105 protein-coding genes (2 of these 105 only partly in view) are annotated in these 112,847 nt (G+C 62.7%); 36 read left to right on the forward strand and 69 right to left on the reverse strand.

Annotated features, from left to right (window positions below; genetic code table 11):
- Positions 1-894: the 5' portion of an HlyD family secretion protein gene (locus tag NBH21_RS15765; protein WP_250915203.1), read on the reverse strand. Its footprint begins 180 nt before the window's first position; only the first 894 of its 1,074 coding nucleotides appear in the window; the start codon lies at positions 892-894; the stop codon falls past the left edge of the window.
- A gap of 139 nt (positions 895-1,033) precedes the next feature.
- The gene (locus tag NBH21_RS15770; RefSeq protein ID WP_250915204.1) at positions 1,034-1,810 is read right to left on the reverse strand and encodes a DeoR/GlpR family DNA-binding transcription regulator; all 777 of its coding nucleotides are present in this window, start codon (positions 1,808-1,810) and stop codon (positions 1,034-1,036) included.
- 301 nt (positions 1,811-2,111) lie between these two features.
- On the opposite strand from NBH21_RS15770, the gene NBH21_RS15775 reads away from it, so the two are divergent.
- A complete protein-coding gene (locus tag NBH21_RS15775) occupies positions 2,112-3,035 on the forward strand; it encodes a phosphotransferase family protein (protein WP_250915205.1) in 924 nt (307 codons plus the stop codon).
- Positions 3,032-5,473 (forward strand): GcvT family protein, encoded by a 2,442-nt coding sequence (locus tag NBH21_RS15780; protein WP_250915206.1) that lies wholly within the window; start codon positions 3,032-3,034, stop codon positions 5,471-5,473. The genes NBH21_RS15775 and NBH21_RS15780 overlap by 4 nt, the downstream gene beginning before the upstream one ends.
- A 258-nt stretch (positions 5,474-5,731) precedes the next feature.
- Here NBH21_RS15780 and NBH21_RS15785 read toward each other — a convergent pair whose 3' ends face one another.
- From NBH21_RS15785 to NBH21_RS15840, 12 genes are all read right to left on the reverse strand, one after another.
- On the reverse strand, positions 5,732-7,126 hold the full coding sequence (locus tag NBH21_RS15785) for an amidase (RefSeq protein ID WP_250915207.1): 1,395 nt from the start codon (positions 7,124-7,126) through the stop codon (positions 5,732-5,734).
- 41 nt (positions 7,127-7,167) lie between these two features.
- Positions 7,168-8,169, reverse strand: coding sequence for an ABC transporter ATP-binding protein (locus NBH21_RS15790; protein ID WP_250915208.1), 1,002 nt, complete (start codon positions 8,167-8,169; stop codon positions 7,168-7,170).
- Positions 8,166-9,149 (reverse strand): ABC transporter ATP-binding protein, encoded by a 984-nt coding sequence (locus NBH21_RS15795; RefSeq protein WP_250915209.1) that lies wholly within the window; start codon positions 9,147-9,149, stop codon positions 8,166-8,168. The genes NBH21_RS15790 and NBH21_RS15795 overlap by 4 nt, the downstream gene beginning before the upstream one ends.
- On the reverse strand, positions 9,146-10,006 hold the full coding sequence (locus tag NBH21_RS15800) for an ABC transporter permease (RefSeq protein WP_250915210.1): 861 nt from the start codon (positions 10,004-10,006) through the stop codon (positions 9,146-9,148). The genes NBH21_RS15795 and NBH21_RS15800 overlap by 4 nt, the downstream gene beginning before the upstream one ends.
- Complete coding sequence (locus NBH21_RS15805; protein WP_250915211.1) at positions 10,003-10,953, reverse strand: ABC transporter permease; 951 nt, start codon at positions 10,951-10,953, stop codon at positions 10,003-10,005. The genes NBH21_RS15800 and NBH21_RS15805 overlap by 4 nt, the downstream gene beginning before the upstream one ends.
- A 223-nt stretch (positions 10,954-11,176) precedes the next feature.
- Positions 11,177-12,712 carry an ABC transporter substrate-binding protein gene (locus NBH21_RS15810; RefSeq protein ID WP_250915212.1) on the reverse strand — a complete coding sequence of 512 codons (1,536 nt, stop codon included), beginning with the start codon at positions 12,710-12,712 and terminating at the stop codon, positions 11,177-11,179.
- A 128-nt stretch (positions 12,713-12,840) separates the two neighbouring features.
- Complete coding sequence (locus tag NBH21_RS15815) at positions 12,841-13,776, reverse strand: LysR family transcriptional regulator (RefSeq protein WP_250915213.1); 936 nt, start codon at positions 13,774-13,776, stop codon at positions 12,841-12,843.
- 118 nt (positions 13,777-13,894) lie between these two features.
- Complete coding sequence (locus NBH21_RS15820; RefSeq protein WP_250915214.1) at positions 13,895-14,191, reverse strand: DUF982 domain-containing protein; 297 nt, start codon at positions 14,189-14,191, stop codon at positions 13,895-13,897.
- An 81-nt stretch (positions 14,192-14,272) separates the two neighbouring features.
- Complete coding sequence (locus tag NBH21_RS15825) at positions 14,273-15,130, reverse strand: PfkB family carbohydrate kinase (RefSeq protein WP_250915215.1); 858 nt, start codon at positions 15,128-15,130, stop codon at positions 14,273-14,275.
- Between the two features lie 99 nt (positions 15,131-15,229).
- Positions 15,230-16,447: a TIGR03862 family flavoprotein gene (locus tag NBH21_RS15830; protein WP_250915216.1), complete on the reverse strand. Its 1,218-nt coding sequence runs from the start codon at positions 16,445-16,447 to the stop codon at positions 15,230-15,232.
- Positions 16,448-16,456: 9 nt separating this feature from the next.
- Complete coding sequence (locus NBH21_RS15835; protein ID WP_250915217.1) at positions 16,457-17,632, reverse strand: aminotransferase; 1,176 nt, start codon at positions 17,630-17,632, stop codon at positions 16,457-16,459.
- 37 nt (positions 17,633-17,669) lie between these two features.
- Positions 17,670-18,722, reverse strand: coding sequence for a LysR substrate-binding domain-containing protein (locus tag NBH21_RS15840; RefSeq protein ID WP_250915218.1), 1,053 nt, complete (start codon positions 18,720-18,722; stop codon positions 17,670-17,672).
- 178 nt (positions 18,723-18,900) lie between these two features.
- Between NBH21_RS15840 and speB the strand changes: the two genes are divergently transcribed.
- The 6 genes from speB to NBH21_RS15870 all read left to right on the forward strand — a co-directional run bounded on the left by speB (position 18,901) and on the right by NBH21_RS15870 (position 24,323).
- Positions 18,901-19,956 carry an agmatinase gene (speB, locus tag NBH21_RS15845; protein WP_250915219.1) on the forward strand — a complete coding sequence of 352 codons (1,056 nt, stop codon included), beginning with the start codon at positions 18,901-18,903 and terminating at the stop codon, positions 19,954-19,956.
- Between the two features lie 85 nt (positions 19,957-20,041).
- Positions 20,042-21,130 (forward strand): ABC transporter substrate-binding protein, encoded by a 1,089-nt coding sequence (locus NBH21_RS15850; RefSeq protein ID WP_250915220.1) that lies wholly within the window; start codon positions 20,042-20,044, stop codon positions 21,128-21,130.
- A 95-nt stretch (positions 21,131-21,225) separates the two neighbouring features.
- Complete coding sequence (locus NBH21_RS15855; RefSeq protein ID WP_250915221.1) at positions 21,226-22,257, forward strand: ABC transporter ATP-binding protein; 1,032 nt, start codon at positions 21,226-21,228, stop codon at positions 22,255-22,257.
- Positions 22,254-23,108, forward strand: a complete 855-nt coding sequence (locus NBH21_RS15860) for an ABC transporter permease (RefSeq protein ID WP_250915222.1) — start codon at positions 22,254-22,256, stop codon at positions 23,106-23,108. The genes NBH21_RS15855 and NBH21_RS15860 overlap by 4 nt, the downstream gene beginning before the upstream one ends.
- A complete protein-coding gene (locus NBH21_RS15865) occupies positions 23,105-23,905 on the forward strand; it encodes an ABC transporter permease (RefSeq protein ID WP_250915223.1) in 801 nt (266 codons plus the stop codon). Before NBH21_RS15860 ends, NBH21_RS15865 begins: the two co-directional genes overlap by 4 nt.
- Positions 23,906-23,942: 37 nt before the next feature.
- The gene (locus NBH21_RS15870) at positions 23,943-24,323 is read left to right on the forward strand and encodes a hypothetical protein (protein WP_250915224.1); all 381 of its coding nucleotides are present in this window, start codon (positions 23,943-23,945) and stop codon (positions 24,321-24,323) included.
- A 222-nt stretch (positions 24,324-24,545) separates the two neighbouring features.
- On the opposite strand, the gene mmsB is transcribed toward NBH21_RS15870, so the two are convergent.
- The 7 genes from mmsB to NBH21_RS15905 form a co-directional block, all read right to left on the reverse strand.
- Positions 24,546-25,421 carry a 3-hydroxyisobutyrate dehydrogenase gene (mmsB, locus tag NBH21_RS15875; RefSeq protein WP_250915225.1) on the reverse strand — a complete coding sequence of 292 codons (876 nt, stop codon included), beginning with the start codon at positions 25,419-25,421 and terminating at the stop codon, positions 24,546-24,548.
- Positions 25,422-25,445: 24 nt separating this feature from the next.
- Positions 25,446-27,041 (reverse strand): GMC family oxidoreductase, encoded by a 1,596-nt coding sequence (locus tag NBH21_RS15880; protein WP_250915226.1) that lies wholly within the window; start codon positions 27,039-27,041, stop codon positions 25,446-25,448.
- Positions 27,042-27,142: 101 nt separating this feature from the next.
- Positions 27,143-28,150: a branched-chain amino acid ABC transporter permease gene (locus tag NBH21_RS15885; RefSeq protein WP_250915227.1), complete on the reverse strand. Its 1,008-nt coding sequence runs from the start codon at positions 28,148-28,150 to the stop codon at positions 27,143-27,145.
- Position 28,151: 1 nt separating this feature from the next.
- Positions 28,152-29,039: a branched-chain amino acid ABC transporter permease gene (locus NBH21_RS15890; RefSeq protein WP_250915228.1), complete on the reverse strand. Its 888-nt coding sequence runs from the start codon at positions 29,037-29,039 to the stop codon at positions 28,152-28,154.
- A gap of 4 nt (positions 29,040-29,043) precedes the next feature.
- Positions 29,044-29,745 carry an ABC transporter ATP-binding protein gene (locus NBH21_RS15895; protein WP_250915229.1) on the reverse strand — a complete coding sequence of 234 codons (702 nt, stop codon included), beginning with the start codon at positions 29,743-29,745 and terminating at the stop codon, positions 29,044-29,046.
- Position 29,746: 1 nt separating this feature from the next.
- Entirely contained in the window at positions 29,747-30,529 is a 783-nt protein-coding gene (locus NBH21_RS15900) for an ABC transporter ATP-binding protein (RefSeq protein ID WP_250915230.1), read from the reverse strand.
- Positions 30,530-30,544: 15 nt separating this feature from the next.
- Entirely contained in the window at positions 30,545-31,747 is a 1,203-nt protein-coding gene (locus NBH21_RS15905) for an ABC transporter substrate-binding protein (RefSeq protein WP_250915231.1), read from the reverse strand.
- A gap of 169 nt (positions 31,748-31,916) precedes the next feature.
- On the opposite strand from NBH21_RS15905, the gene NBH21_RS15910 reads away from it, so the two are divergent.
- Positions 31,917-32,855, forward strand: coding sequence for a LysR family transcriptional regulator (locus NBH21_RS15910; protein WP_250915232.1), 939 nt, complete (start codon positions 31,917-31,919; stop codon positions 32,853-32,855).
- Between the two features lie 328 nt (positions 32,856-33,183).
- Here NBH21_RS15910 and scpA read toward each other — a convergent pair whose 3' ends face one another.
- The 4 genes from scpA to NBH21_RS15940 form a co-directional block, all read right to left on the reverse strand.
- The gene (gene scpA / locus NBH21_RS15915; RefSeq protein WP_250915233.1) at positions 33,184-35,325 is read right to left on the reverse strand and encodes a methylmalonyl-CoA mutase; all 2,142 of its coding nucleotides are present in this window, start codon (positions 35,323-35,325) and stop codon (positions 33,184-33,186) included.
- A 578-nt stretch (positions 35,326-35,903) separates the two neighbouring features.
- Positions 35,904-37,919 (reverse strand): acetyl-CoA carboxylase biotin carboxylase subunit, encoded by a 2,016-nt coding sequence (locus tag NBH21_RS15930; protein WP_342452014.1) that lies wholly within the window; start codon positions 37,917-37,919, stop codon positions 35,904-35,906.
- Complete coding sequence (locus NBH21_RS15935) at positions 37,916-38,293, reverse strand: hypothetical protein (protein WP_250915234.1); 378 nt, start codon at positions 38,291-38,293, stop codon at positions 37,916-37,918. Before NBH21_RS15935 ends, NBH21_RS15930 begins: the two co-directional genes overlap by 4 nt.
- An 11-nt stretch (positions 38,294-38,304) precedes the next feature.
- Entirely contained in the window at positions 38,305-39,837 is a 1,533-nt protein-coding gene (locus tag NBH21_RS15940) for an acyl-CoA carboxylase subunit beta (protein WP_250915235.1), read from the reverse strand.
- Positions 39,838-39,971: 134 nt separating this feature from the next.
- Between NBH21_RS15940 and NBH21_RS15945 the strand changes: the two genes are divergently transcribed.
- Positions 39,972-41,381: a helix-turn-helix domain-containing protein gene (locus NBH21_RS15945; RefSeq protein WP_250915236.1), complete on the forward strand. Its 1,410-nt coding sequence runs from the start codon at positions 39,972-39,974 to the stop codon at positions 41,379-41,381.
- A gap of 30 nt (positions 41,382-41,411) precedes the next feature.
- Here NBH21_RS15945 and NBH21_RS15950 read toward each other — a convergent pair whose 3' ends face one another.
- Positions 41,412-42,308, reverse strand: coding sequence for a LysR family transcriptional regulator (locus NBH21_RS15950; protein ID WP_250915237.1), 897 nt, complete (start codon positions 42,306-42,308; stop codon positions 41,412-41,414).
- 119 nt (positions 42,309-42,427) lie between these two features.
- Between NBH21_RS15950 and NBH21_RS15955 the strand changes: the two genes are divergently transcribed.
- A complete protein-coding gene (locus tag NBH21_RS15955; RefSeq protein WP_250915238.1) occupies positions 42,428-42,835 on the forward strand; it encodes a RidA family protein in 408 nt (135 codons plus the stop codon).
- 2 nt (positions 42,836-42,837) lie between these two features.
- Here the strand turns inward: NBH21_RS15955 and NBH21_RS15960 are convergent, their stop codons facing one another.
- From NBH21_RS15960 to NBH21_RS16030, 15 genes are all read right to left on the reverse strand, one after another.
- On the reverse strand, positions 42,838-43,911 hold the full coding sequence (locus tag NBH21_RS15960) for an enoyl-CoA hydratase/isomerase family protein (protein ID WP_250915239.1): 1,074 nt from the start codon (positions 43,909-43,911) through the stop codon (positions 42,838-42,840).
- A 29-nt stretch (positions 43,912-43,940) separates the two neighbouring features.
- Positions 43,941-45,080 carry an acyl-CoA dehydrogenase family protein gene (locus NBH21_RS15965; RefSeq protein ID WP_250915240.1) on the reverse strand — a complete coding sequence of 380 codons (1,140 nt, stop codon included), beginning with the start codon at positions 45,078-45,080 and terminating at the stop codon, positions 43,941-43,943.
- A gap of 106 nt (positions 45,081-45,186) precedes the next feature.
- The gene (locus NBH21_RS15970) at positions 45,187-46,701 is read right to left on the reverse strand and encodes an aldehyde dehydrogenase family protein (protein WP_250915241.1); all 1,515 of its coding nucleotides are present in this window, start codon (positions 46,699-46,701) and stop codon (positions 45,187-45,189) included.
- Position 46,702: 1 nt separating this feature from the next.
- Positions 46,703-47,194, reverse strand: coding sequence for a (2Fe-2S)-binding protein (locus NBH21_RS15975; RefSeq protein ID WP_250915242.1), 492 nt, complete (start codon positions 47,192-47,194; stop codon positions 46,703-46,705).
- Positions 47,191-50,337: a molybdopterin cofactor-binding domain-containing protein gene (locus NBH21_RS15980; RefSeq protein WP_250915243.1), complete on the reverse strand. Its 3,147-nt coding sequence runs from the start codon at positions 50,335-50,337 to the stop codon at positions 47,191-47,193. Before NBH21_RS15980 ends, NBH21_RS15975 begins: the two co-directional genes overlap by 4 nt.
- A gap of 349 nt (positions 50,338-50,686) precedes the next feature.
- Positions 50,687-51,553 (reverse strand): aromatic ring-hydroxylating oxygenase subunit alpha, encoded by an 867-nt coding sequence (locus tag NBH21_RS15985; protein ID WP_250915244.1) that lies wholly within the window; start codon positions 51,551-51,553, stop codon positions 50,687-50,689.
- Complete coding sequence (locus NBH21_RS15990; RefSeq protein ID WP_250915245.1) at positions 51,550-52,944, reverse strand: amidohydrolase family protein; 1,395 nt, start codon at positions 52,942-52,944, stop codon at positions 51,550-51,552. Before NBH21_RS15990 ends, NBH21_RS15985 begins: the two co-directional genes overlap by 4 nt.
- A gap of 45 nt (positions 52,945-52,989) precedes the next feature.
- A complete protein-coding gene (locus tag NBH21_RS15995; RefSeq protein WP_250915246.1) occupies positions 52,990-54,546 on the reverse strand; it encodes a GMC family oxidoreductase in 1,557 nt (518 codons plus the stop codon).
- Between the two features lie 169 nt (positions 54,547-54,715).
- The gene (locus tag NBH21_RS16000; RefSeq protein ID WP_250915247.1) at positions 54,716-55,324 is read right to left on the reverse strand and encodes a thiamine pyrophosphate-dependent enzyme; all 609 of its coding nucleotides are present in this window, start codon (positions 55,322-55,324) and stop codon (positions 54,716-54,718) included.
- Entirely contained in the window at positions 55,321-55,821 is a 501-nt protein-coding gene (locus NBH21_RS16005; RefSeq protein WP_250915248.1) for a thiamine pyrophosphate-binding protein, read from the reverse strand. The genes NBH21_RS16000 and NBH21_RS16005 overlap by 4 nt, the downstream gene beginning before the upstream one ends.
- A gap of 92 nt (positions 55,822-55,913) precedes the next feature.
- Entirely contained in the window at positions 55,914-56,858 is a 945-nt protein-coding gene (locus NBH21_RS16010) for a LysR family transcriptional regulator (protein ID WP_250915249.1), read from the reverse strand.
- Positions 56,859-56,863: 5 nt separating this feature from the next.
- Entirely contained in the window at positions 56,864-58,672 is a 1,809-nt protein-coding gene (locus tag NBH21_RS16015) for an adenine deaminase (protein ID WP_250915250.1), read from the reverse strand.
- 187 nt (positions 58,673-58,859) lie between these two features.
- Positions 58,860-59,492 (reverse strand): glutathione S-transferase family protein, encoded by a 633-nt coding sequence (locus NBH21_RS16020; RefSeq protein ID WP_250915251.1) that lies wholly within the window; start codon positions 59,490-59,492, stop codon positions 58,860-58,862.
- A complete protein-coding gene (locus NBH21_RS16025) occupies positions 59,492-60,217 on the reverse strand; it encodes a Rieske (2Fe-2S) protein (RefSeq protein WP_250915252.1) in 726 nt (241 codons plus the stop codon). The genes NBH21_RS16020 and NBH21_RS16025 overlap by 1 nt, the downstream gene beginning before the upstream one ends.
- Before the next feature lie 20 nt (positions 60,218-60,237).
- A complete protein-coding gene (locus NBH21_RS16030; RefSeq protein WP_250915253.1) occupies positions 60,238-60,498 on the reverse strand; it encodes a hypothetical protein in 261 nt (86 codons plus the stop codon).
- A gap of 538 nt (positions 60,499-61,036) precedes the next feature.
- On the opposite strand from NBH21_RS16030, the gene NBH21_RS16035 reads away from it, so the two are divergent.
- The 9 genes from NBH21_RS16035 (at position 61,037) to guaD (ending at position 72,178) form a co-directional block, all read left to right on the forward strand.
- On the forward strand, positions 61,037-62,152 hold the full coding sequence (locus tag NBH21_RS16035; protein WP_250915254.1) for a BMP family ABC transporter substrate-binding protein: 1,116 nt from the start codon (positions 61,037-61,039) through the stop codon (positions 62,150-62,152).
- Between the two features lie 318 nt (positions 62,153-62,470).
- Positions 62,471-64,054, forward strand: a complete 1,584-nt coding sequence (locus NBH21_RS16040; protein ID WP_250915255.1) for an ABC transporter ATP-binding protein — start codon at positions 62,471-62,473, stop codon at positions 64,052-64,054.
- Positions 64,047-65,093 carry an ABC transporter permease gene (locus NBH21_RS16045; RefSeq protein ID WP_250915256.1) on the forward strand — a complete coding sequence of 349 codons (1,047 nt, stop codon included), beginning with the start codon at positions 64,047-64,049 and terminating at the stop codon, positions 65,091-65,093. Before NBH21_RS16040 ends, NBH21_RS16045 begins: the two co-directional genes overlap by 8 nt.
- 20 nt (positions 65,094-65,113) lie before the next feature.
- Positions 65,114-66,049, forward strand: a complete 936-nt coding sequence (locus NBH21_RS16050) for an ABC transporter permease (RefSeq protein ID WP_099058993.1) — start codon at positions 65,114-65,116, stop codon at positions 66,047-66,049.
- A 48-nt stretch (positions 66,050-66,097) separates the two neighbouring features.
- The gene (locus NBH21_RS16055; RefSeq protein ID WP_250915257.1) at positions 66,098-67,078 is read left to right on the forward strand and encodes an isopenicillin N synthase family dioxygenase; all 981 of its coding nucleotides are present in this window, start codon (positions 66,098-66,100) and stop codon (positions 67,076-67,078) included.
- A 49-nt stretch (positions 67,079-67,127) separates the two neighbouring features.
- The gene (locus tag NBH21_RS16060) at positions 67,128-68,528 is read left to right on the forward strand and encodes an 8-oxoguanine deaminase (RefSeq protein WP_250915258.1); all 1,401 of its coding nucleotides are present in this window, start codon (positions 67,128-67,130) and stop codon (positions 68,526-68,528) included.
- Between the two features lie 14 nt (positions 68,529-68,542).
- Positions 68,543-69,397, forward strand: coding sequence for an aromatic ring-hydroxylating oxygenase subunit alpha (locus NBH21_RS16065; RefSeq protein WP_250915259.1), 855 nt, complete (start codon positions 68,543-68,545; stop codon positions 69,395-69,397).
- A 6-nt stretch (positions 69,398-69,403) separates the two neighbouring features.
- Entirely contained in the window at positions 69,404-70,753 is a 1,350-nt protein-coding gene (locus tag NBH21_RS16070) for an amidohydrolase family protein (protein WP_250915260.1), read from the forward strand.
- 54 nt (positions 70,754-70,807) lie between these two features.
- Complete coding sequence (gene guaD, locus NBH21_RS16075; RefSeq protein ID WP_250915261.1) at positions 70,808-72,178, forward strand: guanine deaminase; 1,371 nt, start codon at positions 70,808-70,810, stop codon at positions 72,176-72,178.
- A 111-nt stretch (positions 72,179-72,289) separates the two neighbouring features.
- Here guaD and NBH21_RS16080 read toward each other — a convergent pair whose 3' ends face one another.
- Complete coding sequence (locus NBH21_RS16080; RefSeq protein WP_099058990.1) at positions 72,290-72,487, reverse strand: CsbD family protein; 198 nt, start codon at positions 72,485-72,487, stop codon at positions 72,290-72,292.
- A gap of 240 nt (positions 72,488-72,727) precedes the next feature.
- Here NBH21_RS16080 and NBH21_RS16085 point away from each other — a divergent pair, with 240 nt between their 5' ends.
- Both NBH21_RS16085 and NBH21_RS16090 read left to right on the forward strand, forming a co-directional pair.
- Positions 72,728-73,090, forward strand: a complete 363-nt coding sequence (locus NBH21_RS16085; RefSeq protein WP_250915262.1) for an ElaB/YgaM/YqjD family protein — start codon at positions 72,728-72,730, stop codon at positions 73,088-73,090.
- Between the two features lie 2 nt (positions 73,091-73,092).
- Positions 73,093-73,542: a hypothetical protein gene (locus tag NBH21_RS16090; protein WP_250915263.1), complete on the forward strand. Its 450-nt coding sequence runs from the start codon at positions 73,093-73,095 to the stop codon at positions 73,540-73,542.
- A gap of 51 nt (positions 73,543-73,593) precedes the next feature.
- Here NBH21_RS16090 and NBH21_RS16095 read toward each other — a convergent pair whose 3' ends face one another.
- Positions 73,594-73,782 carry a NepR family anti-sigma factor gene (locus NBH21_RS16095; protein WP_250915264.1) on the reverse strand — a complete coding sequence of 63 codons (189 nt, stop codon included), beginning with the start codon at positions 73,780-73,782 and terminating at the stop codon, positions 73,594-73,596.
- Positions 73,783-73,935: 153 nt separating this feature from the next.
- Between NBH21_RS16095 and NBH21_RS16100 the strand changes: the two genes are divergently transcribed.
- The 4 genes from NBH21_RS16100 to NBH21_RS16115 all read left to right on the forward strand — a co-directional run bounded on the left by NBH21_RS16100 (position 73,936) and on the right by NBH21_RS16115 (position 77,446).
- Positions 73,936-74,730, forward strand: coding sequence for a response regulator (locus NBH21_RS16100; protein ID WP_250915265.1), 795 nt, complete (start codon positions 73,936-73,938; stop codon positions 74,728-74,730).
- A 101-nt stretch (positions 74,731-74,831) separates the two neighbouring features.
- A complete protein-coding gene (locus NBH21_RS16105) occupies positions 74,832-75,830 on the forward strand; it encodes a sensor histidine kinase (RefSeq protein ID WP_250915266.1) in 999 nt (332 codons plus the stop codon).
- 98 nt (positions 75,831-75,928) lie between these two features.
- A complete protein-coding gene (locus NBH21_RS16110; RefSeq protein WP_250915267.1) occupies positions 75,929-76,984 on the forward strand; it encodes a zinc-binding metallopeptidase family protein in 1,056 nt (351 codons plus the stop codon).
- Positions 76,985-77,101: 117 nt separating this feature from the next.
- Positions 77,102-77,446 carry a hypothetical protein gene (locus tag NBH21_RS16115; RefSeq protein WP_250915268.1) on the forward strand — a complete coding sequence of 115 codons (345 nt, stop codon included), beginning with the start codon at positions 77,102-77,104 and terminating at the stop codon, positions 77,444-77,446.
- A gap of 124 nt (positions 77,447-77,570) precedes the next feature.
- Here NBH21_RS16115 and NBH21_RS16120 read toward each other — a convergent pair whose 3' ends face one another.
- On the reverse strand, positions 77,571-77,735 hold the full coding sequence (locus tag NBH21_RS16120; RefSeq protein WP_250915269.1) for a DUF1328 domain-containing protein: 165 nt from the start codon (positions 77,733-77,735) through the stop codon (positions 77,571-77,573).
- A gap of 145 nt (positions 77,736-77,880) precedes the next feature.
- Between NBH21_RS16120 and NBH21_RS16125 the strand changes: the two genes are divergently transcribed.
- Positions 77,881-78,090 carry a NepR family anti-sigma factor gene (locus NBH21_RS16125; RefSeq protein ID WP_250915270.1) on the forward strand — a complete coding sequence of 70 codons (210 nt, stop codon included), beginning with the start codon at positions 77,881-77,883 and terminating at the stop codon, positions 78,088-78,090.
- Positions 78,087-78,653: an RNA polymerase sigma factor gene (locus NBH21_RS16130; protein ID WP_250915271.1), complete on the forward strand. Its 567-nt coding sequence runs from the start codon at positions 78,087-78,089 to the stop codon at positions 78,651-78,653. The genes NBH21_RS16125 and NBH21_RS16130 overlap by 4 nt, the downstream gene beginning before the upstream one ends.
- Before the next feature lie 8 nt (positions 78,654-78,661).
- On the opposite strand, the gene NBH21_RS16135 is transcribed toward NBH21_RS16130, so the two are convergent.
- On the reverse strand, positions 78,662-79,027 hold the full coding sequence (locus NBH21_RS16135; RefSeq protein WP_250915272.1) for a response regulator: 366 nt from the start codon (positions 79,025-79,027) through the stop codon (positions 78,662-78,664).
- Between the two features lie 143 nt (positions 79,028-79,170).
- On the opposite strand from NBH21_RS16135, the gene NBH21_RS16140 reads away from it, so the two are divergent.
- Positions 79,171-79,926, forward strand: coding sequence for a Crp/Fnr family transcriptional regulator (locus tag NBH21_RS16140; protein ID WP_250915273.1), 756 nt, complete (start codon positions 79,171-79,173; stop codon positions 79,924-79,926).
- A 93-nt stretch (positions 79,927-80,019) separates the two neighbouring features.
- Here the strand turns inward: NBH21_RS16140 and NBH21_RS16145 are convergent, their stop codons facing one another.
- A complete protein-coding gene (locus tag NBH21_RS16145; protein WP_099058977.1) occupies positions 80,020-80,184 on the reverse strand; it encodes a DUF1328 domain-containing protein in 165 nt (54 codons plus the stop codon).
- A gap of 248 nt (positions 80,185-80,432) precedes the next feature.
- On the opposite strand from NBH21_RS16145, the gene NBH21_RS16150 reads away from it, so the two are divergent.
- Together NBH21_RS16150 and NBH21_RS16155 are read left to right on the forward strand one after the other, a co-directional pair.
- On the forward strand, positions 80,433-82,007 hold the full coding sequence (locus NBH21_RS16150; RefSeq protein ID WP_250915500.1) for a Re/Si-specific NAD(P)(+) transhydrogenase subunit alpha: 1,575 nt from the start codon (positions 80,433-80,435) through the stop codon (positions 82,005-82,007).
- A 19-nt stretch (positions 82,008-82,026) separates the two neighbouring features.
- Positions 82,027-83,460, forward strand: a complete 1,434-nt coding sequence (locus tag NBH21_RS16155; RefSeq protein WP_250915274.1) for an NAD(P)(+) transhydrogenase (Re/Si-specific) subunit beta — start codon at positions 82,027-82,029, stop codon at positions 83,458-83,460.
- A 76-nt stretch (positions 83,461-83,536) separates the two neighbouring features.
- Here NBH21_RS16155 and NBH21_RS16160 read toward each other — a convergent pair whose 3' ends face one another.
- Complete coding sequence (locus tag NBH21_RS16160) at positions 83,537-84,388, reverse strand: LysR family transcriptional regulator (RefSeq protein WP_250915275.1); 852 nt, start codon at positions 84,386-84,388, stop codon at positions 83,537-83,539.
- A 105-nt stretch (positions 84,389-84,493) separates the two neighbouring features.
- Between NBH21_RS16160 and NBH21_RS16165 the strand changes: the two genes are divergently transcribed.
- Positions 84,494-85,483 carry a zinc-dependent alcohol dehydrogenase family protein gene (locus NBH21_RS16165; RefSeq protein ID WP_250915276.1) on the forward strand — a complete coding sequence of 330 codons (990 nt, stop codon included), beginning with the start codon at positions 84,494-84,496 and terminating at the stop codon, positions 85,481-85,483.
- Between the two features lie 63 nt (positions 85,484-85,546).
- Here NBH21_RS16165 and NBH21_RS16170 read toward each other — a convergent pair whose 3' ends face one another.
- From NBH21_RS16170 to NBH21_RS16220, 11 genes are all read right to left on the reverse strand, one after another.
- On the reverse strand, positions 85,547-86,824 hold the full coding sequence (locus NBH21_RS16170) for an L-fuconate dehydratase (RefSeq protein WP_250915277.1): 1,278 nt from the start codon (positions 86,822-86,824) through the stop codon (positions 85,547-85,549).
- A gap of 31 nt (positions 86,825-86,855) precedes the next feature.
- Positions 86,856-87,698: a fumarylacetoacetate hydrolase family protein gene (locus tag NBH21_RS16175; RefSeq protein ID WP_250915278.1), complete on the reverse strand. Its 843-nt coding sequence runs from the start codon at positions 87,696-87,698 to the stop codon at positions 86,856-86,858.
- Positions 87,699-87,721: 23 nt separating this feature from the next.
- Positions 87,722-88,456: an SDR family oxidoreductase gene (locus tag NBH21_RS16180; protein WP_250915501.1), complete on the reverse strand. Its 735-nt coding sequence runs from the start codon at positions 88,454-88,456 to the stop codon at positions 87,722-87,724.
- A 47-nt stretch (positions 88,457-88,503) separates the two neighbouring features.
- On the reverse strand, positions 88,504-88,956 hold the full coding sequence (locus tag NBH21_RS16185; protein WP_250915279.1) for a MaoC/PaaZ C-terminal domain-containing protein: 453 nt from the start codon (positions 88,954-88,956) through the stop codon (positions 88,504-88,506).
- 11 nt (positions 88,957-88,967) lie between these two features.
- Complete coding sequence (locus NBH21_RS16190; protein ID WP_250915280.1) at positions 88,968-90,038, reverse strand: Gfo/Idh/MocA family protein; 1,071 nt, start codon at positions 90,036-90,038, stop codon at positions 88,968-88,970.
- Between the two features lie 27 nt (positions 90,039-90,065).
- Positions 90,066-90,395, reverse strand: coding sequence for an L-rhamnose mutarotase (locus tag NBH21_RS16195; RefSeq protein WP_250915281.1), 330 nt, complete (start codon positions 90,393-90,395; stop codon positions 90,066-90,068).
- 13 nt (positions 90,396-90,408) lie between these two features.
- Complete coding sequence (locus NBH21_RS16200; RefSeq protein WP_250915282.1) at positions 90,409-91,518, reverse strand: mandelate racemase/muconate lactonizing enzyme family protein; 1,110 nt, start codon at positions 91,516-91,518, stop codon at positions 90,409-90,411.
- Between the two features lie 3 nt (positions 91,519-91,521).
- The gene (locus NBH21_RS16205; protein ID WP_250915283.1) at positions 91,522-92,619 is read right to left on the reverse strand and encodes an ABC transporter ATP-binding protein; all 1,098 of its coding nucleotides are present in this window, start codon (positions 92,617-92,619) and stop codon (positions 91,522-91,524) included.
- 3 nt (positions 92,620-92,622) lie between these two features.
- Positions 92,623-93,489: a carbohydrate ABC transporter permease gene (locus tag NBH21_RS16210; RefSeq protein WP_250915284.1), complete on the reverse strand. Its 867-nt coding sequence runs from the start codon at positions 93,487-93,489 to the stop codon at positions 92,623-92,625.
- A 1-nt stretch (position 93,490) separates the two neighbouring features.
- Positions 93,491-94,387: a carbohydrate ABC transporter permease gene (locus NBH21_RS16215; RefSeq protein WP_099058965.1), complete on the reverse strand. Its 897-nt coding sequence runs from the start codon at positions 94,385-94,387 to the stop codon at positions 93,491-93,493.
- Between the two features lie 280 nt (positions 94,388-94,667).
- Complete coding sequence (locus tag NBH21_RS16220) at positions 94,668-95,984, reverse strand: type 2 periplasmic-binding domain-containing protein (RefSeq protein ID WP_250915285.1); 1,317 nt, start codon at positions 95,982-95,984, stop codon at positions 94,668-94,670.
- 149 nt (positions 95,985-96,133) lie between these two features.
- Here NBH21_RS16220 and NBH21_RS16225 point away from each other — a divergent pair, with 149 nt between their 5' ends.
- Complete coding sequence (locus tag NBH21_RS16225) at positions 96,134-96,922, forward strand: IclR family transcriptional regulator (RefSeq protein WP_250915286.1); 789 nt, start codon at positions 96,134-96,136, stop codon at positions 96,920-96,922.
- 75 nt (positions 96,923-96,997) lie between these two features.
- Entirely contained in the window at positions 96,998-97,843 is an 846-nt protein-coding gene (locus NBH21_RS16230) for an amidohydrolase family protein (RefSeq protein WP_250915287.1), read from the forward strand.
- Positions 97,844-97,876: 33 nt separating this feature from the next.
- Here NBH21_RS16230 and NBH21_RS16235 read toward each other — a convergent pair whose 3' ends face one another.
- The 11 genes from NBH21_RS16235 to NBH21_RS16285 form a co-directional block, all read right to left on the reverse strand.
- Positions 97,877-98,215, reverse strand: a complete 339-nt coding sequence (locus tag NBH21_RS16235) for a YnfA family protein (RefSeq protein WP_250915288.1) — start codon at positions 98,213-98,215, stop codon at positions 97,877-97,879.
- Positions 98,216-98,286: 71 nt separating this feature from the next.
- Positions 98,287-99,423: an extracellular solute-binding protein gene (locus NBH21_RS16240; RefSeq protein WP_250915289.1), complete on the reverse strand. Its 1,137-nt coding sequence runs from the start codon at positions 99,421-99,423 to the stop codon at positions 98,287-98,289.
- Positions 99,423-100,580 (reverse strand): CaiB/BaiF CoA transferase family protein, encoded by a 1,158-nt coding sequence (locus NBH21_RS16245; protein ID WP_250915290.1) that lies wholly within the window; start codon positions 100,578-100,580, stop codon positions 99,423-99,425. The genes NBH21_RS16240 and NBH21_RS16245 overlap by 1 nt, the downstream gene beginning before the upstream one ends.
- Before the next feature lie 210 nt (positions 100,581-100,790).
- Positions 100,791-101,453, reverse strand: a complete 663-nt coding sequence (locus tag NBH21_RS16250) for a TetR/AcrR family transcriptional regulator (protein WP_250915291.1) — start codon at positions 101,451-101,453, stop codon at positions 100,791-100,793.
- 7 nt (positions 101,454-101,460) lie between these two features.
- Positions 101,461-103,134, reverse strand: coding sequence for an amidohydrolase (locus NBH21_RS16255; protein WP_250915292.1), 1,674 nt, complete (start codon positions 103,132-103,134; stop codon positions 101,461-101,463).
- 71 nt (positions 103,135-103,205) lie between these two features.
- A complete protein-coding gene (locus tag NBH21_RS16260) occupies positions 103,206-104,879 on the reverse strand; it encodes an amidohydrolase (protein WP_250915293.1) in 1,674 nt (557 codons plus the stop codon).
- A gap of 22 nt (positions 104,880-104,901) precedes the next feature.
- Entirely contained in the window at positions 104,902-106,083 is a 1,182-nt protein-coding gene (locus NBH21_RS16265) for a serine hydrolase domain-containing protein (protein WP_250915294.1), read from the reverse strand.
- Between the two features lie 73 nt (positions 106,084-106,156).
- Positions 106,157-107,191, reverse strand: a complete 1,035-nt coding sequence (locus tag NBH21_RS16270; RefSeq protein WP_250915295.1) for an extracellular solute-binding protein — start codon at positions 107,189-107,191, stop codon at positions 106,157-106,159.
- A gap of 17 nt (positions 107,192-107,208) precedes the next feature.
- Complete coding sequence (locus NBH21_RS16275; protein WP_250915296.1) at positions 107,209-108,018, reverse strand: ABC transporter permease; 810 nt, start codon at positions 108,016-108,018, stop codon at positions 107,209-107,211.
- Complete coding sequence (locus NBH21_RS16280; protein WP_250915297.1) at positions 108,011-108,931, reverse strand: ABC transporter permease; 921 nt, start codon at positions 108,929-108,931, stop codon at positions 108,011-108,013. Before NBH21_RS16280 ends, NBH21_RS16275 begins: the two co-directional genes overlap by 8 nt.
- 2 nt (positions 108,932-108,933) lie before the next feature.
- Positions 108,934-110,034 carry an ABC transporter ATP-binding protein gene (locus NBH21_RS16285; RefSeq protein ID WP_250915298.1) on the reverse strand — a complete coding sequence of 367 codons (1,101 nt, stop codon included), beginning with the start codon at positions 110,032-110,034 and terminating at the stop codon, positions 108,934-108,936.
- A gap of 421 nt (positions 110,035-110,455) precedes the next feature.
- On the opposite strand from NBH21_RS16285, the gene NBH21_RS16290 reads away from it, so the two are divergent.
- Together NBH21_RS16290 and NBH21_RS16295 are read left to right on the forward strand one after the other, a co-directional pair.
- Positions 110,456-111,880 carry an amidase gene (locus NBH21_RS16290; protein WP_250915299.1) on the forward strand — a complete coding sequence of 475 codons (1,425 nt, stop codon included), beginning with the start codon at positions 110,456-110,458 and terminating at the stop codon, positions 111,878-111,880.
- A 214-nt stretch (positions 111,881-112,094) separates the two neighbouring features.
- Positions 112,095-112,847, forward strand: the 5' portion of a protein-coding gene (locus tag NBH21_RS16295) for a dipeptidase (RefSeq protein ID WP_250915300.1). Its footprint extends 303 nt past the window's final position; only the first 753 of its 1,056 coding nucleotides appear in the window; it begins with the start codon at positions 112,095-112,097; the stop codon falls past the right edge of the window.

Here is a 112,847-nt window from a genome sequence, read left to right on the forward strand (position 1 = left end):
TTTCGGGGTGAACTGCGCGACGCTGGCGACATAGGAGACCGTGGCCGGGATCAGAGAGTCCGGCAAGGCGTCGAGTTTCAGGCGAACCTCGGAGCCGATGGCCAGCCGGCCGGCGGAATCCGTCGGCAGGAAGAAGCTCATGTAGACGTCGCCGAGATCGACGAGGTTGACCACGCGGCCGCCGCCGGCAACGATTTCGCCGGGCTGAGCGACGCGGAACTGCACGCGACCGTCGCGGGGAGCCGTCAACAGGCTGTCCTCGATCTGCGTCTTGATGGTGTCGATGGCGGCTTTCGCGGCATCGGCTGCGGCCCTGGCATCGACGACCTGCGCATTGGCCGAGCTGATGCCGGCATCGGCGGCAGCGGATTCCGCTTCGGCGGCGGCAACCGCGGCGCGGGCGCCTTCGACGGCAAAGCGTGCGTCTTCAAGCTGCTGCGTGGAAATGGTGCTCGACTTCGCCAGCTGTTCGGCGCGGGCCTGCTGGTTCATGGCGCTTTCGAGCTGGACCTTGCGCTGGGCGATCGCTGCTTCGGCGGCTCGCTTTTCCGCATTGCGCTGGACGACCTGTGCATTGGCGGTTTCGATGCTGATCTCGGCACGGCGTGACTGAGCCTCGGCCTGCTTGAGCTGGGTGTCGAGTTCGCGGGTGTCGATCTGGGCAATCCTGTCGCCGGTTTTGACGAAATCACCTTCGTCCACGAAGATCTCGCTGATACGGCCGGCGAACTTGGCAGCCACATCGACCTCGACGGCTTCGATGCGGCCATTGCCGCTTGCGATTCCTGCCGGGAGTTCGGAAGAAGCAATCGACTGCCACACGTAGTAGCCGCCGCCTGCGGCAGCCGCCACCACGATTGCCAGAATGATGCCGTTCAGTTTGGGAAGTTTCACCGGTAGCCCCCGTGTCGAAATGCGTTTTCCTCTTTCGCAAAGAGGTACGCGCCACGTCTAATCATTTGATTAAAACAACATGGATTTCGCAGATGCAATAGCGTCCGGGTGACAGTCTCCAAGAAACTGGAGACTTCGTCTAGGTTGAATTCGCCGTCCTGGCGAGAAAGAGGGAAACGCCTGCTGCGGAAAGCGCCTCACCAATATCGGGCGGCGGCGCCTTGTCTGTCGCGAGTTCGCCGATATCGGCAAAGTCGCAAACCTTGACCAGTCCCTGGCGGCCGAACTTGGTGTGATCCGTGACAACCAGCGTCCGTTTGCCGCGGGAAAGAACGGTCCGGGCAAACTCGGCCTCCTCGAGGTCGTAATCCATGATGCCGCTTGCCGCATCGACGGCCCCGGCAGAGATGACCGCGTGGGTGACGTTGAAACGGTTGACGAATTCGATCGCGGAAACGCCGAACGCGGCGGCATTATCGCTGCGCAGTTCGCCGCCGGCCATGTAGACCTTGTTGTCGTTGACTGTTGCCAGCGTGCGGGCAATATCCGAGGAATTCGTCACCACGGTCAGGCGTCGGTGGCCCAGCAGTTCGCGAGCAAGAAAACTCGTCGTCGTGCCGGTGTCGAGCATGATGGAATCGCCATCGCGGATCGTAATCGCGACCGTCTGGGCTATGGCCTTCTTTGCTGAAGCATTTTCCCTCATTCGCTTTTCGAAAGGTGCTTCCCCGACGGACGTCGGCAGAGCAATCGCCCCATGCATGCGCACGACCGCTCCGTTTTCGGCGAGTGGCTTTATGTCGCGCCGGATGGTCTCGAGAGAAACGCGCAGTCTTCGGGCGAGGTCGGAGATCGAGAGCGTTCCATCCTGTTGGAGGAACCGCAGGATCTCCCTGTGGCGTTTCGGTTCGTTCATGGCTCCATCCCATCGCCTTTCCTCATGACTAGCGATGCTTTGCCCATCTGAAAATGTAAAGACACAAAAACGGTCATAAAAACACAAAACGCCACATTGCCATCATTGACAGGCGGGCGATTCTTGGCAGAGATTGCCGTTGATGCCTGCTGCGCCTCACGACAAAAACAACGCGGGAACGGCGTGCAGGATCGGCCTGATAGATTTCATGCGTTCGACCGGGAGGAAACTGCATGCTTGTCCCTCTGCCCGTACCACTGCCTTCCCATGGCCCCTGCCTGTTTTCGGGCAGGGTGTTGCGATGAACGGGTCTGCGATATCTGAATTCGTCATCCCGAAAGCAACGGAAGAACGCATCCGGGCCTTGCCCTGCTGGAACGGCATTGTCGAGATTTCGCGGTTAAAGGGCGGTATCAGTAACGAGAGCTATGTTGTGCGGGATGTCCGTGGCCCGCACGTCGTGCGGTTCGGCAGCGACTACCCGTTTCATCACGTCTACAGGGATCGCGAACTCATGACTGCGCAAGCCGCGCAGGCCGCCGGCTTCGGTCCTGACATCCAATATGCCGAGCCGGGCGTGATGGTGACCGGGCTCATCCACGGCAAGACGTTTACCGCTGAAGACGTGATTGCCGAGCGGGAGCGCGTTGCCCGGATGCTCAGGGCCTTTCATGAGACCATGCCGCGCTTCGTGTGGGGAGCGGCCTTCCTGTTCTGGCCGTTCCACGTCATTCGCGATTACGCCTACACGCTGGAAAAGGGAAAAAGCCGCATGACGGCTGAACTGCCCGGCTATCTGTCGATTGCCGACGAACTCGAAAAAGCGCAATCGCCGCTGCCGATCGTCTTTGGTCACAACGATCTCCTGCCCGCCAACATCATGGATGACGGCGAGCGCCTGTGGCTGATCGATTACGAATATGCCGGCTTCTCGACGGCGATGTTCGATCTTGCCGGGGTGACCTCGAATGCGGGGTTTTCGGCCGAGCAGTCGGAAGAATTTCTCGCCGCCTATCTCGGGACAACACCCGACCCCGCAATCCGCCGTTCGCTCGCCGCCATGCAATGCGCATCGCTGCTGCGCGAGGCGATGTGGAGCATGGTGTCGGAACTGCATCTGACCGCGCCCGGCGCGGATTACGTTGCCTACACCACTGAAAATCTCGAGCGGCTTGCCGCTACCCTCGACCACTATCGTACCCTCTACGGAAAGACGTCTCCATGACCATGCTTCCTTCCCATGCCCAGATCGTCGTCATTGGCGGCGGCATCATCGGCTGTTCGACCGCCTATCATCTCGCCCGAGACCACAAGGCGGATGTGGTGCTTTTGGAGCAGGGCACGTTGACCTCCGGTTCCACCTGGCATGCGGCAGGCCTCGTCGGCCAGTTGCGTTCCTCGGCCTCCATCACCCGCGTGCTGAAATACTCGGTCGAGCTCTACAAGGGTCTGGAGGCCGAGACCGGGCTTGCGACCGGCTGGAAGATGACCGGCTGCCTGCGGCTTGCGACCAATCAGGACCGCTGGACGGAGTTCCGCCGTCTTGCCACGACCGCCGGCAGCTTCGGCATGGAGATGCATCTGGTCTCGCCGGAAGAGGTCAAGCGGATGTGGCCGCTGATGAATGTCGACGATCTCGTCGGCGCAAGCTGGCTACCGACGGACGGCCAGGCGAGCCCCTCCGACATTACCCAATCGCTCGCCAGGGGTGCGCGCATGCATGGCGCGAAGATCGTCGAGAACGTCCGGGTAACGGGCTTCGACATGAAGGACGGCCGCATTGTCGCGGTGAAGACGACGCTCGGCGACATCGCCTGCGAGAAGGTCGTGAACTGTGCCGGACAATGGGCGCGTCAGGTCGGCGCCATGGCCGGCATCAACGTGCCGCTACAGCCGGTCAAGCACCAGTATATCATCACCGAGAAGATCGACGGCCTTGCCACCGATGCGCCGACGATCCGCGATCCGGATCGCCGCACCTATTTCAAGGAGGAGGTCGGCGGACTGGTGATGGGCGGCTACGAGCCCAATCCGCAACCCTGGACGACCGGCGACGTGCCGGACGAATGGGCCTTCCGCCTGTTCGACGACGATTTCGATCATTTCGAGCAGCACATGGTGCAGGCCATCGAGCGCATCCCGGCGCTGGAAAAGGCCGGCGTCAAGCAGATGATTAACGGCCCCGAGAGCTTTACTCCCGATGGAAACTTCATTCTCGGCGTCGCGCCGGAATGCTCCAACATGTTTGTCGGCGCGGGCTTCAATGCCTTCGGCATCGCTTCCGGCGGCGGTGCGGGCTGGGTGCTTGCCCAGTGGGTCGTGGATGGCGAAGCGCCGCTCGATCTCTGGGTTGTCGATATCCGCCGCTTCTCCGGCATGCATCGTGACCGTCAATGGGTGCTTGACCGCACGCTCGAGGCCTATGGCAAGCACTACACCGTCGCCTTCCCGCATGAGGAATATGAAAGCGGCCGGCCGCGGCTGACCTCGCCCCTCTACGAGCGGCTGAAGGCCCATGGCGCGGTATTCGGCTCCAAGCTCGGCTGGGAACGGCCGAACTGGTTTGCCCCTCCGGGCACGGAGGGGCGGGACGTCTATTCGATGGGCCGGCAGAACTGGTTCGATGCGGTCGGTGTCGAGCACGCCCACGTGCGCGAGGCCGTCGGCATCTTCGACCAGTCCTCCTTCGCCAAATACGAAGTGTCCGGTCCCGATGCCTTGAAAGTCCTGGACCACATCTGCGCCAACGACGTCACAAAACCGGTCGGTCGCCTGACTTATACCCAGCTTCTCAACACGCGTGGTGGCATCGAGGCGGACCTGACGGTCGCCCGGTTCGGCGAAGACAGGTTCTATATCGTCACCGGAACCGGCTTCCGTACACACGATTTCGGCTGGATCGCCGACCATGTTCCGGCAGGCGCGAATCTGGATATGAGCGATGTCACCGAGGACTGGGGCACGCTGTCGCTGATGGGGCCGAGGGCGCGGGACGTGCTGGCCGCCGTGACGGACGCGGATGTTTCAAACGCGGCATTCCCCTTCGGCCATGCGCGGGAAATCGTCATTGCCGGAAGTACGGTGCGAGCCCTGCGCATCACCTATGTCGGCGAACTTGGCTGGGAGCTGCATGTGCCCATCGGTGCGATCGGCGAGGTCTTCGATGCCCTGATGGCGGCGGGACAGCCGTTCGGTGTCAAGCCGGTCGGCTATCGGGCACTGGAATCGCTTAGGCTGGAAAAGGGCTATCGCGCCTGGGGCTCCGACATCACGCCCAACGATACGCCACTCGAAGCCGGGCTCGGTTTTGCCGTGAAACTTAAGCGTAATGCCGATTTCCTCGGCCGCTCCGCGCTTGAGGCGGTTGCCGGCGAACCGTTGAAGAAGCGGTTGATGGGGTTCACTGCCGGCTCCGATGTCGTCCTGCTCGGTCGCGAGACGATCCTGCGCAACGGCGAGCCGGTCGGCTATCTCACCAGCGGCGGCTATGGCTACACGCTCGGCAAGGCAATCGGCTACGGCTATGTCCGCAATTCGGAAGGTGTCAGTGACGACTACCTGACGAGCGGTTCCTACGAACTCGTCGTTGCCATGGAAAAGGTCCCCGCCGAAATCCATCTCGGGCCGATGTTCGATCCCGGCATGGAGCGGATCAAGGCCTGAGCGGTCGAGGTAGACGAACCTTGTCCTCACGGATGTGTCGGCCGCGCTTGCCCCTCATCCGGCTGCCGCCACCTTCTCCCCGCAGGCTGGGTGAAGGGATGTGCCGTACCGTTCCGTTCACCTCTGCCGCTTTGCATAAGAGATACGCCTTATCGCGTGTCGTCATGACGCGAGGTATCCGGTTCGTTCCTTCTCCCCGTTTACGGGGAGAAGGTGCCGGCAGGCGGATGAGGGGCTGACAGCCCCGAATCCTCAGCCTCAAGCCACCGGCGGCTTCGGCCAGTTGGCAATACCGCCGGTCCAGGTTTCGAACAGTTTCGACAGCTTCAGCACGCGCATGTCGTCGAAGCGGGGACCGACGATCTGCAGGCCGATGGGCATGCCCGTTTTCGAAAAGCCGCAGTTGATCGAGGCCGCCGGCTGTTCGGACATGTTCCATGGAACGGTGAAGGCGATATGCTCGAAGGGCTTTTCCGGATCGTTGGTGGGAGAGGCCCAGTCCGCCGGATAGGAGACGATCGGATTGGTCGGCGAGAGCACCGCATCGACGGTGGTGAAGAGCCTGCCGCAGGTCTTGCGCATCTCGATGGTCTGACCGAAGCCCTGCACCGCCTCGACGCCGGAGACATCCGCCCCCTTTTCGGCCCACTGGTAGATATAGGGCAGGATCTTGGCTCGACGTTCGGCGCTGAGGTTGCGGATATCGCCCCAGAACTTGGCCCGCCAGAAATTGTCGAGACCGTCGAGCATCTGGCGCGTCAGGACCGGTTCGACCTCGAAGACGGTCGCGCCTGCGTCCTCGAAGCGCTTCGCCGCGGCGAGCACCGCGTCGCGGATTTCGATATCGACCGCAAGGCCGCAGCCGGCGTCCAGCATGACGCCGATCTTCATGCCGCGCACATCGATGTCGTGGTCCATCCAGTCGAAATCATTGGGCGGCAGGCTGGTGCCGTCGCGCCAGTCGGGGCGCGAAAGCGTCGCCATCGAGAAGGCTGCATCATCGACGCATCGTGTCATCGGGCCGGCGCAGCGGCCGACATAATAGGGATCGACCGGAATGCGCCCGTGGCTGGGCTTGAAGCCGAAGAGGCCGGTCCAGCCGGCGGGCAGCCGCACCGATCCGCCGATATCCGTGCCGATATGCAAGGGGCCGTAACCCGCAGCACCGGCAGAAGCCGCGCCCGCGCTCGATCCGCCGGGGTTCTGCGTCAGGTCCCAGGGGTTGCGCGAGAGCGGGTGAAAGCTCGACAGGCCGGAGGAGAGCATGCCGTAGTCGGGGCAGGTGGTCTTGGCGAAGATCACCGCGCCGTCTTCCTTCATGCGCGCGGCAATCGGCGCGTCTTCCTCGGCGGGGAGAAGCTCGACCGCGGCGGTGCCGAGCGGAACGGGCTGCCCCTTGGTGGCGATCAGTTCCTTCAGCGAGACCGGGATGCCGTCGAGGGGGCCGAGTGGCTCATCCCGCAGCCAGCGTTCGGTGGAGGCCTTGGCCTGTTCGCGCGCGCCCTGCGGGTCATAGGCGTAAAGCGCCGCCACATGCGGTTCGAAGGCCTCGATGCGGGCTTCGACCGCCAGCCAGTATTCATAGGGCGAAAGGGTTTTCGCGCGGTATCCGGCGACAAGGTCCTTGATGGTGAAATCGAGTAAGTCAGTCATTGCGGCTTATGCCTTCTGCTTCAAAAATTCGTTTTGTGGCGTCAGTTTCCGTTTCCGGCCATATCTTCCGCGCCCATGTCTTCCGCACGATGACAGGCGGCTTGCCGTCCCGGCGCGATCATGCGCAGTTCCGGCCGCTCTGCGGCGCATCGGGCTATGGCCAGCGGACAGCGGTTGCGAAAGGCGCAGCCGCCGGCATCGGCAGAAGAGGGCGGCGGGGGCGAACGCTCGGAGGCTGCCGGCCGGCCGAAACGCTCGATGCTCGGCTCGGCCTCGGCCAGGACCCTCGTATAGGGATGAAATGGCCGTTCGAAGACATGATGCGCCGGCCCTGTCTCCACCAGCCGGCCGCGATACATGACGCCGACCCGGTCGGCGATGCAGTCGACCACGGCGAGGTTGTGGGTGATGAACAGGAAGCTCACGCCGCGCTTCTCGCGCAGGTCCATCAGCAGGTTGAGCACCTGCGCCTGCACCGAGAGGTCGAGTGCCGAGACCGCCTCGTCGGCGATAACCAGCTTCGGCTCGGTGATAAGGGCACGGGCAATCGCGATGCGCTGGCGCTGGCCGCCGGAGAATTCGTGCGGATAACGCCCGGCATGGGCCGCCTGCAGCCCCACGCTTTCCAGCATGTCGGCGACCTTCTCGCGGATTTCCGCGCGGCTGGGCCGTCTCGCCAGGACATGCAGCGGTTCGGCGACGATGCGCTCGACCTTCTGGCGCGGATCGAGCGAGCCGAACGGGTCCTGAAACACCATCTGGAAATTCTCGCGCTTGCGCATGAGATCTTTCGGGCGAAGCGAGAACAGGTCGTCGCCATCGAAGAGCACATGGCCCGATGTCGGCCTGTCGAGCGCCGCCACCAGCCGGGCAAGCGTCGATTTCCCGCAACCGCTCTCGCCGACAATGCCGACGATCTCGCCGCCATCGACGGTGAGAGACACCTCGTCCAGCGCCCGTGTGCTGTGCGACGCGCCGACCAGCGAATGGCTGACATAGTCGCGGGAGAGAACGCGGATATCGAGGAGGGGAGACTTGCTCATCGGTTTCCTTCCTCCATCGCCCGGATGCAGCGGACGCCGCGGTTGTTATCGAAGTGGGTCCAGCCCGGTTCGGCAGTATGACAGGCGTCGATGCGCTCGGGACAGCGGTCGGAGAAGACGCAGCCGGCGGGCAGTCTGTTGAATCCGGGCACTGTGCCGCGAATGGTCTGGAGGCGACCGCCATCGGCCACTCTTTTCGGAATGGCCCGGATCAGTCCGCGGGTATAGGGATTGCGCGGCTCGGTCAGCACCTCGCGGGTGCCGCCTTCCTCCATCCGGCGGCCGGCATACATGACGATGGTGCGCCGGCACATGCGGGCGATGACGCCGAGGTCGTGGCTGACGAGGATCAGCGCCATGCCGTGTTCACGGGCGAGATCGTCGAGAATGTCGAGCACTTCCGCCTGCACGGTGACATCGAGAGCCGTGGTGGGTTCGTCGGCGATCATCAGCGCGGGTTTGAGCGCAAGCGCGATGGCGATGCCGACCCTCTGGCGCTGTCCGCCGGACATCTCGTGCGGATAGGTCTTTGCCCGCCGCGCCGCATCGGGTATGCGCACCTGGTCGAGCAGGTCGACGGCCTGTCTGCGGGCATCGCGCCACGACATGCCCCGGTGCCAGACAAGGCCCTCGGCGATCTGGTCGCCGATGGTCATGGCCGGGTTGAGCGCGGTCATCGGCTCCTGAAAGATCATGCCGATCCGGTTGCCCCTGATGTGGCAGAGGCGGTCTTCCGATGCCGTCAGCAGGTTTTCGCCCTCGAAGGCGATGGTCCCGGTCGCTTCCGCAACACCCGGCAGAAGGCCCATGATGGCGAGCGACAGGAGCGACTTGCCCGAGCCGCTTTCGCCGACCACGCCAAGGCTTTCGCCGGCCTCAAGGTCGAAGGCGATATCCGTCACGATGGGGGTCAGGCTGCCATCGGTCATGCGGATGGAAATGGCGAGATCCCGGACGGAAAGCAGTGGAGCCGTTGTCATGAACGCCCCTTTTCGCGAGGGTCGAGAAGATCCCGCAATCCGTCGCCCAGCATGTTGAAGCCGAAGACGGAGAGCGCGATCGCCAGGCCCGGCATGATGGCAAGCCAGGGAGCGGTGGCGAGATAGGTCTGGGCGTCCGCCAGCATGCGGCCCCAGGTCGGGGCCGGCGGCGGCATGCCGAGGCCGAGGAAGCTCAGGCCCGCTTCGGTCAGGATCGCAAGGCCGAGCTGGATCGTCACCTGCACGATGATCTGGTTGGCGATGTTGGGCAGAACATGCTCCACGGTGATGAGAAAGCCGCCCTTGCCGGCCCCGCGGGCGGCGAGCACATAGTCGCGCGACCAGATCTGCAGGGCGGCACCCGCGGTCACGCGGGCGAAGACCGGAACCATGAAGACGGCAATCGCGATGATGGCGGTAAACCGCCCGGTGCCGATCAGCGCGCCGAGCATCATGGCGGAGAGTATCGGCGGCACGGCGAAGATGACGTCGCTGACGCGCATCACGAAGGCTTCCGTCAAACCGCGCCGGGCGGCGGCGAAAACGCCGAGGAGGGTGCCGAACGAAGCGCCGATGGCGACGGCCGCGGCCGAGGTCGACAGAGAGTTCCACGCGCCGACCATCAGCATCGAGGCGATGTCGCGGCCGAACTGGTCGGTGCCGAGGAGGCCGTGAACGAGCGGGGCTTTCAGCTTGTGGACGATCTGCATCTTCGCCGGCGGCAGGGGCGTCCAGACCAGCGAGACGAGGGCGATGGCCACGAGAGACAAGATGATCGCGGCCCCGATCGCAAGGTTCGGGCGGCGAAAGGCGAGCCAGGGGCGGGTACGCCCGGTTGCAGGCGTGGCGGCGTTCATCGGCTGCGCCCCCTCAGTCTAGGGTCGAGCAGCAGGTAGGAAAGATCGACCAGGAAATTCATTGTGATGACCAGTGCCGCGAAGAACAGGACCACATCCTGCAACACGATGATGTCCTGCTGGGAGAGCGCCTGAAGCGCCAGCCGTCCGAGCCCCGGCAGGTTGAAGACATTCTCTATCAGCACGGCGCCGGCGATCAGGAAGGTGAATTGCAGGCCGAGAATGGTGGCGACCGGCACCAGCGCGTTGCGCACGGCATGGCGCCAGAGTGCGGCGCGGCGGGAGAGGCCCTTGGCGCGCGCCGTGCGGACGAAATCCTCGTTCAGCACTTCCAGCACCGAGGAGCGGGTGACGCGGGTCAGCACGCCCGCCTGTTGCAGCGCCAGCGCCACGGCCGGCAGGAGAAGCGCTTCGAGAGCGGCAATGATGCCCGCCTGCCAGCCGGGAAAACCGCCGGCCGGGAGCCAGCCGAGGCTCATCGAGAAGGCGAGGATTAGCAGCAGCGCCACCCAGAAACCCGGAACGGCGATGAAAAGCTGGGAAACGAAGCCGCCGGCGTAATCGACCGCGGAATTGCGCCGGCTGGCGGAAACCACGCCGAGCGGAATGGCGATCGCCATCGAAATCAGGATCGCCATCAGCGCTAGCGGCAGCGTCACGGCGAGCCTTTCCCCGATCAGGTCGGCGACAGGAACGCCATAGGTGTAGGATTTTCCCAGATCGCCTGTCGCCACGCCGGCCAGCCATTGCAGGTAGCGGATGACGAGCGGCTGGTCGAGGCCGAGTTCATGGCGCAGCGCTGCCAATGTGTCGGGACTTGCCGACATGCCCAGCATGATCGAGGCGGGATCTCCGGGCAGGATATCCATGACGACAAAGATCAGGGCCGAAACGGCAAGCAGCGTCAGGGCGAGACCGGCGATGCGTCGGGCGAGAAGTGTCAGCATGGGAGAGTGCTCCCGTCATACTGTCTTCCAATTTTTACGTCCCGCCTGTCTGGCCAACGACATGGCGACGCCGTCCGATCCGCCGCGGATCGATGTGCACGACGATCAACACGCGCGATCTCCCCCCTTGAGGGGGAGATGCCCGGCAGGGCAGAGGGGGGTAGCATACTCATGGCCTGTCTCGTCATAAGCCCGAGGATTGGAGAACGGTGAGCTTCATTACTCACTCTTCCCAATAAACCTCGGTCAGCACGTTGGACGGGATCGGTTCGTTTTCCCAGAGACCCTTCAGCTTCCTGTCCCATATGCCGAGCTTCGGCATGACGAAGAGGAAGAGCGCGGGAACATCGTCGGCAAGGATCTTCTGGGCTTCGCCGTAGAGCTTGTCCTGCTCGACGGTATCGGAGGTCGCCTCGACCTTCTTCAGGATGTCGTTGAAGGCCGGGTTCTTGTAGTTGAAGTAGTACGGATCGCGAGCATAGATATCGATGTCCATCGGCTCGGCATGGGCGACGATGGTCATGTCATAGTCGCGACCCTTCAGCACGTCCTGCACCCATTTGGCCGGGAATTCGGTCGGCTCGATGTTCATCGTCACGCCGATCTCGGCGAACATGGCCTGCATCACCTGGGCGCTGCGCGGGGCATAAGCCATCTGCGGCGTCTTGATGGTGAAGCTGAAGCCGTTCGGATAGCCGGCCTCGGCCAGCAGCGCCTTGGCCTTTTCCGGATCGTAAGGGTAGGTGCCGGTGAGATCCACATAGCCGCGGTCGTTCGGCGTGTAGTGGCTGCCGATCGGCGTGCCGTAGCCGGACCAGGCGCCCTCGACGATGACGGAACGGTCGAGCGCCATCATCAGCGCCTGACGCACGCGCTTGTCGTCGAACGGCTTGCGGGCGTTGTTCATGCCGGCCACGACCTTTAGTTCGGTGTTGCCGATCACGGTTGCAAGCTTTGCGTCGTCCTTGAAGGTCTCCACCAGTTCGGGGGCGCCGAATTCCGGGAAGGCATCGACATCGCCGGATTTCAGCGCGGCGGCCTGTGCCTGCGGATCGGAGATAAAGCGGAAGGTGACCTTGTCCAGCTTCACTGCGACGTCCTTGTTCCAGTAGTCCGGATTGGCCGCGAGTTCGACCTTGTCGCCCTTGGCCCAGTTGACGAACTTGAACGGGCCGGTGCCGATGGGCGTGGTCTTGTCGTCGGCGGCGCTCTTGGTGCCGACGATGGAAGACGACGGCCAGCCGAGCCAGTAGAGCAGGCTTCCGGCCGGCTCCTTTAGCTTCAGGACAAGCGTTGCGGCATCGGGGGTCTCGATGGTGTCGATGGCAGCGAAGAAACGCTTCTGCGGATTGACGCTGTCGGCGCCGCGGGCGCGTTCCAGCGAAGCCTTGGCGACGGAGGAATCGAAAGCTTCGCCGTCGTGGAACTTCACGCCTTCGGCAAGGTGAAAGGTGTAGGTCAGTCCGTCGGCGGAAATGTCCCAGCTGGTGGCGAGCTGCGGCTGCACCTTGCCGTCGCGGTCGATGGTAACGAGACCCTCGAAAATGTTCTGCCATGTCACCTGGCCGATGGCGACGGGGGCTGCGATCGTCGGGTCGAGGCCGGTCGGCTCGATGGTCATGCCGAGCGTCAGGTCCTTCTGTGCCGCAAAGGCGGAGCCGGAAAATACGATGGCCGCCGTGGCGGCAAGGCCGAGGGCGAAGCTACGGAGGGTTTTCCGTTTGTTGTCGACCCTCACGGCAAGCAAGGCATTGGTCATGAAATTCCCCTGTTCCTGGCGCTCGTTTTGTTTCGGCAGCTCAGCCGATGGCGCGGTGCAAAAAATACTGGCATCTCGTTGGCGCGCACACAATGCGGTTTTTTGTGTTCTCCGTGTATCGAAAATCGCTACACTCCCTCTTGTTTCGTAGAGGCGCCCGCCGCACGGGGCATGACCTCGCGCATGAAGCGGTCTATGGCGTCGAGCAGCTTGGTCGCGGCAAAGGAAAGCTGACGATCCGAGGCGATGCAAAGCTCGATCGGCGTCCGAATGCCCCTGTTGCCGGCGATCGGGATCGCCACAAGCTGTCCGGCACGGCATTCGCGCAGCACGGTCAGTGCCGGCAACAGGGTGACGGCAGCACCCCGCAGCACCAGCTCCTTCTGCATTTCCAGCGAACTGGTGACGAAGACCGGGTCGAGCGTGACGCCGGCCGATTTGAACAGCGCGTCGAAGGCGAGCCGCGCGCCGAAGGAGCGGTCCGGCACCGCGAGCGGATAGGCGGCGAGTTGCGGAACCGTCAGCTCGGCATGGCCTGCCGCCGGATGACCGGCGGCGGCGATGACATCGTAGACGATCTCGGCGCGCAGGCGCACCTTCGTCCCGGGTTCGGGTTCGGAAAATAGCGTGACGGCGATGTCGGCCTCGGCATTGGCGACCGCTTCGATGGCCGCGCGCGCGGAAGCGATGGTCACGGAGAAGCGGATTTTCGGGAATTTCAGGCTGAAATCGGCGAGCGCCGGTGCGAGCAGGTTGGCGACGGTGGCGCCGCTTGCGAAGATGTTGACGTGGCCGCGCTTCAGCCCCTCCAGATCGTCGATCAGCTGGCGGACGTGATCCAGTTCCCTCAGCGTCTTGCCGGCGCGGGCGGCCAGCAGTTCGCCGGCGGATGTCAGGCGTACCCCCCGGCTCGATCGCTCGATGAGCGGTGTGCCGAAATAATGTTCGAGATGGTCGATCTGGCGGGCAAGCGCCGTGGGCTGGATGTTGAGCTTGTCGGCGGCGGCGCGGATCGAGCGGGCGCGCACCAGTTCATCGAAATAGATCAGAGCCCGGATCTGCATGTCAGGATTTGTCGCCCTCGTTTCCACTGGCGGCTTGGTATTCGCCGCCAGTGGAATTGGTAGGGGCTCGTTCGCGTGGAGACAAGTCCCGGTTCCGGTCCCGATTACGGGCCGGGCGTCAGGCGTGCGGCTTCATGGGGCGATCGTTTCCGGTTTCCGGCAAGGCGCTTTCATCCAGCAGACCCGCCTTGCGGGCTGCTTCGATAAAGGTCTTGCGGGCAATGTCGGCCGCCTTGTCCGTTTCGAGCGCCATGCCGCACCAGCGTCTGGCGCGTTGATAGGCGGCTCCATGGCGGACAGGCCATTCCTCCTCCAGGAAATAGAGAGCGTCGCAGGCTTCCTTGAAGCTTCTCGTCAGGCCGCATTGCAGTTTCAGTTCGACGGGTTCGTTCCAGGTGGGCGTTGTGTAGGTCATCGCATACTCCATTGCGAAAGCCCGAACACCCGAGACCGGACAAGGTTCCATCGAAACGGAAAAATTTCTGAAGCCGTTTCCTCAGGGTGTGCTTTCGGTCTCGGCAGTCGCCACATCGCGGTTGCGCAGCCAGTCCGCGGTTCTTTCGCAGGCGGATGCGGCGGCATCGGTGATCGGCATGCCGTTCAGGAGTTCATGCAGGACCGCACCGCTGAAGCTGTCGCCCGCGCCGATGGTGTCGGCGGTCACGACTTTCTCATGCACGCCGATGCGGGTTTGGCTGCGACCGTCATAAACGCAGATTTCATTCGGGCCGTCGGTCAGCATCAGGTCTTTCAGCCGGCCGCCGGCGATTGCGCAGGCCTCCTGCCAGATGTCGGTAAGGCTTAGGCCCGGAAAATCGGCTCTGGAGCCGACCATGATATTGGCAGGCCGTGGCGTCGGGTTCCGCAGCGGAAATTGCGAAACGACCAGCGCTGCCTTGTCGAGCGAAGCGATGACGGTGTCCGCAAGCTGCATGCCGTTGACGTAGAAGGCTTTCGCCTGAAGCGGCCGGTCCAACGTGAAGTTGCGGGCGATGCGCTTGGTGCTGCCGAGGATAGTCCGCTCGCCGGCCGGATCGAGGAAGATCTCCGCGAATTCCGTCTCACCGTCGCGCATCGTGATATGACCGGTGCTGAAGCCCGCTTTCTGAAGCTCTTCGAGCGCCTTTCGACCATGCTCGTCATCGACAAGGGAGGAGACAAGCTCGACGTTGCGGCCAAGCGCAAGCAGCATGCTGCCGGTGTAATAACCGCCTCCGCCGAGCCGCACATTGCGGTCGATCCAGGCGATGCGGCCGCCGGGGCGGAGCGGTTCCTTCAGGCGCCAGACGCGGTCATGGTTGATGTGACCGATGACGACGACCGCATCATGGCCGACTGGTGTTTCTGGCTGCATGGTGAACGTGTTTCCCTGCCCGTTTCTGTCTTGATGGCGGTTTTTGTCCGTCAAGATGGCGGGAAGCCACTGCCTCTTCAAGAGCGGCTTTTGCGGAGATCAGCTTGCCGTTTCGTCAAGCCATTGCCTGATGCCGGATGCTGCGGCCTTGCCAGTGGCGAGGCAGGCGGTGAGCAGGTAGCCTCCCGTCGGGGCCTCCCAGTCGAGCATTTCGCCTGAAACGAAGCTTCCGGGCAGCGCCTTCAGCATGAAACGATCATCAATGCTGTTGAAGGCAATGCCGCCGGCCGACGAGATGGCTTCGGCGATGGGGCGCGGCGACGTGACGGGCAGGGGCAGCGCTTTTATGAGACCGGCAAGTGCTTCCGCATCGAGACGATTGGCGTCGGGTACGAGCTCCCGCAGCAGGGCGGCCTTGACGCCGTCGAGGCCGGTGGCCTTGCGCAGACGATTGGAAAAGCTCGCCTTGGCGTCCTGCCTTGCCAGATCGCGCGCCAGTCTTTCCGCGGTGCGGCCGGGGGCGAGATCGAGAACGAGGCTTGCCTTGCCGGTGGCGGCAAGCGCCTCGCGCAGCGCTGCGGCATGGGCATAGACGAGGCTGCCCTCGATGCCGTGACGGCTGATGACGAATTCGCCGGGTATGGTGCCGGCAGCACTCGTCGCGGTCACGGACTTCAACGGCTCGCCGGCGAAGCGTTCGAGGAAGGTTTGCGAGAATGTACAGTCGAAGCCGCAATTGGCTGGCTGGAAGTCATGGATGTCGACGTTCCTTTCGCGCAGCCACGCCGTCCAGATGGCATCGGAGCCAAGCTTTGGCCAGCTTGCGCCGCCGAGCGCCAAAAGCACGGCGTCGGCCTCGATCCGCTTTTCGCCGTTTGGCGTCTCGATGCGATAAGCATCGCCGTCGAAGCCCGTCCAGCGATGCCTCGTGAGGATCGTGACACCCTGCGCTTCCAGCCGTCTCAGCCAGGCGCGCAGCAGCGGGGAGGCTTTCATCGCCTTTGGAAAGACGCGGCCCGAGGTGCCGACGAAGGTTTCCGTGCCGAGTGCTGCCGCCCAGTCGCGGATGTCCTCCGGCGTGAAGGCGTCCAGCGCCGGCCGCAGCCGTTCGCCCGCCTTGCCGAAGCGGGTGACGAAGCGCTCGTAAGGCTCGGCATGGGTGATGTTGAGGCCGGATTTACCCGCGAGCAGGAACTTCCGGCCAACGGTCGGCATCGCCTCGTAGACGGTGACGGCATGGCCGGCGCGGGAAAGCTCTTCCGCCGCCATAAGCCCTGCTGGCCCGCCACCGATGATCGCGATGCGTTTCATGGCCATCTTTCTGCCTCAGCCGAGCGTGAAGCCGGAGAGGCGATCCGTCAGGGCTTCGATCGTTGCCGAGTCCGCATTGGCGAAGGCAAAGCGCAGATAGCCTTCCTGCGCCTCGCCAAAATAGGCTCCGGGAATGCAGACGACTCCGGCCTCGCGAGCGAGCTTCTCGGCCACCAGCGCGGAAGGCCTGCCTTCGAAGGGGTGGCGGATGAAGGCGAAATAGGCGCCGAGCGAATCCATCTTCCAGTCCGGCAGCTTCGCCATGACGGACTTAAGCGTATCCGCCCGTTTCAGGATTTCCTTGCGGTTGGCGTTGCGCCAGTCGCGCAGCGCCGGAATGGCGCGGGCGACGGCGGCCTGCGGCGCGCGCGGTGCGCAGATCTGCAGGTTGTCCATCACCTTGGCGATTTCCGCGACGGCCTTCGGGCCGGCGGTGACCGCTCCGAGACGATGACCCGGAATGCAGAAGGACTTGGAGAAGGAATAAAGCAGGATCAGGTTGTCTTCCCAGCCGGGAATGGACAGGAGTTCATGCGGCTTGTCGCCTTCCGGCAGGAAGTCCCGGTATGTCTCGTCGAGGATCAGCCAGACGCCGGCCTGACGGCAGGCCTCGAAGATTTTCCGCAGCAGGCCGGCCGGATAGATCGCGCCGGTTGGGTTGTTCGGCGAGACGAGCGCGATGGCCTTGATGCCCTTTGCCAGTGCCGCGCGCACCGCGTCAAGATCCGGTACGAAGCCCTTTGCCGGATCGAGCGGCACCAGCACACGCTCGATGTCCATCATGGCGAGCGTGGTTTCCTGGTTGAAGTAGAAGGGTTCGGTCAGCGCCACCTTGTCGCCCGGACCGGCAATCGCCATGGCAACGGCCATGAAAGCCTGATTGCAGCCGGAGGTGATGTGGATGTTCTGCGCTTCGATCGCTGCGCCATAGATTTCGGCGACGTCCGCCGCATAGACCTTGCGCAGGTCGGTTTCGCCCTCGATCGGGCCGTAGCCGGCAAATCCGCGCGAGGAGGCGGCTTCTCCGAGCCATGCAAGCAGGTCCGGATGCGGCGGATAGCCGGGGACTGCCTGCGACAGGTCGATCAGCGGACCGCGGCTGCCGTCATAGGCGCGCGCCCAGGCAAAGACGGAGGGCACCGGCGGAGGGGAAAGGCGGGAAACGAGAGAATTGAACGATGCGGATGGCATGATGATTTCGGCAGTCCTGATGCTTTGTTCGGTTGGTTCAAGCCTTGGTGGCGGTCTTTCGTGCAGAGGCGGATGTCGCCTTGCGTGTTCGTGACAAGGTGGTGGCGTTTTCCGGCTTTACCGAGCCTGTCGCCGTGCCTGTATTCGTGGTGCGAATGTTGCGCGCTCTGTGAGCGGGGCGGGGCAGGGGCAACGGCTGCGAACCCCGCTCGCTTTCAAGCGTGGCGAAGAGCCAGTCGATGAAGACGCGGGCGATCGGGGCGGCGCGCACCTCGTTTCGCGTGGCGACATAGAAGGCGTTGGTGCCGGGCACCGAGAGATCGAAGGGAATGATCAGCTCGCCCGATGCGATCAGGCTGGAAGCCGTGATGTTGTCGCCAAGCGCGATGCCCTGACCGTGGCGCGCGGCCTCGGTGGAAAGCCTCGCATCGCTCATGAAATGCTCCCGGTGGCGGGGCATGTCGAGCTGGTCGGCGGCGGCAAGCCAGGTATTCCATTCCTGCCCGTTGTCGCCATGCAGCAGCACGTGGTCGCGCAGGTCCCGCACGGAGCGCAGCGGTCGCGAGTTCAGCAGCGAGGGCGAGGCGACCGGGAAAAGGTCCAATGTGCTCCACAGCCGCGTCCAGCAGTCCCGCCAGCTTCCCGGTCCGTAGAGAATGGCGATGTCGATATCGGGCGAATGGATGAGGCTTGCGTCATTGCTGGAGGTCAGCGTCAGGCTGATATCTGGATACTGCTCGCTGAAACTGCCCATGCGCGGCACCAGCCAGAGGGAGAGCAGGGCGGGCACGCAGGAAATCCTGAGATTGCCGCTGGTGGTCGGCCGGTTCATCAGCGCGGTGGCGGCGGCGATGCCGTCGAAGGCCGTGGAAACCGCCGGCAGCAGCAGGGCTCCCTGCGACGTCAACTTCAGTCGCTTGCCGCCGCGCTCGAAGAGCTGCGTCTTCAGCGTTTCCTCAAGCGTCTTGATCTGGTGGCTGACCGCGCCATGGGTGACGTTCAGTTCGCGGGCTGCCGCCGAAATCGATCCGCGTCTGGCGGCTGCCTCGAAGGCGCGCAGCGGATTGAGCGGTGGCAGGCGATGGGACATGGTCTCGGTGCTTGTTAGTTTTTCTCACAGCGATTGCTATAACATCGTGAATTGCTTTTCTACCCCCATGCGGCTTAATGCTTACAATAGAGGCAGGTGCCGGAACTGCCGTTTAAACAGTCGTCCGCGACGGGAACTCCTGTTCCGCAGGGCGTCGGCAAGAAGGGTGAAAGACAAAATGACTTTCGACGAAAAGCGACTTCAGGAACTGCGCGCCAAATACGGTGACGACAAGGCAGGCGAAATCTTCGACGAGAAGTTTGCCAAGGTCGGCGAGAAGATCTTCTCGAACGGCACCCGCGCCGCGCCTTATGCCGGCATCCCGACCTTCCTGTCTGCGCCGCATCGCCCGATCGATCCGGCAGCGCCCGACTTCGGTGACCTGCAGGTGGGGATCGTCGGTGTGCCGATGGACCTCGGCGTGTCCAACCGTCCGGGTTCGCGTTTCGGACCCCGTGCGCTGCGCGCCATCGACCGCATCGGCCCGTACAACCACGTTCTGGAATGCGCGCCGATCTTCGATCTCAAGGTTGCCGATATCGGCGACGTGCCGTTCTCCAGCCGCTACCGGCTGGAACTCAGCCATGAGGACATCGAAAAGCATCACACCAAGATCGTCGAAGCCGGCTTGCTGCCGCTTTCCGTCGGTGGCGATCACTCGATCAGCCATCCGATCCTGAAGGCTGTTGCCAAAAAGCACGGCCCGGTCGGCTTGATCCATATCGATGCCCATTGCGATACCGGCGGCGCTTTCGACCAGACCAAGTTCCACCATGGCGGCCCGTTCCGTAATGCCGTGCTGGACGGCGTGCTGGACCCGACCCGCACCATCCAGATCGGCATTCGCGGCCCGGCCGAATATCTGTGGGAGTTCTCCTACGATTCCGGCATGACCGTCATCCATGCCGAGGAAGTGACCGGGCTTGGCATTCCGGCGATCATCGAGAAGGCCAAGCAGATCATCGGCGACGGTCCGACCTATCTCTCCTTCGACGTCGACAGCCTCGATCCGAGCATTGCGCCCGGCACCGGCACGCCGGAAGTCGGCGGCCTTTCGTCGCGTGAAGTGCTTGAACTCATCCGCGGTCTCAAGGGCATCAATCTGGTCGGCGGCGACGTCGTCGAGGTTGCTCCTCAGTATGATGCGACCAACAATACCGCCCATGCTGGCGCTCAGGTTCTCTTCGAAATCCTGAGCCTCATGGTCTATAGTCCGGCGATCAAGGGCCGTTGAGAAACTGGCATTTTGCCCGGGACGGCGCTATCAGGCGTCCCGGGCTCGACTTCACGATAACCAACGAAGACAAGGGAACAGGACCATGAAAAACATCCTCAACGCTTCCGTCAGCCGCCGCGGCGTACTGGCCGGCTCGCTTGCCGGCGCCGGCATGCTCGCCATGCCCTCGATCCTGCGCGCCCAGGACAAGTCGCTGAAGGTCGGCGTCTATGGTGGCTACTTCAAGGATTCCTTCGACAAGAACATCTTTGCCGAATTCACCAAGGCAACCGGCATCGCCATCGAATCCGTGGCCGAGCCGACCGGCGAAGCATGGCTGGTACAGCTCGAGCAGGCCGCCAAGGCCGGCCAGGCTCCCGCCGACGTCTCGATGATCTCGCAGGTTTCCATGCTCAAGGGCCAGTCCACCGAACTGTGGACGCCGCTCGACATGGACAAGATCAAGAACGCCTCCGGCCTGATCGACCGTTTCGTCAACAAGTATCCGGACGGCCGCGTTGCCGGTATCGGCGCCGTTGCATGGTACATCACGCTGGTCACCAACACGGATGTCTACAAGGAAGCCCCGACCTCCTGGTCCGCTCTGTGGGATCCGGCAAACGAGGACAAGCTCGGCCTCTTGGCGTTGGTCTCCAACTCCTTCCTGCTGGAAGTGACGGCCAAGACCCACTTCGGCGGCACCAATGCGCTCGACACCGAGGAAGGCATCCTGAAGGCCTTCGAAAAGCTCGCCGAGGTCAAGCCGAACGTTCGCCTGTGGTATCGTGACGAAGCCCAGTTCGAACAGGCGCTGAAGTCGGGCGAAATCCCGATGGGCCAGTACTACCACGACGTTACCGGCCTTGCTGCCGCTGACGGCAATCCGGTCCGCTCCACCTTCCCGAAGGAAGGCGGCATTCAGGATTCCGGTTGCTGGGCCCTGTCGCGCGCGTCGACCAAGAGCGAAGAAGCGCACATCTTCATCGACTACATGTGCCAGCCTTCGATCCAGGCAACGCTGTCGCGCAAGGTCGGTACGGCTCCGACCGTCAAGCGCGAACTGCTCGACCTGACGGCCGAAGAATTCGCAGCCGTGTCCTCCGACATCGAGCCGATCACCCCGCGCTACGACCTCTATCAGACCAAGTCCGACTGGTTGAACCAGAAGTGGACCGAACTGATCGTCGGTTGATCGACGTCTGAACGAAAAACCAATCCAGCACTTGAGGTGGGGTGAGGGTCATGCGACCTTCACCCCACTGTCATCGGAACTTTTGCGGAGACATGATGTCCGGACTGTCGCTCAACGATGTCACGAAACAATTCGGCCCCTTCACCGCGGTCGACAACGTGCAATTGAACGTACCGCACGGTACTTTTGTCTGCATGCTCGGCCCGTCCGGCTGTGGCAAGACCACGCTGCTCAGGATGATTGCCGGGCTCGACCTGCCGACCGGCGGATCGATCGTGCTGGATGGTGAGGACATCACGCAGGTCCCGACGCACAAGCGCAATCTCGGCATGGTCTTCCAGTCGCTGGCGCTGTTTCCGCACCTCACCGTCGGCGAGAACATCGCCTATCCCCTGCGTATCCGCGGCATCGGTCGCGAGGAGCAGGTGAAGCGCGTCGAGGAACTGCTCGCCATGATCCATCTGCCGGGTTATGCGGACCGTCCCGTGACCAAGCTTTCGGGCGGTCAGCGGCAGCGCGTGGCGATTGCCCGGGCGCTCGCCATCTCGCCCAAGCTCTTCCTGCTCGACGAGCCTCTCTCCGCTCTCGACGCCAAGCTTCGCGAGGCGATGCAGGTGGAATTGCGCAAGCTGCAGCAGCAGCTCGGCATCACCACCATCGTCGTGACCCATGACCAGCGCGAAGCCATGACCATGGCCGATACCGTCGTGGTGATGAACGGCGGCAAGATCCGTCAGGCGGCAAGCCCCATCGAGATCTACCGCAAGCCGGCGGACCGTTTCGTCGCGGATTTCATCGGCTCCACCAATCTTCTGCCGCTCACCGTCGAAAGCGGCCGCACACTCGTGCTCGGACAGCCGGTCGAAGGCATCGCGGCCAGTGGCCAGAGCGCCTGCAGCCTTTCGGTTCGTCCCGAAGACGTCCGTCTTTCCGCTCCGGGCGAGGGGCGTCTTTCCGGTCGCGTAACCTTCATCCGTGATCTCGGCGGCACCATCGAGACATTCATCGACGTTCGCGGTTCTGAAGTGATCGCTGTTTCCACGCCGCGCGAACGGCCGGTGGTCAGCGTCGGGCAGGAAGTCGGCGTGGTGATCGACCCGCAGACGGCCGTGGTGCTTCCGGCATGAGGCGCGAACCCCCTCAAAAAGCGCTCGACTATGCGCCGCTCGCCTTTCCGGCGGGCATGCTGATCCTGTTCTTCGTCGTGCCCTTCGGCACGATGATCGCCGTCAGCTTCTTCAAGCGTCAGCAGGGCGGCTTTTACGAGCCGGCCTTCGTGTTCGACAACTACGCCCGGTTCATCAGCCCGTTCTTTGCCGGCGTTCTCGGTTTCTCGCTGATGCTGGCGATCTCGGTCGCGGTGGTCTGCGTCGTGCTCGGCATACCCTTCACCTATCTGCTGACGCGCATGTCGCGAACGGCGCAGGTCGTGTGGCTGGTCGCGCTGCTGTCCATCCTGTCGCTCTCGGAAGTCATCATCGGCTTTGCATGGTCGACGCTGTTTTCGCGCACCGCCGGCATCACGAACCTGCTGGTCATGATCGGCCTCATGGAAAAGCCCATGGCGCTGATGCCGAATTTCGGCGCGGTGCTGACCGGCATGACCTATCAGGCGTTTCCCTATACGGTGCTGGTTCTCTATCCCGCGCTGGTGCGGCTCGATCCGACACTGACGGAAGCTGCACGGACGCTCGGTGCTTCGCCCATCAAGGCCTTCTTCACTGTCGTCGTGCCGGCGCTGCGCAACACCATCGTCGCAACGATGATCATGGTCTTCATCTTCGCGCTCGGCTCCTATCTTCTGCCGCAGATTCTCGGCCGGCCACAGCATTGGACGCTGTCGGTGCTGATTACCGATCAGGCGATCTACCAGTCCAACATGCCGTTTGCCGCTGCCATGGCGGTGTTCCTGGTGCTTGTCACGCTCGGCATGGTGGCGTTGACACTCTTCATCGGACGCAAGGGAGAGACGGCATGAACAAGATGCTGACGCGGATCTATTTCCTCCTGATCGCGATCTTCCTCGCCGCTCCGATCGTCGTCGTCGCCGGCGTCTCGGTCAACGAGAAGCAGAGCCTGACCTTCCCGCCGCAGGGCTTTTCGCTCGCATGGTACGGGGCAATCTTCGCCGATGCCGGCTGGCGTTCGGCCTTCTTCGCGTCTCTCGGGCTGGCGCTTGCCTCTGCCGCGCTTGCGGTCGTCATCGCGCTTCCGCTGGCATGGTTCCTGTGGCGCCGTCTCGCGCCCTGGGCAAACATCTTCCAGGTCCTAGGTATTGCGCCTTTCACCCTGCCGCCTGTCATCACGGCGCTCGGTCTTCTGACCTTCTGGGCGACGACGGGGTTCTACGGCCAGCCATGGACGGCGGTCATCGGTCACGCGATCTTCTTCGTGACGCTGCCGCTCGTGACGCTTTCGCTCGGCTTTTCGGCCATCGACCGCTCGCTGGTCGAGGCGGCCTCGACCATGGGCGCGGACGACAAGACGGTGTTCCGCACCGTCGTCCTGCCGCTGATCCGGCCCTATCTGGTTTCCGGCTATGCCTTCGCCTTCGTGCTGTCGCTCAACGAATACATCGTCGCCTACATGACGGTCGGCTTCACCATGGAGACCCTGCCGATCAAGATCTTCAACGCGCTGCGTTACGGTTACACGCCGACGATGGCTTCCGTGACGATCCTCTTCGTGGTGGTCGCGGCATTGATCTTCGGTCTCGTCGCGCGATTCGGCGATCTGCCGAAACTTCTGGGCGCGATGGCGGCGGACGACCGCTGATCGATGGTTTGTTTTCGACCGCCGGCGGTGCGAATTGTTGCCGGTGATCGTTTATCTTGCGGAAACCAAGAATTTTATCCGCATTTTATCAATTCATTCAGATTTGCGGCCTAACCCTTTTGTCGTTCCGGGACGGGACTCCGCGCATGAAGTTGCGGATGGTGACAAATGGGGAATTGGGCACATGACGTGCGCAGGACAAACCGCGTTCATCGCGGATGCAAGCGGATCCGTGGATCCGTGGCCGGATACCGGCCGAAAGTCCCTGCCGGGCAGGGATATGACAGTTTTCGCCATGCGCCGGGAGCGCAGGCCTTCTCAATTCCATATCGGACGGATCAACGGCCTTTCGGCGCAGCCTGACGCATGCGACGGACGCGGCTTGCGATCCAGCAGGCAGTTCATCGCCGCTTTGTGAGTTTTCGATAGACCCGATCGGTTCCCTGTTTTCAGGGAACTGGTACGGCATCTATCGATACCGTTTCGCACCGCATGGCGAACGGCCTCTGGCCACGGTAGATGCCGTGGGAGGAATCTGGCGTCCCCACCCCCCCTAGTCGGGTTCCTCCCATCCTTATTTCAATGCTACGGCCGGTATGAGAAGTCTCAGCCGGCCGTATTTGTTCCGTGACGTTGAGGGTCAGCCCCGCAGCATCTCGATGATGGCGGAGAAATCCCTGCCGCCATTTCCCTGCTTGGCGAAGAGATCGAACAGCTGCGCCGCTTCGGCCCCGAGCGGGGTGGCTGCGCCGCAGCCAAGCGCTGCTTCCTGCGCGAGCTTCAGGTCCTTCAGCATCAGGGCTGCCGCAAAGCCTGGCCTGTATTCGTTGTTGGCGGGAGAGGTCGGCACGGGGCCGGGGACCGGGCAATAGGTATTGATCGACCAGCACTGGCCCGACGATGTCGAGGCGACATCGAACAGCGCCTGGTGGGAGAGGCCGAGCTTTTCGCCGAGCGCGAAGGCCTCGCATACCCCGATCATCGAAATGCCGAGGATCATGTTGTTGCAGATCTTGGCTGCCTGTCCCGCGCCGCTTCCGCCGCAATGGACGATCTTCTTGCCCATGGCTTCGAGGAGGGGATGGGCATTGGCAAATGCGCCGTCGCTGCCGCCGGCCATGAAGGTGAGGGTGCCGGCCGCCGCTCCGCCGGTGCCGCCGGAGACCGGCGCATCGAGCGATATGCAGTCGGCTGCGGCCGCCAGTTCATGGGCGCGGCGGGCACTGTCCACGTCGATGGTCGAGCAGTCGATCAGCAGGGTGCCGGGCTTCACGGTCTTTACGAGATCGCCCCAGACCGAGAGGACGTGAACGCCCTTCGGCAGCATGGTGACGACGGCCTCGGCATCGGCGGTCGCCTCCTCGAGCGATGTTGCGGGTGCTATGCCGTGGCTCGCTGCCGCCAGAAGAATTTCCGACGACAGGTCGAAGCCCTTCACCTTGTGGCCTGCCTTGACCAGATTTGCGGCCATCGGGCCGCCCATGTTGCCGAGACCGATGAATGCGATGTTCGTCATTTCGTGTTTCCTTCCTTCGCGGGATCAGCGGTTGTCCGCCAGGATCATTTCGGCCGCCTTTTCGGCGATCATGATTGTCGGTGAGTTGGTGTTGCCGGAGGTGATGGTCGGCATGATCGAGGCATCCGCGATCCTGAGCCGCTTCAGCGTCCGCATCCTGAGGCGCGGGTCGACGACGCTCTGATCGTCGGAGCCCATGCGGCAGGTGCCGACCGGATGGAAGATGGTGGTGCCGATGTCGCCTGCGGCATGGGCCAGTTCCTCGTCGCTTGTGAAGCGCGGACCGGGCTTGAATTCTTCCGGGCGATAGCGGGCAAAGGACGGTTGTTCGGCAATCCGCCGCGTCAGCCTGATGGCCCTGACCGCGATGTCGCGGTCGGCGGGGGCGGAGAGATAATGCGGCGCGATCACCGGCTTGGCGGCGAAGTCGGGAGCGCTCAGATGCACCGAGCCGCGGCTTTCCGGACGAAGATTGCACACACTTGCGGTGATCGCCGGGAAGGGGTGGACGGGCTCGCCGAACTTTTCCAGCGTCACCGGCTGGACGTGATATTGCAGGTCCGGCGTTTCCTTGTCGGGACCGGAGCGGGTGAAGATGCCGAGCTGGCTCGGCGCCATGGCCATGGGGCCGGATCGTTTCAGCAGATATTCCAGCCCGATCGCGGCCTTGCCATAGAGGCTCGACGCCTTCTCGTTGAGCGTCGGAACACCGGTGACCTTGAAGGCCATGCGGAGCTGCAGGTGGTCCTGCAGGTTTTCACCGACGTCGCGAACCTCTTTCACCACATTGATCCCTGCCTGCTGCAGCACGTCGCCGCGACCGACGCCGGAGAGTTCGAGGATCTGCGGCGAGCCGATGGCGCCGGCGGAGAGCACGGTCTCGCGGCGGGCCGTAAAGCGTTTCGCCACACCGTCATGATGCACCTCGACGCCGGTGACCGCACCGTCCTCGATCAGGAGGCGCATGACATGGGCCTTGGTCAGCACCGTCAGGTTGCCGCGCTTGGCGGCGGGGCGCAGGAAGGCCTTGGCGGTGTTCCAGCGGATGCCGGAGCGCTGGTTGACGTCGAAATAGCCTGAACCCTCGTTGGTGCCGCGGTTGAAATCGGCAGTCTCGGGGATGCCGGCCTCCTTCGCCGCCTGCTGGAAGGCTTCGAGCACCGCCCAGCGGACGCGGGCCTTTTCGACGCGCCATTCGCCGCCGGCGCCATGCATCTCGTCGGCGCCCTTGTAGAAGTCCTCGGATTTGCGGAAGAGGGGCAACACGTCGTCCCAGCCCCAGCCTTCGCAGCCCATCTGCCGCCACTGGTCGTAGTCGCGGGCCTGGCCGCGCATGTAGATCATGCCGTTGATCGACGAGCAGCCACCAAGCACCTTGCCGCGCGGATAGCTGAGCGAACGGCCGTTCAGGCCCTCTTCCTTCGCCGTGGTGAAGCACCAGTCGGTTCGCGGATTGTTGATGCAATAGAGATATCCGACGGGAATATGGATCCAGTGGTAATTGTCGGAACCGCCGGCTTCCAGCAGCAGGACGCGGGTGTTCCGGTCGGCGGACAGCCGGTTGGCCAGGACGCATCCCGCCGAACCTGCTCCGATGACGATGTAGTCGTAACTCTCCATGTTTTACTCCGCAGGGTACCGTCGCGCGAACGGCTGTCCGCGCGGCTGCATTCCGATATGTTGTGTCAATGTGCCGGAGCCGGCGGGATGCCGGCCCAGGCTTAACGCCGGTATTCGAAGCCGAGCTTGCGGCCGATCCTCGAAGCGTAGAACTCGCCGACGATGCCGCGCCGGAAGAGCAGCACGCAGACCATGAAGACGATGCCGGTGATGATGGTCACCGGGAAGCCGGTGGTTGCGAGGTAGTTGCCGAGCGTCACCACGAGGCCGGCGCCGACCACCGGCCCGATCAGCGTGCCGATCCCGCCGAGCAATGTCATCAGGATCACCTCGCCCGACATCTGCCAGGTGACGTCGGTCAGCGTGGCGAACTGGAAGACCAGCGCCTTTACCGCGCCTGCAAGGCCGGCCAGCGCCGCGGACATCACGAAGGCGCCGAGCTTGTAGCGGGCGACGGAATAGCCGAGCGAGACGGCGCGCGCCTCGTTTTCGCGGATCGACTTCAGGATCATGCCGAAGGGCGAGTTGATGAAGCGCCAGATGACGAAGAGGCCGATGACGAAGATCGCCAGCACCAGATAGTACATGTTGAGCGGTTGCGAGAGATCGATGAAGCCGAAGAGATGGCCGCGCGGCACCGACTGGATGCCGTCCTCGCCATGGGTGAACTCGGCCTGCAGGCAGAAGAAGAAGAACATCTGCGAGAGGGCGAGCGTAATCATGGCGAAGTAGATGCCCTGCCGGCGGATGGCGAAGAAGCCCATGATGAGGCCGAGAACGGCAGCACCCAGCACGCCCGCGAGAATGCCGAGTTCCGGCGAGAAGCCCCATTCCTTCACTGCATGGGCGGTGAAATAGGCCGCGCCGCCGAAGAAGGTGGCATGGCCGAAGGAGAGCAGGCCGGTATAGCCGAGCAGCAGGTTGAACGCACAGGCAAACAGCGCGAAGCACAGGATCTTCATCAGGAAGACCGGATAGAGGAAGAAGGGCGCGACGATCAGCAGGATGAGGCCGATGGCAATGAGGACGGTGCGTGCGACCGCAGCCGTGCCGCTTGCCGGAACTGCTGAATGCGCCGGGGTGGTTGTCGTTGTTGTCGAATGAGCCATGTCACGCATCCCGACCGAAGAGGCCCGCGGGCCGGATGAGAAGAACGATCGCCATGATGACGAAGATCACGATATTGGAGGCTTCCGGATAGAATACCTTTGTCAGGCCTTCCGCGATACCCAGCATGTAGCCGGTGAGAATGGCGCCCATGATCGAGCCCATGCCGCCGACCACGACGACCGCGAAGACGACGATGATGATGTTGGAACCCATCAGCGGCGACACCTGGTAGACCGGAGCGGCCAGTACGCCGGCAAAGGCGGCGAGCGCCACGCCGAGACCGTAGGTGAAGGTCAGGAGCACCGGCACGTTGACGCCGAAGGCCTGCACCAGCGTCGAGTTTTCCGTCGCGGCGCGGAGATAGGCGCCGAGCTTGGTCTTCTCGATCAGCAGCCATGTGCCGATGCAGACGATGAGCGAGACGACGACGACCCAGCCGCGATAGATCGGCAGGAACATGAAGCCGAGATTGGTGCCGCCGGAAAGGGCAGGCGGTGTTGCATAGGGTTGTCCGGACGAGCCGTAGAGATAGCGGAAGGTGCCCTCGATGGTCAGCGCCAGACCGAAGGTGAAGAGCAGGCCGTAGAGCGGATCGAGATCGTAGAGCCGCCGCAGGAACAGCCGCTCGACGATCGCGCCGAGGATGCCGACGATCAGCGGCGCAAGGATCAGCGCCGGCCAGTAGCCGATGCCGAGAAAGGTCAGCAGCAGATAGGCCACGAAGGCGCCGAGCATGTATTGCGCGCCATGGGCGAAGTTGATCATCCGGAGCAGGCCGAAGATGATCGCCAGCCCGAGCGACAGCAGCGCATAGAAGGAACCGTTGATGAGGCCGATCAGCAATTGCCCGAGCAGGGCCTGGAGGGGAACGCCGAATATCATCGTCATGGCATCAGACCCCCAACACTTTATGGAGCATGTCCATGCGTTCGGGCAGCTCGCCCACCTTGAACTCGGCCACCATCTGGCCGTGCTCCATCAGGTAGAAGCGGTCGGCGACGCGGCTTGCGAAGCGGAAATTCTGTTCGACCAGAAGCACGGTCATGCCTCTCTGCTTGAGTGTCTTCAGCACCTCGCCAATGCGCTGCACGATGACGGGGGCAAGGCCTTCCGTCGGTTCGTCGAGTAGCAGCAGGCGGGTGCCGGTGCGCAGGATGCGGGCGATGGCGAGCATCTGCTGTTCGCCGCCGGAAAGGCGTGTGCCCGGGCTGTTCCTGCGTTCGTGGAGATTGGGGAAGAGCTCGAAGATCTCGTCCAGCGTCATGCCGCCCTTGGCGACTTCCGGCGGCAGCATCAGGTTCTCGAACACGGTGAGTGTCGAGAAGATGCCGCGTTCTTCCGGCACGAAGCCGATGCCGTGATGGGCGGTGCGGTGCAGCGGCACCTGCATCATGTCCTTGCCGGCGAAGCGGATTTCGCCCTTGCGAGCCCGGACGATGCCGGTGACGGTGCGTAGCGTCGTCGTCTTGCCGACGCCGTTGCGGCCGAGAATGGTGACGGTCTCGCCTTCGCCGACATTCATGTCGACGCCATGCAGGATATGGCTTTCGCCGTACCAGGAATTGAGGTTTCGGACTTCCAGAAGTGCCGTCATGTCAGGCCTCCTCCGTGCCCATATAGGCCACGCGGACGCGCGGATCGTTGCTGACCGTCTCGTAATTGCCTTCGGCGAGGATCTCGCCCCGCTGCAGCACGGTTACGTGATGGCAGATATTGGCGACGACCGAGAGATTGTGCTCGACCATCAGCACGGCGCGGGTTCTCGCGACTTCACGGATCAGGTCGGCGATGACGCTGACGTCTTCCTGGCCCATGCCGGCCATCGGCTCGTCCAGCAGCAGCACCTTCGGATCGAGCGCGAGCGTGGTCGCAATCTCCAGGACGCGCTTGCGACCGTAGGAGAGGTCCGCCGCGACGATGTCGCGCTCCTTCGAAAGACCGACGCTGGCCAGCAGCTGTTCGGCCCGCTCGTTCAGGGTGTCGAGTGCGGCAAGCGGCCGCCAGAACTGATGGGCAAGGCCATTCGGCCGCTGCAATGCCACGCGGACATTGTCGAGCACGGTAAGGTGTGGGAAGACCGCCGAAATCTGGAAGGAGCGGACAAGACCCATGCGCGCCACCTTGTCGGGCGGTGTCCGGGTGATGTCGGTGCCGAGCAGATTGATCGTTCCGGCCGAGGGCTGGAGGAACTTGGTCAGCAGGTTGAACACGGTCGTCTTGCCGGCCCCGTTCGGGCCGATCAGTGCGTGGACCCGCGCGTGATGGACGTCGAGATCGACATCGCGCACGGCGGTGAAGCCGCCGAAGTCGCGGCGGAGACCGCGGGCGGACAAGACCACCCGCGACTCCTCATTGATGTGTGCCGTAGCGTTCGTCATCGCGACCGGCCGGGCTTACTTGACCAGCTCGCAACCGCTCTTGGCGGGATCGATATAGGCCTCCTTGCCCGGGATGGTGGCAAGCACGTTGAAGTAATCCCAGGGCTCCTTGCTGTCGCCGGGCTTCTTCACTTCGAGCAGGTACATGTCGTGGAACATGCGGCCGTTCGGGCCGACGCTGCCGCCCTTGGCGAAGACGTCGTCCACCGGCAGTTCATGCAGCTGCTTGGCAACGGCTTCCGTCTCGTCGGTGCCGGCCTTGTCGATCGCCTTCAGATACTGCATCACGGCGGAATAGGTGCCGGTGTGGATCATGTTCGGCATCTTGCCGGTGCGTTCGAAGAAGCGTTTGCCGAACTTCTGGCTCTCCTCGTCGCGGTTCCAGTAGAAGCCTTCCGTCAGCGTCAGGCCCTGTGCCGCCTCGAGGCCGAGGCCATGGACTTCGGCGAGCGTGAAGAGAAGCGCTGCAAGACGCTGACCGCCCTGGGTGATGCCGAATTCGGCGGCCTGCTTGATGGCGTTCTGGGTATCGGCGCCGGCATTGGCGAGGCCGATCACCTTGGCGCCGGAGGACTGGGCCTGCAGCAGGAAGGACGAGAAGTCGGTGGTGGCGAGCGGGTGGCGAACCGATCCCACCACGTTACCACCTGATGATTTCACGAAGTCGCTGGTCTGTTGTTCGAGCGAGTAGCCGAAGGCGTAGTCGGCGGTCAGGAAGAACCAGCTGTCGCCGCCCTGTTTCACCAGCGCGCCGCCGGTGCCGACTGCAAGCGCATGGGTGTCATAGGCCCAGTGGAAGCCGTAGGGGCTGCACTGCTTGCCGGTGAGTTCGGTGGTGGCAGCGCCGGTGACGATGTCGATCTTCTTCTTTTCCTTGGCGATGGCCTGGACGGCGAGCGCAACGGAAGAAGTGGTCAGTTCCATGATCGCGTCGACCTGGTCGGTGTCGAACCACTGGCGGGCGATGTTGGAGGCGATGTCGGCCTTGTTCTGGTGGTCGGCATCAACGATCTCGACGGGAACGCCGAGCACCTTGCCGCCGAAATCCTCGACCGCCATCTTGGCTGCTTCGACGGAGGACTTGCCGCCGAAGTCGGCATAGACGCCGGACTGGTCGTTCAGGATGCCGATCTTCACTTTGCCATCGGAAGCATCGGCAAGGGCCGCCGTGCTGCTTGCCAAAAGAATAGCCATAGACGCGATAAGCTTGTTTCGCATTTGATCTCCTCCCAGAGTGCAGGTGCGAGCCTGTTCAAAATTGACCAGCCGCCCTCCTCAGAACGGCATGTCAGGAATGCATGATCCCGGAAAGTCCCGGTTGACGCAAGCGCATGGCTTAACTAATTGCAAACAGGGTCTGTTCGTTTTTGAACAGATGGGAGGGGCGATGAGCAACGGACATTTTACCTGGGACGACCTGCAATTCTTCCTCGCGGTTGCCCGGACCGGCCAGCTTTCGACAGCCGCCCGGCAGCTCAGGACCAGCCATGCGACGGTGTCGCGGCGGATCGACCGGCTGGAGTTCGCGCTGAAGGTGAAGCTCTTCGAGCGCAATCCGCGCGGCTATGTGCTGACCGGCATGGGCCAGCGCTTCGTCGAGACGGCCGAGAAGATCGAGCAGGAGACGGAGCGGCTGCAGGCCGAGCTTGAGGGCGGTGCAACCGCCCAGCGCGGCGTCGTCAGGCTTTCCGCGCCGGAGGGTTTTTCCAATTTCTTCTTCAGCCACACGCTGACTGATTTCTTCGTCCGCCAGCCGAACATCTCGCTGGAACTGGTGACGATCCAGCAGATCATGGCGCTGTCGCGCAAGGAGGCCGATCTCGCGGTCGTTCTCGATCCGCCGAAAGCTGGCCCCTATTTTTCCGAGAAGCTCACCGACTATCATCTGCAGATCTATGGGACGCGTGGCTATCTGGAGGCGCGAGGCGTGCCGAAGACCCGCGACGACCTGCTGGAGCACGCCTTCATCGGCTATGTGCAGGACATGATCTTTGCGCCGGGACTGGACTATCTCGGCGACATTCATCCGAAGATCCGGCCGAATTTCCAGAGTTCTAGCATCTTCTCGCAGCTGACCGCGACACGTAGCGGGCTTGGTCTTTGCGTGCTGCCGCTCTTCATCGCCCAGCAATATCCGGAACTGCAGGTGGTGCTGGAAGACGAGGTGGACCTGCTGCGTCACTACTGGATCGCCTGCCACCACGATCTGAGGCAGGTGGCGCGCATCCGCACCGTGATCGAATTCCTGCGGGAATCGGTTCAGGCGAATGTCGGCGGTTTCATCGGGAATTCGGGGGCGAAGGTCGGGCTGGTGTCACGGGGGTGAGGTTGCGCCTTGCGCGCCTGATGGCGTTGCGTTCCTTGGTACCCCCCTCTGCCTTGCCAGGCATCTCCCCTCAAGGGGGGAGATCGGCAGAACGGCTGGTCTTCGGCTTCCCAACCTCTGTTCGCCAAGATCCCAAGACACTTGTTTTGTGGGGATCGAGCGGTGTCGGCCATCCGATCTCCCCCCTTGAGGGGGAGATGGCCGGCAGGCCAGAGGGGGGTGAGCCACAGGCGTCAGGCTTATGTAAAGGCATCCCGAGTACAGCCGCCGAGGTTCCGTACCCTTCGTTTCCCGGAAGCGCCGGGAAGCGGTCCCAGAAATCGTATTTTCAGTCGTTGCGCAGGCGTCCCTCGACGAGGTCGAGGACGGAGCGGGCGGCGTCCATGACGTTGGTGCCGGGGCCGAAGACGGCGGAGACGCCGTGTTCCATGAGGTAGTCGTAGTCCTGCCGGGGAATGACACCGCCGACGACGACGATGACGTCTTGCGCGCCCCTGGCCTTCAGGGCTTCCACGAGCTGCGGCGCCAGCGTCTTGTGGCCGGCTGCGAGTGACGACATGCCGACGACGTGAACTTTTTCGGCAACCGCGAGGTCGGCTGCTTCGTCCGGCGTTTGGAAGAGCGGGCCGGCGACGACGTCGAAGCCGATGTCGCCGAAGGCGGATGCGATCACCTTGGCGCCGCGGTCATGGCCATCCTGGCCGAGCTTGGCGACGAGAATGCGGGGAGCCGCGCCCTTCGCCTTTCTGTAGCTGTCGAGGCGGTCGGAGAGGATCGAGAGTTCCGGATCGCCCTCATAGGCCTTGCCGTAGATGTTGCGCACGACCTTCGGGACTGCGGCATGGTCGCCGAAGACGGCGCGCATGGCATCCGAGATTTCGCCGACGGTGGCACGCTCGCGGGCGGCATCGACGGCTGCTTCGAGGATGTTGCCCTCGCCGGTGCGGGCGACCTCGGTGAGGCGGGCCAGCGCCTGCTCGACCTTTTTCGTGTCGCGGCGGCGCTTGGTTTCCTCGATACGCTTGATCTGTGAGGCGCGGACCGCGGAGTTGTCGATCTCCAGAATGTCGATCGGCTCCTCGTTCTCCAGGCGGAACTTGTTGACGCCGACGATGACTTCCTCGCCCTTGTCGACGGCGGCCTGGCGACGGGTCGCGGCTTCCTCGATCAGGCGCTTGGGCAGACCGTCATCGACGGCCTTGGTCATGCCGCCCAGGGCCTCGACTTCCTCGATCAGCGCCCAGGCCTTGGTCGCCAGTTCATCGGTCAGGCTCTCGACATAGTAGGAACCGGCAAGCGGATCGACGACCTTGGTGACGCCCGTCTCGTTCTGCAGGATGAGCTGGGTGTTGCGGGCGATGCGGGCCGAGAACTCGGTCGGCAGCGCGATAGCTTCATCCAGAGCATTGGTGTGCAGCGACTGGGTGCCGCCGAGCGCTGCGGACAGCGCCTCATAGGCTGTGCGGATGACGTTGTTGTAGGGGTCCTGTTCCTGCAGCGAGACGCCGGAGGTCTGACAATGGGTGCGCAACATCAGCGACGAAGCCTTCTTCGGCTCGAATTCCTGCATGATGCGGGTCCAGAGCAGACGGGCGGCGCGAAGCTTGGCTGCTTCCATGAAGAAGTTCATGCCGATGGCGAAGAAGAAGGACAGGCGACCGGCGAACTCGTCGACGTTGAGCCCCTTCTTCAGTGCGGCGCGAACGTATTCGCGGCCATCGGCCAGCGTGAAGGCCAGCTCCTGCACCAGCGTCGCGCCGGCTTCCTGCATGTGGTAGCCGGAAATCGAGATGGAGTTGAACTTCGGCATCTCCTTGGCTGTGTACTCGATGATGTCGGCAATGATGCGCATCGAGGGTTCCGGCGGGTAGATGTAGGTGTTGCGGACCATGAACTCCTTGAGAATGTCGTTCTGAATGGTGCCGGAAAGCTTGTCGCGAGAAACGCCCTGTTCCTCGCCGGTGACGATGAAGTTGGCGAGGATCGGGATGACCGCGCCGTTCATGGTCATGGAGACGGAAATGTTTTCGAGCGGAATGCCGTCGAACAGGATCTTCATGTCCTCGACGCTGTCGATCGCCACGCCGGCCTTGCCGACATCGCCTTCGACGCGCGGATGGTTCGAGTCGTAGCCGCGATGGGTGGCAAGGTCGAAGGCGACCGAAACGCCTTGCTGGCCGGCAGCGAGCGCCTTGCGATAGAAGGCGTTGGATGCTTCCGCGGTCGAGAAGCCGGCATACTGGCGGATCGTCCAGGGACGGCCGGCATACATGGTGGCGCGGGGACCACGAACGAAAGGCGCAAACCCCGGCAGGGACTTCAGGTGGTCGATGTCCTCAAGGTCTTCGGCCGTGTAGAGTGGCTTGACGTCGATGCCCTCTGGCGTGTGCCAGGTCAGTGTCTCGGCCGGACGCTTCAGCTCCTTCTCGGCCAGGGCTTCCCAGTCCTTGATGGTCTTCTCGCTCGACATCCATTTTCCTCCTGCGCCTTTAACCACGCGCGCGGGGCCGTGGCTTTGGAAACTTTGTCTTGTCGCATGTCGTTGCCGCAAAACCGCTCAACACTTTTGCGCGACATGCTTTGGATCGGACGGGGCGCCGGAGCTGCCTCGTTTAGTGTATAAAAGTGGCACCTTCCGGCACCCCGTTCAGCGGTTTTTGCCCGCGGTCCGGGTTCCTCGCACGAACAGAAATCGGCTCGTCCCGATTTCGCGTCCGGCAGTCAAGGCCACGGTTTGCAGCCTTCTTGCCGGGTTTCAAAGGGCGCCGGGGTTTCACCGGCTGCCGTCCGCCACTCTGCCGTCACGGCACGTCGCTTTTTCAGCGAGAGGACCCAATTCCACGAACCCCCGATACGGCTCTTGCGTCTCTTCCCCGCACCGGGCGCCGGTTGCTTCTCGCCGCGACGCCTCGCAGTGTATCCGATGAAGCAACGGCCCCATGATGACATGACGCAATCGGTCGGGGATGAACGGCGGGGAGGGAGGTTGAAAACAAAAGGGAAATCCATTTCGTCTTCCCCGTGTCTACCTCCTCCGAGCCGTATTCCTTATTCGAACTCCATGATCAGTTCGTCGACGGCGAGGCTCTGGCCGGCCTTGACGGCGACCTTCTTCACCACGCTGCGCTTTTCCGCCTTGAGGATGTTTTCCATCTTCATGGCTTCGACGGTCGCGAGCGCCTGACCGGCTTCCACCTGATCGCCCTCGTTGACGGCGACCGAGGTGATGACGCCGGGCATCGGGCAGAGCAGCATCCTCGACGTATCCGGGGGCAGCTTTTCCGGCATCAGCTTGGCAAGCGCGGCGACGCGCGGCGAGCGGACGCGTGCCATGACATCCATGCCGCGCCAGCGCAGGCGGATCGCAGCGCCTGCGAGGTTGATCTTCACGCCGACGGCTTCGCCATCGACATGGAAGACCGTGTGGCTCTGGCCGGGAAGCCAGCCGCCGGTGACCGAGCACTTGCCGTCATCGGCGAAGGCAATCGTGGTGCCGTCCGTGCCGGTCCCAACCGTCACCGGGAAGGAATGGCCGGCGAGCGCGACCACCCAGTCCCTGCCGACCTTGCGCGGATGATTGCCGATGGTGCCGGAAATCTGGACGGCGCGGTCCTGAAGCGTCTGGTTGATGACGGCGGCGATGGCCGCGAGCTTGCGGGCGGCCTTCTCGTCCGGGGCGACGCCGGTGAAGCCGTCCTTGAACTCCTCGGCGATATAGGCCGTGGTCAGCTTGCCGGAGCGGAAGCGCTCCTGCTGCATCACCGCGGAGAGGAAGGGCAGGTTGTGGCCGATGCCCTCGACCTCGAAATTGTCGAGCGCCTTCGACATGGCGTCGATCGCGGTCAGACGGTCGGGCGCCCAGGTGCAGAGCTTGGCGATCATCGGGTCGTAATACATCGAAATCTCGCCGCCTTCGTAGACGCCGGTATCATTGCGGACGACGGTGCCGTCATCCTCCTTGCCTTCGACCGGCGGGCGATAACGCGTCAGGCGGCCGATGGAGGGCAGGAAGTTGCGGTAGGGGTCTTCGGCATAAAGGCGGCTTTCGATCGCCCAGCCGTTGAGCTTGACGTCCGCCTGGCCGAAGGAAAGCTTTTCGCCGGAGGCGACGCGGATCATCTGCTCGACGAGGTCGAGGCCAGTGATGAGCTCGGTGACCGGGTGTTCCACCTGCAGGCGGGTGTTCATTTCTAGGAAGTAGAACTTGTTCTGCTTGCCGTCGACGATGAACTCGACCGTGCCGGCGGAGTGGTAACCCACGGCCTTGGCGAGCGCCACGGCCTGTTCGCCCATGGCCTTGCGGGTAGCTTCGTCGAGGAAGGGCGATGGGGCCTCCTCGATGACCTTCTGGTTACGGCGCTGGATCGAGCATTCGCGTTCGCCGAGATAGAGCACGGTGCCGTGCTTGTCGCCGAGCACCTGGATTTCGATGTGGCGCGGCTCAGTGACGAACTTCTCGATGAAGATGCGGTCGTCGCCGAAGGAGTTCTTCGCTTCGTTCCTCGATGACTGGAAGCCTTCGCGGGCTTCTTCGGCATTCCAGGCAATGCGCATGCCCTTGCCGCCGCCGCCCGCGGATGCCTTGATCATGACCGGGTAGCCGATCTGGTCGGAGATCTTCACGGCCTCGTCGGCATCCTCGATCAGGCCCATATGGCCCGGAACCGTGGAGACGCCGGCTTCGGCGGCGAGCTTCTTGGAGGTGATCTTGTCGCCCATGGCCTGGATCGCGCCGACCGGCGGGCCGACGAAGGTGATGCCTTCATTGGCGAGCGCATCGGCAAAGACGGCGTTTTCCGACAGGAAGCCATAGCCCGGGTGAACGGCATCGGCGCCGGTCTTGCGGATCGCCTCGAGGATCTTCTCGATGACGATATAGGACTGGTTGGACGGAGCCGGACCGATATGGACGGCCTCGTCAGCCATCTTCACATGCAGCGCGTCACGGTCGGCATCGGAATAGACGGCGACGGTCTGGATGCCCATCTTCTTCGCGGTCTTGATGACCCGGCAGGCGATTTCGCCACGGTTGGCAATGAGGATTTTCTTGATGGTCACCGTCACACCTCGAATACGTCGTCAAAAGATTCCGGGAAGTTCTGCCGGGCGAGTTTTTCGTTGATCACCAGCATGGACTCGTAGGAAAGCGGATCGAAATCCTTGTCCGCCGCGATGACTTCACGGCCGAAAAGAAGATTCAGTCGGGCGGCATCCAGGTTGCCGCGCTCGAAGGGCTCGTCGCCGAAGTGGTGCCAGAGGGCATGCAGGAAGGCCGCGTCGATGCGGTGTTCCTTGGTGCCCGGGCGGGCCTTGCGGGGCAGGGCCTTGAGCGGGGTCACGCCTTTCGGATTGGCGCGGCGGATCGTAAATTGCACACCGGTACCGGGCATCCCTGACGGGAAGCCCTTGTGCTTGGTCATGTCGGGAAGATCAGCCATCGGTCTTTCCCTTACAACGGGATCGTGTCGTGCTTCTTCCAGTGCGTGCCGAGCTGCTTGTTGCGCAGCGAGGCGAAGGCACGGGCGATGCGGCGGCGCGAGGAATGCGGCATGATGACTTCGTCGATGAAGCCGCGTTCGGCGGCGACGAAGGGGTTGGCGAAGCGTTCCTCGTATTCCTTCGTGCGGGCGGCGATCTTTTCGGGATCGTTGAGCTCGGAGCGATAGAGGATTTCGGTCGCGCCCTTGGCGCCCATGACGGCGATTTCGGCGGTCGGCCATGCATAGTTGATATCGGCGCCGATGTGCTTGGAGGCCATGACGTCGTAGGCGCCGCCATAGGCCTTGCGGGTGATCAGCGTCACCATCGGAACCGTGGCCTGGCTATAGGCGAAGAGCAGCTTCGCGCCATGCTTGATGACGCCGCCATATTCCTGGCTGGTTCCGGGAAGGAAGCCGGGAACGTCGACCAGCGTCAGGATCGGAATGTTGAAGGCGTCGCAGAAGCGGACGAAACGGGCGGCCTTGCGCGAGGAGTCGATATCGAGGCAGCCGGCGAGCACCATCGGCTGGTTGGCGACGACGCCGACCGTCTGGCCTTCCAGCCGGAGGAAGCCGGTGATGATGTTGCGGGCGAAGGCTTCCTGGATTTCGAAGAAATCGCCCTCGTCGGCCAGAGCGTAGATCAGCTCCTTCATGTCATAGGGCTTGTTGGAACTGTCCGGGATCAGGGTGTCGAGACGGTTCTCGATGCGGGCCGGGTCGTCGTGGAAGGGACGAAGCGGCGGCTTTTCGCGGTTGTTGAGCGGCAGGAAGTCGAACAGCACGCGAACCTGTTCCAGCGCCTCGATGTCGTTTTCATAGGCGCCATCGGCAACCGACGACTTCTTGGTGTGGGTCGATGCGCCGCCGAGTTCTTCGGCCGTGACGATTTCGTTCGTCACCGTCTTCACGACGTCGGGGCCGGTCACGAACATGTAGGAGCTGTCGCGCACCATGAAGATGAAGTCGGTCATGGCGGGCGAATAGACCGCGCCGCCGGCGCAGGGGCCCATGATGACCGAGATCTGCGGCACGACGCCAGAGGCATCGACATTGCGCTTGAACACGTCGGCATAACCGGCGAGCGAGGCGACTCCTTCCTGGATGCGGGCGCCGCCCGAATCGTTGAGGCCGATCACCGGGGCGCCGTTCTTCAGCGCCATATCCATGATCTTGCAGATCTTCTGGGCATGGGTTTCGGACAGCGAGCCGCCGAGGACGGTGAAATCCTGCGAGAAGACATAGACTTGACGACCGTTGATCGTGCCCCAGCCGGTAACGACGCCGTCGCCGGCGACCTTCTGGTTTTCCATGCCGAAATCGGTGCAGCGATGGGTGACATACATGTCGTATTCTTCGAAGGAGCCCTCATCGAGCAGAACCTCGATGCGCTCGCGCGCCGTCAGCTTGCCTTTGGCGTGCTGGGCGTCGATGCGCCGCTGGCCGCCGCCGAGATGCGCCTCGGCGCGACGCGCCTCGAGCTGTTCCAATACCGTTCGCATGCTGCCTCCCGACATATTCATGAAGCTTTTCAGGATGATTTGTGCCCTTAAACGTCTGGCGAGGCAAAGAAAATGATTGAACAGGTGCAATTGTGGATTTATAAATTTGCAAACTGAAAAATGCGAAATTGCAAATGGCGATCGGCAAGCTCTTTATCGGCCGCAAGGTCCGCGAAATCAGGCAGGCGAGTGCGGCCACGCAGGCCCAGTTCGCCGACATGATCGGTATCTCGACCAGCTATCTCAACCAGATCGAAAACAACCAGCGGCCGGTTTCTGCCTCGGTGCTTCTGGCGCTCGCTGAAAAATTCGGGATCGATATCACCGAACTTTCCTCCGGCCAGAACGACCGCCTGCTTTCGGCGCTGACGGAGGCGCTGTCGGATCCGCTGTTCGAAACCTATTCGCCGAGCCTGCAGGAACTGAAGCTCATCACCCAGAACGCGCCGGGCTTCGCCCATGCGCTGATCAACTGTCATCAGGCCTATCGGCGAAACGGCGAGCAGCTGGCAAGCTATGCCGACCGTGCGGGTGCCGCGACGGCTAACGAGACGACCTCCTACGAGGAGGTGCGCGATTTTTTCCACTTCGTCGACAACTATATTCACGACATCGACCAGATGGCCGAGGGGCTGGCGGCGGAACTCAAGCTCGGCGAGGGCGAGAATTACGCCGCGATGACCGGCTTCCTCGAAAGTCGCTACGGGGTTCGCGTGGTGCGCGGCGATGCCGGCGACGAGGCGATCCGCCGCTACGATCCGAAATCGCGCATCCTGACGCTGAGCCGCTATGCCTCGGTGCCGACACGGGACTTCCAGATCGCCACGCAGATCGCCCAGCTTCACGCGGAAACCAAGATCGATCAGGTGCTGAAGTCGGCGGGGTTCCGCACCGAGGAGGCGGTGGAGATCTGTCGCATCGGGCTGCACAACTATTTCGCCGGCGCGCTGATACTGCCCTATCGCAATTTCCTGCAGGCGGCGCGGGAACTGCGCCACGATATCGAATTGCTGGCGGCCCGTTTCGGAGCGTCGCTGGAGCAGGTCTGCCACAGGCTGTCCACTTTGCAGCGCCCGGGACAGAAGGGGGTGCCGATCTTCTTCGCTCGCATCGACCGGGCCGGCAACATCACCAAGCGGCACAGCGCCGCCCGCCTGCAGTTTGCCCGCTTCGGCGCCGCCTGTCCGCTGTGGAATGCGCATCAGGCCTTCGAGGCGCCGGGGCGGATCATTCGTCAGCTTGCGGAGACGCCTGACGGCGTGCGCTATCTCTGCATCGCCACGCAGGTGAACAAGGGCACGCTCGGCTTCCGGGCGGCACAGCCCCGCTATGCGCTGGCGCTCGGCTGCGAGATTTCCTATGCGGACCAGTTCGTCTATGCCGACGATCTCGATCTTTCCAACCGCGCGGCTTTCGATCCGATCGGCATTTCCTGCCGGATCTGCGAGCGGGTGAAATGCACCAGCCGCGCCGTGCCGCCGCTCAAGCACCGGCTGGTGGTGGATCACAAGGTCCGCAACGCCAACCCTTACGAGATCGAGTGAGCGCGGGAGCGCGCCGGCATCCTCTCGAAATCAGGGCCGGAGTTCTTCCGTCATCAGGTCGATGAAACGCCTGACCCGGGGTTCCAGCAGGCGCTTGTCGGGATAGAGCGCGACGATGTTGACATCGCCGGACTGAAGCTCTGGAAGCACCTGTCGCAGGCGACCTTCGGCGAGATCCCTTGCCACGAGGAAATCGGGAAGCAGGGCGATGCCAAGCCCTGCGATAGCGGCGTCCTTCAGCGCTTCCCCGCTGTCCAGCCGAAGGCGGCTGCGGCCCGGTGCCTTGATCCAGCCGCCATCCTTGCCGGGAAAGCGCCAAGCCTGCTTCTGGTTGCGGCTGGTAAAGATCAGGCAGTCATGGGCTGCGAGATCATCGACATCTTCAGGTTCGCCGCGCGCGGCCAGATAGGAGGGCGCGGCGCAGAGCATCGCCCTGAAACGGGCGATGACGCGGGACACCATGCGGGAATCGGACGTCGTAACGCCGATCCGGATGGCGAGGTCGAAGCCTTCCTCGACGATATCCTCGACACGATCGGTGAAACTCATCTCCACCTGCACCTCTGGCCAGTCCGCCAGATATCTGCGGATAATCGACAGTATGACCAGCCGCCCGAAGGCATCGGGCACTGTCAGCCGCAGCACTCCGCGCGGGGTGCCGGTGGTTCCGGCGACGCTTGCTTCGGCCTCGTCAACGGTGGCGAAGATCCTCAGGCCATGCTGGTAGAAGATCCGGCCTTCATCGGTCAGGCTGAGCGTGCGGGTGGTGCGGTTCAGGAGGCGCGTTCCGAGGCGCTCCTCAAGGCGGAGAACCGCCTTTCCCGCTGCCGAGCGCGACAGCCCCATGGCCTTGCCGCCGGCAACGAAGCTCCCGGCATCGACGACGGCCATGAAGACCTGGATATCGCTCAGATTGGCGCGCAGCATGAACACTCCGATGGTTCGCTTCTGTGTCGACGTCCGTTCGTCAATCGACCGGCTATAGCAATCCCGTCCGGCGCAGGCCGCGAGATGACCCGCCGATGACGACAGGAAGGAACGGAGACATGACACAAACCCTTGGCCGTTTGAACCCGCCGACGCTGCCCGATGCGGGTGCGCTGGGCTATTCGCAGATTACCACCGTGGAGCCGGGGCGGCTTGCCTTCATTTCGGGGCAGGTGGCGTGGCAGCCGGGCGGTGAGCGCGCGCCCGACGATCTTGCCGAACAGGCACGGCTGGTGGTCGCCAATGCTAGGTCGGCGCTCGATGCGGTTGGGGCGACGCCCGGCGACATCGCCATGGTGCGGCTCTATGTGACCGACCTCACCCCGGAACGGGTCGGGGAGGCGATGCCCGCCGTGCTTGCTTTTCTGGATGGCGCGAAGCCAAGCCTGACCGGCATAGGCGTTGCCGCGCTCGCCGGACCCGATCTCCAGATGGAAATGGAGATGGTGGTTCGCCTGCCGTCCTGAGTTCAGCCGAACAAGGGCTGCGGATGCGGCTTGAAGAACGGCTCGACGATGTCGGCGCCTATGGCGTCCAGGCTCGGCGGCGACCACTTCGGATTGCGGTCCTTGTCGATGATGGCGGCGCGGATGCCCTCGTAGAAATCCGGCGTGTGCACGATCTGGGCGGTCGCGGCAAACTCCCGTTCAAGGCAGGTCCTGAGGTCGGACGATTTGCGTGCGGCTTTCAGCAGCGCCAGCGTCACCTTCAGGCTGGTCGGCGATTTCGCCATCATGGCAGCGCGGACCCTGGCCGCAAACGGATCGGTTTCCGAGGCGAGAGCGGCTTCGATTTCCTCGACAGTGTCGAAGCCGAAGCACCGATCGATCAGCGTCCGGTTATCGGCGAACTCGCCTTTGGGCGGTGGGGTTGCGGCGGCGTCCACCAGTAGCGAGACATCCTTGGGCGTGGTGCCGGGCAGAAGGATCGTCAGCTTCTCGGCAAGATCGGCAAGGGCGGAGGCCGGCACGAACCAGTCGGCGAAGCAGGCTTCGATGGCATCGGCCGCACCGATCGTTTCGCCCGTCAGGCCCATCAGCGTGCCGAGTTCACCTGGCGCTTTCGCCAGGAGCCATGTGGCGCCGATATCGGGGAAGAAACCGATGCCGGTTTCCGGCATGGCGAGCTTCGTCGTATCGGTCACGATGCGGTGGCTTCCGTGGCTGGAAACGCCGACGCCTCCGCCCATGGTGATGCCTTCCATGAAGACCACATAGGGTTTCGAATAGGAGGCGATGCGGGCGTTCATGCGATATTCCGCCCGCAGGAAATCGGATGCACGTCCGTCGCCGGCCTTGCCGCTTTCATAGAAACTGCGGATGTCGCCGCCGGCGCAAAGGCCGCGTTCCCCTTCGCCGGTCATGAGTACAGAGGCGATTTCGGGGTCCTTTTCGAAACGGTCCAGCGCTTCCTCTATCGCCCTCACCATGTCGAGCGACAGGCTGTTCAGCACTCGCGGGCGATTGAGTAGGATCAGGCCGAGGCTGCCCTGTCGTCCCGTCAGCACATCCTCGCCCGTCATTTCCGCCGAAAGATAGCGCATATCCCGTCTCCCCCTGATTCTTCTGGTCTTTATTTTCCGAGGATGGAGCGGGCGACGATCACCCGCATGATCTCGTTGGTCCCCTCCAGGATCTGGTGCACGCGCAGATCCCTGACGATCTTTTCAATACCGTATTCAGCGAGATAGCCATAGCCGCCATGCAACTGCAAGGCCTGGTTGGCGACCGTGAAGCAGCGGTCGGTCACCAGCCGCTTGGCCATGGCGCAGAGAACAGTGGCGTCTGAAGCCTTGTCGTCCAAAGCGGTTGCTGCCCGCCAGAGGAAGGTCCGGGCCGCTTCGAGGTCGATGGCCATGTCGGCAAGGGTGAACTGCAGGGACTGGAAATCGGCAAGCGCGTGGCCGAAAGCCTTGCGTTCCTGAACATAGGTCGTCGCCTTCTTGAACGCTGCGCGCGCTCCGCCCAGCGAGGCGGCGGCAATGTTGAGGCGGCCGCCGTCCAGCCCGGACATGGCGATGCGGAAGCCAGCGCCCTCCGCGCCGAGCCGCTGGCTTGCGGGCACACGCACGCTATCCAGCATGACGGCGCGGGTGGGCTGGGCATTCCAGCCCATCTTCTTCTCATTGGCGCCGAAGGTAAGGCCTTCTGCATCGCTGGACACGAGGAAGGCGGAAATGCCCTTCGGTCCATCCTCGCCGGTGCGCGCCATGACGATGTAGAGGGTGCTGGCGCCAGCGCCGGAGATGAACTGCTTCTGGCCCGTCAGCACGTAGTCATCACCATCGCGCACCGCACGGGTCTTGAGTGCCGCTGCATCCGAGCCGCAGCCGGGCTCCGTCAGGCAGTAGCTCGCCAGCGCGTCCATGGTGGCAAGAGCGGGCAGATGTTCCTCGCGCTGCTCGGGCGTGCCGTAGCGGTCGATCATCGTCGCGCACATATTGTGGATGGAGATATAGGCGGCGACCGTCGGGCAGCCGGTGGCGAGCGCCTCGATGATGAGGGCGGTGTCGAGCCGTCCGAGGCCGGAGCCGCCGACATCGTCGGCGACGCAGATCGCGCCGAGGCCAAGGCCTCCTGCCTTCCTCAAGGTGTCGACCGGGAAGTGCTTCTTCTGGTCCCATTCCAGCGAGAAAGGCGCCAGTTCGTCGTCGGCGAATTCCGTCGCCATGTCGACGAAGGCCTGCTGCTGATCGCTCAGGTTGAAATCCATGCTGTTCCTCCGCATTCCGCCGTTTCTCCCGAACGGCATTCGCTCAAAGGCTTAGCATGGGTTTGCCGGGGCAATCACCCCGGTCGAAAGTCGGAGATGGAAACCGTCAGATCACCGCGCAGACGGTTTTCGTCTCCAGATAGTTTTCGAGGCCGGGGGCGCCGTTCTCATAGCCCCAGCCGGATTGCTTGTGGCCGCCCTTCGGCAGTTCGGGGGAGAAATAGGAATGGCAGTTGATCCAGATGGTGCCGGCCTTCACACGGGCGGCGAGCCGGTGGGCAGATGACAGGTCTTGTGTCCAAACGCTGCCGGCGAGGCCGTAGGGGCTGTCATTGGCATAGGCAATCGCCTCTTCCGGATCGTCGAAGGGGGTGACGGCGACGACGGGGCCGAAGATCTCTTCCCGCATCATGCGCATATCAGGGCGGACCGAGGTGACGACGGTCGGTTCGAAGAAGGTACCGAATTCGCCGGTCTGGTTGCCGCCGGAGGTAATCTCCGCGCCTTCCGACCGGCCTTCCGCAATAAAGCCCGCCACGCGGTCGGCCTGCTTGCGGTTGACCAGCGGGCCGAGATCGGTGCCGGCATCGAGGCCGTGGCCGAGAGTGAGGGCTGTGGCCGCCTTCGACAGGCCCTCGACGACCGCGTCATAGACGGCGCGGTGGGCATAGACGCGTGAGCCGGCGACGCAGACCTGTCCGGAATTGGAGAAGATGCCGCGGGCGATGCCGGGGATGGCGAGCGCCATGTCGGCATCCGGCATGACGATGGCGGGTGACTTGCCGCCGAGTTCGAGCGTCAGCTTCTTGAGGTTTCCCTCTGCGGCCGAGACGATCAGCTTGCCGACCTCGGTCGAGCCGGTAAAGGCGACCTTGTCGACATCGGGATGGGCGGTGAGGGCTGCGCCGACCACTTCGCCGAAACCGGTGACGAGGTTGACGACGCCCTTCGGGAGGCCCGCCTCCAGCATCAGTTCGACGAGGCGGATGGCGGTGAGCGAGGTTTCCTCCGCGGGCTTCAGCACCACGGTGCAGCCGGCGGCGAGCGCGGGCGCAAGCTTCATCGCCGCCATCAGCATGGGCGAGTTCCACGGCGTGATCGCGGCGACGACGCCGACCGGTTCCCGCGTGGTGTAGGCGAAGATCTGCTTGCCCTCCGGCTGGTAGGCGATCGAAGTCGGGATTGTCGTGCCGAGGATCTTGGTGCAGAAGCCGGCGAAATAGCGAAATTGTTCTGCCGATGCGGGGATTTCCCCGAAGCGGCCGGTTTTGAAGCTCTTGCCCTGATCGAGCGTTTCCAGTTCGGCCAGTTCCTCGACATGGGCGTCGATCAGCTCGGCGATCTTCCACAGAAGCTTGCCGCGTGCCGAAGGCGTCATGCCTTTCCATTCCTTCGAGGTCAGCGCGGCACGGGCGCTGGCGACGGCTTCATCGACATCCGATGCTGTGGCTTCGGCGAGTTCGGCGAGCAGCCTGCCGGATGCCGGATCGAAGGTTTCGAAGCGGTGGCCGATGCCGGCATCCCGCCACACGCCGTCGATGAGGATCTGTTTTTGCCGGCGGGCGAGGAAGGTCCTCGCGCCGTCGCTGCGGGGTTCGGGCGTCTTGATGGTGATGGTCATGTCAGTCTCCGATGGCGAGCGACTGCTCGCGGATGCGGCGGGCGGCATTGAGCGCGCCGCGAATGATCGAGTGATAGCCGGTGCAACGACAGATATTGCCTTCCAGTCCGGTCCGGATTTCCTCTTCGCCTGCATCGGGATTTTCCGTAAGCAGGGCGGTCAGCGCAATGGAGAAGCCCGGCGCGCAATAGCCGCACTGGAAGGCGTTTTCCTCCTCCAGTCCGGCGCGGATGGCGGGGCCGAGCGGATGGGCGTCGAGGCCTTCCACGGTGACGATATCGGCGCCCTCGATCTGCCAGGCCATGATGAGGCAGCCGTTCACGGCCTTGCCGCCGACGAGCACGGTGCAGGCGCCGCAGCGGCCGACGGAACAGGCGATCTTGGTGCCGGTCAGTGTCAGCCGGTCGCGCAGGATATCGGCGAGACGGGTTTCAGGCTGGCAATCGACGGTGACCGGTTTGCCGTTGAGGGTGAAGGTGGCGGTCATGGTCATGCGGGCAACTCCATGACCTCGAGGATGGAGGCGGGCGGAACGGGCGTGGTGACCGGCCAGTGGCCGACGGCGGCGGCGACCGCGTTGGCAATGGCCGGGGTGACCGCGCCGATGCCGAGTTCGCCGGAGCCGCGAGGGCCGAGATCATCGCCGGGGTCGAGGCCTTCCAACGCGAAGGCCCGCATGGTCTTCGGCGCATCCTGTATGCCGGGCAGCATGTAGGTATCGAGATTGGCGGCGAGGTAGGAACAGTCCCGCATCGGCGCATCCTCGGTGAGCGTGAAGCCGAGGCCTTGCACCGCGCCGCCTTCGAGCTGGCCGAGATAGGCGGCAAGGTCCATCACCGGACCGGCGGCGGAATGCTGATGCAGGTCGAGCACGCGGATTTCGCCGGTGACGCGGCTCACCGCCACGCGGGCGAGCGCTGCGCCGAAGGCGAAGATGTAGCGGGCATTGGCGGCGGAATAGTCGGTCTTCGGAAACTCGTAGGTGACGGTGACGCTCGGCAGGTCTGCTTCGGGAATGTTACCGGCAAGGTCGCGATAGGAAATCAGGATCTCGCCGCTGTTGGAGCCGCGTTCGGCAAGGCCGCCGGGGGCGAATGCGAGGGTTTCGGGATCGCGGCCCAGGATCTCGCCGGCGGCGGTGCGGACCTTTGCGGAGAATTCGGGGGCGGCCTTCTTCGCCGAGGCCCAGACGACATAGGTGCCGCGCGACGCGGTGGTGGAGCCGGATTCGGGTGCAAGCCGAGTATCGCCGATCATCGGCTTCACGTCATTGCGGGCGCAGCCGAGTTCGGCCGAAATCGTGGCCTGAATGAGCGGGAGGAGGCCTTGCCCCATCTCGTCGAGGCCATAGGCGCCTTCGATGAAGCCGTCTTTCGTCAGCGCGAGGCGGCCGCCGGCAGGGTCGGGGATGACGGAGCCGAGGCCGTTGCCCTGGTAGTTCATCGCCATGCCGGTGCCGGTAATCCACTCGCCGTCATCGGAGATGCCCTGCGGCTTCGTCCAGATATCGGAGGCACGGGCGGCGGCGAGCATTTCGACGACGCGCTCGGATTTGGAGACTTCCTGTCCGAGATAGCCGGGAGTGCCGGGCACGCGCATGTTGCGGGCGCGGATTTCGAAGGGTGAGAGGCCGCAGAGCCTGGCCAGCCGGTCCATCTGGCATTCCACGGCATAGGTCATCTGGTTGGCGCCGAAGCCGCGGAAGGCACCGCAGATGCCGTTATTGGTGTAGACGAGGCGGCCATGAGTGGAAATGTGCGGTGCTTCATAGGGGCCGGTCGCGTGTTCCAGCGCGGTTTCCAAGACGCCCGGACCGAGCGAGGCATAGGCGCCCGCATCGGCCAGCACCTCGACCTCCTGCGCGAGCAACATGCCCTCGGCGTCGCAGGCCGTCTTCATGCGGATCGTCATGGGATTGCGCTTCTGGCCGGCAAGCACGGACTCGGCGCGGGAGAGTTGCAGGCGGACAGGCTTTCCGGTCTTCAACGCGAGGAGTGCCAGCGCCGGCTGGACGGAAAGCTCGTCCTTGCCGCCGAAGGCGCCGCCGGTCGGCGAGGTGACGACGCGGATCTTCTCTTCGGGAAGATCGAGGATACGGGACAGCTGCAGCCGGTCGCGGCCGCCATGCTGGCCGCCGGCAAAGACGTTCAGCGTGCCGTCGGGTTCGATGAAGGCGTAACCGCCCTCGGTCTCCATGAAGCCGTGCATCTGGCGGGGGGTGACGTAGGTGTGCTCGATGATATGGGCGGCATTGGCGAAGCCCTGTTCGATGTCGCCACGCTCAAAAAACAGTTTGCGCTGGAGATTGCCCTGCTCGTGGACCAGCGGGGTCTCGGCGGCGAGTGCCTTTTCCATGTCATCGACCGGTGGAAGTGGTTCGTAATCGACGCGGATCAGGGAAAGCGCCTTTTCGGCGGTTTCGGCATCGACTGCCGCGACGGCTGCGACCGTGTCGCCACGATGGCGCACCTTGTCGTGGCACATGGCCGGCTGGTCCTGCACGACGATGCCGAAGGCATTCAGGCCCTTCACGTCCCGATGGGTGACGACGGCGGCCACACCGGGCAGGGCTTCCGCTTCACTGGTGTCGATGGAGAGGATCTTCGCATGGGGAATGCCGGCGCGCAGGATGCGGCCGATGAGCATGTCGTCTTGTCGCCGGTCGGTGAGATAGGCCATCTCGCCCCGGATTTTCGGCCGGGCATCCGGGCGGACATGCCAGCGCGCGGGTTCCAGAGCGTGGGAGAGTTCGGTCTCGTCGACCAGTCCTTCCGCATGTTCAGGCGGGCGGGCGGCGGGAAACAGGCTGCGTCCGGGCAACTGGCCGCCGAGGCCGTGAACGATGGCGTTGGCGGCGACGCGACGGCGATAGGCGCCGGTGCGGAAGTCGTCATCGGTTGCGGCGATCGTGTCGAGAAGACAGGCGTGCAGGGTGGTCCAGTCGATATCGGCGAGCGGTTGACCGGTCAGCAGGGTCTCAGCGGTCTTCAGGCGGGCGGGCGGAACGACGCCGCCTCCGACTGCAAGGCGGGCCTGCGAGACAATGCCGTTTGCAACGGTCAGCCGGGCGGCGGCGTTGATGACGCTCGGCGTGAAGGCGGCTCGGAGGCCGGTTTTGCGGAAGACGCGGTGCTCGGCGGCATCCTGCGGGGCGATATGCACGGCGGCGAGGAAGGCAAGCGGGTCGGCGGGGCGGGCCAGCCAGTCTTCAAGGGAGAGAATTGTCGGACCCGACGGTGTCGCGATTTCCAGTCCGGCATCGAGTGCGAGAAGGGCGGGCAGCAGGCATCCGGTGCGGCCGGCGATGTTGCCGCCGATGGTGGCGAGATTGCGCACCGAGGGGCCGGCGACGACCTTGAGGGCGGCATGCAGCAGGGGGAGGCCGGATGCGATCTCGCGGGTGGCGATCAGGCTGTTCAGGTTCGTTAGCGCGCCGATGCGGAGGCCTTGCGGGGTGGGCTCGATCCCGTTCATGCCGGGAAGGCGGGCGAGGTTTATCATCACTTCCGGTTTCGGCAGGCCCTTTGCCCATTCGAGCTGGAGTGCTGTGCCGCCGGCGACGAAACGGAAAGCGCCGGGATGGGAGGCGGCGAGGGCGAGGGCTTGTTCGGGAGAGGCGGGTGTCAGGATGTGCATGCTGATCTCTCCCGACGGCGGTTGTGGTCACCCCCCTCTGTCCGGTGTCTCCCTCTCCCCGCTTGCGGCAGGGCAATCGCACATGGGATACCGGTGTGGGCTGCGGGCTCCCTCTTCTCCCCTCGGGGAGAAGTGCCGAGCGTATGCGAGGCGATGAGGGGGCTTCTCGGCACACCCTTCGCCCTTCGCGACCCCCTCATCCCCGGCGCAACAGGGGTTGCGCCTGAGCGCTTCGCGCCACCTTCTCCCCGATGGGGAGAAGAGGGAGACCGCTTCGGGCGCCGCTCAAAATCCATATGCGATTGCCCTGCCGCAAGCGGGGCGAAGGACGATGGGGGCGACCTTTCCATCACGCCGCCCCGGCGGTGGTTCCGAAGCGGACGCCTTTTTCCTTCAGCCAGCGGCGATAGGCGATGGAGGAGGAATCGGCGCGGGTGGGGATTTCGGCGCGTGGTTCGAGCGGAAGCAGCAGGGGGCGCTGGTTTTCGACGATGATGCGGTCCTGCAGGAAGATGACCTGTTCGAAGTTCAGGAGCGACTTGTGGCTCGAAACGCTGTCGACCAGATACATGACCGGCTGCGCCCGGCAGAGGCCTTCCTCCATCGGCTGGATGAAGAGGGCGATGGCGTCCAGCCGGTTCGGTGAGGTCGGGCAGACGCGGTAGAGCATGACGACGAAGGGGGAGGGCACCCGGTAGGTCAGGTGAACGAAGTCGCCCTTGTCTTCTGTCGCGGCGATGCGCGGCTGGAAAAAGGTGCAATTGGTGGCCCAGACCTCGTCCACGTCGCGGCGGATTTCGCTCTGGTAGGTCGGCACCTCGGTATGGGGTTCGGAACCGAGAATATCGGTATGAACGAAGGGAAAGTGCGCCATGTCGAGGAAATTTTCCACCACGCGCAGGCCGGACGCACGCATGGTGACCCAGCCGCAGGGGACGAAGCGACGGTCTTCCTCTTCCGCTTCCTCGATGTGGACGATGTCCTTCACCGGTGTGCCGAGCGAGGTGAAGAGACAGCCGTAGCGGACCTGCACGGGAAGGACCGGGCCGCGCGCACCGTCATCGAGGATTTCCCGCACCAGCGGGGCGCCGCTTTCCGAGAGCCGGTATTCGATATCCTGCCCGAGCAGGCGCGTCGTGACAGGTTGCGCCGTTACTTCGCTTGCGGTCGCAATGGCATACCAGTCGTTCAGCGCGACCCGATCGGTGGTCTTCATGCCGCTGTTTCCTCTCTCTTGGTCCATTGCATGGTGCCGCCTTGGTTTTCGGCAAGCCATTCGGCGCGGCGGGCAAAGTGCCCCGGCGCCATGCGGTGAATGTCGCGGATGATGGTGTGGATATCGGCGGTTTCGAGTTCGCCGTCTTCCACGATGATCTGGCCGTCGACCATGGTCATGGCGACATCGCCGCCGCGCACGGCATGGACCAGATTGTGCTGCAGGTTGAAATAGGGGCCCTCACCGAAGAGCGGCGTCATGCGCGGCGTATCGGTGCGGACGGCGATGATATCGGCGCGCTTGCCGGCCTTGATGGAGCCGATCTCGTGATCGAGGCCGATGGCCTTTGCGCCGAGAATGGTCGCCATGCGCAGGCACTGCCAGCTATCCATGGCGGCGGCGTCGCGGTGGCGGAGCTTGCCGAGCAGCGAGGCGGTCTTCATCTCCTCGAACATGTCGAAATTGTTGTTTTCCTTTTCGCCATCGGTGCCGAGGCCGACCGGAACGCCGAGCGCCAGCATGTCGGCAATGGGCGCGATGCCCGAGGCGAGCTTCATGTTGGACACCGGATTGTGGGCGATGGACACGCGATGCTTCGCGATCAGCTCGACCTCGGACGGATCGAGCCAGACGGCATGGGCGAGCATGGTGCGCGGGGTCTCGAAGAAGCCGAGATCCTTCAGGGCGAACATCGGGCGCTTGCCATATCGCTCGATGAATTCGGCGACCTCGATTTCGGCTTCCGAGCAATGGGTATGGAAACCGGTATTGTAGCGGTTCGCCATTTCGATGGCCCGTTCCTGGCCGTCCTCGTCGGCGTAGAAGAGATGCTCCAACCCGACCCAGACATTGATGCGGCCATTGGCCTTGCGATGCCACTTCTCGATCATGGCTTCGTTCATGTCGAGCGTGTCGAAATAGTCGTAGTCGGGATGTTCGCCGACATAGGGCACGGCGACGAGGCGCGTGCCGATGGCTTCTGCGGCGCGGGCGCTGCCATCCATATAGCGCCACATGTCGACCACCGTCGTGGTGCCGGCGAGCGCGGATTCGGCGTAGCAGAGGAAGGAGGCAGCCTCCGCCTCATGCGGTTCCAGCATGCGATGCATCGGGTTGATATGCATGGTGAGCCAGTCCCAGACCGGCAGGTGCTCGGCGGTGCCGCGCAGGAAGCCGGAATGGGCGTGGGCGTTGATGAGGCCCGGCATGAGAACGGTGTTATCCAGCCGCCTCAGCGCATAGGCGGGATAGGCGGCGCTGATTTCGTCCAGCGGGCCGACGGCGAGGATGCGGCCATCTTCAATCGCCACGGCACCCTTGGTGATGACGCTGTTTTTGTCATCCATGGCGAGAAGATAGTCACCCGCCAAGATCATTCCGCTCGAAGTCATGTCATCTCCGTTTTCTTCCGCGCCATCGCGGAATGAAAGCAAGTTTCAGGCCGCTTCCATGAGGAAGGCGGCGGCGCGTTCACCGATCATGGTGACGGGGGCGTGGGTGTTGCAGGTCGGGATCACCGGGATCACCGAGGCATCCGAGATCGTCAGGCCTTCCAGTCCGTGAACTCTCAGGCGGGCATCGACGACGGCCATGTCGTCCCTGCCCATCTTTGCCGTTCCCGATGTGTGGAAGAAGGTGGAGCAGCCATTGCGGACGAACTCGACGGCTTCTTTGCGGGAAAGCTTGCGGTCCGGTGCGGCAAGGCCGGCGAAGAGATCGGCAAAGGCCGAGGTCTGGGCGAGGTCCATGATGGTGTAGACCGCCGAGACGAGCGCCTCGAGGTCTGAAGCCTCGGCGAGATAATTGGGCTGGATGTCCAGCTGACCGAAGGGATCGGCGGAGAGCATTTTCAGGTGGCCGACGCTTTTCGAGTGCATCAGGCCGGCACCGAGCGAGAAGACGTCTCCGGACATGTCGTAGAGCTCGCGCAGGCGCGGCTCGGCGCTGTTGCCCTGGACGGGAAAGGAATGGACGTCGGGCTGGACGAGATCCGGCCGCGATTTCCAGTTCAGCATGGTGCCGCCGCCATTGTCGAGCTTTTCACCCATGGGCACCTTGGAGCGGAAGACGCAGGCCTGCACCAGCGGGTGATCCTGCAGGTTACGACCGACGCCGGGCAGGGCATGGACGAGCGGAATGCCGAGGCGTTTCAGCTCGGCCGGATCGCCGATGCCGGAGAGCATCAGCAGGCGCGGCGTGTCGATGGCGCCCGCCGCCAGCACGACCTGCGTCGTGGCGCGGGTCTCGACGGGCCTGCCATCGACCAGATGGCGCACGCCGGTGCAGCGGCCGCCTTCGACGACAAGGCCGATGGCATGGGAGCCGGTGAGCACGGTCAGGCGTTCGTTGTCGAGAACGGGCAGGAGATAGCCGTTCGCCGAACTCCAGCGCTTGCCGTCGACGATGTTGAAGTTGGAGGGGCAGGCGCCCTCGTTGGTCTCGCCATTCGGATCGGCGATCACTGGAATGCCGAGTTCGGGCGAGCCGTCGAGCATGGCCTGGGCGACGGGGTGCAGTTTCCTGCTGGTGGTGATCCTGAGTGGACCGCCGGCGCCGCGAAGGGCGGTCTCGCCGCCTTCCCAGTCTTCGGCCTTCCGGAAGAAGGGCAGGCAGTCGGCAAAGGACCAGCCGTCGCAGCCGGCCTGTTGCCAGGCGTCGTAATCGAGCGGATTGCCGCGATACCACATGAGCGCATTGATGGCGGACGAGCCGCCGAGCACCTTGCCGCGCGGGATGCCGATGGTCCGGCCGTTGACGCGCGGCGTCGGAGAGTAGCTGTAGCCCCAGTCCCAGCGGCTCCGGCCGAGCGGCACCCATTCGCGCGGATCGTCGATCTCTGCGATGCCGATGCCGGGTTCGCCGGCTTCGATCAGCAGCACTGTGGCATCCGTGCCGTCGATCAGACGACGCACCACCGGCGAACCGCCCGAGCCGGAGCCTATGACGATGTAGTCATAGGATTTGGCGAGGGGTTTTGAATTCAGAATATTCATGCTCGACCGTGCCCCTCATCCCTCTGCCGGGACCTTCTCCCCGCGGGCGGGGAGAAGGACGATTGCCGCGCAACGCTTCCGTTCCCTCTCCCTGCTTGCGGGGAGAGGGAAAGGGTGAGGGGCTGCTTTCCCCTGCAAGAGCTGCGGGCATGCAAGTTCATCATTTCACTCAGTTGTGCTCGCTCGGACCCATGATGACGATGCCTTCGGTGGCTTCGACATGGCGGACGAATATGTACTTGTCCTCGCGGCCGTCCGAATGCTTGCGCTTGATATCGGGCTGGACGGTGCCGGCGACCTTAGCGACGACGATGTAGGGAACGTCGGCTTTCAGGCCGGCCTCGCAATGGGCCTCGAATTCCTCGAGCGTGCGGGCGGTATAGGCATTGTCGACGCCGGCACCGCGGGCGATTGCGGCGATATCGACGCGGCCTGACGCGGTATGGGTCGGCGGGCCGCCGATCGACTGGTAGCACTCGTTGTCCCAGACGACGACGAAGAGGTTCTTCGGCTGCTCGTTGCCGAGGGTGGCGAGGATGCCGAGATTGAACATCATGCCGCCATCGGTATCGAGCGAGACGATGCGGCGATGGGGAAGGCCGGCAGCGAGGCCGAAAGCCTGCGGCGTGACGCAGCCGAGTTGCTGCTGGAACAGGCTCGCCTCGCGCATATGGGGCGCTGCGTTGTACCATTCATCGACGGAGGCGCCGAGCGAGAGGATGACCAGTTCGTCCTTCAGGCGCTCTGCGAGAAGCTTCATGCAGTCGAAACGTTTCATCGGACGATGCTCCCCCCGAGCGCGATGGCCGAGTGGTAATAGGCGTTGTAGGACCAGTTGTAGGCGTCGGCGATGGACTGTTCGATCTGATCTTCCTCGCGCACGACCCGGTAGGGGATGCGCAGCGCGTCCAGCACCGGTTCCATGGTGATGCCGTGGGGGATGGCCCACCAGTTGTTTTCGCCGAGTTCGCCGCGATAGCTCATCAGCATGACGACCGGAATGCCGGCGCCGAGGCCCATGCGGGCGAGCGGTTCCACGGAAGCCCTGAGACCGGAGTTTTCCATGATCAGCGCCGCGCGCTTGCCGGAAAGGAAGACACCGCCGCAGATCGCGGCCCCTTCTCCCTCGTTGGTCACGCGTATCGTACGGATATCGGGATCGGCGTCGAGCGCCGGGTAAAGTTCCTTGAACAGGGAATCGGGGAGATAGCAGACGATGCTGACGCCCGCCTTCTTGAGGCCGCGGATCACGGCGTCAACGGATGATTGTTTCATGGCTTGCCCTCATTTCGAGGTAAGGTTCGCAAAACCGAGATGTTTCGAATAGACGGCAATTTTTGACGATATCGTTGCGCCGTATGCAACATCTACGATGCCGTGGCAGGGGCCGGCGCATGGACCATGCGGTCGATCGCCTGTTCCAGCAGCTTGCCAAGCGCGGAAGCCGCATCCGACATTTCCTTTTCCGAGCGGGACAGCAGCATGAGCTTGCGCGGAGGCAGGCGGCTATCGACCAGCGGCACGAATTTCAGGGTTCCCTCGCCAAGTTCCTGTTCGACGCCGACACGGGTCTGCAACACCGTGCCGAGATTGCGCTTGGCCAGATCGACCATCAGGCCGATGGAGTTGGTGCGCGAGCGGCGGGAAAGATCGACCAGCGAGCGGTTGAAGGCCTCTTCCACCGAGGAGCCGAGCGTCAGGCTGGAATCCGACAGGATGACGCGCTCGTTGGCGAGGTCGAACAGCTTGAGTTCGGTGCGTTTCGCCATCTCGCCGCCGGGGAGTGCAAGGACGCCGAGCGGAAGCGATGCCGTTGCGATGCGGCGTACGGTGCGCGGCACGCGGATATCGAAGACGACGGCGAGGTCGCACTCGCCATCGGACACCGCATTGGCCGCCTGCTGCGATCCCATGACCTTGATATCGACGGTGATCGCCGGATGACGGTTCCAGAAGGCTTCGAGTGCCGACGGCATCAGGCCGCGGGCCACGCTTTCGACGATGGCGACGGACACCGTGCCGCGATGCAGGCCGTGGAGATCGTTGATCTCGTTGCAGGCGCGGTTGAGTTCCGAAAGCGAAATGCGGGCGTGGTAGAGAAGAAGTTCGCCCGCGCTCGTCAGCTTGAGGCGCTGGCGAACGCGTTCGAAGAGTGGCGTGCCGAGCTCCTCCTCCAGCTGCCGGAGAATGCGGCTGACGGAGGAGGGGGCGACGTTCAACGCCAGGGCCGCCTGGCGGATCGATCCAAGCCGCGCCACCAGCTGGAAATAGTGGATGCGGGTGGCGACCAGTCCGAGGCGGTAGGGGTCCATGGTCCTCAGGCCTCCGGGCTCTCGAAGAGCGGCACGATTTCCATCTGCGGCACGGTGACGAGGCCCATGTCGGTGATGCGGATTTCCGGGATGACCGAGAGCGGGATCAGGTTGAAGCCCATGTAGGGGATGGTGCAGCCGGCTTTTTCCCATTCGACCTTGAGCGCCTGCACTTCCTTCGCTACCTCGTGCACGCGCTTGTCGGAGAGAAGGCCGGCGATCGGCAGCGGCACGATGGCCGTGACCTTGCCATCCTGCACCACGCAGGCGCCGCCCTGATGTTCCTCGATGGCGCGCAGCGCGACCTGCATGTCCTCCTCGTTGGTGCCGGCGATGATGATGTTGTGGCTGTCATGACCGACGGAAGAGCCGACAGCGCCGCTCTTCAGCGAAAAGTTGGAGAGCAGGCCATAGGCGACGTTACCGGCCGACTTGCCGTGACGCTCGATGACGGTGACGAAGCAGAGGCCGTGACGTTCGAAAAGGGTCTGCCAGTCGTTGGCGGGTTCCAGCTCGACCTTCACATGGCCGAGAATGATGCCCGGCAGTTCGGTCTTGATCGTGTTGGCGACGACCTTTTCGGTCGGCAGTTCCGGCGTCAGCTTCACGGCCTTCGGCAGCTTGACCGTGTGATAGGCCGCTTCCGGATAGCGCCACGGCTTCGACAGGGTTTCGTCGAGCAGCGGCGTGATCTTCTTCTGGTCGACGACGAGTTCGCCGCCATACCAGGTGCTCACCGGCTTCAGGTCATCGTCGAGCATGACGAGGTCGGCGCGGCGGCTGCCGCCCATGCCGCCGATCTCGTTTTCCATGCCGAAGCGAGTGGCGCCATGCAGCGAGCCCATGGCCCAGGCCTGTTCGGGCGTCATGCCGGCCTTGCGGGCTTCGCGCACCACCCAGTCGAGGCCGAAGTTCAGGAGGTCGTCGGCGTCGCGGTCGTCGGTGCACACCGCGATACGCTTGTGGGAGGAGCCGAGTTCGGTCACCGTCTTGATGGCTTCCGGCAACGAATGCCATGGCGTGGTCGGCGGGCCGCCGCGCAGGAAGAGCCATATGCCCGCTTCCAGCATGTCGTCGGCGATATCGCGGTCGATGGCCTCATGGGTATCGGTCACGCCCGAGGCGGCATAGGCGGAGACGAATTCGCGGCCGTAGACATGGCCGGAGACGGGCCGTCCGCGGGAGAGGGCGGCGGCCAGAATGGCGTGCGAACGTTCATCGCCCATGGTGACCGGCACGAAGTCCATCTTCTCGCCGAGCGCCACGGCTTCCGGCCATTTGTCAAACAGGGCCGCGATCTTTTCCGGCGTCAGGTCGCCGCCGGCGGTTTCGAGTTCCGGCGAGGTGGCCGGAACGGTCGAGGGCACCGTGAGAAAAATCGAGAGCGGCGCATGGCGGGCGTCTTCCAGCATGGCCTCGACGCCGGCGACGTCCATGACGTTGCCGATCTCGTGGCTGTCGCAGAAGATGGTGGTCGTGCCGTTCAAGAGTGCGGCTTCCGCATAGGCGCAGGCCGTCACCATGCTCGATTCGATATGGATATGCGGATCGACGAGACCGGGAGCGATGATGCCACCCTTGGCGTCATAGAGCTTCGCGGAGCCGTTGCGGTAAGTGCCGACCGGCTTGACGGCGGCGATGCGGCCGCCGGAGATCCAGACTTCGCGATCCGGCAGGATGCGTTCGGAATAGGTGGACAGCACCCGGGCGCCGGTGATGACGAGATCGGGCGAAACGCGACCGGAGGCGACGTCTGCGAGCTTGCGGGTCATCGTCGCAAGCGGGGCGACGGAAAAGCGGGTGATGGGTGGCATAAGTGTTTCCTCGTTGTAGTTTGTTATTTCAAGCGAGCGTCGGTCTGAATGAATCAGGCCGACGTTCTAAAGTCTTTCTTTTGAAGCATAATCCTACCGATCCTCACTGCACTTCGGTCGGATTATGTTCTCGCGCCCATTGCGGACGGTCGTGCGGTAGTCCCCCCTCTGGTATCAATCGTGTCCCTCAGTGGTAGTCGGGAATGCCCGGCATGGTCTTGAAGCCAGGCAGGGTGCGGAAGCGGCGGATCCAGCGGCGAAGTGCGGGAAATTCGTCGTGATCGATGCCGAAGTCGCGGGAAAGCGCGAAGATCGGGAAAAGCGTCAGGTCGGCGAGCGTCGGCGTGCTGCCGGCGAACCACTCGATGCCATCGAACTGGCGGAGCGTCATGTGGTCGTCCATGATGCGGAAGGCGCGGCGGGCGGCGGCTTTCAGGGCCTCGAAATCGCCCGGTAGACCGAACAGCGCGACCTTGCGGGCGGCGATCGCATCCGGCAGAACCGAGGCCGAGAAGGTCAGCCATTGCATGGTGGCGGCAAAGGCGGCGGTATCCGCCGGGAGCCAAGCGCCCGAGGTGTCATAGGCCCTGGCGAGGTGAGCGAGTATCGCCTCCGTGCCGTAAAGCGTGAGGTCGCCGTCCGTCAGGACCGGCAGAGACCCAAGCGGATTGAGCGCCAGCATGGCCGGGCTCTTTTCCTCGTGGCCGGGAATCATGTCCACGGCATAGGTCGTATAGTCCTTGCCGAGCATGGAAAGCATCAGGCGAACGCGGTAGCAGCTGTCGTCGAGTTCGTAGTTGTAGAGCGTGATTGCGGACATCAGGCAACCTCCGCCATGAGCGCGCCGGGAGCCGACGTTTCCAGCGTGCCGCGCAGGGCTTCCGCCCAGCGGGCGACGGGTGCGCGCAGTGCCGCGGCCTTGCCGTTTGCATCGTCGATCAGGATGTGAAGCGCCGTCTTCATTGCGCCGACGGTCTGTGCGGCGACGAAAAGCCGGGTCGCGCCTGACGTCAGCGCCCAGCAATTGGCAGTGAGCTTTTCAAGCGAAGCCGGGGTTGGTGCGGAACCGGCTTCGGGGAGCTCGGCCTTCCCCAGAACCGCGAGAGCGTGTTCGAGGGAGCAGTCGGCATAGAGGCTGCGGACCGGCACGACGACGCCGAGGTCCGGAACGCCGGCGACATCGGCATCGGCGGCTAGCGCCGTCCAGATGAGACCGCTGTTTTCTTCTACGGCGTAGGTGGGGATCTTGATGGTCTTCGGCACTTCGAGGTCGGGATGGGCCGGGATGTGCTGGCACTGGCCAGCGGTGTCATAGGCCCAGCCGTGATAGAGGCAGGCGATATGATCGCCGCGCACGAAGCCGAAGCTCATGCGCATGCCGCGATGGGGACAGCGGTCTTCCCAGACATGCGCCGCACCCTTGCTGTCACGCCATACGACGATTTCCGCGCCGTTTATCACCGCGCCGGCCGATGTACCTGATACGATCGATGCGGAGAGTGCCACCGGCACCCAATCCGTTTCCCTGGCTGTTTCCTTGGTCATCTTCAAATCCCCTTCAAAAATCAGTCCTGTCGAGCCGGCGCCAGCCTGCTTTCGGAGCGGCTGACATCCAGAACGATGCAATCGTAGGGCCCCAGGCTGCAGGCCATCTCGAACATGTCGACCAGATCCTCCTGCCCGGCGACATGGACGGCGACCGCGCTCTCGCTGCAGTCATCGATGCGCATGTCGAGATCGAGCCGTCCGGCGCGATGGCGCGCGAAGCCGATGAAGCTGTCACAGTCGAGCCTGCCCCTGAACACGAAATCCACGGCGCAGTTCATGCTGTGGTCCTGCCTGCACTGAGATGTGCGGGGTGAGTTTTCGCTCCCGATCCGGTTTCCTGTCTGTCGTGCAAGCTGCTCAGTTCCTCTGGTTGTCTTTTGGGCTTATGCACAAATAATATGCATGCCTCGTATTTCATCAATCTAGCCTTTGGCGCGATCATGTTTCAAGCGGTTTTTTCGTCGCGGATGTTGCCTTTCACGCACCATGGTCTCCCCGTTTTTACGACTATTCGGAACATCAGCAATTTGGAAAGGTCGGGAACAGAAGGCGGTTTCTCCGGTCGAACGGGAGATTTTCCGGGCTTTTCCCGAAGGGTGGCCGATGTCTACCCCGGGATGGGCGGGATGGCTCCGGTTGACGATCGTCAAGGTTTCCGAGGGTGGGCTTTTCCCGGCATTCCGCATTGCAGGTCGTTTGGCCGATGCGGGTTCAGACTGGCACGGTTGTTGCGTTTCTGAACGGATGGCGTCCCGGTGAGCGAATGGAAACCCGCTTTTCGTCATAGGCGCGTTATAACCAAACCAAGGGGTTCACATGATCGACTTGCGTAATCTTTCCCGTCGCGGCTTCCTCAATATGGCCGCCGCCGGTAGTGCCTCTCTGATGCTTCCCGCCGGTCTCGTGCGCCCGGCCATGGCCGCCGCTCCGTTGCCGGCCATCAAGGAAGAAGACGCCATCGTCGGCTTCGGCCATGTCGGCCCGATCACGGACGAAGGCTGGACCTGGAGCCACCATCAGGGTCTGCTCGCAGTGAAGGAAAAGTTCCCGAAGCTGAAGAAGATCATCGAAGTCGAGAACGTTCCGTACTCCGCCGACGCAACCCGCACCTACCGCCAGTTCGTGTCGGAAGGCGCGAACATGATTTTCGATACCTCGTCGACCGGCGACTTCCTGCATGAAGTCGTTCGCCGCGCGCCGGAAGTTGCCTTCCTGGAATGCAACGGCCACCAGACGATGGACAATCTCGGCTGGTACTACCTTGCTCACTGGTATCCGACCTATGTCATCGGTGTTGCCGCCGGCATGCTGTCGAAGACCGGCAAGCTCGGCTATGTCGCGTCCTTCCCGGTCGCCTCGGTCTATGCCTCGACCAACGCCTTCCTGATGGGTGCCCGCACCGTCAACCCGAACGCCACGCTGCAGACCATCGTCATCAACTCGTGGTTCGATCCGCAGGCCGCAAGCCAGGCCGGCACCGCGCTGGTCGACAACGGCTGTGACTTCCTGTTCGGCATCATGGACGAGGCCGCATACCTGCAGGTTGCCGAAAAGCGCGGCGTCTGGGCTGCGATGTGGAACACTGACATCCGCCGCTACGGCCCGAACTCCTATGTTTCCTCCGTCATCATCGACTTCAAGGACTTCTACGTCGATCAGGTCAAGAAGCGCCTCGCCGGCGAGTGGTCGCCTGCCGAGACCCTGCTGGCCATGGGTTCAGGCGTCGATCGCGATACCTGGGGCGAGAAGGTTCCGGCCGAAGTCGGCAAGGCTGCGGATGCGGTTCGCGAGAAGATCGTCGGCGGCTGGTCGCCGTTCGTCGGCGAGCTCAAGGATTCCAAGGGCAATGTGAAGGTCGCCGCCGGCCAGAAGATGACCGAGATGGAACTCTACAACTGGGATTGGTCCGTCGAAGGCGTCACCGGCCTCTAAGGGCGCCCTTCCTGCACCTCCGTCATCCCGGCCTTGAGCCGGGATCCAGCGCGCCCAAGTCCTTGGGCGAGAAAGTCTCTCTCACGACGCGGACGCGCCGTGGCTGGATGCCGGGTCAAGCCCGGCAAGACGGAAACGTAAGGCAATGCGCCTTCTCTCCCGCGCCGTCATCCTCGGCCTTGACCCCAGGATGACGGAGATTGAGGCGGAGGGCGGCGCACAAATGAGGTCGCAGCCTCATCTTTAGAAACCACGGAAAGGGACCCCGGCCCCTTTCTCGTCTCGCAGTCCGATTGTCCCTCGTTTGCGATAGGTCGCATGTCCGAACCAACCCAAAGATACGTGGTGCCGCCTGGCACGGCCCCGCTGGTGCAACTGAAGGGGATCGCCAAATATTTCCCCGGCGTGATCGCCAACCAGGATGTCGATATCGAAGTGATGCCCGGCGAGATTCATGCGCTGCTGGGTGAAAACGGCGCCGGTAAATCGACGCTGATGAACATCCTCACGGGGATCTACCAGCCGGATGCCGGCGAAATCATCATCGACGGCTATGCGCAGCAATTTTCCTCGCCATTACAGGCGATTGCCGCCGGTATCGGCATGGTGCACCAGCACTTCAAGCTGGTGAATGCCTTCACCGTTGCGGAAAACATCCATCTCGGCTGGAGCGAGACGCCGCGTCGTGCGTCCGCTGCCGTTCTCGAAGCGCGCACCGCAGCGCTTGCCGAGAAATACAATCTTCAGGTGAGGCCATCGGCGCGGATCACCGAGCTTTCCACCGGCGAGCAGCAGCGCGTGGAAATCCTGCGCGTTCTGGCGCGGCAGGCGCGGGTGCTGATCCTCGACGAGCCGACCGCCGTCCTGACGCCGGCGGAGGCGCGCGAGCTCTTCAAGGCGCTCCGCGACTTCGTGGCCTCCGGCAATGCCGTCATCTTCATTTCCCACAAGCTGGACGAAGTGCTGGAAATTTCCGACCGCGTCTCGATCCTGCGCGGCGGCCGCAAGATCGGCACGGAATTTTCGACCGACTGTACGCCGGCAAAGCTTGCCCGCCTGATGGTCGGCCGCGACATCGTGCTGGCCGACATGCGCGGCCGGCCGGAAGGGGCCGCGCCGATTTCCGAAAAGCCGGTGATGAGCCTGCAGAATGTCTTTGCGCTCAACGATGGCGGCAACGAAGCGCTGGAGGGGATCAACCTCGATATCCGTGCAGGCGAGATCGTCGGCATCGCAGGCGTGGCCGGCAACGGTCAGCGCGAGCTGTCGCAAATCCTTACCGGCACGCGCGCCATCTCCGCCGGGCGGATCGTCATCGATGGGGAAACCGTTACGCGGGCGGATGCGGCCGAATTCGTCGACCGCGGCATCGGCCATATTCCGGAAGACCGGCTGCACAGCGGTCTGGCGCCGGGGCTTTCGATCACCGTCAACGCGGTCATGCGCGAATACCGCAAGCCGCCGGTGACATCGGGTGGGGTCTACAAGCCGGGCGCCGCCAACGCGCTTGCCCGCGAGATCGCATCCGTCGCGGAAGTCGCCATTCCCGATTTCGGCATGCCGATCCGCAACCTTTCCGGCGGCAACCAGCAGCGCCTCGTCGCGCGTCGTGAAATGCGGGTAGCCTCCAAGATCCTCGTCGCCGCCTATCCGAGCCGTGGTCTCGATGTCGGCGCGATCAACACCATGCTGCGCTACATCGTTGAACTCAGGAATGCCGGCGCCGGGATCGTGCTGATCTCGGAAGAGCTGGAGGAATTGCTGAACCTCTCCGACCGTATCGCGGTGCTCTATGAAGGGAAGATCATGGGCATCGTCGAGAATGACAATGTCGACATCGAGGAGATCGGCCTGCTGATGGGCGGACGCACGCGCGGCGCAAAGGAGGCGGCCCATGGCTAACATTCGCCTCCAGCGCCTGCCTTCGGCGCATCCCGGCATGGCCATCGGCGCGCGTTTCGCAGCCATAGCCATCGCTCTCGTTTTCGCAGGCCTCGTGCTGGCCTCGACCGGCAATGACCCGATCGGGCTTGCCGGACAGGTCGTCAGCGCGTCCTTCGGCTCGACCTATGGCATGGAAGACCTCGGCCTCGTTGTCATTCCGCTGATCCTGACCGGTCTTGCTGTTACCGTCGGCCAGCAGATCGGCGCGTGGAATATCGGTGCGGAGGGTCAGTTCTATGCCGGCGCGTTCGCGGCGACCGCCGTCGGCCTGTTCATTCCTGCTTCCGAGCCGGTCAGCCTCGTCCTGATGTTTGCGGCTGGCCTCTTCGGCGGCGCGGTGTGGATCCTCATTCCGACGCTGGCGCGGGCCTATGCCAACGTCAACGAACTCATCACCACGCTGCTGCTCAATTTCGTCGCCGTGTTGATGGTCTATTACGTCTCCACCGATGTCTGGCGCGACCGGTCCGGCATGGCCAATTCGTCGACGCCGCGCATTCCTGCCGAAGTGCCGGAATTCTGGGGCCTCGTGCATTGGGGCCTGCCCATTGCAGTGTTGCTGGCAATCGGGATCTCGTTGCTGCTCGCCTTCTCGAAATGGGGTTACGAGGTGCGCCTCGTCGGCTCCAATCCGTCGGCCGGCAAATATGCGGGCATCAAGGCGAAGAAGCATCTCATCACGGTGATGCTGATGTCGGGTGCGGTTGCCGGGCTTGCCGGCATGCTGGAAGTGGCCGGAACGGTGCATCGCCTGCAGGGCGGCATTTCCAACAACTTCGGCTATCTCGGCATCATGGTGGCTGTGCTGGCGCGCGGCTCCTGCATCGGCGTCATCTTCTCCGGTGCGCTGATGGGCTTCATCCTCAATTCCGGCATCATCCTGCAGACGCAGGGTCTCACCACCTCTGCGGTGCTGGCGATGACCGGCCTGATCCTGTTCCTGACGGCGATCGGCGACGAACTCGCGCATTACCGCTTCGTGCGGGACAAGGCGTAACGGGCGAAAGGACTGCTATCATGGATCTTCTGACCGGTCTTTTCACCACGGCCTTTCTCGCTGGCGGGGTTCTTGCGCTTGCGGCGCTGGGCGAGGTGCTGGCCGAGCGCGTCGGTGTCGTCAATCTCGGCGTCGAGGGGCTGATGGCCATGGGCGCGATCACGGCAATCGCAACGGTTGCCGCCGTGCCGTCGCCAACGCTCGGCTTTCTTGCCGCGCTTGCGGTGGGCGCGCTGTTCGGCGCGGTGTTTGCGGGGGCGACCGTCTTTCTCCGGGCCAACCAGGTGCTTTGCGGGCTGGCGTTGACGCTGATGGGCACGGGGCTCGCCTCGACTTTCGGGAAAGCTTATTCTGGCATGCCGGCGCGGGCGACGTTCGAGGGCATCGAGATTCCGCTCCTCTCGTCACTGCCGATCTTCGGCAAGGCGTTCTTCAGCCAGAACATTCTCGTCTACCTGATCTACCTGATCCTACCGATCGGCCTGTCCTACCTGATGTTCTACACGCGGCACGGCATGAACATGCGCGCCGTCGGCGAAAACCCGGCGGCGGCCGATGCCGCAGGCATTCCGGTGAACCTGATGCGCTTTGCCTATGTGACCGCCGGTTCGGCGCTTGCCGCCGGCGCCGGCGCCTATCTGACGCTCGCTTTTGTGCCGGGCTGGTCGGATGGCGTGATCGCCGGCCGAGGCTGGATCGCGGTGGCGCTGGTGATCTTCGCGGGCTACCGGCCGATCCCGGCGGTGCTGTCGGGCCTGCTGTTCGGCTTCATCACGGCGCTCGGCTTCGTCGGGCAGGCGAGGGGCTGGCCGATTGCGCCGGCATTCCTGTCGATGCTGCCCTATCTCGGCACTATTGCCTTCATCATCGTGCCGGTTATCGCCTGGCAGCGCATGCGCCGGCTGATGGCAGCGCCTGCGGCCCTTGGCGAACCCTATTACCGCAGCGTCCGCTAGGGGCGGGGGCTCGAAGCGAAGGATCATTCTGGAAACGGAGCGAAAGCCATGGACACGGTTACGGCAAAACATATCGACAGGGCCTCGCTGCCGGTCATCGATATCAGTGGCCTTTCCTCGCCTGACGAGAAGGAACGCAAGGCCGTTGCAGCGGCACTTCGGGCCGCCTGCATCGACAAGGGGTTCTTCTACTGTGCCGGTCACGGCATTCCGCAGGGGTTGATCGACGCGGTGTTCGGCGAGACCAAGAGGTTCTTTGCCCAGTCTCCGGACACGAAGATGGAGCTGGAGAAATCCAAACGTTCCAGGTGCAATCGCGGCTATGAGGTGCTTGGCGGCCAGACGCTGGAAGCGGGGGCGCCGCCGGATCGCAAGGAAGGCTATTATATCGGCCAGGAACTGGCGGAGGATCACCCGAACGTGACGGGCGGCCTGTTCAATTGCGGACCGAATGTCTGGCCGCTCGGCCTGCCGGGTTTCCGTCCGACCATGCTTGCCTATCAGGCGGCGATGCAGGAACTCGGCAACCGGTTGATGCAGGGTATCGCCCTGTCGCTCGATCTGGATGAGGACTATTTCAAGGGCTACAACATCGAGCCGGTCTCGACGCTGCGCCTCCTGCACTATCCGCCGCAGGCACCGGATGCTCCGAAGAACGAACGTGGCGCGGGCGCCCATACGGACTGGGGTGCGATCACGCTCCTGATGCAGGACGATGTCGGCGGTCTTCAGGTTTTCGACAAGAACGATGAGGTCTGGATCCATGCGGAACCGGTGCCCGGCACCTTCGTCGTCAATATCGGCGATGCCATGGCTCGCTGGACCAACGATCTCTACAAATCGACCCTGCACCGGGTGATCAACACCTCGGGCCGGGAGCGCTATTCCATACCGTTTTTCTATGACGGTGCGCCTGACTACAAGGTGGTCTGCATTCCGACCTGCCTGAAGCCCGGCGAGCAGCCGAAATACAAGCCGACGACGGTCGAGGGCCATCTTCGGGAAATGTACGCAAGGACCTATGCATGACAGCCTGCCCGATGAACCTAGCGACGGTTTCCGCAAGCCGGAGGCTCGCGTGAGCACCAAGCTTGTCAAGAACATCGCCTGGCTCGCGACCTTCGACGATGCTGCCCGCGAGATCGAGGACGGCGCGCTCTTCGTCCGCGACAACGTGATCGAGAAGGTCGGCACGACGGCGGAGCTTGCCGGCGAAACGGCTGACGAGGTGATCGACCTTTCCGGCCATATCGTCATGCCGGGCATGGTGAACATCCATCACCACATGTACCAGAACCTCACGCGGGTGATGGTGCAGGACGACGAACTGCTGGTCTGGCTGAAGACGCTTTATCCGATCTGGTCGAACCTTGATGACGATGCGATCGGCACTTCTGCACGCGTCGCGATGGCGGAACTGATCGCCTCCGGCTGCACCACGTCTTCCGACCATCTCTACATCCTGCCGAACAACTGCACGCTGGATGCGACCATCGATGCGGCGAAGGATATGGGCCTGCGCTTCCATGCGGCGCGGGGCGCGATGTCGCGCGGGCAGAGCCAAGGCGGCCTGCCGCCGGACAATTGCGTCGAGAAGGAAGAGGATATCCTCAAGGACGCCGAACGGCTGATCTCGACCTATCACGACAATTCGCGGCACTCGATGAGCCGCATCATCCTTGCGCCGTGCTCGCCGTTTTCGGTGACGCCGGGGCTGATGAAGGATGCGGCAGCACTTGCCCGCTCCCACAAGGGCGTTCATTTGCACTCTCATCTGGCCGAAGACCTGTTCGAGGAGATCTATTGCCACGACGTCTACAAGATGCGCTCGGTCGGCTTTGCGGAATCGGTCGGCTGGCTCGGGCCTGATGTCTGGTTCGCTCATTCGATCTTCATGACATCAGAGGAAATCGATCTCTTCGCCTCTACCGGAACCGGCGTTGCCCATTGCCCCTCGGCCAACATGCGCTGCGGGCAGGGGATCGCGAAGATCCGCGAAATGTTGGACAAGGGCGTGAATGTCGGTCTCGGCGTCGATGGTTCTGCATCCAACGACACCTCCAACATGTTCATGGAAGCGCGGCTCGCCATGATGCTGCAGCGGGTGGCGCCGAACAAATATCTCTCCGAAGCGCCCGGCGGGCGTGGCGGCTTCGGCGGGACGCCGTCCGCGCTTTCCGCCCGCGAGGCGCTGACCATGGCGACGCGCGGCGGGGCGAAGATCCTCGGGCGCGACGATGTCGGCTATCTCGCGCCCGGCATGAGCGCCGATTTCATCGCGATCAAATTGCGCCAGCTCGGGCTTTCCGGTACGCAGCGGGACCCGCTGGCCGCACTCGTCATGTGCGGACCGTTCAAGGTCGATCACTCGTTCATCAACGGCCGTTCCATCATCGAAAACGGCGAATTCGTCTCCGCTGACATCGACAGCCTGCTGGAAAAGCATGAAGCTGTGATGGAGCGGATCTATCAGCAATAGGAAGGAAGGGTACAATGAAGGCGACGGACAAGGCTTCTATCGACCAGTGGTATCCCATCGATACGGAAAAGGAGATCCCGTTCGGGACATCGGCAAACCGCCTGCTCGGAACGGATCTGACTGTCACTCGCACCAAGGATGGCGAAATCACGGTGAAGGCCGAGGGGCGTGACGAGGCGCTGCCGATCAAGCGCCGGTTCGGTTTCATCTGGACGACGATCGGCGAACCGGAGAAGGACATCTTTCCGGTCCCGGAAGCCGATGAGCCCGATCGCCGCTACGTGCCCTGCGGCGCCGTTTCCGTGAAGGCGTCCGGCCTCAGGATCGTCGAAAATTTCCTCGACATGGCGCATTTCCCCTTCGTGCACACCGATATCCTCGGAGCCGAGCCGAATACGGAAGTCATGCACTACAACGTCGAGATCCGTCGCGATGTCGACGAGGTCTGGGCGACCAACTGCCAGTTCTTCCAGCCGCAGGCGGCACTTTCCGCCAAGGACGGCATCATGACCCAGTATATCTACCGGGTGATGACGCCATTCACGACGCTGCTCTACAAGACCTGCCCGAACTCGGCCAATCGCTGGGACGTTATCTGCCTGTTCGTACAACCGCTCGATCCCGACCGCTGCCGTGCGCATCCGGTGATGTATCTGATCGACGACGTGTCGACCACGACGGAACTCATCCACTTCCAGCAGCTCATCTTCCTGCAGGACCGCATCATTCTGGAAAACCAGCGGCCGGTGCTCCTGCCGATGGAACCGCGCTCGGAAATCCCGACGCGAGCGGATGCAAGCTCCATCGCCTATCGCCGCTGGCTGAAGGAGAAGGGCGTTACCTATGGCACGTCCGCGATGGCGGCCTGATACGCGATGATTTCAAGTGAAATGGAGAATGCCGGGCCGGATATCGCCATCGTCAATGCGACGATCCTGCCGATGGGTGGTGCTGCCATGATCGAGCGGGGCAGCCTGACGATCCGGGGCGACAGCATTGCCGCCGTCGGGTCGGCCAGTGAAGTGGATATCAACGGCGCGCGCCGGGTGATCGACGCTGAGGGCCGGGTGGTGATGCCGGGCTTCGTCAACTGCCATACACACATCGCCTCCAACATGTTGCTGCGCGGCCTGCTGGAGGATGTGCAGTTGTTCGAATGGCTCGGCACGATGTGGAAGCTCAAGCGCAATTTCGATCCGGAGACGCTCTATTGGGCGAGCCTGATGGGCCTGGTCGAAATGGTGAAGTCGGGCATGACGTGCTTCAACGAGCATTTCGACGCCTATGCGGTGACGCCGCAGACGGAGGCGCTGAAGAAGGTGCCGTTGCGCGCTACGCTCGGCTATGGTTTTGCCGATCGCGGCGTCTATGCTGACGTCAAGGACTGGGCATGGAAGGCGCTCGACAGCTTCGGCGACAAGGTCGATGCCTATCACGGCAGCGGCAACGACCGGGTTCACGTCGCGCTTTCCCCGCATGCGCCTTATTCCTGCGGGCCGGAGATGTTTCGCCGGGTGCGCGAGGTGGCCGATGCCTATGGCCTCGTCATTCACACGCATCTGTCGGAAGGGCCGCAGGAAATCGCCTATGTGGCGGAGACATATGGCACGCGGCCGGTGCAATGGCTGAACGATCTCGGCTTCCTCAAGCCTGACGTGACGGCGGCGCATTGCACACAGCTCGACGACACGGATATCCGTATTCTTGCCGAGACGGGAACGAAGATTGCGCATTGCCCCTGCTGCAACGCCAAGCTCGATTCCGGCACGCTTCGGCTGCGCTCGGTCCGCGAAGCGGGCATTACCGTGGGGCTAGCGACGGACGGGCCGGCGAGCCACAACAGCCTCGACATGTTTCAGGAAATGAAGTTCGCGGGGATGATCCACAAGGACAAGAACCACGACGTGGAGTTCCTGAAGACCCGGGAATTGCTGGAAATGTCGACCTGCGAGGCGGCGAAGGCGATGAACCGGCCCGAGACGGGAACGCTCGTGCCCGGACAGAAGGCGGACGTGATCATCGTTGATCTCGACAAGCCCCATTGCCTGCCTGTCTACGACGTTGCCGCCGCACTGGTCTATTCCGCCCGTGCCGAGGATGTCGTTACGACGATCTGCGATGGCCGCATCCTGATGGAAAACCGTGAGGTGGCGGGCATCGACGAGGCGGAAATCAGGGCACGCTTCCGGGAGCGGGCTCTGGCCCTGCGCGACCGCAGCCTGTAGGACGCGGCTCACGTCCGGTTTCCGGTCCGGCTTTTCCTCGTCAAAGGAGTTTTCATGGCAGATATGCGCGGCAAGGTTCTTCTCGCCTCGGGCTTTCATGCGCCCATTGCGGGCGAGGTTGATGTTCTGGAGGACGCGCTGATCGCGGTCGATGGCGAAGGAGTGATCCTGTCGGTCACGCGCCGTGGCGAGGCGGATTACGACGCGCTGACGGCGCGGGCCGTTGCCGAGGGTCGTCTGGAACGGCTGCCGGAAGGGTCGTATCTTCTGCCGGGCTTTGTCGATTGCCATGTGCACGCGCCGCAGTATCCGCAGCTCGGAGGCGCTCTCGACGTGCCGCTCGAGGTCTGGCTGCAGAAATATACCTTTCCGCTGGAGGCTCGCTATGCCGATCTCGCTTTCGCAAGACGGGCCTATGGCCTGCTGGTCGAAGACCTGATCGCCAACGGCACGACGACCACGCTCTATTTCGCAACCGTGCATCAGGATGCGACGCGGGCGCTGGTCGATACCTGCCTCGAAAAGGGTCAGCGCGCGCTGATCGGCAAGGTGGCGATGGACAATGCCGAGAGCTGCCCGGACTATTATCGGGATGCGTCGGTCGATGCGGCGCTGGAGGGCACGCGGGCGTTGATCGACTATGTCCGCATGCATCCCGATAACGAGACGGGTCTGGTCAAGCCTGTCGTCACGCCGCGCTTCATTCCGTCCTGCACCGATGCGACGCTGGAAGGGCTTGGCGCGATTTCCAGGGAATGCGGCTGCCATGTGCAGACCCATTGCTCGGAAAGCGATTGGGAGCATGGTTATGTGCTGTCCCGGCATGGCATGACGGATACGGAAAGCCTCGACCGTTTCGGCCTGCTTGGACGGCATACGATGCTGGCCCATTCCAATCTGCTGACCGCAAGCGATATGGAAAAGATCAGGGTGCGGGAGGCCGCCGTTGCCCATTGCCCGCTGTCCAACGCCTATTTCGCCGGCGCGGTCTTTCCGCTTCGGGCCGCGCTGGAAAAGGGACTGCATGTCGGTCTCGGAACCGATATCTCGGGCGGGCCGAGCGCGTCCATGCTGGAAAACTGCCGCGCCGCGGTAACGGTGTCGCGGATGCTGGAGACGGGCGTGGACCCGGCGGTGGATGCGGCTGTCAGGGCCAGTGGCCAGCCGGCGCGGATCGATTTCCGGCACGCCTTCCATGTGGCGACGGCCGGCGGCGCCAGGGCGCTCGACCTGCCGGTCGGGCAGTTTTCGCCGGGATATCGTTTCGATGCCATCGTCATCGATACCAGGGCAAAGGCCGGGCCGATGCGCCTGTGGGACGAGTTCGACAGCGGCGACGGCATTCTCCAGAAGATCGTCTTCACGGCATCGAAGGCGAATATCGCGACCGTTTGGGTCGATGGAAAAACGGTTTCCAGCCATTGATCATGGCGTAGTGGCAACAGAAAACCTCCCCGCATCGGCGGGGAGGCCCTCTGGCCTGTTCATCAGGTGAGGTCGGCGACAGCCGACCGTTGTATCAGCGCGACCATGGGGTCAGTGACGGCCGAGCCAGGTGTCGATTTCGCGGTCGGCTTCTTCCTGGGTCTTGCCATAGGCTTCCTGGATCTTGCCCGAGAGCTGCTTCCGGTTACCGTTGATGACATCGAGGTCGTCGCCGGTGAGCTTGCCCCACTGGGCCTGCGCCTTGCCCTTGAACTGCTGCCAATTACCTTCGATCTGATTCCAGTTCATCTTCAGTCTCCTTGGGTTTCGTTCACTTTCAGAGGTCGCGATCTCCGAGGGTCAACGCCTCAATCCTGTTGAGGTTCCGCTCCATAAATCGCAACTCGGAAGCGCAGGTCCCGAAACATGGACAGATCTGCCTGCGTCTCATTTGTCTCTTGCTATCTCGGAAAAAGCGGATCTTTCTGGAACCGATCCGTGCCAATGGGTGTTCTATGGACCGGAACGATAAAACAAAGGAGACGTCAGATGGCTTCAGTATCGGGCACGGAAAAGGCAAACGGCCTTGCCGCCGAGGGTCGCGGTAAAGGCAATAGCGACGCCACGGTCGAGGACGTTCAGGCCGAACTCGAAAAGCTCAGGAACGATATCGCGGCACTCACCCAGACGCTGGCCTCGTTCGGAAACGGCAAGCTGAAGGAAGCGGGCGATCGCGCGAGCCAGCTTGGCGCCGATGTCGCGGAAGCTTCCGCCCAGTATGTGGATACCGCCCGCGGCAGTCTTGCGGCCGCCGAACAGGATCTGGAGGCGCATATCCGCAGTCGCCCTCTCCAGTCGGTCGCGATTGCCGCCGGCATCGGCTTCGTCGCCGCCCTGCTGACGCGGCGGTGAACATGAACGGAATGATCGCACAGATACTGGCCCTTGCTCTGGGGCAGGTCGATATGCGCTCGACGATTGTCGAGACGAAGCGCTCCGCCATCGGCGGAGTGCTGATCACGCTGTTCCTGCTCACGGCTTATGGAGCACTGGTGACGGCGCTGGCACTCTGGGTTTCCGTGGAAGCGGGTCCGGTTGCTGCGGCCCTCGTGGTTGCCGCCGCGGCGATTGCCGCGGCACTGGTGACGCTTGCCGTGGTTGCTGTCCTGAACCGTCAAACGGAACAGGCGCGGATCGCCCGTCAACTCGCGATGCGCAGCCAGGTGGATCCATTGGCGAGCGGCCTGATGCGGGAACTGCCGGAGATGGTGCGCCAGAGCCCCATTGCATCGACGGCGCTCGTCGCGGCATTCGTCTACGTTCTGGCGAAAAGCCGGGGTTTTGGACGGCCACCCGCGAAATAGCGGCTGGCCGCCAGCATCAAATGGCGTGGGAAGGGAGTGCGGACGGTTCCGCTATTCCTTGCTGCTTCGCTCCGCCTCGTCCAGACGCTCGAGAAGATCGAGAAAATGCGGCGGCGTGCCCTCCTCTATGATGCTGTCGTAGTAGCTGCGAAGCTTGGAGGCGATAAGGGCGTTGTCGTTCTGTCTTCTTGTTTCGGCGGTCCGGTGGCCGTCCTTGCGGCCCGAATTCTTGCCTGCCATGATCTTTGGAGTCCGTTGAGCGTGTCGGCGAAATTAAATTAATACTGTAAGCGGATCCGGTGAAAAAAGTTCCTTCGGGAGGGAACTATTTTTCCCAGGCCACGTTCCCAGCCAAAGATATAATCATACCATGATCCTGATTGGAGGAGTTGCATGTCACTGACTGCCCGCGTTGCTGCCCATCTGCCCTATCTTCGACGCTATGCCCGCGCCGTTACAGGGTCGCAGACATCCGGCGATGCCTATGTGGCGGCCGTTCTCGAAGCACTGATCGAGGATATATCCATCTTCCCGAAGTCGGGCGATGACCGTGTGTCACTCTACAGGCTGTTCGTTACGATTTTCGATTCCACGTCCGTCGAAATTCCGGAGGTCGTTTCGCCCTTTGCCTGGGAAAAGCGTGCCGCCGCCAACCTTTCCGCAGTTCCGACGCGCGCGCGCCATGCCTTTCTGCTCATCACTGTCGAGGGCTTCACTCCGACGGAAGCGGCGGAGGTTCTCGGCGTCGGTGATGAAGAGTTCAGTGCATTGTTCAACGAGGCCTCCGTCGAGATTTCGCGACAGGTGGCAACGGACGTGATGATCATCGAGGACGAGCCGCTGATCGCGCTCGATATCGAGCAGATGGTGGAAGATCTCGGTCACCGCGTCACCGGTATCGCCCGCACGCATGGGGAGGCCGTCGATCTTTACAATCGCACCAGCCCGAAGATGGTGCTGGCCGATATCCAGCTTGCCGACGGTAGTTCCGGTATCGATGCGGTGAACGACATCCTGAAGGTCGATTCGGTGCCGGTGATCTTCATCACCGCCTTCCCGGAGCGACTTCTGACCGGCGAACGTCCGGAACCGGCCTTCCTGGTCACCAAGCCGTTCAACCCGGACATGGTGAAGGCGCTGATCAGCCAGGCGCTGTTCTTCAACGAGCGGGTCGCCGAGCAAGCCTGAAAAAGTCCTGACAGAAGATAACGGTCCTGGAGGGTGACCTCTGCGACCGGCAACACGGAAACGCAGCCGGAAGTGGAAGCCGGGGGCGACGGAGTGCGAAGTTGGTCCATCGGTTGACATGGTTTGAACCTCAGCGCGGCGATGAGCAGCTGCGCGAGTTTTTCATAACCGCCCTGATCGATATGAGCGCCAGCCTTACCTTGCAGGATCGTCAGGGTGAATATGTCTGTATCACGACCCTGCCGTCACGCTGGTCGCTGCCTGCCGGCATGCAGCCGAACGACGAGGCGATCTTCGGGCCTGATATCGGCGCGCGCCTGGTGGAATTGAAGGCGGGCCTGAGCAAGTCGGGAGATCGCGCCGAGCTCGAGATCGAAGCAGGCGACGACACGTTCTTCGAATTCCGCTGTCGGCTGGTCGAGATGTCGAACGGCGAGCTGCATCTGATAACGATCGTTCTCGATCGTACGGAAGATCGCAGGCGCGAACGGTTGCTGCGTGCCTTGCTGAGGGAAGTCAGCCATCGCTCCAAGAACCTGCTGGCGATCATCCAGAGCATTGCTTCGCAGACCGCGCGCTATTCCGGCACGCTGGAAATGTTCCTCGGCAAGTTCCGCGGGCGTTTGCACGCGCTTTCGCAGTCCCAGGATCTGGTCACCGATTCCAGCTGGCGCGGCGCGTACTTCCGCGATCTGCTCGCGCAGCAGGTCGAGCGCTATGTGCCGGATAATCGCGATCTCGTGCGTGCCGTCGGCGATGACATCCTTCTGACGCCGAATGCCTCGCTACATATCGGGCTTGCGCTGCACGAACTCATCGTCAACGCAGTCAGCCATGGCGACTTCGTTGCCCGCCGTCGGCCAATCGAGGTGAGATGCACGCGCGTCGACGGCGAGAAGGGACCGGAGATCCGCATCCAGTGGAAGGAACCGCTGGACAAGACGGATGGCGAAAGCCTGGAGGCTTCCCGCGCTGCACGTTTCGGCAGTACGGTGCTGGAACGGGTGGTGCCGTCGTCGGTGAACGGGACGGCTGCCCACACGCTGGAGGCCGGCGAGGTTCGGTACGAACTCAGGTTTCCGCTCGAAGCCACGGATTGAACTGTGGCAAATCCTCACGTTTCTCGTGATCCTGCGTTTTTCGGCTTTGAAAGACGTGATCTCGATCTTTTCTTTCTTCCGGATGTAACGGAGCCCCGATGCGTCTATTCAGTTGTAGCAACTGCGCCAACGTCGTGCATTTCGACAACAACGCCTGCGTCACCTGCGGCATGGGGCTCGCCTATCGGCCGGGCCATTTCGACATGGTCGCCATTCAGGCATTGCCGGATGGCGGATGGGCCGATCCCTCCGAGCCGACTGTCATGCTCCAGCCCTGCGCGAATGCCGCCATGGGAGGTTGCAACTGGCTTGTCGAGGATGGGGATCCCTCCGGTTTCTGCATCGCCTGCCGGCATAACCTGATAATCCCTGATCTCGACGTTCCCCAAAACGTCGAAAACTGGCAGAAAATCGAACTCGCCAAGCGGTATCTGTTCTATTCGCTGATGCGCTCCGGTTTGCCTCTCGTCACCCGGACCGTCGACCCGGTGGGTGGATTAGGCTTCGAATTCCTTTCCGACAGCAATGCAACCGGTGCAGGGCCGGTGCTGACCGGGCATTCGAGCGGTCTCATTACGCTCAATGTCGCCGAGGCATCGGATGCCGAACGCGAGGCGCGCAGGGTCTCGCTCGGCGAACCGTTCCGTACGCTGATCGGACATTTCCGCCATGAGTCCGGGCATTACTACTGGGAAAAGCTCGTCCGCGATCGCGGAGCCATCGAAGGCTTTCGCGCGCTCTTCGGAGACGAGCGCGAAGACTATGGGGAAGCCCTGCAAAGGCATTACGTCAACGGGCCGGTGGCGGGCTGGGAACAGAGGTTCATCAGTGCCTATGCCACAAGCCATCCCTGGGAGGATTTCGCCGAGACCTGGGCGCACTACTTCCACATCGTCGATGCGCTCGATACGGCGGATGCCTTCGGCCTGAGAACAAGTCCGGAAGCCAATGCGGACGGACTGGCCCTGACCAACACGTTCGACAGCTATCGTGCAGTCAATGCTCAGGTTTTGATCGATGCATGGGTGCCGTTGACCATCGCGGTCAACAGTATCAACCGAAGCATGGGGCAAAGGGATCTCTACCCGTTCGTGCTTTCGGCGCCGGTTTTTGCAAAGCTCCAATATATTCATGAAATAATTCATTTGAATTAATTACAATCAGTGAGTTGACGGCCTGCAAACTGCCACAAATCAATTTCGTGTTATAATAATACTTTGCGGAACTATCGGTGTTGTTTTGCGTTAAAATCCCGTTCAGGGAGAACGCCGATGGACACACTCGCAGCACTTATGATCCTCGTTGCATGCCATCCCGAGACCACGACTTGTCTCGATGAGCCCGTTGCCGTGATCTCCTACCAGTCAACGGATGAGTGTCGCGCGGCGATGCCGACCGAAGTCGAGCGGGCGCAGAAACTTGCCGAAATCATCTACGGCAACTGCGTTCCGGTCGATCCGGAACTTCTTGCCGGCAGACCGCAGATTCACCAGATCATCGATCCAGTAAAGTTGGCGGGGCTGTCTCATGGAGCGACGCCTTCGGTGAATGCGCAGGCGCTTGCCGACAGCAGGACCACGGCGGATCCGTTCGCCTTGACGGCGGGAGCGCATTGATCCCGGGTGCCCGATCCTCTCGGTACAGACGCATCCTGGCGGTAACGAAATTCAAGGAAAGCCTTTAGAAGCAGAACGCCCCGCAGCCGAATATCCGGATGCGGGGCGTTTCAGGTCGTCTCGGTCAGGCTCTGCGGAAGAAGCGCGCAGCAAGCGAGATCAGGAACAGGACAATAAAGACTAGGAACAGGATCTTGGCGATGCCGGCGGATGTGCCCGCAATACCGCCGAAGCCAAGGAGGCCGGCGACGAGAGCCACGACCAGAAAAACAAGTGCATAGTAAAGCATGACGTTCCTCCATTGATGCTGCGGGAAAACGCGGTTTCGATCGAAATGTTCCACAGTGCCATTGATCGAAAAAATGAAAACCCTTGGAACCTTAAGGGTTTCCCGCCGTTAACGGCTGCAAACGCAACCAGCCTGTTGGACCAGAATGACCAAGTCACCAGAATACGCATCGGCAGCGAGGAACGGCAAAGGTCGGGTCAGCGCGCATGCCGGAATTTCCGCCCAGCTTCGCGCCTTCTACCGTTCGGTGGAAGAGGAGGGGATACCGGACCGGTTTCTAACCCTGTTGGAGAAGCTGGACATGGCTGAACGACAGGTCAATAATGATTACAGTGTTGAGGACACCGCACGATGAAGGCTGATAACCTCTCGAACGATCGCTCCTTCAAGCGGGAGATGCTTGCTGCTCTGCCGAACCTCCGTGCGTTTGCCGTTTCGCTGACCGGACGCCATCACATGGCCGACGATCTGGTGCAGGAAACGATCATGAAGGCGTGGGCCAAGCAGGATCACTTTGAACCCGGTACCAACATGAAGGCCTGGCTCTTCACCATCCTGCGCAACGAATTCTATTCGCAGATGCGCAAGCGCGGCCGCGAAGTGTCCGATAGCGACGGCATTTTCACCGCGCAACTCGCGACCCATCCCCAGCAATACGGTTCGCTCGATCTGCAGGACTTCAAGCGGGCGCTCGATCAGTTGCCGAGCGACCAGCGTGAGGCGATCATCCTGGTCGGGGCTTCCGGTTTTGCCTACGAGGAAGCGGCGGAAATCTGCGGCTGCGCCGTCGGTACGATCAAGAGCCGCATCAATCGCGCTCGCAACAGGCTGCAGGAAATCCTCGGCGTAAGCGGGCAGGGCGATTACGGCCCCGATGCCGACAGTTCTGCCGTCACGAAGCGCGCCTTCGCCGTCTGATCGCCGCCTCAGACCCGGCGGCCTGCCGCCTCGCGAACGATCTCAACGAGCTCGGCCGGGTCGAAGGGCTTCTCCAGTTTTGGAAGGCCGGTCGTGGAGGGGTCTTCCTCGGAGAAATCCTCATAGGATGAAAGAAGCACCGCGGCCGCGCCTGCCGCCCGGATCTGTTCTATACGGCCGAGGTTTGTCGCGTTCGATGGCGCTGCATCCACCAGCACCACATCATACCGGCCATCGAAAAGTTCCTCCTCATACCGGGCTGGCGTGGTGACGGTGACATCGCATCCCAGCTTTTCCGTGAGGATGTATTCGATCTCCACCGCGATCAGGATCTGGCTCTCCACGACAAGAACACGAAGCAACGGGCTTTGCATGGCTTTTCCTTCCTGTGCCCCGCGACCTTGGCGGCTGTCGTCGGTGCGGTCATTTAAAAAAGACATGTCCCGGTAATGGATATCTTCCCCGATGGAACATTCGTGCGAATGGAACCCTTCTGGGGTAGAAAAGAGGACATTGCATGGCAAACGACTTTCGTCAGAGTTCCGCCCGGGTGCGTTGCAACGCCTGTCCGCTTCGTCCGAAAGCGCATTTTCGTGCTTTCTCGGACGAGGAGCTTGATTTCGTTTCCAATTTCAAACGCGGTGAACTGAACACCGATGCCGGCGCCACGGTGCTGGTCGAGGGAGCCAACAGCGCGCATCTCTACACCGTGCTCGAAGGATGGGGCTTTCGCTACAAGATTCTCGAGGATGGCCGGAGGCAGATCCTCAACTATGTCGTGCCGGGGGACATGGTCGGCCTGCAGGGTGCGGTGATGGCCGAAATGCAGCATTCCGTCGAGGCGCTGACACCGATGACGCTCTGCATGTTCGAGCGCAGCCGGCTGTTCTCTCTGTTCGAGAAGCATGCGGGTCTAGCCTATGACCTGACCTGGCTTGCCGCCCGGGAGGAGTCGATCCTCGATGAGCACCTGCTCAGCATCGGCAGGCGCACGGCGCTGGAAAGGGCCGCCTACCTTCTGGCCTTCCTTCATGAACGTGGAAGACTGGCGGGGCTGCTCGATGACGACAGGCGTTATGTGCCGGTGACGCAGGCGCATGTTGCCGACACGCTGGGTCTGTCGGTGGTCCACACCAACAAGACGCTGAAGCGGCTGAGCGATCGGGGGATGATCCGCTGGCTCGATCGCGGCTGCGATGTCCTCGATGTCCGGGCCCTGTGCGAGGTTGCGAACTGGCAACCGGATGAGACGCGTCAGCGCCCCTTCATCTGACTTCTTCTTTATCCGTTTCTGTCAGCAAAAAGTCGGCCGGCTTGTGGGCCGGCCGACTGGGTAAGGAATCACGGCTGACATTCAGCTCGCGCCTCAGGCGACGATGATTACGCCTGTGAAAAGAGCGATGATAAGGATCACCAGAACGACGAAAATGAGGATCTTCGCGATGCCGGCCGAAGCGCCCGCGACACCGCGAAAGCCGAGCAGGCTGGCGACGGCGGCGATCAGGAGGAAAATCAGGATCCAGTGCAGCATAATCATCTCCGTTATTCAGAAAAACCGAGGGGTTAAGAGGAGCTGACGCGAATTGTTCCCTGATGGCTGATTGCGACATGCCGGAGGCAAAATGTGTCGCATCTGTGGAAACATTCGGTATTGGCAAAATGCCCCATTGGCAAAACCGAACACATAGGGGCTCATTTGGGCTAGACATATAACGGCGGTTCTGATCGTCTCCGCCGACTGAAAATTTCGACTTTTGGCCAAGGATTGGGAATATGGGATTGAAGATCGGTTCGCCAAAGGAGACTTTTGCCGGCGAAGCGCGCGTGGCCATGACGCCAGACAGCGCGCTTCAACTGCAGAAGCTCGGATATGAATGTTTGATCGAGGCCGGTGCCGGCAAGGCTGCGGGCTTCTCCGACGACGCGTATCGTACCGCCGGCGTCACCGTCGTCGAAAATGCCGAGGCGCTTTTTGCGCAGGCCGACGTCATCGCAAAGGTTCGCCCGCCTGAGGCGGTCGAGGTCGAACGGCTGGCTTCCGGCAAGACGCTGATCTCCTTCTTCTACCCGGGCCAGAACAAGGAGCTTCTGGAGCTGGCCAAGGCGACTGGCGCGAACGTCATCGCCATGGACATGGTGCCGCGCATCAGCCGCGCCCAGAAGATGGATGCTCTCTCCTCCATGGCGAACATCGCGGGTTACCGCGCCGTCATCGAGGCCGGCAATAATTTCGGCCGCTTCTTCACCGGTCAGGTCACCGCCGCCGGCAAGGTTCCCCCGGCAAAGGTGCTGGTCATCGGTGCGGGCGTTGCCGGTCTTGCGGCCATCGGTACGGCTACATCTCTCGGCGCCATCACCTATGCCTTCGACGTTCGTCCTGAAGTGGCCGAACAGATCGAGTCAATGGGCGCGGAATTCGTCTATCTCGATTTTGCGGACCAGCAGCAGGACGGCGCTGCGACCGGCGGTTATGCTGCACCTTCCTCGCCGGAATTCCGCGAGAAGCAACTCGCCAAGTTCCGCGAACTCGCTCCCGACATGGATATCGTCATCACCACGGCTCTCATCCCGGGTCGCGATGCGCCGAAGCTGTGGCTCGCCGACATGGTTGCCGCGATGAAGCCCGGTTCGGTGGTGATCGACCTTGCCGCCGAGCGCGGCGGCAACTGCGACCTGACGGTCGCCGACCAGAAGGTGGTTTCCGACAACGGCGTCACCGTCATCGGCTACACGGACTTCCCGAGCCGCATGGCGACCCAGTCGTCGACCCTCTATTCGACCAATATCCGCCACATGATGACGGATCTGACGCCCGCCAAGGACGGCGTCCTCGTCCACAACATGGAAGACGACGTCATCCGCGGCGCGACCGTGACCTATCAGGGCGAGATCACCTTCCCACCGCCGCCGCCGAAGGTTCAGGCCATCGCCGCGCAGAAGCCGAAGGAAAAGCCCAAGGAGCTGACGCCGGAGGAGAAGCGCGCTCAGGAAGTCGCCGCCTTCAAGGCCCAGACCCGCAACCAGGCCGGTCTGCTCGCCATCGGCACGGCGCTGCTGCTGATTGTCGGCGCCTATGCGCCGGCCAGCTTCATGAGCCATTTCATCGTTTTCGTGCTCGCCTGTTTCATCGGCTTCCAGGTCATCTGGAATGTCAGCCACTCGCTGCATACGCCGCTGATGGCGGTGACGAACGCCATTTCCGGTATCGTCATCCTCGGCGCACTCCTGCAGATCGGTTCAGGCAACTGGCTGGTGGTGATCCTTGCCGCATTGTCGGTATTGATCGCCACGATCAACATCGTCGGTGGCTTCCTCGTCACCCGGCGCATGCTTGCCATGTTCCAGAAGTCCTGATCGGGGAAGGAATTTTATCATGACGATCGGTATCGTTTCCGCCGCCTACATTGCCGCGGCCGTTCTTTTCATCCTTTCCCTCGGCGGTCTCTCCGGCCAGGAAAGCGCCAAGCGCGCCGTCTGGTATGGCATCATCGGCATGGGCCTTGCCGTCATCGCCACGGTCTTCGGTCCGGGCGTCGGCAACTGGTTCATCATCCTGCTGATGATCGCCGGCGGCGCCGTGCTCGGCCACTACGTGGCAAGCCGCGTGCAGATGACGGAGATGCCGCAGCTCGTTGCTGCACTTCACTCCTTCGTCGGTCTTGCCGCCGTCTTCATCGGCTATAACGCCCATATCGAGGCATGGCGCGTGGCGACCATGGACGAGGCGGGTCGCGCCGCGCTCACCGGCTTTGCCGCGATCCTTGCCCACAAGGAGCCCGTCGAACTCGCCATCATGAAGGTCGAGGTTTTCCTCGGCGTCTTCATCGGTGCCGTCACCTTCACCGGCTCGGTCATCGCCTTCGGCAAGCTTGCCGGCAAGGTGGACGGCAAGGCCAAGAAGCTGCCGGGCGGGCATATGCTCAATGCCGGTGCTGCGCTTCTGTCGATCATGCTGATGGTCATGTATTTTAACGGCGCTGGCGTCTGGACGCTGATCCTGATGACGCTTCTTGCCTTCTTCATCGGCTACCACCTGATCATGGGCATCGGCGGCGCCGACATGCCGGTGGTGGTGTCGATGCTAAACAGCTATTCCGGCTGGGCGGCTGCGGCGATCGGCTTCACGCTGGGCAACGATCTTCTGATCGTCACCGGCGCGCTAGTCGGCTCCTCGGGCGCGATCCTCTCCTACATCATGTGCAAGGCGATGAACCGTTCCTTCGTCTCGGTCATTCTCGGCGGCTTCGGCACGACGACGGGACCGGCGATGGAAATCACCGGCGAGCAGGTGGCGATCGACGCCGAGGGCGTTGCCGCCGCACTCAACGAGGCGGATTCGGTCATCATCGTGCCGGGTTACGGCATGGCCGTCGCGCAGGCGCAGCAGGCGGTTTCGGAACTGACCCGCAAGCTGCGCGCCGCCGGCAAGGAAGTGCGTTTCGCCATCCATCCGGTTGCCGGCCGGCTGCCGGGCCACATGAACGTGCTGCTCGCCGAGGCCAAGGTGCCCTACGACATCGTTCTGGAAATGGACGAGATCAACGACGACTTCCCGAACACGGACGTTGTCATCGTCATCGGCTCTAACGACATCGTCAATCCGGCCGCGCAGGAAGACCCGAACTCGCCGATTGCCGGCATGCCGGTTCTGGAAGTGTGGAAGGCCAAGCAGGTCTTCGTCTCCAAGCGCGGTCAGGGCACCGGCTATTCCGGCATCGAGAACCCGCTGTTCTACAAAGAGAACACGCGCATGTTCTATGGCGACGCCAAGAAGTCGGTTTCCGAACTCCTGCCGATGATAAAGTAGGACCGGGCGTTACGCGACATGGAAAGCCGGGTGGAGACACCCGGCTTTTTTGTCTCCGGCGATGACCGCTTCAGCATCATATGGCGGCAATCAGGAAGTCGAGAAGTGCGCGCAGCCTCGGCAGACGGCGCATGTCACGATGGTAGCCCAGCCATGTGTCCCGTCCCGGCGGAGGTGCCTGGAGTTCGACGCGGCGAATGCCTGATGTCTTGTTGCCGAGCGGCACCGGGAGAACCGCCATTCCCGCCCCGCCGGCGCATAGGCGGGCCTGGACATCCCGGTTGTTACTGCGCATGGCAACGAATGCGCCGGGAAAGCTCTCGCGGAGCCAGGCCACGTCCGGCATGCTGCCGAACGCCTCGTCCATCGTCACCACGCTCAAGCCCTCGCCGTCGCCTATCGCCGGGTCGGGGAAGCCCTCCGGTACGTAAAGCCCGTACTCGACATGCGTGAACTTGCGGGAGACGACGTCGACCTCGGTGAAGGGCCGGATGCGAAACACCAGATCGGCCTCGCGGCGGGAGAGGTTGAGCAGCCGCGAATCCGTCAGCAGTTCGATCACGACCTTCGGATGCCGCCGGGAGAACTCGGCAAGCAGGGGCGACAGGACATGCACCCCGAACCAGTCCGAACTGGAGATCCTGATGAGCCCGTCGAGTTCGTTTCGGCTTCCCGCGAGGCCGCGCTCGACGGCAATCGCCTCCTCCTCCATGCGTTCGGCATGGGGCAGCAGCAACCTGCCCTCGTCGGTCAGGACAAAACCGTCGGTCGTTCTCTGGAACAGCACGGTGCCGAGCGCTGCCTCCAGGGCTTTCAGCCGCCGACCCATGGTCGGCTGGGTGAGGCCGAGCCGTCGGGCACCCGCGCCCAATGTGCCTTCGCGGGCGACCGCGAGGAAAATGCGAAAATCGCTCCATTCCGGCGCCATGCGGACCCTCATTCAAAAATGAATGGATATCATGCAATATCTATAATTTCCATTCAATCTACGTGAGCGCAATCTCTGCCCATCGCAACTCAAGGAGTGATGGAGATGACCAATATGAAAGCGCTTGTTCTCGAAACCTATGGCGCGCCGTTCCGCCTCTCGCATATCGCCCGGCCGGTTGCCGGCGAGGGGCAAGTCCTTGTCCGCATCAAGGCAAGCGGCGTGAACCCGCTCGACACGAAGATCCGAGCCGGCAACGGCGCGCATGCTCGCCAGTCGCTACCCGCCATTCTCGGCATCGACCTTGCGGGGACGGTGGAGGAGATCGGCCCCGGCGTGACCGGTTTCCGGCGCGGCGACGAGGTCTACGGGATGACGGGCGGCGTGGGCGGCAATCAGGGATCGCTTGCCGAATTTGCGGCTGTCGATGCGAGGCTGCTTGCCGTCAAGCCGGCAACATTGAGCATGCGGGAGGCTGCGGCGCTTCCCCTGGTCTTCATCACCGCCTGGGAAGGTCTCGTCGACCGCGTGGGCGTGAAGCCCGGCCAGACAGTGCTCGTGCTGGGGGCGGGCGGCGGGGTCGGTCACATCGCCGTCCAGATCGCCAGGGCGTTCGGCGCCGAGGTCTATGGTGTCGATAGCGCCGGCAAGGCCGATTACCTGCGCAGCCTTGGAGCGGTGCCAATCGACTATGCTTCCGAGGACGTCGAGGCCTATGTGCAGAAATACACCGGCGGGAAAGGCTTCGACGTTGTTTATGACACGGTCGGAGGCGCTTCGCTCGACACGGCATTCAGGGCCGTCAAGCGTTTCGGCCATGTGGCGAGCAGTCTGGGCTGGGGCACCCATGCCCTTGCACCCCTGTCCTTCAAGGCCGCGACCTATTCCGGCGTCTTCACGCTCCTGCCGCTCCTGACTGGCGAAGGCCGCGAACATCACGGCGAGATCATGCGGGAAGCCACAAGACTTGCCGAGGCCGGCAAGATCGTGCCGAGGCTGGACCGGCGTCAGTTCGATTTTTCGACCGCGACCGAGGCGCACGAACTGATCGAAACGCGTGGGGCAGACGGAAAGCTGGTCGTCAACATCGACTGAGGACATCCGTAACGCAATGGTGCGGGTCCGCAGGGTTGCGGACCCGCACCATTGCCGTCTTGCTTATCCGTTGAACGTATAGTCCGCGATCGACTGCTTTTTCATCTCGATGGAGAAGCCCGGCAGCGACGGCGGCATGTAGGCGGCGTTCTCGATCCGGCAGGGATCGATGAAGTGTTCGTGCAGATGATCGACGAACTCGATGACGCGACCTTCCCTGGTGCCGGAGATGGCGATGTAGTCGATCATCGAAAGGTGCTGGACGTATTCGCAAAGTCCAACGCCGCCGGCGTGAGGCCAGACGGGCAGATTGTACTTCGCGGCCATCAGCAGGACTGCCAGCACTTCGTTCAGGCCACCCATGCGGCACGAGTCGATCTGCACGATGTCGATCGCGCCGCCGGCGATCATCTGCTTGAAGATGATGCGGTTCTGGCACATCTCGCCGGTCGCGACCTTGACCGGGGCCACCGCTTCGCGGATCGCCTTGTGGCCGGCCACATCGTCCGGGCTGGTCGGTTCCTCGATGAAGAACGGCTTGTAGACCGAAAGCTCCTTCACCCAGTCGATGGCCTCCCCGACTTCCCAGACCTGGTTGGCGTCGATCATCATGTAACGGTCGTCACCGATGACTTCGCGGGCGATCCTGAGACGGCGCTTGTCGTCTTCCAGATCGCGGCCGACCTTCATCTTGATGTGGGTGAAGCCCTGATCGACGGCCTCCTGGCAGAGGCGGCGCAACTTCTCGTCGGAATAACCGAGCCAGCCGGCAGACGTGGTGTAGCAGGGATAGCCTTCCTTCTGGAGGAGGGCGATGCGCTCGGCCTTTCCTTCCTCGGCCTTCTTCAGGATCGCCAGCGCCTCTTCCGGCGTGATGGCGTCCGTCAGGTAGCGGAAGTCGACGATGGAGAGGATTTCCTCTGGCGCCATCTCTGCGACGAGACGCCAGACCGGCTTGCCGGCCTGTTTGGCAAGGATATCCCAGACGGCGTTGACCACGGCGCCGGTGGCCAGATGCATGGCGCCCTTGTCGGGACCGATCCAGCGAAGCTGACTGTCGCTCGTCACATGCCGCCAGAAGCGGCCGGGATTGGCCTTGACCCAATCAAGATCCAGTCCCACCACCAGATGCTTCATGGCGTCGATCGCGGCGCAGCAGATCTCGTTGCCGCGACCGATCGTGAAGGTCAGGCCATGGCCTTCCAGACCGGGCTGGTCGGTTTCGAGCACGACATAGGCCGCGGAGTAATCTGGATCCGGATTCATCGCATCCGAGCCGTCGAGGCTCTGGGAAGTGGGAAAGCGCAGGTCAATACTGCGCAGGCTGGTGATCTTGGTCATGGGTCAAGGCTCTGGGTCTTGAGGGAGGGGATCAGGCGTCGGCTTTGAAGGTCTGCTTCTGGGTGCCGAGGCCTTCGATGCCGAGTTCGACGACGTCGCCGGCCTTCAGGAAGCGCTGCGGCTTCATGCCGAGGCCGACGCCGGGCGGTGTGCCGGTGGAGATGACGTCACCGGGATGGAGCGACATGAACTGGCTGAGATAGGAAACGAGATAGGCGACGCCGTAGACCATGGTCTTCGAGGAGCCGTTCTGCATCTTCTCGCCGTTAACCGTCAGCCACATCGAGAGGTTCTGCGGATCGGCGATCTCGTCCTTCGTTACCAGCCAGGGGCCGATCGGGCCGAAGGTGTCGCAGGACTTGCCCTTGGTCCACTGTCCCGCGCGTTCCGTCTGGAAGGCGCGTTCGGAAACGTCGTGGGAGACGCAGTAGCCGGCGACGTAGTCCATGGCATCGGCTTCCGAGACATATTTCGCGGTCTTGCCGATGACGACGCCGAGTTCGACTTCCCAGTCGGTCTTTTCAGAACCGCGCGGGATCAGCACGTCGTCGTTCGGGCCGACGATGGCCGAGGTCGCCTTCATGAAGATGACGGGCTCCGGCGGAACCTCGGCGCCGGTTTCGGCGGCGTGGTCGGAATAGTTGAGGCCGATGCAGATGAACTTGCCGGTGCCGGCGACGCAGGCGCCGATGCGATCGGCCGTCAGCTCCGGCAGCGAGGCGGGGTTGATTGCCGCGATCTTTGCAAGGCCTTCCGGGCCGATTGCCGCGCCACCGATATCGGGGACATGGGCGGAGAGATCACGGGTCTTGCCGTCCTTGTCGAGAAGAGCGGGCTTTTCCTGGCCGAGGGGGCCAACACGCATGAGTTTCATCGGGTATTTCCTTTCAGATGAGATTAGATCGTCCAGCCGCCGTCGATGGCGTAGGCCTGACCAGTGGTATAGGTCGCGGTTGCCAGATGCACCGCCAGATCGGCGATTTCCTCAGGCGTGCCGAGGCGGCCCATGGGTTGGCGGGCGATGAAGGCGGCGCGGGCGGTTTCATAGTCACCCTGGGCCTTCATGCGGTCCTGCAGGGAGGGGCTTTCCACCGTGCCGGGGCAGATGGCGTTGCAGCGGATGCCCTGCGCCACATAGTCGGCGGCAACCGACTTGGTGAGGCCGATGACGGCGGCCTTGGTGACGGAATAGGCGCAGCGGTTCGGCACGCCCTTGATGCTGGACGCGACCGAGGCCATGTTGATGATCGCCCCGCCGCCGCGCTCCAGCATGGAAGGAAGCACGGCGCGGATGGTGCGCACCATGGCGCGGACGTTGAGGTCGAAGGCGAAGTCCAGATCCTTGTCGGCCATGTCGAGGACCGAGCCGGAATGCACGAAGCCGGCGCAGTTGAACAGCACGTCGAAGGGGCCAGCCTCAGCCACGACGGCGGCGACGGCTTCGTCCTTCAGCACGTCGAGCACGCGGGTTTCGATCCCCGCCTCACTGGCGAGGCTCGTCAGCGCCTCTGCATTGATGTCGGTGGCGACGACGGTTGCTCCAGCTCGGGCGAAGGCGAGCGCGCTCGCCCGGCCGATGCCCTGGCCGGCGGCGGTGACCAGCACGCGCTTGTTTTCGAGGGGGAGGGACATTTCGAGGGGGGGAGACATGGGTTTCTTCCTTTCCTTAAGTCGGCGGATCAGGCGGCCTTGGGCCGGCGCTCGACGATGTGGATGTGGTCGGCGGCGAGCACGACCTCGCCCTTCTGGTTGATGACTTCGGTGCGCTCGACGATGCGGCCGACTTCTGCGCGCTTCGGATCGTCTTCCTTCAAGTGAATGGTGACCCGGGTGTGGATGGTGTCACCGATGAACACGGGGCGAATGAACCGCAGGCGGTCATAGCCATAGGAGAAGGCGGCCGGATTGATGACGCTGGCGGTCAGGCCGACGCCGATGGAAAAGATCATCGTGCCGTGGGCGATGCGCTGGCCGAACGGGGTGGTCTTGGCGAATTCGGCATCCATGTGATGCGGGAAGAAATCGCCGGTATGGCCGGCATGGACGATGAAATCCGTCTCGGTGATGGTGCGACCCGTCGTCAGGCGCTGTGCGCCGAGTTCGTAGTCCTCGAAATATTTCAGCTGTTCCATCGCAATCTTCCTTACTGCGGTAGTGTCTCGAGCGCGGTCGCAGGCGCAGCGTTCGACTGATAGAGCGCCTCGACAAGCGCCATGGTCTTCCAGGCATCCTCGACCGAGGAAACGAGTTCGGCATCTTCGCCGGAGGCAAAGCGCTGGAGGTTGGCCATGCGGCCGACGAAGGCATCTGGGAACCATGTGCCTTCCAGCGGCACGGTCACCCAGTCGCTGCCGCCCTTCGGATAGATCTCCAGAATGTCCGGTTCGCCGCGCGGATAGTCGAGGTTGACGCCGAGCTGGACATAGGCCGCGCCTTCGGTGCCGCAGACGCGGAACTCGCAGGCCTGATGCTTGCGGCCGAACTTGTGATCGTGGTTGATCGAGACGGCGCAGCGCACCCGGTCGCCATAATCGAGGATCGCGGTGGTGCGGGTCTGCGCCATCCAGTGGTTCGGGTGACCGATCGACTTCGCATGCACCCCCTTCGGATCGCCCAGAATCTGACGGATGACGTCGAGATAATGGATCGAGTGCATGGCGATCTCGATGCGTGGCAGGCCTTCGAGGAAGGCCCAGAGCTGCCACGGGGTATCGAGCGCCAGATAGACATCGAAATCCACGACCTCGCCGAGCAGTCCCTTGGCGATGGCATCCTTCAGGCTCAGCATCATCGGTGCGAAGCGAAGCTGGAAGTTCACGGCCGCCTTGAGGTTTTTCGCCCGGCAGATCTTCAGGATTTCGGTCGCGGCCGCCAGATCCGAACCCATAGGCTTCTGGATCAGCACCGGCGCGCCATCCGGCAGGGCGGATAGCACTTTGGCATGGGCTGCCGGCGGCGTGGCGAGATCGAAGATCGCGTTCTCCACCGCTGCCGCTTCTTCGACGGAGGCATAGGCTGTCACGCCCCATTTATCGGCGAGCGCCTTGGCCTTTTCGTAATCGGGATCGTAGAGCCCGGCGATGGGGAACCCGCCCTTGCCATAGGCGGGAAAATGCGCGTCGCTGACGATGGAGCCGGCGCCGAAGGTGACGATCGGGCGCGGCTTTGCCGGCAGCGGCCAGGACTGGGAGAGGGATTTCGGATCGAAGGTCATAAGCTTTTTCCCCAAGCCGGCACAGCGTTACGCATGAAAGAATACCTCCTCCATCGACGCCCACCACTCACCATCCTTGCGGCTATCAAGGGGCTGCTGGCAGGGCATGCAGACCGCCCACCATTCCTGGGTCTTCGGGTCGGCGGCCATCTTCGCCATGTCGGCTTGGTAGTCGGTGCCGTGATATTCGAAGAAGGAGAAGAGCAGGTTCTCCGGCTCTTTCAGAAAGATCGAATAGTTCTTGATGTTGCAGGCGGAAATCACCGCCAGCACGTCTGGCCAGACGGCCGCATGCAGGCGTTTGTATTCCTCGAGCTTTTCCGGCTTCACGCCAATCACCATGCCGATGCGCTGCATAGTCGTTTCCTCCTTACCGGATCTCGCGGTCGAATTCTGTGATCCGGCGGCTGTCGATGGCGTCCCAGTCCCACTCTATGCCGAGGCCGGGCGTCTCGGGCGCGAGCGCCATGCCGTCCTTAATCCTCAGGCGCGAGGTGGTGATGTCGTCGAGTTGCGGGATGTATTCGACATATTTGCCGTTCGGCACGGCGCAGGTCAGGCTGACATGCAGTTCCATCAGGAAGTGCGGGCAGACCGGCATGTCGAATGCTTCGGCCGCATGCGCCACCTTGAGCCAAGGGGTGATGCCGCCGATGCGGCCGGCATCCACCTGCACGATGGAGCAGGCTCCCTTCTGCATGTATTCCCGGAAGTGGCGGATCGAATAGAGCGACTCGCCGACCGCGACCGGTGTGGCGGTCGAACGATTAAGCCTGACGTGACCGTCGATATCGTCGGCCGGGAGTGGCTCCTCCAGCCATGCAAGGTCGAGTTCCCTCAGCCGCTCGGCGCGGCGGATCACCTCGTCGACGGCGAAGCCCTGATTGGCATCGGTCATGATCTCGTAGGCATCGCCGACGGCCTTGCGAACGGCCGAGAGGCGGGCGAAATCCTCGGAGCCGCTCGGCTTGCCGATCTTCACCTTCGAGCCGCGAAAACCCTTGGACTTTGCCTCCAGCGCATCCTCGACGAGCGCCTCGGTCGGAATATGCAGCCAGCCGCCTTCGGTGGTGTAGAGCGGGCAGCGATCCTTGGCACCACCTGCGAGCTTCCATAGCGGCAGGCCCTGCTTGCGGGCACGAAGATCCCAGAGCGCGGTGTCGATGGCCGCAAGCGCAATCGAGGTGATCGCGCCGATGGTGGTCGCGTGGGTGGCGAATTCCAGTTCATGCCAGATCGCCTCGATCCGGTCCGCGTCGCGGCCGATCAGGCGTGGCGCCAGATGATCGGCAAGAAGCCGCATGACGGAGGAGCCGCCGGTGCCGATGGTGTAGCTGTAGCCGGTGCCGGTGGCGCCGTCGCTGTCGGTGATGATGACGAGCGGGGTTTCCTGGCTGACGAAGCTCTGGATCGCGTCGGTACGCTCGACCTTCGGGCGAAGGTCGACCATCTTCAGCTCTATGCGTTCGATCTTCGCCATGGCTCAGCCCCTGAGCGTCCTGCCGGTTTCCCGGTCGAACATGTGCGCCTGCGAGAGGTCGAGCGAGAAGGAGAGGCCTTCGCCGCTCTTCAGTGCACGCGGGTTCAGCATGCGGCTGACCCATTCGCTGGCGCCGAGTTCGGCGAAAACCAGCGTCTCGTTGCCGAGCGGTTCGGTGATCGTCACCTTGAGGTCCGTCTTGTAAACGTCGGTTTCCTCCCCGGAATGGATGCCGTGGCCTGTCGGGTAGATGTCGTCGGGGCGAAGGCCGAAGGTGACCTGCCGGCCGGCGGTGACGCGCGAGGCGAACTGCTGCGGCAAAGGCAGGCTGTCGCCATTGGCGAAGACGACGCGGCCGTCGGCGATTTCGGCGTCCTTGAGGTTCATCGGCGGCGAACCGATGAAGCCGGCAACGAATTTCGAATTCGGGCGGTGGAATACATCTTCCGGCGTGCCGACCTGTTCGATGTAACCGTCGCGCATGATGACGATGCGGTCGGCGAGCGTCATGGCCTCGACCTGGTCATGGGTGACGTAGATCACGGTCGATTGCACCTTGGCGTGCAGCTTCTTGATCTCGGTGCGCATCTGGGTTCTGAGCTTGGCATCGAGGTTTGACAGCGGTTCGTCGAACAGGAAGACATCGGGATGGCGCACGATGGCGCGGCCCATGGCGACGCGCTGGCGCTGGCCACCGGACAGTTGCGATGGACGACGGTCGAGAAGGGCGGTCAGGTCCAGGGTGCGGGCCGCTTCCTCGACACGGGGGGCGATGTCCTCCGGCTTCATGCCGGCGATTTTCAGCGAGAAGCCCATGTTTTCGCGCACGGTCATGTGCGGGTAGAGGGCGTAGGACTGGAACACCATGGCGAGGTTGCGAGCGCGTGGCGGCAGGTCGTTGACGATCCGGCCGCCAATCTTGAGGTTACCGTCGGAAATCGGTTCGAGGCCGGCGATCATGCGGAGCGTGGTGGACTTGCCGCAGCCGGAGGGGCCGACGAGCGCGATGAATTCGCGGTCCGCCACTTCGAGGTCGATGCCGTGCACCACTTCGAGCGCGCCGTAGCGCTTGACCAGCTTTTCGAGGGAAACGGTTGCCATGGTCTATCCTTTGACTGCGCCGGAGGTGAGGCCGGATACGAGGTGTTTCTGCACGATGAAGGTCAGCACGAGGGCCGGGATGATCATCACGACGGCGAGCGCGCACATGCCGCGCCAGTCGATGGTGAATTCCGCGGTGTAGTCGAGCAGGCCGACGGGCAGGGTCTTGGAGGTGACGGAACGGGTGAGCTGCGAGGCGAGCGCGAACTCGTTCCACGAGGTGAGGAAGGCGAAGATGCCGGCGGATGCGATGCCGGGGCCGGCAAGGGGGAATTCCACCTGCCAGAAGGCCTGCCAGCGGGTGCAGCCGTCGATCTGTGCCGCTTCGGCGAGGTCCTTCGGCACCTGACGGAAGAAGCCGTCGATCAGCCAGATGGTGAAGGGCACGTTCAGCGCCACATAGGCGAGGATCAGGCCGAAATGGCTGTCGATGATGCCGAGCTTCGAATAGACGAAGAACAGCGGCAGGGAGAGCGCGATGCCGGGCACGGTGCGGGTCAGCATCAGGCCGAGGAAGATGCCGGACTTGCCCTTGAAGCGGTAGCGGGCAAACGCATAGCCGCCGGCCATGCCGATGGCGAGCGAGATCACGGTCGAAGTGACCGAGATGATCAGCGAATTGCGGAAGTATTCGATGACCGGAATGCCGCCCTGGCCGATGCCGGAGAACATGGCGATATAGGCATCGAAGGACAGGTCCTGCGGGACCCAGACCGGGGGCTTCGCCATGATTTCCACCGTCGGGCGGAAGGAGGCTAGCACAATCCAGAGACCCGGCAGGCAGATGATGGTCATCGCCACAAACAGGGTGATCTTGTGGGCAAGCGAAAGCAGCGTGGCCTTGATGCGGTGTTGTGCGTTCTCGTTCATCTCACCACTCCGCAGCGATCTGGGTGCGGGCTGCCGCCAGCTTCCGGTAGAAATAGACGGTGAAGAGGATCGACAGCAGGATGGCGAAATAGGCCATGGCGTTGGCGAGCCCCATTCGGGCGTCGGAATAGGCGGTGCGGGCGACGAGCGTCCAGAGCAGCTCCGTGCGCTTGGCCGGGCCGCCATCGGTCATGATCTTGACGATATCGTAGGCACGGGCGACGTCCAGCGAGCGGATCGTCATGGCGATATAGGCAAAGGGCATGATGAAGGGCCAGGTGACGTAGCGGAAGGTCTGGAAGGGCGTGCAGCCATCGACGCGGGCGGCCTCGATCGGCTCCTTCGGCATGGCGAGCAGTCCGGCGAGGATCAGGATCGCGAAGACCGAGGTGGACGACCAGATTTCTGCGGTCAGGATCGCCCAGAAGGCTAGCTGTCCGTCGATCAGCCACGGGATCGCCTGATCGGTGAGGCCAAGCGACTGCAGCGCATTGTTGATCAGGCCGATATTGTCGTTGAACATGAACTTGAACTGGAAGCCGACGAGGATCGGCGAGAACATCATCGGAAACATCATGATGGTTCTCAGGATGCGCTGGCCCCGCGTTGCCTTTTCGACCAGCATCGCAAGGCCGAGGCCGATCAGCATTTCGAGGTTGAGCGCCACCGTGAGCAGCAGGACGGTGCGCCCGAAGGCGCTCCAGAACTCCAGATCGGTGAGAATGCGCTCATAGTTGCGGAAGCCGACCAGCGTGTAGAGCGATGCCGGCTGGGTGAGCCGGAACGCCGTGAAGCTGGAATACAGCGAAAGCAGAAGAGGGATGATGACGACGGCTGCCAGGACGATGAATGCGGGCAGCAGAAGCAGGACGGGTGCCGGTGGTCTCCAGCCTTTCATGAAATGCCTCTCCTGTATGCTTTAATAAAAGTGGTCGGGATGCCGGCGCGGCGGAGCCCCGCATCGCGCGTGGTCCCCGCCCTGTTCCGACTGCCTGTTGATTGGGCCTTGCCCCTCATCCGCCTGCCGGCACCTTCTCCCCGCAAGCGGGGAGAAGGGACTTGCTGCGACCTGTCCGTTCCCTCTCCCCGCTTGCGGGGGTCCGAAGGACGGGTCGAGACACGCGGCTCGACCCGGGTTGGGTCAGGGTGAGGGGCAGATTTTCTTGTCGTAAACGCGCTTACAGCGCGCCGGCGTCTTCGAGAATCTCGGTTGCCTTCTTCGCGGCTGCGTCGAGGGCGTCCTTGGAGGACTTGTCGCCGAGGATGGCGGCCTGCAGTTCCGGATAGACGGCGTTGGAGATTTCAATCCACGACGGCGTCTGCGGAACGGCAAAGGCATGCTTGGCCGCTTCCTGGAAGGCGGTCAGGACTTCCTTCTTGTAAGGATCGTTCTCGGCCTGCTTGATATCCCAATCCCAGACGGCGGTGCGGGTCGGCAGCGGACCTGCGGCAGCCTCGAGCTTCTGGCTGTCCTCATTGGTGAGGAACCAGACGAGCGAAGCGGCGGCTTCCTTGTTGGCGCAGCTCTCGGTGACCGAGAAGCCATGGTGGCCGGACCAGCCGGTGCGCTTGCCAGAAGAGCCGGCAGGCTGAACCTTTACACCGACATTGCCGGCAACCTTGGAAGACTTGGGATCGTTGAAGAATGTCGCCCAGCCAGGCCAGTCGAGGTTGACCGCGATGGTGCCGGAGGCGAAGCCCTGGCCGAGGTCATCCCAGAGATAGTTGGTGGTGCCGGCCGGAACAGCCTTGGCCTTGTAGAGATTGACGAACCAGTCGAGCGCGCGAACGCCGGCCTCGGAATTGAAGGCGGGCTTGCCGTCCTTGTCGAGATATTCGCCGCCTTCAGCCACCAGCATTTCGAAGAAACGGCCGTTGATGGCCTCTTCCTTGCCGGCAAACTGGGTGCCGTAGAAATCCGGCGGGCTTGCGAAGAAGGTCGCCTGATCGGTGACCTGCTGCCAGGTATCCGGCGGCGCGAGGTCGTAGCCGTATTTTTCCTTGAAGGCCTTCTTCTTCGCTTCGTCCTGATAGAGGCTCTTCTGGTAGTAAAGCGCCGAGACGTCGAACTGGGCGCGCGGCAACATGACCAGCTTGCCATCGAGGGTCGAGGCCTTGATATTCGCCGGAACGAAAGCGTCGATCTCTTCCTTGGGCAGGAGTGCGGAGAGATCGGTGTAGATATCTGGATACTGGGGAGCGAAGGAGGAGTGGTTCGAACCCACGCACCAGGAAATGTTTCCGGTGGCGATGTCCGACTTAATCTCCTTGTCGAGCTCAAAATGGTTTTTCTTGGAAATGACGTTGACCTTGGCGCCCGTCGCCTTCTCCCATTCGGCAATGCGGGCATAAAGGGCTTCGTACTGCTGACCGCCGATCAGCTTGGCATCAATGGTGACGCCGTCGAACTTGCCGGGCAGGTCGGCTGCGAAGACTGCGCCCGCCCACGCGCATAAAATTGCGCCGGCTGCAACGCCGGTCAAAAATTTTGACATTTTCTCCTCCCAATTGGCTTTCGCCTCAGCCCTCACCCATGAGAGCTTCATTCATATACAAACCATTTATTTATCTGACGTCAAGCCGAAAGTATTGCGGGGCCGTATTTCTGCGTATATGAAATAGTCTATTCATTGGGGAGTGCGTGGTGACAGAAGACGACAACGACCGCTATCGCGCGCCGGCGCTGGACAAGGGACTGGATATTCTCGAGCTTCTGGCCGCCGTCGACGGCGGGCTGACGCAGGCCGAAATCGCCAAGCGCCTTGATCGTAGCCCGAACGAATTCTACCGAATGCTAGACCGGCTGGTGAAGCGTGGTTACGTGACCCGCATCGACGGTGACCGCTTCGCGTTGACACTGAAGCTTTTCGGGCTGGCCCAGCTTCACGCGCCCGTGCGCCGGCTTGTTTCCTTCGCCGTTCCGCTGATGCGCGAGCTTGCCGAGGCGTCCCGCCAGGCGAACCAGCTCGTCGTCTTCGATCGGGGCTATCCGGTGGTCATCGCCCAGCAGGAAGCGCCTGGTTACTGGGGTATTTCCATCCGTGTCGGCTCGCGGATCAGCCTGTTCGATACGGGCTCCGGTCATGTGCTGCTCGCCTTCCACACGAAGGAGGAGCGCGAAATGATGATCGCCGAAAATCTCGGCAGCAGCGGCGACCACAACAAGGTCACGCCGGAATTCCTGTCGCGGCTCGACCAGATCCGCGCGCGTGGTTACGAGATGATGCCGAGCGCGCAGACGGCTGGCGTCATCAACCTGTCGGCGCCCGTTCTGGGGGCAGATGGAAAGGTGATCGCATCGTTGACGGTGCCCTACATCACGCTGATCAATACGCCCGGCGCGCCGGATATCACCAACAGCATTCAGCTGCTGCTGGAAACCACCCGCAAGCTCTCGGAAATGACCGGCTCCGGCTTCAAGGCCGAAGGTTAAGACCTCAAAAATTCGTATTTGAATAGCTGATTTTTCTGTGGCAGGTTTTCGCGTGAATTCGAGGAGGAGACCCGAATGATCGTCGATACCCATCTGCACCTGATCTACAGGGGACAGCTTTCCTATCCGTGGCTCGCCGGTGTGCCGCCGCTCAATGCGGATTTCACCTACGATACCTACCTGCAGGAGGCGCGTCGTCTCGGGATTTCCGCGACCCTGCACATGGAAGTCGATGTGGCGGAGGCCGATATCGAGGCGGAAACGGCGATGATCGAGCGCCTCGCCGTCCCTGGGGCCGCCACCGACGGAAGCCAGCTTGCCGGTGCAATTGCCGCCTGCCGGCCCGAATCAACGGATTTTCCGGCTTATCTCGAGCGGGTGCTCGGTAACCGTTTCGTGCGGGGCTTCCGTCGTGTGCTGCATGTGATGCCGGACGATTTCTCCGAAGGCGCGCTGTTTCGCGAAAACATCCGGCGTCTCGCCGGCACCGGTCTGGTCTTCGATATCTGCGTTTTGCCGCATCAGTTGAAAAAGGCCGCGGCGCTTGCCGATCTCGCCCCGGATGTCTCCTTTGTTCTCGACCATTGCGGAATACCGGATATCAAGAGCGGCGGTTTCGAGGTGTGGAAGGGGCCTATCGCAGAACTCGCACGTCGCCCGAATGTCACCGTCAAGCTTTCCGGTCTGCCGGCCTATGGAACAGAGAGCTGGACGCTGGAAGACCTGAAGCCCTACTTCGCCCATGTGGCCGAAAACTTCGGCTTCGACCGTATGGTCTGGGGCAGCGACTGGCCCGTCTGTACGCTGGGCGGCGGGCTTTCGACCTGGGTGGGCGCGACCCACGCCCTGCTTTCCGGCGTCAGCCTCGAGGAGAAGGCGCAGGTTCTCTCGGGAAATGCCCGCGCGCTCTGGAAGATCTGACCTTATCCGGCCGAAATCCGCCCCCAAATCGGCTCAGGCGGCGCGAGGGGCAAACAGGATGACAGCGGCACCGGCAAGTGCCAGCAGCGAGCCGGTGACGTCCCAGCGATCCGGCATCTGCCCTTCGACCAGCCAAAGCCATACCAGCGAGGCGAGGATGTAGACACCGCCATAGGCGGCATAGGCGCGGCCGGCGGCTTCGCTCGGCACGAGCGTCAGCAGCGAGGCAAAGGCAATGAGAAGGGCTGCGCCCGGCGCCAGCCAGAGGATGGATTTCGAAAGTTTCAGCCAGGCCCAGAAGGCAAAGCAGCCGGCGATTTCGCAGAAGGCGGTAGCGGCATAAATGGCGCCGGTGGAAAATATGGGATGCATCAATGTCACCATGAAACGAACCCGTTCATGGTGGCATTGATGGAGTTGGTGATCCAGAGCGCGGCTGCGGGCTATCCCCGGAAACTCTTCACGAAGCCGTCATTCAGTTGGGTAATCGCCGTGCCGATGGAAATCGCGCCGGTGACGGCATTGTTGACGATATGGGACGCTTCTTCCTGGAACGCCATGTAACCGTCATGCCGTGGCCGGAGCCAAGCGCCTTCCAGCGTGCGGCAGGTGGCGCGGTAGAAGTCGAGCGTGGCGGCATTCGCGCCATCGTCTTCCCATCCGTCGGCATGGCCGGGCTGGCCTCCCGAGCGCCAGTAGCTGTCAGCCTGCACCGGGCCTCCGGCGATCCAGTAGGCGAAATCGATCGCCGCCTGCCGGTTCTGAGAGAAGGCCGAAACCGCGATGCCGGTACCGCCCAGTGCCGACCCCTTGTAATCACTGTTCCCAACTAGCGGCATGTCTGCAAAGGCGATGCGGGCAGGGCGGAAACCATCCAGCGAATAGCTGACATAGCCGTAGATGAGAGGGGAGACGGCAACGGGTGAACCTGTGTCGCCCATGGTGTCGAGGACCGCGATGGGGTCCATTGTCAGGCATGCCGGATCGATCAGGCTCGCCAGTTCACGGATCATTTGCAGCGCGTTGCTGCCGGCCTCATGGTCTGCAAAGGGCGCGTCCCTGTCGACGGAGCAGGGGCGTCCAAGCTGGCCGCAAAGGGTGACGAAGCTCATTAGCGAATGGGGCGGGCGAAGGGGCAGGAGCACGGCGCCCCGGCGGGCCAGATGCAGCACGTCTTCCCATTTGGTTGGTGGGGCCTCCAGCCGGTCGGGCCGCCACGCAAGCACCTGCGTTGCAGCGTCGATGGGGAAGGCCCATTGATGGCCCTGCCAGTTGTAACTGGGGAAGGATGCGCCGACGGTGCCTGCCGCCAGCGCTTCGAATTCCGCCTGTCGCTCGGGTTGTTCCAGCGGGGCGAGGCAGTTTTCCGCTGTGATCTGCCCGACATGGGGGTGATCGATGACGATCAGGTCGTAGCTGCGGGCGAGTTCCTCGACAGGAAAGCTCTCGAAGTCCTGCAGGGAGCGCTTGTCCCACTCGACCGCCACGCCGGACTTCTCCAGCCAGTCGGCAGAGCAGGCCACCATCGGGTCGTAGCCGCGGGGATGGCTCCAGGTCATGCCTTTCAGGGTGATGGCCATTACGCGAACTCCGCCCTGATCTTTGCCGTGTGTTCTCCGACCAGCGGGGCCGCGCGGCCACCATAGGGCCGCTTGCCATCGACACGAACGGGGCAGCGGGTGGTGCCGATCGCGACATCATCCTCACGCGTGACCGTCTGCAGCATGTCGAGCAGGCGGAAGCCTTCGCTCTCCAGAAGTTCCGGCCATTCCATGACCTTAGAGCACCAGATATCGGCAGGCTCCAAAATGGCGAGCCAGTGTTCCACGGTTTCGGTCGCGATGCGGTCGGCGATGATCTTCTTGATCTCGTCGCGGCGGGTGAACCACGATTTCGGATCGTCGCGGAAGGTGGCCAGAGCCTCGATGCCGAGAAGATCCTGCAGGCGGCCGATCGGGGTCATGGCAATGGCGAGATAGCCGTCTTTCGCCGGATAGACGCCGTATGGTGCGGAGAGATAGGCATTGGCGTTGCGGAAGGAGGCGCGCTTCGGAAGCCTCCGGCCGTCGTTCAGATGGGTGGTCAGAAGCTCGAACTGCAGGTCGACGAGGCTTTCCAGCAGGCTTGTCTGCACATGCGCGCCCTTGCCCGAGACGCCCCGGCGCACGAGAGCGGCGAGGATGGCCTGGCAGGTATTGGCGCCGGCCAGCATGTCGGCGATGGAGAGGCCAAGCGGCACTGGTCCCTGGTTCTCGTCGCCGTTCAACCACATCACACCGGAACGGGCCTGCGCCAGAAGGTCCTGACCGGGGCGCATGACCCACGGTCCCTCTTCGCCATAGCCGCTGATCGAGGCGTAGACGATCTTCGGATTGATGGCTTTCACAGCTTCATAGTCTAGCCCGAGGCGCTCGATCACGCCGGGACGGAAATTCTGGATCATCACGTCCGCGCGGGCGAGCAGCTTGCGCAGGAAGGCGAGATCGTCCGGGTTCTTCAGGTCGATACCGAGGCTTTCCTTGCCGCGGTTGATGGCATGAAACAGCGTGGAGTCGCCGCCTACCTCGGTGTCCGAGAGATAGAGGCGGCGGGAAAGATCGCCGCCGTCAGGCCGTTCGATCTTGATGACGCGCGCGCCGAGGTCGAGCAGGCGGAGCGAGCAGTAAGGCCCCGACAGGAACTGGCTCATATCGATCACGGTCAGCCCCGCAAGCAGCGGGCCCGCTTCATCCTGCATGTCAATCTCCTCCCAAGATGCCGGCCGGAACGCCGACGGCAGATGCTGGAATGGCGAGCTTGCATTCGCCAAAATTCTTATTTGAATTTATCTTTCACATATGGGTATTTCTTGCAAGCCTGATTTTCCGCAATCCATTATCGGCGCGTGCGGAAGCATACCCCCGGCTGTTACGCCGAGGGCATGTTCGAAATGAAGGTGTCTTGAGGGTCAGGTTGCTGACTGGGCGATCAGCTTTTTCAGATAGGCCTGGGTGGTGAAGATCAGCGCTTCGACGCTTTCCGAGGCAACGGCTGTGTCACCGAGCGCGAAGTTCTGCAGGATCAGTCCGTCGATGCCGATCAGCATGAAGCGGGTGACGGCGTTGGCGATGCGGGTCCGTTCAGGCTCGGGGATGTCGCTGTCGCGGAACACGAACTGACTGTAGAAATCGATGTAGGTGTTGTACTGCTTGGCCGCCAGCCATTCCGAGCCCTTGGTGCGCAGGGCATAGATCGTCAGTTCGATCTGGGAAATTTCGCGATTGGGGTTCTCGCCGATATAGCGCCAGATCAGCCGGATGAGCTGGGCGATGCGGTCGTCCATGTCGGCGCTGTTCACCGAACTGGTGTAGCGCATGCTCATGTCGGTGACCAAGTCTTCAAGGACTGCCAGCATCAGGCTTTCCTTGCTGTCGAAATAATAGTGCAGCGTGGCGAGTTGCACGCCGGCGCGCGCGGCGATCTTGCGGGTGGTCAGCGATTCCATGCCTTCGCTTTCCACCGCCTCGATCGCGCCCCTGATGATGCGTGCGCGGGTTTCTATCCCCTTCTTCGTCGCTCCGGGGCTCCTTGCCGCGGGAGCTCCGGCCGATTGTCTGCTGTCTTCGTTCATGTCCTCGTCAGGATGCCTCGTAAGTGATGCGGCCATCGCAGATCGTTGCGACGGGTTTGAGAGCGGCGATTTCCCCGGCCGGGCAGGCCTCGATATCGCCAGAAAGGACGACGATATCGGCGAGGAAGCCTTCTTTCAACTTGCCCTTTCGATCTTCCATGAATTCTACCCATGCGCTTGTGCGGGTGTAGGCGGCAAGGGTCTCCATCAGGGAGAGACGATGGTCGGGCATATCGTCAGCCCAGGGCTTGCGGGTCATCGCATCACCGATGCAGCTCAGTGGTGCGAGCGGCGAGACGGGCCAGTCGGTGGCGAAGACGATCTTCGCGCCGGCGTCGACCAGCGTCTTCCAGGCGAAGGCGTAAGGCCAGCGTTCGCGGCCGATATAGGTGAGGTAGGGCTCAAGCGGCAGGCCGGCCGAGCCCGGCGGATGGGTCGGCTGCATCGAGGCGACGGTGCCCAGTTTTGCAAAGCGCGGGACATCGTCGGGATGGACGACCTCGATGTGTTCGATGCGGTTGCGGCTGTCACGCTTGCCGTTTGCCTCTATAGCGGCCTCGTAGCCGTCCAGCACCATGCGGACTGCGCCGTCGCCGATGGCGTGTACGGTGACCGGAAGCCCAAGCCTGTCGGCCTCGACCGCGATGGAATTGAAGTGCTCGGCGGAAAACAGCGGATCGCCCTTCCAGCCGGGCTTGTGGCTGTAGTCGTCGACGAAGACTGCGGTCTCGCCTTCGGTGACGCCATCCATGAACATTTTGACGAAGTTACAACGCAGCTTGTCGGTGTCGAAGCGTGCGCGCCATGCGGCCGCTTTTTCCTCGATGGCGGAGAGCGGCATGAAGTTCTTCATGTGGAACGGCATGCGGACGCGGACCGGTAGCCCATCGGTGTCCTCGATCTCCTGCAGCATTTCGAGCTGGTAGAGGCTGCCGTCCATGTTCTGGAACGAGGTTATGCCGAGCGAGGCGCAATAGGCGAGGCCGCGTTTGATGACCGCGATGTCGCCGGCGCGCTCTTCCGGCGTCACATGTTCCGGGTCGCCGCCAGTGCCGACGCCCAATCCCTCGCGACCGCCCGACGCGCTCATGGTGGAAACCGGGCGGATCGCATTGCTTTCGCGCAGCTCACCTGTTGCCAGCCCGTCGTCGCCCATGACGATCTCGTTGCCGACGCCGACATCGCGGCCCTGCAGGATGCCCGCTTTTTCCAGCGCAATCGTGTTCGCCCAGGCCGTATGATGATCCGGCGAGAACATCAGGAAGGGGCGGTCGGGAATGATGCGGTCGAGATGGTGGCGGGTGACGCGCTCTTCCTCTGAAATCACGGTGTAGTCGGCATATTGCGCGACCAGCAACGGCAGATCGGGATTGGCTGCAGCATAGGTCTGGATGGCGCTCTTCAACGCTTCGAAACCCTGCACCTGGAACAGGGAAAGTTCGCCCAGGCCGACCGAGCCGCCGAAAATATGCATATGGGCTTCGTTGAAGCCGGGCAGGACGGTGGCGCCGGCGGCGTCGATGATCCGCGCGCCGGCTTTCGCGAGCGGCAGAATCCCGGTATCGCTGCCGACGGCCAAGATCCTGTTTCCCGCAATGGCGACGGCTTCGGCCCGCGGGCTTTCGTCGTCCATGGTGAGGATGCGGGCATTGTGAATGATGAGGTCGGCGGTCTCGGTCATGGGTGGCTCGTCCGTTGAAATGGTCGGTCGGGGCGGGCTTTGCCGCCCGACGGGCGGATGGCAGAAGCCGGTCAGGCTGCCTGATAGCTGATGCGTCCGTCGCAGATCGTGGTCACCGCGCGAACGGTTGCCATGATCTCGTCGGCCGGGACGCTTTCGATATCGTGGGAAAGGATGACCACGTCAGCGAGGAAGCCGGGCTTCAGCTTGCCCTTGCGGTCTTCCGCGAATTCCACCCAGGCGCCGATGGAGGTGTAGGCCTCGAGCGATTCCTCGAGCGTGAAGCGCTGATCGGGAAGGCCGTCCTTCCACGGCTTGCGGGTGAGCGCATCCTGAATGCACTGGAAGGGCGAGACCGGCGAGACCGGCCAGTCGGATGCGAAGACGACGGTCGCGCCGGCATCCTTCATCGTCCGCCATGCATAGGCATAGGCCCAGCGATCCTCGCCGATCTTTGCCGTGGTGGGTTCGGCCGGGAAGCAGGTGCCACCCGGATAATGCACCGGCTGCATGGAGGCGACGATGCCGAGTTCCCTGAAGCGCGGGATGTCGTCGGGATGGATCACCTCGATATGCTCGATGCGATGGCGAAGGTCCTGCTTGCCGTTCGCCTTGACGGCTGCCTCAAAGCCGTCGAGCGTCTGGCGGACCGCGGCGCTGCCGATGGCATGCACGGCGATCTGCAGCCCAAGACCGTCAGCCTTGGTGGCGATGGCGTCGAAGGCCTCAGGCGTGAACAGCGGCTCGTAGGTATAACCCGGGCGATCACCATAACCATCGAGCATGTAGGCCGTCTGGCTGTCGATAACGCCGTCCATGAAGACCTTGACGAAATCGCCGCGTAGCATGTCGGTGGCGAATTCCTTCTTCCATTCGGCGGCCTTGTCCAGCTCCGAGAGGTCCATGAAGTTCTTCATGTGGAAGGGAATGCGGATGCGGACGGGCAACTCGCCGGACTGTTCCAGATCGCGCATGATGCGAAGCTGGTAGTGGTTGCCATCGAAATTCTGGATCGAGGTGACGCCCCAGGAGGCGCAGTATTCGAGACCGTTCTTCAGGATGGCGCGGTCGAGCGCGTATTGCTCGGGCGTGACGTTTTCCGGGTCCATGCCGGTCACCATGCCGAGTTCTTCGCGGCCGCCTGTCGAGGCCAGCGCCGCGACGGGACCGAAGGCGTTGCCTTCGCGCAGTTCGCCGCTGGCCAGTCCGTCTTCACCCATCACCACTTCGTTGCCAACGCCGACGTCCTTGCCGTGCAGCAGGCCTGCCTTCTCCAGCGCCGGGGTGTTGGCCCAGGCGGTGTGGTGGTCTGGCGCGAACATCATGAAGGGACGGTCGGAAATGATGGCGTCGAGGTGCTGGCGGGTGACCGGCTGGTTGAGGCCGATGATCGAATAGTCGGCGGAAAAGCCCATCAGCAGGGGCTCGTCCGGATTGGCGGCGGCGTATTCCTGTATGGCGGCCTTCAGCGCTTCGAAGCCCTCGACGCCGTGCAGGTTGAGCTGTCGAAGGGAAACAGAGCCGGGGAAGATGTGCATGTGGGCTTCGTTGAAGCCCGGCATCACCGTGGCACCGCCAGCGTCGACAACCTTGGTCGAGGCGGTGGCAAGCGCTTCGATTTCCGATGCGGTGCCGACGGCGAGAACCTTGTTGCCAGCAAGCGCGATGGCTTCCGCCTTCGGCTTGTCGCTGTCCATGGTCAGGACCTTGGCGTTCTTGATGATGATGTCTGCGGTTGCTGTCATGTCATTTATCCGGATTGATGCTTCAGGTCGCCGCACGGCACATGGTGCGGAAGAAGGCGAAGTTGTCGTGCTTCAGTTCGTCGTCCAGCGGATTGGGCTGCGACGAGAGCTTGACGATGACGGTTTCGGTCGAGGGATCGACATAGAGCCACTGGCCGTGGATGCCGATCGCGCAGAAGGCGCCGTCGGCCTCGCCGGACTGATACCACTTGCTGCGGTAGCGGCCGTTGGGCAGGAAAGTCGGGCCGGACTGTTTCCAGGCCTCGGGATCGCCGGCGGTCTTCATGTCCTCGACCCATGCGGCGGGCACGACCTGCCGGCCATCCACCGTGCCGCCGTCCAGCAGCATCTGGCCGATGCGGGCCAGATCGCGGGCCGTCACGCAGACGCCGCCGGCCGAGCGGGCCGAACCGGCTGCATCGACGCTGACCAGCGCATGGTTCTTCGCGCCGAGCGGTTTCCACAACAGGTCGGAGAAAAGGTCAATGTAGCGGCGGCCGCTGGCGCGCTCGATCAGGATGCCGAGCAGGTCGGAATTGGGCGAGGCATAGTAGAAGCTTCCGCCATGGGCGCGGTCGGCCTTCTTCAGCGTCAGCAGGAATTCTAGAAGGGTCTCGGTCGGCGTGCCGGCTTCCGCCGGGTTCCACAGGGTTGCGCGGCGATAGCGGGCAAAGGCGCCCATCTTGTCGAGATAGGCCTCCTCGAAATCGAGGCTGACGCGCATGTCCAGCACGTCGCGGAAGCTGCAGTCGCCGTAAACAGAACCCTTCGCCTCGGGGAGATAGTCGGTGACCGGGCGGTCAGGGTCGATTGCGCCTTGCCCTTCGAGGATGCCGGAGACGAGAGCGGTCAGCGATTTCGAGATGGAAAAAACGATATGGCGGGCATTGACGTGGCAATGCGGTGCGTAATGTTCGGCGATAATCCGCCCGCCCTTCATCATCACGAAGGCATCGGTATGAGCGTAATCGAGAAATGCGCGGGGCGTTTTTGTATCGGCGACGCCGGTGTCGAGAGGGGCGTCCAGCAACGGTGAGCTTTCAAGCGCCGTTTCCGGCTGCTCGGCCGTCGCGCGGATCTCGGCGGTCGGCACCATCTCGCGAAGGTTCTGGAAGCTCCAGTGGCTGAAAGGAGCGGTGCGCCAGTTGGCGAGCGTCACGTCGCGGCGCTCGAAGCCATAGGCACTCTTGAATTCCGTGGTCATGAAAAACACTTCCCTGAAACGGGAGAGCCGTGAAGGCTCCCCCGTCTTGATGCAGGCATCGATATGGACAGGCTTACTTCTGAACTTCGGTCCAGATCTTGGTGTAGAGTTCCTGAACTTCCGGTGCGCAGGCGAGGTTGAACTTGCCGGCTGCCTTGGCCGAATCCGGAATGTTGACTTCAGGCGCGGTCTTCATGTCTTCCGGCATGAAGGCTTCCGAACCCTTGATGCCGTTTGCATACCGCGCGAAAGCGGAGATCATGGCGGCGTTCTGCGGGTCCATGATGAAGTTAAGGAACAGCTTGGCGTTATCGACGTTCTTGGCGTCCTTCAGGATGGCGGCGCTGTCCATCCAGATCGGGTAGCCTTCCTTCGGGTAGCCGTAGACGATGTTCGGGTTGGCGAGGCGGCCGCGGAAGGTGGCGCCGTTCCAGTCGACCGAAGCGGCGAGATCGCCCTTCGTGTATTTTTCGACCGTGCCGTAATCCATGGAGATCCACTTCGGCTTGGCGGCGACCAGCAGGTCGCGGGCTTTCTTCAGAACGGTCAGGTCGCCGGTGCAGGGCTCGCCGCCTGCATAGGTGACGACCATGTGCATGACGTCGGACATTTCCGGAACGACGTTGACCTTGCCGACCAGTTCCGGCGGCGGGTCGAGGAAGATGGCAGAGGTGTTCGGGTCGCCGGAATAGACCGACTTGTCGACGGCGATGCCGGTCGTGCCCCACTGCCACGGAACCGAATAGTGGCGGCCCGGATCGAAGGGCACGTCAACCCACTGCGGATCGACGTTCTTGAAGTTTTCCAACTGGTCCGGGCGGGATTCCAGGAGTAGCCCTTCGTTGATGAAGATCGGCAGGGCGCTGGCCGAGGGAACAACGATGTCGAAGCCATGGCCGCCCTGGCGGATCTTGGCGAGCGCGGTGTCGTTGCTGTCGTAGTCGGTGAGCGTGACCTTGACCTTGTAGGTCTCCTCGAACTTCTTGATGAGTTCGGGGTTGGTGTAATTGCCCCAGTTGTAGATGTTGAGTTCGCCTTCCGCGTGGGCGATCGCCGCGGAGGCCATCAGGGCCACCAGGCTGGCGGCAAGCTTCAGGGTATGCTTCATGGTTCCCACTCCTGTGTTCACTCGGTTTTTTCGTTGGATCTGCTGAGGAAGAAGAAAATCGTGACAACCGCCAGCGACAGCAGCAGAAACACTGTCGAGATGGCATTCATCTCCGGCGTGATGGACCGGCGCAACTGGCCCAGCATGAAGGTCGGGAGAGTGTCCTGACCGCCGGATTTCACGAATTCCGTAATCACCACGTCATCGAGCGAGATGACGAAGGCAAGCATGAGGCCGGCCAGGATACCCGGCCAGAGCAAGGGCAGCGTGATGTAGCGGAAGGCCTTGAACGGCGTCGCATAGAGATCTGCGGCAGCGCGTTCCAGCGAAAGATCCATGTTTTCGAGGCGCGCCCGGATCGGCAGGTAGGCAAACGGGACGCAGAAGGCCGTGTGCGCCATGATCAGGTAGCCGAGGCCGGAATAGCCGGTCCAGACCTTGATGCGCGAGAAGAGGATCAGCAGCGCCACGGCGGTGACGATTTCCGGCACCATCAGCGGCATGTTGATGAAGGAGTATTTGAAGGTGAGGCCGCGATAGGCCTCCGTCCGGGTCGTGGCGATGGCCGCAAGCGTGGCGACGGCGGTGGCGATCACGGCGGCGAAGGCGGCGATCTCGACCGAGCGGATCGACGCCTCGATCACCTGCGTATTGTTCCAGGCCGCCGCGAACCACTGGAGCGAGAACCCTTCCCAACGCGCAATGGATGAGCCCGAGTTGAAGGCATAGACGACCAGCGTGGCGATCGGCAGGTAGAGGATGAAGAAGCAGAGCATCGCAATTGTGGCGAAGCCCGGCTGTACCCGGATATCGAAGCGCTTATGCATGGCCGCCTCCCGTCTTTCCGGCGTTCTTCACGTAGTAGAGCATGGCCGCTAGCACGATGATGACGAGCGTGATCGACAGCGAGGCGCCGAGCGGCCAGTTGCGGCCCTGGCCGAACTGCAGTTCGATCAGGTTGCCGATCATCAGGTTCTTGCCGCCGCCGAGGATGCGCGGGATGACGTAGGACGACAGCGCCGGAATGAAGACCAGAATGGAACCGGCGATGATGCCGGGCTTCACCAGCGGAATGATGATGCGCCTCAGCACCTGGAAACGCGTCGCATAGAGATCGTAGCCGGCCTCGACGAGGCGGAAGTCCAGTTTTTCCATGCTGGCATAGAGCGGCAATACCATCAGCGGCAGATGCACGTAGGCCATGCCGAGCAGGATGGCGAAGTCGGTGTAGAGCATCTGGATCGGCGCGGAGATCACCCCGAGCTTCATCAGGACCGTGTTCACCAGACCTTCGTTCCGGATCATTTCCTGAATGGCGAAGCCGCGGATCAGCATGTTGGTCCAGAAGGGAATGGTGATCAAGAACAGCCAGACCTGGCGATAATGCGCCGGCCGACTGGCGATGAAATAAGCGGTCGGGAAACCGAAGATCAGCGACAGGACGGTGGTCGCCAGCGCCAGCTTGATCGAGCGCCAGAGGATGCTCACGTGGGCATCGGCCAGCGACAGGGTGTTGTCGAAGATGTCCCGCTGCAGGAATACGTTGAACCAGGCATCGGTCGAGAATTCCCACTTCACGTCGCCGTAATTGCCGGGAGCGAGGAAGGAATAGACGAGAACGATGAAGAGCGGGCCGACGCCGGCCAGACCGATGATCAGAAGCGCGGGAGCGCTGAGAAACCAGCGATTGCGGATATCGCGGCGCCTGGCATTTTCGGCTGCTTGCTGTGCTCCGCTCATCCTCAGTCCTTCAGGATCTGCGCGACATCGTCGCTGAGCTTGATGCCGACAGTCTGGCCTTCGCTATAGCCGCACGGGCCGCTGCGGCTGTTCTGCTGGCGAACGGTGAACAGCGTGCCGCCGTCGAGGCGGACGTTGATGTTGGTGTCGGTGCCGAGATACACGATACTTTCGATGACGCCGGAGAGCGTCGCGTCGTTGGAGGGTTCCGTCAGTGCCGCATGCTCGGGACGAATGACGATCGTCACCTTGCCGCTCGGCGTCGTCTGCTCGGGGAAAGTCGCGGCGATCTCCTTGCCGGAGCGCAGGCGAACCTTGGCGCTTGCTCCTTCGACGGAGACGACCTCGACTTCGAGGAAGTTGGTCTCGCCGATGAAGTTGGCGACGAAGCGCTCTGCGGGATGATCGTAGATCTCCCAGGGATTGCCCACCTGACGGACGGAACCGGCCGACATGACCGCAATGCGGTCGGACATGGTCAGAGCTTCTTCCTGGTCGTGGGTGACGAAGATGAAGGTGATGCCGGTTTCGGCCTGCACGCGCTTCAGTTCGATCTGCATTTCCTTGCGCAGCTTGTAATCGAGCGCCGAAAGCGGTTCGTCGAGCAGCAGCACCTTGGGCTTCGGAGCAAGTGCGCGAGCGAGCGCCACACGCTGCTGCTGGCCGCCGGAAATCTGGCTGACCTGACGGTCGCGCATCGGCATCATGTGTACCAGTTCCAGCATCTCGTTGACACGGGTCTTGATCTCGTCGGCGGGGCGCCCGAGCATCTTCAGGCCGAAGGCGATGTTTTCCGAAACGGTCATGTGCGGAAAGAGCGCATAGGACTGGAAAACGGTGTTGACCGGTCGCTTGAAGGGCGGCAGCGGGGCGATGTCCTGACCATGCAGCAGGATCTCGCCGGCTGTCGGGAAATCGAAGCCGGCGATCAGCCTCAAAAGCGTTGTCTTGCCGCAGCCGGAAGGGCCGAGCAATGTGAAAAATTCATTTTCCTGAATGTTCAGGAATACGCCCCCAAGGGCGGTTACCTGTGCGTTTCCGGCGCCGTAGACCCGGCTTACTCCGCGGATTTCGATCGCGGCCTTCTTCGATGTCGAACTCAAGAAATATCCCCGGTTTTTAAGTGGAATTTTCCGGCACTGTTTCACTTCACCCGACGGGCAGCAAGATCATCGTCCAGCGCTCGTCAGCCTCAGGCTTCGACGCAATAAGCGTGCCACGCCCTGAAATGTGTCCGAAAACCTCCCCCTGTTCGCATTTTCCGGGCATATCGCCCGGTGTCCCGCGTTTTTCTCCTCTTTCGCCTGCGGAACGCTCCCTTCGCTCCGGTGCCGGCGAACCTGCCGTTCAAGGACAGGATTTTGGCATGTTGCCTCAAAATTGGTCGTGTGACCATTTTTATTTCAGGCAGTTTTGCGATTTTCCCATGCTGTTTCCGATTGCCGTTTTATCGCCAACGGCAATCCTTGACGGATGCCATGGAAGCGCCTCTGATGGCGCCATTCTCCAGTGCGGAATGATGACGTGATTGATCCTGCCGACCTCGATGCCCTCACGCTTTCCCGAGCCATTCACCGGAAACGGATAACCTGCGAACAGGTGATGGAGCGGTCTCTCGACCGCATTCAGCGGCTCAATCCGAAAATCAACGCCATCGTCAGTCCTCGTCGGACTGCCGACCTTCTGGCCGAGGCGCGGGAGCGGGACAGGGAACTGGAGGCGGGACGCTCGCACGGATGGCTGCACGGATTGCCGGTCGCGATCAAGGATCTGAGCGAGGCAAAAGGCATAGCCTGCACTTACGGTTCGCCGATCTACAGGAATTTCGTGCCTGATTTCGACGATATCCAGGTGGAGCGGATCAAGCGCGCCGGGGCGATCGTCATCGGCAAGACCAATACGCCGGAATGGGGTTTCGGGTCCCACTCTTACAATCCGGTCTTCGGGGTGACGCGCAATCCCTATGACACATCGAGGAGCGCCGGCGGATCGAGCGGCGGGGCTGGGGCGGCGCTTGCCGCACGGCTCGTGCCGGTGGCCGACGGCAGCGACATGATGGGGTCGCTGCGCAATCCTGCGGCGTTCAACAACGTCGTCGGTTTCCGGCCGAGTTTCGGGCGCATTCCGGGTTTGCCGGGCAAGGACGTCTACATGAACCAGCTCGCGGTTCTCGGGCCGATGGCGCGAAACGTCGCCGATGTCACGGCACTCCTGAACATCCAGTCCGGTTTTGATGCCCGTGATCCGCTGTCGCTTCCCGAGGAGCCGGTGCGCCTGCGCGAGGATTTCGATCCGAAGGGCGTCAGGGTCGGCTGGCTCGGTGACTTCGGCGGCTACCTGCCCTTCGAACCGGGGGTGCTGGAACTTGGCCGCGCCTCGCTTTCGGTTTTCGAACGCATGGGCTGTCGGGTGAGCGAGGTGCTGCCGGATTTCGACATGGACCGCCTGTGGTGGGCGTGGACCACGCTGCGCGGCTGGCTGACCGCCGGATCGCTGCGCGGCCATTACGAAAACCCGGCGGAACGGGCTCTGCTGAAGCCGGAAATCCTGTTCGAGATCCGCGCCGGCCTCAAGGTGACGGCCGAGGACGTCGATGAGGCTTCCGCCGTCAGGACCGCCTGGCTGCAGGCGGTCCTCAAGCTTTTCGAGCGCCATGATTTCCTGATCCTGCCGGCCGCGCAGGTGTTTCCGTTCGATGCCGATATTCCGTGGCCGCGAGAAATCGCCGGCCGCAAGATGGATACCTATCATCGCTGGATGGAAGTGGTGATTGGACCCAGCATGGCCGGTCTTCCGGTTGCGGCCATGCCGGCCGGTTTCGGGGTCAGCGGGTTGCCGGCGGGCATCCAGATCGTCGGGCGGCCGCGCGCCGATGCCGCGGTTCTGGATTTCGCGCAGGCATATGAGCGGGCGACCGACTGGCTGCAGAGGCGGCCACCGCTTGGATGATGTGGGCTGCTTAGTCGGCTCTCGCTCCTGTGGTGGAGTGCCGGTGTCTTCTCGCGCCGTTGTTCGCAATCTCTTTTTTGCACTTGAACACGGTGAGAATTTGGTCCACCCAATAATATATCAGATCGTTGATGTGCCACCGCAGGCTTTTGCCGGTGCGGTCGCCCAGAGGTGATCGGGATCGTCAAGTTTTTGTAATTGCAGGTGCTTTCTCATGGAACTGGTGTTCGACGGACATAACGACGTCTTGCTGAGGCTTTGGCGGAGCCGGGCGGGTGGGGTCGATCCCGTCGTAGAGTTCCGTGACGGCACCAGCGAGGGGCATATCGACGGACCCCGCGCCAAGGCTGGTGGTCTGGCGGGTGGTCTCTGTGCCATCTACATCCCCACGACGGGCGGTGACTTCGTCCTGAAGGAGCCTGACGAAAAGGGGCATTACTCGACGCCGCTCGAGAAGCCTCTCCAGCGCCAGCCGTCGCTCGACATCGCGCTCGACATGGCGTCGATCGCGCTTCGTCTCGACCGGGCGGGCGCGTGGCGGCTCTGCCGCACCACCGCGGATATCCGCAAGGCGATCGACGAGGGTATCTTTGCCGCCGTCATGCACATGGAAGGCTGCGAGGCGATCGATGGCGATCTCGACGCGCTGGAGACCTTCTATGCCGCCGGCCTGCGTTCGCTCGGACCCGTCTGGAGCCGCAACAACATTTTCGGCCATGGCGTGCCGTTTGCCTTCCCCATGTCTCCCGACACCGGACCGGGCCTGACCGATCTCGGTTTCGAACTGGTGAAGGCCTGCAATCGGATGGGTATTCTGGTCGATCTCGCCCACATCACCGAAAAGGGCTTCTGGGACGTGGCGAAGGTCAGCGACCAGCCGCTGATCGCCAGCCATTCTAACGCCCATGCGCTGACGCCTGTGGCGCGCAACCTGACCGACAAGCAGCTCGACGCGATCAAGGAAAGC

The organism is Ciceribacter sichuanensis (assembly GCF_024055605.1).
GTDB classification, from domain to species: Bacteria; Pseudomonadota; Alphaproteobacteria; order Rhizobiales; family Rhizobiaceae; genus Allorhizobium; species Allorhizobium sichuanense.

What these genes read in the sequence shown, in the direction of transcription:
- NBH21_RS16235 (WP_250915288.1), bottom strand. Translation starts at nt 98,215, where the DNA reads ATGCATCCCATATTTTCCACCGGCGCCATTTATGCCGCTACCGCCTTC.
- NBH21_RS16185 (WP_250915279.1), bottom strand. Translation starts at nt 88,956, where the DNA reads ATGGAACAGCTGAAATATTTCGAGGACTACGAACTCGGCGCACAGCGC.
- NBH21_RS15800 (WP_250915210.1), bottom strand. Translation starts at nt 10,006, where the DNA reads ATGAACGCCGCCACGCCTGCAACCGGGCGTACCCGCCCCTGGCTCGCC.
- NBH21_RS16230 (WP_250915287.1), top strand. Translation starts at nt 96,998, where the DNA reads ATGATCGTCGATACCCATCTGCACCTGATCTACAGGGGACAGCTTTCC.
- NBH21_RS15855 (WP_250915221.1), top strand. Translation starts at nt 21,226, where the DNA reads ATGTCCGGACTGTCGCTCAACGATGTCACGAAACAATTCGGCCCCTTC.
- NBH21_RS16020 (WP_250915251.1), bottom strand. Translation starts at nt 59,492, where the DNA reads ATGTCCGCAATCACGCTCTACAACTACGAACTCGACGACAGCTGCTAC.
- NBH21_RS15990 (WP_250915245.1), bottom strand. Translation starts at nt 52,944, where the DNA reads ATGACTTCGAGCGGAATGATCTTGGCGGGTGACTATCTTCTCGCCATG.
- NBH21_RS15795 (WP_250915209.1), bottom strand. Translation starts at nt 9,149, where the DNA reads ATGACAACGGCTCCACTGCTTTCCGTCCGGGATCTCGCCATTTCCATC.
- NBH21_RS15985 (WP_250915244.1), bottom strand. Translation starts at nt 51,553, where the DNA reads ATGAAGACCACCGATCGGGTCGCGCTGAACGACTGGTATGCCATTGCG.
- NBH21_RS15905 (WP_250915231.1), bottom strand. Translation starts at nt 31,747, where the DNA reads ATGCGAAACAAGCTTATCGCGTCTATGGCTATTCTTTTGGCAAGCAGC.
- NBH21_RS16050 (WP_099058993.1), top strand. Translation starts at nt 65,114, where the DNA reads ATGGATCTTCTGACCGGTCTTTTCACCACGGCCTTTCTCGCTGGCGGG.
- NBH21_RS16275 (WP_250915296.1), bottom strand. Translation starts at nt 108,018, where the DNA reads ATGCATAAGCGCTTCGATATCCGGGTACAGCCGGGCTTCGCCACAATT.
- NBH21_RS16085 (WP_250915262.1), top strand. Translation starts at nt 72,728, where the DNA reads ATGGCTTCAGTATCGGGCACGGAAAAGGCAAACGGCCTTGCCGCCGAG.
- NBH21_RS16130 (WP_250915271.1), top strand. Translation starts at nt 78,087, where the DNA reads ATGAAGGCTGATAACCTCTCGAACGATCGCTCCTTCAAGCGGGAGATG.
- NBH21_RS15790 (WP_250915208.1), bottom strand. Translation starts at nt 8,169, where the DNA reads ATGAGCAAGTCTCCCCTCCTCGATATCCGCGTTCTCTCCCGCGACTAT.
- NBH21_RS16025 (WP_250915252.1), bottom strand. Translation starts at nt 60,217, where the DNA reads ATGACCAAGGAAACAGCCAGGGAAACGGATTGGGTGCCGGTGGCACTC.
- NBH21_RS15860 (WP_250915222.1), top strand. Translation starts at nt 22,254, where the DNA reads ATGAGGCGCGAACCCCCTCAAAAAGCGCTCGACTATGCGCCGCTCGCC.
- NBH21_RS16005 (WP_250915248.1), bottom strand. Translation starts at nt 55,821, where the DNA reads ATGAAACAATCATCCGTTGACGCCGTGATCCGCGGCCTCAAGAAGGCG.
- NBH21_RS16240 (WP_250915289.1), bottom strand. Translation starts at nt 99,423, where the DNA reads ATGGCCATCACCCTGAAAGGCATGACCTGGAGCCATCCCCGCGGCTAC.
- NBH21_RS16110 (WP_250915267.1), top strand. Translation starts at nt 75,929, where the DNA reads ATGCGTCTATTCAGTTGTAGCAACTGCGCCAACGTCGTGCATTTCGAC.
- NBH21_RS16155 (WP_250915274.1), top strand. Translation starts at nt 82,027, where the DNA reads ATGACGATCGGTATCGTTTCCGCCGCCTACATTGCCGCGGCCGTTCTT.
- mmsB (WP_250915225.1), bottom strand. Translation starts at nt 25,421, where the DNA reads ATGACGAACATCGCATTCATCGGTCTCGGCAACATGGGCGGCCCGATG.
- NBH21_RS15980 (WP_250915243.1), bottom strand. Translation starts at nt 50,337, where the DNA reads ATGCACATCCTGACACCCGCCTCTCCCGAACAAGCCCTCGCCCTCGCC.
- NBH21_RS16070 (WP_250915260.1), top strand. Translation starts at nt 69,404, where the DNA reads ATGATTTCAAGTGAAATGGAGAATGCCGGGCCGGATATCGCCATCGTC.
- NBH21_RS16090 (WP_250915263.1), top strand. Translation starts at nt 73,093, where the DNA reads ATGAACGGAATGATCGCACAGATACTGGCCCTTGCTCTGGGGCAGGTC.
- NBH21_RS15895 (WP_250915229.1), bottom strand. Translation starts at nt 29,745, where the DNA reads ATGACGGCACTTCTGGAAGTCCGAAACCTCAATTCCTGGTACGGCGAA.
- NBH21_RS16220 (WP_250915285.1), bottom strand. Translation starts at nt 95,984, where the DNA reads ATGTCAAAATTTTTGACCGGCGTTGCAGCCGGCGCAATTTTATGCGCG.
- NBH21_RS16040 (WP_250915255.1), top strand. Translation starts at nt 62,471, where the DNA reads ATGTCCGAACCAACCCAAAGATACGTGGTGCCGCCTGGCACGGCCCCG.
- NBH21_RS16265 (WP_250915294.1), bottom strand. Translation starts at nt 106,083, where the DNA reads ATGACCACGGAATTCAAGAGTGCCTATGGCTTCGAGCGCCGCGACGTG.
- NBH21_RS16205 (WP_250915283.1), bottom strand. Translation starts at nt 92,619, where the DNA reads ATGGCAACCGTTTCCCTCGAAAAGCTGGTCAAGCGCTACGGCGCGCTC.
- NBH21_RS15975 (WP_250915242.1), bottom strand. Translation starts at nt 47,194, where the DNA reads ATGACCATGACCGCCACCTTCACCCTCAACGGCAAACCGGTCACCGTC.
- NBH21_RS15850 (WP_250915220.1), top strand. Translation starts at nt 20,042, where the DNA reads ATGAAAAACATCCTCAACGCTTCCGTCAGCCGCCGCGGCGTACTGGCC.
- NBH21_RS16245 (WP_250915290.1), bottom strand. Translation starts at nt 100,580, where the DNA reads ATGCAGGATGAAGCGGGCCCGCTGCTTGCGGGGCTGACCGTGATCGAT.
- NBH21_RS15805 (WP_250915211.1), bottom strand. Translation starts at nt 10,953, where the DNA reads ATGCTGACACTTCTCGCCCGACGCATCGCCGGTCTCGCCCTGACGCTG.
- NBH21_RS16030 (WP_250915253.1), bottom strand. Translation starts at nt 60,498, where the DNA reads ATGAACTGCGCCGTGGATTTCGTGTTCAGGGGCAGGCTCGACTGTGAC.
- NBH21_RS15890 (WP_250915228.1), bottom strand. Translation starts at nt 29,039, where the DNA reads ATGACGATGATATTCGGCGTTCCCCTCCAGGCCCTGCTCGGGCAATTG.
- NBH21_RS15865 (WP_250915223.1), top strand. Translation starts at nt 23,105, where the DNA reads ATGAACAAGATGCTGACGCGGATCTATTTCCTCCTGATCGCGATCTTC.
- NBH21_RS16055 (WP_250915257.1), top strand. Translation starts at nt 66,098, where the DNA reads ATGGACACGGTTACGGCAAAACATATCGACAGGGCCTCGCTGCCGGTC.
- NBH21_RS15950 (WP_250915237.1), bottom strand. Translation starts at nt 42,308, where the DNA reads ATGCTGCGCGCCAATCTGAGCGATATCCAGGTCTTCATGGCCGTCGTC.
- NBH21_RS15880 (WP_250915226.1), bottom strand. Translation starts at nt 27,041, where the DNA reads ATGGAGAGTTACGACTACATCGTCATCGGAGCAGGTTCGGCGGGATGC.
- NBH21_RS15825 (WP_250915215.1), bottom strand. Translation starts at nt 15,130, where the DNA reads ATGCAGCCAGAAACACCAGTCGGCCATGATGCGGTCGTCGTCATCGGT.
- NBH21_RS16215 (WP_099058965.1), bottom strand. Translation starts at nt 94,387, where the DNA reads ATGAAAGGCTGGAGACCACCGGCACCCGTCCTGCTTCTGCTGCCCGCA.
- NBH21_RS16015 (WP_250915250.1), bottom strand. Translation starts at nt 58,672, where the DNA reads ATGCCACCCATCACCCGCTTTTCCGTCGCCCCGCTTGCGACGATGACC.
- NBH21_RS16145 (WP_099058977.1), bottom strand. Translation starts at nt 80,184, where the DNA reads ATGCTGCACTGGATCCTGATTTTCCTCCTGATCGCCGCCGTCGCCAGC.
- NBH21_RS15935 (WP_250915234.1), bottom strand. Translation starts at nt 38,293, where the DNA reads ATGGCTGATCTTCCCGACATGACCAAGCACAAGGGCTTCCCGTCAGGG.
- NBH21_RS15960 (WP_250915239.1), bottom strand. Translation starts at nt 43,911, where the DNA reads ATGCGCTATCTTTCGGCGGAAATGACGGGCGAGGATGTGCTGACGGGA.
- guaD (WP_250915261.1), top strand. Translation starts at nt 70,808, where the DNA reads ATGGCAGATATGCGCGGCAAGGTTCTTCTCGCCTCGGGCTTTCATGCG.
- NBH21_RS16120 (WP_250915269.1), bottom strand. Translation starts at nt 77,735, where the DNA reads ATGCTTTACTATGCACTTGTTTTTCTGGTCGTGGCTCTCGTCGCCGGC.
- NBH21_RS16280 (WP_250915297.1), bottom strand. Translation starts at nt 108,931, where the DNA reads ATGAGCGGAGCACAGCAAGCAGCCGAAAATGCCAGGCGCCGCGATATC.
- NBH21_RS16260 (WP_250915293.1), bottom strand. Translation starts at nt 104,879, where the DNA reads ATGACAGCAACCGCAGACATCATCATCAAGAACGCCAAGGTCCTGACC.
- NBH21_RS16035 (WP_250915254.1), top strand. Translation starts at nt 61,037, where the DNA reads ATGATCGACTTGCGTAATCTTTCCCGTCGCGGCTTCCTCAATATGGCC.
- NBH21_RS16045 (WP_250915256.1), top strand. Translation starts at nt 64,047, where the DNA reads ATGGCTAACATTCGCCTCCAGCGCCTGCCTTCGGCGCATCCCGGCATG.
- NBH21_RS15815 (WP_250915213.1), bottom strand. Translation starts at nt 13,776, where the DNA reads ATGCAGATCCGGGCTCTGATCTATTTCGATGAACTGGTGCGCGCCCGC.
- NBH21_RS16270 (WP_250915295.1), bottom strand. Translation starts at nt 107,191, where the DNA reads ATGAAGCATACCCTGAAGCTTGCCGCCAGCCTGGTGGCCCTGATGGCC.
- NBH21_RS15785 (WP_250915207.1), bottom strand. Translation starts at nt 7,126, where the DNA reads ATGACTGACTTACTCGATTTCACCATCAAGGACCTTGTCGCCGGATAC.
- NBH21_RS15775 (WP_250915205.1), top strand. Translation starts at nt 2,112, where the DNA reads ATGAACGGGTCTGCGATATCTGAATTCGTCATCCCGAAAGCAACGGAA.
- NBH21_RS16095 (WP_250915264.1), bottom strand. Translation starts at nt 73,782, where the DNA reads ATGGCAGGCAAGAATTCGGGCCGCAAGGACGGCCACCGGACCGCCGAA.
- NBH21_RS15810 (WP_250915212.1), bottom strand. Translation starts at nt 12,712, where the DNA reads ATGACCAATGCCTTGCTTGCCGTGAGGGTCGACAACAAACGGAAAACC.
- NBH21_RS15900 (WP_250915230.1), bottom strand. Translation starts at nt 30,529, where the DNA reads ATGACGAACGCTACGGCACACATCAATGAGGAGTCGCGGGTGGTCTTG.
- NBH21_RS16135 (WP_250915272.1), bottom strand. Translation starts at nt 79,027, where the DNA reads ATGCAAAGCCCGTTGCTTCGTGTTCTTGTCGTGGAGAGCCAGATCCTG.
- NBH21_RS16170 (WP_250915277.1), bottom strand. Translation starts at nt 86,824, where the DNA reads ATGACCAAGATCACCAGCCTGCGCAGTATTGACCTGCGCTTTCCCACT.
- NBH21_RS16190 (WP_250915280.1), bottom strand. Translation starts at nt 90,038, where the DNA reads ATGACCTTCGATCCGAAATCCCTCTCCCAGTCCTGGCCGCTGCCGGCA.
- NBH21_RS15910 (WP_250915232.1), top strand. Translation starts at nt 31,917, where the DNA reads ATGAGCAACGGACATTTTACCTGGGACGACCTGCAATTCTTCCTCGCG.
- NBH21_RS16100 (WP_250915265.1), top strand. Translation starts at nt 73,936, where the DNA reads ATGTCACTGACTGCCCGCGTTGCTGCCCATCTGCCCTATCTTCGACGC.
- NBH21_RS16010 (WP_250915249.1), bottom strand. Translation starts at nt 56,858, where the DNA reads ATGGACCCCTACCGCCTCGGACTGGTCGCCACCCGCATCCACTATTTC.
- NBH21_RS15995 (WP_250915246.1), bottom strand. Translation starts at nt 54,546, where the DNA reads ATGAATATTCTGAATTCAAAACCCCTCGCCAAATCCTATGACTACATC.
- NBH21_RS15965 (WP_250915240.1), bottom strand. Translation starts at nt 45,080, where the DNA reads ATGGATTTCAACCTGAGCGATCAGCAGCAGGCCTTCGTCGACATGGCG.
- NBH21_RS16065 (WP_250915259.1), top strand. Translation starts at nt 68,543, where the DNA reads ATGAAGGCGACGGACAAGGCTTCTATCGACCAGTGGTATCCCATCGAT.
- NBH21_RS16200 (WP_250915282.1), bottom strand. Translation starts at nt 91,518, where the DNA reads ATGGCGAAGATCGAACGCATAGAGCTGAAGATGGTCGACCTTCGCCCG.
- NBH21_RS16175 (WP_250915278.1), bottom strand. Translation starts at nt 87,698, where the DNA reads ATGAAACTCATGCGTGTTGGCCCCCTCGGCCAGGAAAAGCCCGCTCTT.
- NBH21_RS16250 (WP_250915291.1), bottom strand. Translation starts at nt 101,453, where the DNA reads ATGAACGAAGACAGCAGACAATCGGCCGGAGCTCCCGCGGCAAGGAGC.
- NBH21_RS15970 (WP_250915241.1), bottom strand. Translation starts at nt 46,701, where the DNA reads ATGACCATCACCATCAAGACGCCCGAACCCCGCAGCGACGGCGCGAGG.
- NBH21_RS16180 (WP_250915501.1), bottom strand. Translation starts at nt 88,456, where the DNA reads ATGTCCCTCCCCCTCGAAAACAAGCGCGTGCTGGTCACCGCCGCCGGC.
- NBH21_RS16080 (WP_099058990.1), bottom strand. Translation starts at nt 72,487, where the DNA reads ATGAACTGGAATCAGATCGAAGGTAATTGGCAGCAGTTCAAGGGCAAG.
- NBH21_RS16165 (WP_250915276.1), top strand. Translation starts at nt 84,494, where the DNA reads ATGACCAATATGAAAGCGCTTGTTCTCGAAACCTATGGCGCGCCGTTC.
- NBH21_RS15830 (WP_250915216.1), bottom strand. Translation starts at nt 16,447, where the DNA reads ATGGCCATGAAACGCATCGCGATCATCGGTGGCGGGCCAGCAGGGCTT.
- NBH21_RS16255 (WP_250915292.1), bottom strand. Translation starts at nt 103,134, where the DNA reads ATGACCGAGACCGCCGACCTCATCATTCACAATGCCCGCATCCTCACC.
- NBH21_RS16195 (WP_250915281.1), bottom strand. Translation starts at nt 90,395, where the DNA reads ATGCAGCGCATCGGCATGGTGATTGGCGTGAAGCCGGAAAAGCTCGAG.
- NBH21_RS15885 (WP_250915227.1), bottom strand. Translation starts at nt 28,150, where the DNA reads ATGGCTCATTCGACAACAACGACAACCACCCCGGCGCATTCAGCAGTT.
- NBH21_RS15940 (WP_250915235.1), bottom strand. Translation starts at nt 39,837, where the DNA reads ATGCGAACGGTATTGGAACAGCTCGAGGCGCGTCGCGCCGAGGCGCAT.
- NBH21_RS16115 (WP_250915268.1), top strand. Translation starts at nt 77,102, where the DNA reads ATGGACACACTCGCAGCACTTATGATCCTCGTTGCATGCCATCCCGAG.
- NBH21_RS15945 (WP_250915236.1), top strand. Translation starts at nt 39,972, where the DNA reads ATGGCGATCGGCAAGCTCTTTATCGGCCGCAAGGTCCGCGAAATCAGG.
- NBH21_RS15835 (WP_250915217.1), bottom strand. Translation starts at nt 17,632, where the DNA reads ATGCCATCCGCATCGTTCAATTCTCTCGTTTCCCGCCTTTCCCCTCCG.
- NBH21_RS16140 (WP_250915273.1), top strand. Translation starts at nt 79,171, where the DNA reads ATGGCAAACGACTTTCGTCAGAGTTCCGCCCGGGTGCGTTGCAACGCC.
- NBH21_RS15840 (WP_250915218.1), bottom strand. Translation starts at nt 18,722, where the DNA reads ATGTCCCATCGCCTGCCACCGCTCAATCCGCTGCGCGCCTTCGAGGCA.
- NBH21_RS15955 (WP_250915238.1), top strand. Translation starts at nt 42,428, where the DNA reads ATGACACAAACCCTTGGCCGTTTGAACCCGCCGACGCTGCCCGATGCG.
- NBH21_RS15820 (WP_250915214.1), bottom strand. Translation starts at nt 14,191, where the DNA reads ATGACCTACACAACGCCCACCTGGAACGAACCCGTCGAACTGAAACTG.
- NBH21_RS16210 (WP_250915284.1), bottom strand. Translation starts at nt 93,489, where the DNA reads ATGAACGAGAACGCACAACACCGCATCAAGGCCACGCTGCTTTCGCTT.
- NBH21_RS16000 (WP_250915247.1), bottom strand. Translation starts at nt 55,324, where the DNA reads ATGAAACGTTTCGACTGCATGAAGCTTCTCGCAGAGCGCCTGAAGGAC.
- scpA (WP_250915233.1), bottom strand. Translation starts at nt 35,325, where the DNA reads ATGTCGAGCGAGAAGACCATCAAGGACTGGGAAGCCCTGGCCGAGAAG.
- NBH21_RS16160 (WP_250915275.1), bottom strand. Translation starts at nt 84,388, where the DNA reads ATGGCGCCGGAATGGAGCGATTTTCGCATTTTCCTCGCGGTCGCCCGC.
- speB (WP_250915219.1), top strand. Translation starts at nt 18,901, where the DNA reads ATGACTTTCGACGAAAAGCGACTTCAGGAACTGCGCGCCAAATACGGT.
- NBH21_RS16125 (WP_250915270.1), top strand. Translation starts at nt 77,881, where the DNA reads ATGACCAAGTCACCAGAATACGCATCGGCAGCGAGGAACGGCAAAGGT.
- NBH21_RS15770 (WP_250915204.1), bottom strand. Translation starts at nt 1,810, where the DNA reads ATGAACGAACCGAAACGCCACAGGGAGATCCTGCGGTTCCTCCAACAG.
- NBH21_RS15780 (WP_250915206.1), top strand. Translation starts at nt 3,032, where the DNA reads ATGACCATGCTTCCTTCCCATGCCCAGATCGTCGTCATTGGCGGCGGC.